Source organism: candidate division KSB1 bacterium, assembly GCA_034521575.1.
GTDB lineage: Bacteria > Zhuqueibacterota > Zhuqueibacteria > Residuimicrobiales > Krinioviventaceae > JAXHMJ01.
In genome coordinates, this window is sequence record JAXHMJ010000005.1 from 1499457 (window position 1) to 1614799 (window position 115343).

General features: G+C 47.0%; 97 protein-coding genes (2 of these 97 cut by a window edge). 40 read left to right on the top strand and 57 right to left on the bottom strand.

The window, feature by feature from the left end:
• From U5R06_19780 to U5R06_19790, 3 genes are all read left to right on the top strand, one after another.
• Nucleotides 1–722: the 3' portion of a CPBP family glutamic-type intramembrane protease gene (locus U5R06_19780; protein MDZ7724985.1), read on the top strand. The gene continues 13 nt to the left of window position 1, outside the view; 722 of the gene's 735 nt are visible here — the last part of the coding sequence; its start codon lies off the left edge, out of view; the stop codon is at nt 720–722.
• 153 nt (nt 723–875) lie between these two features.
• Nucleotides 876–3050, top strand: coding sequence for a GH92 family glycosyl hydrolase (locus U5R06_19785; GenBank protein ID MDZ7724986.1), 2175 nt, complete (start codon nt 876–878; stop codon nt 3048–3050).
• Between the two features lie 297 nt (nt 3051–3347).
• On the top strand, nt 3348–4634 hold the full coding sequence (locus U5R06_19790) for a hypothetical protein (protein MDZ7724987.1): 1287 nt from the start codon (nt 3348–3350) through the stop codon (nt 4632–4634).
• A 22-nt stretch (nt 4635–4656) separates the two neighbouring features.
• On the opposite strand, the gene U5R06_19795 is transcribed toward U5R06_19790, so the two are convergent.
• Together U5R06_19795 and U5R06_19800 are read right to left on the bottom strand one after the other, a co-directional pair.
• Complete coding sequence (locus tag U5R06_19795) at nt 4657–5343, bottom strand: GDSL-type esterase/lipase family protein (protein ID MDZ7724988.1); 687 nt, start codon at nt 5341–5343, stop codon at nt 4657–4659.
• Between the two features lie 84 nt (nt 5344–5427).
• A complete protein-coding gene (locus tag U5R06_19800) occupies nt 5428–5898 on the bottom strand; it encodes a YciI family protein (GenBank protein MDZ7724989.1) in 471 nt (156 codons plus the stop codon).
• 94 nt (nt 5899–5992) lie between these two features.
• On the opposite strand from U5R06_19800, the gene U5R06_19805 reads away from it, so the two are divergent.
• Nucleotides 5993–6370, top strand: coding sequence for a hypothetical protein (locus tag U5R06_19805; protein MDZ7724990.1), 378 nt, complete (start codon nt 5993–5995; stop codon nt 6368–6370).
• 131 nt (nt 6371–6501) lie between these two features.
• On the opposite strand, the gene U5R06_19810 is transcribed toward U5R06_19805, so the two are convergent.
• A complete protein-coding gene (locus tag U5R06_19810) occupies nt 6502–8412 on the bottom strand; it encodes an AMP-binding protein (protein MDZ7724991.1) in 1911 nt (636 codons plus the stop codon).
• Between the two features lie 334 nt (nt 8413–8746).
• Between U5R06_19810 and U5R06_19815 the strand changes: the two genes are divergently transcribed.
• The 4 genes from U5R06_19815 (at nt 8747) to U5R06_19830 (ending at nt 14714) form a co-directional block, all read left to right on the top strand.
• Nucleotides 8747–11182: a TonB-dependent receptor gene (locus U5R06_19815; protein ID MDZ7724992.1), complete on the top strand. Its 2436-nt coding sequence runs from the start codon at nt 8747–8749 to the stop codon at nt 11180–11182.
• Nucleotides 11183–11305: 123 nt separating this feature from the next.
• Nucleotides 11306–12103 (top strand): aldo/keto reductase, encoded by a 798-nt coding sequence (locus U5R06_19820; protein ID MDZ7724993.1) that lies wholly within the window; start codon nt 11306–11308, stop codon nt 12101–12103.
• 172 nt (nt 12104–12275) lie between these two features.
• On the top strand, nt 12276–13430 hold the full coding sequence (locus tag U5R06_19825; protein ID MDZ7724994.1) for a DUF3524 domain-containing protein: 1155 nt from the start codon (nt 12276–12278) through the stop codon (nt 13428–13430).
• A 24-nt stretch (nt 13431–13454) separates the two neighbouring features.
• Entirely contained in the window at nt 13455–14714 is a 1260-nt protein-coding gene (locus U5R06_19830; protein MDZ7724995.1) for an MgtC/SapB family protein, read from the top strand.
• Nucleotides 14715–14716: 2 nt separating this feature from the next.
• Here U5R06_19830 and U5R06_19835 read toward each other — a convergent pair whose 3' ends face one another.
• Both U5R06_19835 and U5R06_19840 read right to left on the bottom strand, forming a co-directional pair.
• Nucleotides 14717–14980, bottom strand: coding sequence for a hypothetical protein (locus U5R06_19835; protein ID MDZ7724996.1), 264 nt, complete (start codon nt 14978–14980; stop codon nt 14717–14719).
• A 216-nt stretch (nt 14981–15196) separates the two neighbouring features.
• Nucleotides 15197–15988 (bottom strand): DUF4097 family beta strand repeat-containing protein, encoded by a 792-nt coding sequence (locus U5R06_19840; GenBank protein MDZ7724997.1) that lies wholly within the window; start codon nt 15986–15988, stop codon nt 15197–15199.
• Nucleotides 15989–16205: 217 nt separating this feature from the next.
• On the opposite strand from U5R06_19840, the gene U5R06_19845 reads away from it, so the two are divergent.
• From U5R06_19845 to U5R06_19870, 6 genes are all read left to right on the top strand, one after another.
• Nucleotides 16206–16763, top strand: a complete 558-nt coding sequence (locus tag U5R06_19845; GenBank protein MDZ7724998.1) for a polyprenyl synthetase family protein — start codon at nt 16206–16208, stop codon at nt 16761–16763.
• Between the two features lie 25 nt (nt 16764–16788).
• Nucleotides 16789–17175 carry a polyprenyl synthetase family protein gene (locus tag U5R06_19850; GenBank protein ID MDZ7724999.1) on the top strand — a complete coding sequence of 129 codons (387 nt, stop codon included), beginning with the start codon at nt 16789–16791 and terminating at the stop codon, nt 17173–17175.
• Nucleotides 17176–17199: 24 nt separating this feature from the next.
• The gene (locus U5R06_19855) at nt 17200–18162 is read left to right on the top strand and encodes a UDP-glucuronic acid decarboxylase family protein (GenBank protein MDZ7725000.1); all 963 of its coding nucleotides are present in this window, start codon (nt 17200–17202) and stop codon (nt 18160–18162) included.
• Nucleotides 18163–18325: 163 nt separating this feature from the next.
• The gene (locus U5R06_19860; GenBank protein MDZ7725001.1) at nt 18326–18646 is read left to right on the top strand and encodes a hypothetical protein; all 321 of its coding nucleotides are present in this window, start codon (nt 18326–18328) and stop codon (nt 18644–18646) included.
• 52 nt (nt 18647–18698) lie between these two features.
• Nucleotides 18699–19541, top strand: a complete 843-nt coding sequence (locus U5R06_19865; protein ID MDZ7725002.1) for an SGNH/GDSL hydrolase family protein — start codon at nt 18699–18701, stop codon at nt 19539–19541.
• Nucleotides 19450–25611, top strand: a complete 6162-nt coding sequence (locus U5R06_19870; protein MDZ7725003.1) for an Ig-like domain-containing protein — start codon at nt 19450–19452, stop codon at nt 25609–25611. The genes U5R06_19865 and U5R06_19870 overlap by 92 nt, the downstream gene beginning before the upstream one ends.
• A 23-nt stretch (nt 25612–25634) precedes the next feature.
• On the opposite strand, the gene U5R06_19875 is transcribed toward U5R06_19870, so the two are convergent.
• The 6 genes from U5R06_19875 to U5R06_19900 all read right to left on the bottom strand — a co-directional run bounded on the left by U5R06_19875 (nt 25635) and on the right by U5R06_19900 (nt 32334).
• Nucleotides 25635–26747, bottom strand: a complete 1113-nt coding sequence (locus tag U5R06_19875) for a T9SS type A sorting domain-containing protein (GenBank protein MDZ7725004.1) — start codon at nt 26745–26747, stop codon at nt 25635–25637.
• Entirely contained in the window at nt 26744–27916 is a 1173-nt protein-coding gene (locus tag U5R06_19880; GenBank protein MDZ7725005.1) for a hypothetical protein, read from the bottom strand. The genes U5R06_19875 and U5R06_19880 overlap by 4 nt, the downstream gene beginning before the upstream one ends.
• A gap of 371 nt (nt 27917–28287) precedes the next feature.
• Nucleotides 28288–29835 (bottom strand): VWA domain-containing protein, encoded by a 1548-nt coding sequence (locus U5R06_19885; protein MDZ7725006.1) that lies wholly within the window; start codon nt 29833–29835, stop codon nt 28288–28290.
• 69 nt (nt 29836–29904) lie between these two features.
• The gene (locus U5R06_19890) at nt 29905–30321 is read right to left on the bottom strand and encodes a DUF1893 domain-containing protein (GenBank protein ID MDZ7725007.1); all 417 of its coding nucleotides are present in this window, start codon (nt 30319–30321) and stop codon (nt 29905–29907) included.
• A gap of 79 nt (nt 30322–30400) precedes the next feature.
• On the bottom strand, nt 30401–30937 hold the full coding sequence (locus U5R06_19895) for a methyltransferase domain-containing protein (GenBank protein MDZ7725008.1): 537 nt from the start codon (nt 30935–30937) through the stop codon (nt 30401–30403).
• A gap of 56 nt (nt 30938–30993) precedes the next feature.
• Nucleotides 30994–32334: an MFS transporter gene (locus U5R06_19900; GenBank protein MDZ7725009.1), complete on the bottom strand. Its 1341-nt coding sequence runs from the start codon at nt 32332–32334 to the stop codon at nt 30994–30996.
• Nucleotides 32335–32469: 135 nt separating this feature from the next.
• Here U5R06_19900 and U5R06_19905 point away from each other — a divergent pair, with 135 nt between their 5' ends.
• The 9 genes from U5R06_19905 (at nt 32470) to U5R06_19945 (ending at nt 41869) form a co-directional block, all read left to right on the top strand.
• The gene (locus tag U5R06_19905) at nt 32470–33534 is read left to right on the top strand and encodes a hypothetical protein (GenBank protein ID MDZ7725010.1); all 1065 of its coding nucleotides are present in this window, start codon (nt 32470–32472) and stop codon (nt 33532–33534) included.
• Between the two features lie 4 nt (nt 33535–33538).
• Nucleotides 33539–34060, top strand: coding sequence for a capsule assembly Wzi family protein (locus tag U5R06_19910; GenBank protein ID MDZ7725011.1), 522 nt, complete (start codon nt 33539–33541; stop codon nt 34058–34060).
• Nucleotides 34061–34155: 95 nt separating this feature from the next.
• Nucleotides 34156–35310 carry a glycosyltransferase gene (locus U5R06_19915; protein MDZ7725012.1) on the top strand — a complete coding sequence of 385 codons (1155 nt, stop codon included), beginning with the start codon at nt 34156–34158 and terminating at the stop codon, nt 35308–35310.
• Entirely contained in the window at nt 35307–36068 is a 762-nt protein-coding gene (locus U5R06_19920; GenBank protein MDZ7725013.1) for a hypothetical protein, read from the top strand. Before U5R06_19915 ends, U5R06_19920 begins: the two co-directional genes overlap by 4 nt.
• Complete coding sequence (locus U5R06_19925) at nt 36065–37177, top strand: glycosyltransferase (GenBank protein ID MDZ7725014.1); 1113 nt, start codon at nt 36065–36067, stop codon at nt 37175–37177. Before U5R06_19920 ends, U5R06_19925 begins: the two co-directional genes overlap by 4 nt.
• Nucleotides 37174–38157 (top strand): radical SAM protein, encoded by a 984-nt coding sequence (locus tag U5R06_19930; GenBank protein MDZ7725015.1) that lies wholly within the window; start codon nt 37174–37176, stop codon nt 38155–38157. The genes U5R06_19925 and U5R06_19930 overlap by 4 nt, the downstream gene beginning before the upstream one ends.
• Nucleotides 38158–38213: 56 nt before the next feature.
• The gene (locus tag U5R06_19935) at nt 38214–39071 is read left to right on the top strand and encodes a hypothetical protein (protein MDZ7725016.1); all 858 of its coding nucleotides are present in this window, start codon (nt 38214–38216) and stop codon (nt 39069–39071) included.
• A complete protein-coding gene (locus tag U5R06_19940) occupies nt 39064–41385 on the top strand; it encodes a DEAD/DEAH box helicase (GenBank protein ID MDZ7725017.1) in 2322 nt (773 codons plus the stop codon). The genes U5R06_19935 and U5R06_19940 overlap by 8 nt, the downstream gene beginning before the upstream one ends.
• Nucleotides 41378–41869 carry a hypothetical protein gene (locus tag U5R06_19945; protein MDZ7725018.1) on the top strand — a complete coding sequence of 164 codons (492 nt, stop codon included), beginning with the start codon at nt 41378–41380 and terminating at the stop codon, nt 41867–41869. The genes U5R06_19940 and U5R06_19945 overlap by 8 nt, the downstream gene beginning before the upstream one ends.
• Before the next feature lie 27 nt (nt 41870–41896).
• On the opposite strand, the gene U5R06_19950 is transcribed toward U5R06_19945, so the two are convergent.
• On the bottom strand, nt 41897–42691 hold the full coding sequence (locus U5R06_19950; protein MDZ7725019.1) for a phosphoribosylaminoimidazolesuccinocarboxamide synthase: 795 nt from the start codon (nt 42689–42691) through the stop codon (nt 41897–41899).
• A gap of 208 nt (nt 42692–42899) precedes the next feature.
• Between U5R06_19950 and U5R06_19955 the strand changes: the two genes are divergently transcribed.
• Nucleotides 42900–44288, top strand: coding sequence for a UDP-glucose 6-dehydrogenase (locus U5R06_19955; protein MDZ7725020.1), 1389 nt, complete (start codon nt 42900–42902; stop codon nt 44286–44288).
• Between the two features lie 118 nt (nt 44289–44406).
• Here U5R06_19955 and U5R06_19960 read toward each other — a convergent pair whose 3' ends face one another.
• The 7 genes from U5R06_19960 to U5R06_19990 all read right to left on the bottom strand — a co-directional run bounded on the left by U5R06_19960 (nt 44407) and on the right by U5R06_19990 (nt 52901).
• The gene (locus U5R06_19960; GenBank protein ID MDZ7725021.1) at nt 44407–47376 is read right to left on the bottom strand and encodes a glycoside hydrolase family 9 protein; all 2970 of its coding nucleotides are present in this window, start codon (nt 47374–47376) and stop codon (nt 44407–44409) included.
• Nucleotides 47377–47630: 254 nt separating this feature from the next.
• A complete protein-coding gene (locus tag U5R06_19965) occupies nt 47631–49022 on the bottom strand; it encodes an IS1380 family transposase (protein MDZ7725022.1) in 1392 nt (463 codons plus the stop codon).
• Nucleotides 49023–49249: 227 nt separating this feature from the next.
• Nucleotides 49250–50497: a tagaturonate epimerase family protein gene (locus tag U5R06_19970; protein ID MDZ7725023.1), complete on the bottom strand. Its 1248-nt coding sequence runs from the start codon at nt 50495–50497 to the stop codon at nt 49250–49252.
• 15 nt (nt 50498–50512) lie between these two features.
• A complete protein-coding gene (locus U5R06_19975; protein ID MDZ7725024.1) occupies nt 50513–51529 on the bottom strand; it encodes a LacI family DNA-binding transcriptional regulator in 1017 nt (338 codons plus the stop codon).
• Nucleotides 51530–51722: 193 nt separating this feature from the next.
• Complete coding sequence (locus tag U5R06_19980; GenBank protein ID MDZ7725025.1) at nt 51723–52064, bottom strand: hypothetical protein; 342 nt, start codon at nt 52062–52064, stop codon at nt 51723–51725.
• A 148-nt stretch (nt 52065–52212) separates the two neighbouring features.
• A complete protein-coding gene (locus tag U5R06_19985; GenBank protein MDZ7725026.1) occupies nt 52213–52632 on the bottom strand; it encodes a hypothetical protein in 420 nt (139 codons plus the stop codon).
• A 98-nt stretch (nt 52633–52730) separates the two neighbouring features.
• Entirely contained in the window at nt 52731–52901 is a 171-nt protein-coding gene (locus tag U5R06_19990; GenBank protein ID MDZ7725027.1) for a hypothetical protein, read from the bottom strand.
• A gap of 434 nt (nt 52902–53335) precedes the next feature.
• On the opposite strand from U5R06_19990, the gene U5R06_19995 reads away from it, so the two are divergent.
• Both U5R06_19995 and U5R06_20000 read left to right on the top strand, forming a co-directional pair.
• A complete protein-coding gene (locus U5R06_19995) occupies nt 53336–53902 on the top strand; it encodes a hypothetical protein (protein MDZ7725028.1) in 567 nt (188 codons plus the stop codon).
• On the top strand, nt 53892–55331 hold the full coding sequence (locus U5R06_20000) for a hypothetical protein (protein MDZ7725029.1): 1440 nt from the start codon (nt 53892–53894) through the stop codon (nt 55329–55331). Before U5R06_19995 ends, U5R06_20000 begins: the two co-directional genes overlap by 11 nt.
• Nucleotides 55332–55444: 113 nt before the next feature.
• On the opposite strand, the gene U5R06_20005 is transcribed toward U5R06_20000, so the two are convergent.
• From U5R06_20005 to U5R06_20020, 4 genes are all read right to left on the bottom strand, one after another.
• Complete coding sequence (locus tag U5R06_20005) at nt 55445–56686, bottom strand: alpha-L-rhamnosidase C-terminal domain-containing protein (protein ID MDZ7725030.1); 1242 nt, start codon at nt 56684–56686, stop codon at nt 55445–55447.
• On the bottom strand, nt 56617–57597 hold the full coding sequence (locus U5R06_20010) for a family 78 glycoside hydrolase catalytic domain (GenBank protein MDZ7725031.1): 981 nt from the start codon (nt 57595–57597) through the stop codon (nt 56617–56619). Before U5R06_20010 ends, U5R06_20005 begins: the two co-directional genes overlap by 70 nt.
• A complete protein-coding gene (locus tag U5R06_20015; protein MDZ7725032.1) occupies nt 57566–58192 on the bottom strand; it encodes a hypothetical protein in 627 nt (208 codons plus the stop codon). The genes U5R06_20010 and U5R06_20015 overlap by 32 nt, the downstream gene beginning before the upstream one ends.
• An 802-nt stretch (nt 58193–58994) precedes the next feature.
• A complete protein-coding gene (locus tag U5R06_20020) occupies nt 58995–59438 on the bottom strand; it encodes a hypothetical protein (protein MDZ7725033.1) in 444 nt (147 codons plus the stop codon).
• 709 nt (nt 59439–60147) lie between these two features.
• Here U5R06_20020 and U5R06_20025 point away from each other — a divergent pair.
• Nucleotides 60148–61794, top strand: a complete 1647-nt coding sequence (locus tag U5R06_20025) for a sulfatase (protein MDZ7725034.1) — start codon at nt 60148–60150, stop codon at nt 61792–61794.
• 2 nt (nt 61795–61796) lie between these two features.
• Here U5R06_20025 and U5R06_20030 read toward each other — a convergent pair whose 3' ends face one another.
• Nucleotides 61797–62201, bottom strand: a complete 405-nt coding sequence (locus tag U5R06_20030) for a hypothetical protein (protein MDZ7725035.1) — start codon at nt 62199–62201, stop codon at nt 61797–61799.
• Nucleotides 62202–62236: 35 nt separating this feature from the next.
• The gene (locus U5R06_20035) at nt 62237–64111 is read right to left on the bottom strand and encodes a cellulase family glycosylhydrolase (protein ID MDZ7725036.1); all 1875 of its coding nucleotides are present in this window, start codon (nt 64109–64111) and stop codon (nt 62237–62239) included.
• Between the two features lie 224 nt (nt 64112–64335).
• Here U5R06_20035 and U5R06_20040 point away from each other — a divergent pair, with 224 nt between their 5' ends.
• The 3 genes from U5R06_20040 to U5R06_20050 all read left to right on the top strand — a co-directional run bounded on the left by U5R06_20040 (nt 64336) and on the right by U5R06_20050 (nt 67192).
• Complete coding sequence (locus U5R06_20040) at nt 64336–65421, top strand: LacI family DNA-binding transcriptional regulator (protein ID MDZ7725037.1); 1086 nt, start codon at nt 64336–64338, stop codon at nt 65419–65421.
• Nucleotides 65418–66419: an SDR family oxidoreductase gene (locus U5R06_20045; protein MDZ7725038.1), complete on the top strand. Its 1002-nt coding sequence runs from the start codon at nt 65418–65420 to the stop codon at nt 66417–66419. The genes U5R06_20040 and U5R06_20045 overlap by 4 nt, the downstream gene beginning before the upstream one ends.
• Nucleotides 66420–66793: 374 nt before the next feature.
• Nucleotides 66794–67192, top strand: coding sequence for a TonB-dependent receptor (locus U5R06_20050; GenBank protein ID MDZ7725039.1), 399 nt, complete (start codon nt 66794–66796; stop codon nt 67190–67192).
• A gap of 235 nt (nt 67193–67427) precedes the next feature.
• Here the strand turns inward: U5R06_20050 and U5R06_20055 are convergent, their stop codons facing one another.
• From U5R06_20055 to U5R06_20075, 5 genes are all read right to left on the bottom strand, one after another.
• On the bottom strand, nt 67428–68390 hold the full coding sequence (locus tag U5R06_20055; GenBank protein MDZ7725040.1) for a glycosyltransferase: 963 nt from the start codon (nt 68388–68390) through the stop codon (nt 67428–67430).
• A gap of 199 nt (nt 68391–68589) precedes the next feature.
• Nucleotides 68590–73029, bottom strand: coding sequence for a DEAD/DEAH box helicase (locus tag U5R06_20060; protein MDZ7725041.1), 4440 nt, complete (start codon nt 73027–73029; stop codon nt 68590–68592).
• A gap of 18 nt (nt 73030–73047) precedes the next feature.
• Nucleotides 73048–73920: an alpha/beta hydrolase-fold protein gene (locus tag U5R06_20065; GenBank protein MDZ7725042.1), complete on the bottom strand. Its 873-nt coding sequence runs from the start codon at nt 73918–73920 to the stop codon at nt 73048–73050.
• 60 nt (nt 73921–73980) lie between these two features.
• Nucleotides 73981–74691 (bottom strand): tRNA (guanosine(46)-N7)-methyltransferase TrmB, encoded by a 711-nt coding sequence (trmB, locus tag U5R06_20070; protein MDZ7725043.1) that lies wholly within the window; start codon nt 74689–74691, stop codon nt 73981–73983.
• Between the two features lie 50 nt (nt 74692–74741).
• Nucleotides 74742–75503 carry a hypothetical protein gene (locus U5R06_20075; protein ID MDZ7725044.1) on the bottom strand — a complete coding sequence of 254 codons (762 nt, stop codon included), beginning with the start codon at nt 75501–75503 and terminating at the stop codon, nt 74742–74744.
• A 173-nt stretch (nt 75504–75676) separates the two neighbouring features.
• Here U5R06_20075 and cutA point away from each other — a divergent pair, with 173 nt between their 5' ends.
• From cutA to U5R06_20105, 6 genes are read left to right on the top strand one after another with little or no spacing between them, the layout of a single operon-like run.
• Nucleotides 75677–75997, top strand: a complete 321-nt coding sequence (cutA, locus tag U5R06_20080) for a divalent-cation tolerance protein CutA (protein ID MDZ7725045.1) — start codon at nt 75677–75679, stop codon at nt 75995–75997.
• A complete protein-coding gene (locus tag U5R06_20085) occupies nt 75978–76760 on the top strand; it encodes an MBL fold metallo-hydrolase (GenBank protein MDZ7725046.1) in 783 nt (260 codons plus the stop codon). Before cutA ends, U5R06_20085 begins: the two co-directional genes overlap by 20 nt.
• Nucleotides 76761–76797: 37 nt before the next feature.
• Nucleotides 76798–77361, top strand: coding sequence for a methyltransferase domain-containing protein (locus U5R06_20090; protein MDZ7725047.1), 564 nt, complete (start codon nt 76798–76800; stop codon nt 77359–77361).
• On the top strand, nt 77348–78244 hold the full coding sequence (locus tag U5R06_20095; GenBank protein ID MDZ7725048.1) for an energy transducer TonB: 897 nt from the start codon (nt 77348–77350) through the stop codon (nt 78242–78244). The genes U5R06_20090 and U5R06_20095 overlap by 14 nt, the downstream gene beginning before the upstream one ends.
• Nucleotides 78245–78266: 22 nt before the next feature.
• Nucleotides 78267–78902 (top strand): MotA/TolQ/ExbB proton channel family protein, encoded by a 636-nt coding sequence (locus tag U5R06_20100; GenBank protein ID MDZ7725049.1) that lies wholly within the window; start codon nt 78267–78269, stop codon nt 78900–78902.
• A gap of 2 nt (nt 78903–78904) precedes the next feature.
• Nucleotides 78905–79312, top strand: coding sequence for a biopolymer transporter ExbD (locus U5R06_20105; GenBank protein ID MDZ7725050.1), 408 nt, complete (start codon nt 78905–78907; stop codon nt 79310–79312).
• A gap of 113 nt (nt 79313–79425) precedes the next feature.
• Here U5R06_20105 and mazG read toward each other — a convergent pair whose 3' ends face one another.
• The 12 genes from mazG to U5R06_20165 form a co-directional block, all read right to left on the bottom strand.
• Nucleotides 79426–80217: a nucleoside triphosphate pyrophosphohydrolase gene (gene mazG, locus U5R06_20110; GenBank protein MDZ7725051.1), complete on the bottom strand. Its 792-nt coding sequence runs from the start codon at nt 80215–80217 to the stop codon at nt 79426–79428.
• 19 nt (nt 80218–80236) lie between these two features.
• Nucleotides 80237–80626, bottom strand: a complete 390-nt coding sequence (locus U5R06_20115; protein ID MDZ7725052.1) for a WbqC family protein — start codon at nt 80624–80626, stop codon at nt 80237–80239.
• Nucleotides 80623–80955, bottom strand: a complete 333-nt coding sequence (locus U5R06_20120; GenBank protein ID MDZ7725053.1) for a WbqC family protein — start codon at nt 80953–80955, stop codon at nt 80623–80625. Before U5R06_20120 ends, U5R06_20115 begins: the two co-directional genes overlap by 4 nt.
• Nucleotides 80948–83116 (bottom strand): Tex family protein, encoded by a 2169-nt coding sequence (locus tag U5R06_20125; protein ID MDZ7725054.1) that lies wholly within the window; start codon nt 83114–83116, stop codon nt 80948–80950. The genes U5R06_20120 and U5R06_20125 overlap by 8 nt, the downstream gene beginning before the upstream one ends.
• A gap of 139 nt (nt 83117–83255) precedes the next feature.
• Nucleotides 83256–86153, bottom strand: a complete 2898-nt coding sequence (locus U5R06_20130) for a PorV/PorQ family protein (protein MDZ7725055.1) — start codon at nt 86151–86153, stop codon at nt 83256–83258.
• A gap of 3 nt (nt 86154–86156) precedes the next feature.
• Complete coding sequence (locus U5R06_20135; GenBank protein ID MDZ7725056.1) at nt 86157–87329, bottom strand: hypothetical protein; 1173 nt, start codon at nt 87327–87329, stop codon at nt 86157–86159.
• On the bottom strand, nt 87326–89287 hold the full coding sequence (locus U5R06_20140) for a hypothetical protein (GenBank protein MDZ7725057.1): 1962 nt from the start codon (nt 89285–89287) through the stop codon (nt 87326–87328). Before U5R06_20140 ends, U5R06_20135 begins: the two co-directional genes overlap by 4 nt.
• Nucleotides 89284–89715, bottom strand: a complete 432-nt coding sequence (locus U5R06_20145; GenBank protein MDZ7725058.1) for a hypothetical protein — start codon at nt 89713–89715, stop codon at nt 89284–89286. Before U5R06_20145 ends, U5R06_20140 begins: the two co-directional genes overlap by 4 nt.
• Nucleotides 89716–89956: 241 nt before the next feature.
• On the bottom strand, nt 89957–90709 hold the full coding sequence (locus tag U5R06_20150) for a glycosyltransferase family 2 protein (GenBank protein MDZ7725059.1): 753 nt from the start codon (nt 90707–90709) through the stop codon (nt 89957–89959).
• Nucleotides 90706–91083 (bottom strand): glycosyltransferase, encoded by a 378-nt coding sequence (locus U5R06_20155; protein MDZ7725060.1) that lies wholly within the window; start codon nt 91081–91083, stop codon nt 90706–90708. Before U5R06_20155 ends, U5R06_20150 begins: the two co-directional genes overlap by 4 nt.
• Nucleotides 91062–92024, bottom strand: a complete 963-nt coding sequence (locus U5R06_20160; GenBank protein ID MDZ7725061.1) for a lysylphosphatidylglycerol synthase transmembrane domain-containing protein — start codon at nt 92022–92024, stop codon at nt 91062–91064. Before U5R06_20160 ends, U5R06_20155 begins: the two co-directional genes overlap by 22 nt.
• A gap of 134 nt (nt 92025–92158) precedes the next feature.
• Nucleotides 92159–92644: a hypothetical protein gene (locus U5R06_20165; protein ID MDZ7725062.1), complete on the bottom strand. Its 486-nt coding sequence runs from the start codon at nt 92642–92644 to the stop codon at nt 92159–92161.
• Nucleotides 92645–92858: 214 nt separating this feature from the next.
• Between U5R06_20165 and U5R06_20170 the strand changes: the two genes are divergently transcribed.
• Nucleotides 92859–93827 (top strand): hypothetical protein, encoded by a 969-nt coding sequence (locus U5R06_20170; GenBank protein ID MDZ7725063.1) that lies wholly within the window; start codon nt 92859–92861, stop codon nt 93825–93827.
• Nucleotides 93828–93850: 23 nt separating this feature from the next.
• Nucleotides 93851–94624 (top strand): thioesterase, encoded by a 774-nt coding sequence (locus tag U5R06_20175; GenBank protein ID MDZ7725064.1) that lies wholly within the window; start codon nt 93851–93853, stop codon nt 94622–94624.
• 50 nt (nt 94625–94674) lie between these two features.
• Here the strand turns inward: U5R06_20175 and ybgF are convergent, their stop codons facing one another.
• The 10 genes from ybgF to U5R06_20225 form a co-directional block, all read right to left on the bottom strand.
• On the bottom strand, nt 94675–95622 hold the full coding sequence (gene ybgF, locus U5R06_20180; GenBank protein ID MDZ7725065.1) for a tol-pal system protein YbgF: 948 nt from the start codon (nt 95620–95622) through the stop codon (nt 94675–94677).
• Nucleotides 95615–96022 carry an outer membrane beta-barrel protein gene (locus U5R06_20185; GenBank protein ID MDZ7725066.1) on the bottom strand — a complete coding sequence of 136 codons (408 nt, stop codon included), beginning with the start codon at nt 96020–96022 and terminating at the stop codon, nt 95615–95617. The genes ybgF and U5R06_20185 overlap by 8 nt, the downstream gene beginning before the upstream one ends.
• Nucleotides 96023–96059: 37 nt before the next feature.
• A complete protein-coding gene (locus U5R06_20190) occupies nt 96060–96593 on the bottom strand; it encodes a hypothetical protein (protein MDZ7725067.1) in 534 nt (177 codons plus the stop codon).
• Between the two features lie 267 nt (nt 96594–96860).
• Nucleotides 96861–98591 (bottom strand): MXAN_6640 family putative metalloprotease, encoded by a 1731-nt coding sequence (locus U5R06_20195; protein ID MDZ7725068.1) that lies wholly within the window; start codon nt 98589–98591, stop codon nt 96861–96863.
• 11 nt (nt 98592–98602) lie between these two features.
• Nucleotides 98603–99919: a ribosome biogenesis GTPase Der gene (gene der, locus U5R06_20200; GenBank protein MDZ7725069.1), complete on the bottom strand. Its 1317-nt coding sequence runs from the start codon at nt 99917–99919 to the stop codon at nt 98603–98605.
• Nucleotides 99916–101190: a DUF512 domain-containing protein gene (locus U5R06_20205; GenBank protein MDZ7725070.1), complete on the bottom strand. Its 1275-nt coding sequence runs from the start codon at nt 101188–101190 to the stop codon at nt 99916–99918. The genes der and U5R06_20205 overlap by 4 nt, the downstream gene beginning before the upstream one ends.
• Nucleotides 101191–101240: 50 nt before the next feature.
• Nucleotides 101241–102368 carry an S-layer homology domain-containing protein gene (locus U5R06_20210; protein ID MDZ7725071.1) on the bottom strand — a complete coding sequence of 376 codons (1128 nt, stop codon included), beginning with the start codon at nt 102366–102368 and terminating at the stop codon, nt 101241–101243.
• Between the two features lie 123 nt (nt 102369–102491).
• Nucleotides 102492–104753 carry a polysaccharide biosynthesis tyrosine autokinase gene (locus U5R06_20215; protein ID MDZ7725072.1) on the bottom strand — a complete coding sequence of 754 codons (2262 nt, stop codon included), beginning with the start codon at nt 104751–104753 and terminating at the stop codon, nt 102492–102494.
• A 724-nt stretch (nt 104754–105477) separates the two neighbouring features.
• A complete protein-coding gene (locus tag U5R06_20220) occupies nt 105478–106062 on the bottom strand; it encodes a bifunctional nuclease family protein (protein ID MDZ7725073.1) in 585 nt (194 codons plus the stop codon).
• A 72-nt stretch (nt 106063–106134) separates the two neighbouring features.
• Complete coding sequence (locus U5R06_20225) at nt 106135–106524, bottom strand: DUF393 domain-containing protein (protein ID MDZ7725074.1); 390 nt, start codon at nt 106522–106524, stop codon at nt 106135–106137.
• A gap of 108 nt (nt 106525–106632) precedes the next feature.
• Here U5R06_20225 and U5R06_20230 point away from each other — a divergent pair, with 108 nt between their 5' ends.
• Complete coding sequence (locus U5R06_20230) at nt 106633–107121, top strand: hypothetical protein (protein MDZ7725075.1); 489 nt, start codon at nt 106633–106635, stop codon at nt 107119–107121.
• 46 nt (nt 107122–107167) lie between these two features.
• Here U5R06_20230 and asd read toward each other — a convergent pair whose 3' ends face one another.
• The 3 genes from asd to U5R06_20245 all read right to left on the bottom strand — a co-directional run bounded on the left by asd (nt 107168) and on the right by U5R06_20245 (nt 111632).
• On the bottom strand, nt 107168–108217 hold the full coding sequence (asd, locus tag U5R06_20235; GenBank protein ID MDZ7725076.1) for an aspartate-semialdehyde dehydrogenase: 1050 nt from the start codon (nt 108215–108217) through the stop codon (nt 107168–107170).
• A 243-nt stretch (nt 108218–108460) separates the two neighbouring features.
• A complete protein-coding gene (locus tag U5R06_20240; protein MDZ7725077.1) occupies nt 108461–109099 on the bottom strand; it encodes a beta-galactosidase small subunit in 639 nt (212 codons plus the stop codon).
• The gene (locus tag U5R06_20245; protein MDZ7725078.1) at nt 109062–111632 is read right to left on the bottom strand and encodes a glycoside hydrolase family 2 TIM barrel-domain containing protein; all 2571 of its coding nucleotides are present in this window, start codon (nt 111630–111632) and stop codon (nt 109062–109064) included. The genes U5R06_20240 and U5R06_20245 overlap by 38 nt, the downstream gene beginning before the upstream one ends.
• A 993-nt stretch (nt 111633–112625) precedes the next feature.
• Between U5R06_20245 and rarD the strand changes: the two genes are divergently transcribed.
• Nucleotides 112626–113522 (top strand): EamA family transporter RarD, encoded by an 897-nt coding sequence (rarD, locus tag U5R06_20250; protein MDZ7725079.1) that lies wholly within the window; start codon nt 112626–112628, stop codon nt 113520–113522.
• On the opposite strand, the gene U5R06_20255 is transcribed toward rarD, so the two are convergent.
• The gene (locus tag U5R06_20255; protein MDZ7725080.1) at nt 113506–115113 is read right to left on the bottom strand and encodes a DUF4038 domain-containing protein; all 1608 of its coding nucleotides are present in this window, start codon (nt 115111–115113) and stop codon (nt 113506–113508) included. The genes rarD and U5R06_20255 overlap by 17 nt on opposite strands.
• Before the next feature lie 65 nt (nt 115114–115178).
• Nucleotides 115179–115343: the final stretch of a DUF5060 domain-containing protein gene (locus U5R06_20260; GenBank protein MDZ7725081.1), read on the bottom strand. Its footprint extends 336 nt past the window's final position; only the last 165 of its 501 coding nucleotides appear in the window; its start codon lies off the right edge, out of view; its stop codon occupies nt 115179–115181.

Sequence of the window (115343 nt, forward strand, 5' to 3'; positions counted from 1 at the left end):
TCGAATATCTAACGCGCATTCTACCGGGAATGCTGCTCATTGTTCTCACTTTTATCTTGCTAAAGCCCGGACCGTACCTGCGGATTGTATATTACGTGTTCATATTTGTTTTCCTGCGGATAGCCCTGACCCCGCTCGGACTCTGGCAATTGGGAGAGACCCATGGTCTCCTCTGGATCCGATTGAGTTCCAATCCGGTTTTTCTCATCCTGTTTGGCTTGAGCAGTCTCATTATTACGACCGGTCTCTGGCTGTTTGACCGCGAAAACCGCAACACTCTGATTTGGATGCGCGGTAAAGCGCTGCCGGGACTAATTTCCGGAACTGCCGGATGCGCTCTGGTTGTTTTGCCGTTTATTAGTCTGTACCCCGGCATTCCCCTTGCCGAACGCGGCGGAGCGGTTGGCTCTGAACTGCTGCTGCCCCTATTGGTTTTTGCCCTGCTGGGCAATCTGTTTGAAGAAACCCTGTTTCGGGGTTATGTGCTCGGATTTCTGAGCAAAACCCGCAATTTGACGGTAGCGGGCATAGTCTCGGGAGTTGTTTTTGCGCTCTGCCATAGTTTTCTCGCCACCACCGTCACCGATATCGGTATACCGCTGCTGCTGTTCACACTATGGGAGGGTGTGATTGCCGGACTTGTCGGAGCCCGACACGGTATTTTACCCGCTGCTCTGACGCACGGCGGGGCGATTTTCATGTTGAGTTCGGGATTGATTTAGATGTTTTAACTCACCTGATGGGGGTAATTTTTTGCAAACAGTCACTCAAATTTGCTGTTGAACCATGTTGCATATCCGAAATATTTTTCTTAATTTGCTGATGACCCGATGCATGGGTACAACCGCTTAAGGTTAACAGTGAAGGACAAGAGTATGAAATTCTCAACTGTAGTTTTTTCCGCCCTCTTTTTTTTTACTACTCTGTGTGCAGAAAATTTAACTCAATATGTTGATCCCTTTCTGGGTGTGGATGGCGGCGGCAACGTACTGCCGGGACCCTGCCTCCCCTTTGGGATGATCCGGGTAGGGCCGGATGTCAAACCGCCGCAACGCACAACCGGTTATCATTCCAATCAGCCCATTGACGGGTTCACCCAGAACCATGTCAGCGGCACCGGCGGCGGCGGACGTTACGGCAACTTTATGATGATTCCGCAAACCGGAGAGGTCCGGGTCAGCAATTACTCCTCGGATAAATCAGATGAAACGGCAGCGGCCGGCTATTACAGCGTTCATCTAAAGCGATGGGATGTGACCGCGGAACTCACCTGCAGTGAACGCACCGCATTTCACCGCTACTCTTTCCCCCAAAACGACCAGTCGCATATACTGCTTGATCTCTCTCGCGTCATTGATCGGCACCGCGGACGACTGGATGACGGCAAGTGCATTGATGCGTTTGCCGAGGTCGTGTCTGACACTGAAATCAGAGGATACGGAGTTTTTATCGGCGGCTGGGGACATGCAGCGCCTTACAAAGTATTCTTTCATGCACGCTTTGATCGTCCGTTCCGGGATTATGAGTTCTGGCAGGATGATGAGATTCTTCCGGATGCTGAGCATGTCCGCAATGACGTGTGCGGATTTATCGGCCATTTTTCCACACTCCGGGATTCGGACATAGAGGTTCAGATCAGTATTTCCTATAAACATCAAAAAAACGCCACACGCTTTCTGAATCAAACCCGAAACCGCAGCTTTGAGCAGCAAAAACAAAAGGCAGACAAGATATGGAATGACTGGCTGCAGCGCGTCAAGGTCAACGGCGGCACGCGTGACCAGCGTATTCTGTTTTACACCGGATTTTACCGCTGTCTGGTCATGCCCACGGATATCACCGGCGACAATCCTGAATGGCACAGCGATAAACCCGCGTACTGGGATTATTACTGCTTCTGGGATACGTTCCGCACCCTGCACCCGTTTCTCACCCTGGTGGCGCCCGACCGCCAGCGGGATATGGTCATCAGTCTGATTGATATTTACACACACAAAGGCTGGCTGCCGGATGCCTGGATTACCGGACAGTTCGCATTCAAGCAGGGCGGCACCAATGCCGATGTGGTCATTGCCGACGCGCTGGCCAAAGGGCTGACCGGGATCGATTATGAAACCGCCTATAAAGGCATGACTAAAAATCTCAAAGCGCATTCAGACCAGCCGCGAAAATATGGACGGCATCCCGAATACTTGAAATACGGTTATTGCCCATCGCATGTCATGAGCGGCTCGTCCTATACCCTGGAATACGCCTATAATGATTTCTGCGTCGCTCAGGTTGCCAAAGCACTCGGAAACATGCAGGATTATGAAAAATATATCGACATGTCAATGAACTGTTACAATCTGTTCAATAACGAGACCAAATATTTCTGGGCCAGGGACACCAACAATGTATGGGCGCCGGATTTTTCGCCGACACATCACGGCGATCCCTGGTGGGAAGGTCCCTATTTTTACGAAGGCACGCCGGCACATTACGCCACATACGTGCCGCACGATGTTCAGGGCCTGATTAACCGCCACGGCGGTAAAGCCCGGTTTGTGGATTTTCTCGACAACCTGTTTGAAAAAGGCTATTACACACACGTAAACGAACCGGATATCATGACCCCGTTTTTGTACATCTATGCCGGCGCACCGTACCGCACTGCAGAACGCACCCGTTTTATCCTGCAGACCGAATATGAGGTCTCCAGAACCGGCCTGCCCGGTAACGATGATTCCGGCTGTATGTCCTCCTGGTATCTATTTGCGGCCATGGGCTTTTACCCCAATGCCGGACAGGATATTTATTTTATCACCTCTCCCCTGTTCGAGCAAACGCAAATTGATCTGCAGAACGGCGAGCGCCTGACCATCACAGCAGAAAATCTGTCCGATGTCAATATCTATATCCAGTCTGCAACCCTGAACGGAAAACCCTGGAACAAGGCGTGGTTTCAGCACAAAGATATTATAGACGGCGCTGAACTGGTATTGCGGATGGGGCCCGAACCCTCAGATTGGGGGCAAAAATACACACCCCCCTCTATTTCAAAACCATAGGCTAATTTCGGTCTTTACGGTAATCAGCCATAAATTCATGTCAATTTTTTATCATTTATACAGTACAAAAGCCGGCACTTTTAACATGCCGGCTTTTCAGATTACCGGCTAATTAATGTATTTTTTACAGGCTTGGTCCAGGAAGTACTGTTACTCTTATTACTTGAACTTGGATTGTTAAAATTGATTCATATTATTGTTATTATCTGATACCGTTTTAGGAATGTCCTGTATTTCAGATAAAAAAATAAAGAGCAGACTATCTAAACATATCTTGTTATACGAAAGAAGGTTGTTATGATAAAAGTGCTAATTTTATCGAGCCTGATCTTTTTATTACACTGTTCAAAAGATACTCTCTCTCCAGATTATCCTGTCACTGGAGATTCTGCTTATAATCTAATCGGGAAAGGTGGCTATTCCGTCGGCAAAGAAATCATAGAAACCTCAGACGGCGGATTTCTGATTGTGGGAACGACCAATACCATGGGGGCGAGGGCTCAAGATATTTATCTGGTCAAACTGGATCAGACCGGACACATTCAATGGCAAAACACCTATGGAGACGGTGGAAATGACCACGGCCATTCTGTTTTTCAGTGCTCGGATAACAACTATATCGTATGCGGCAAAATAGTTCAAAACGGAACCGACCGGGCCGCAATTATCAAAGTAGCGCCGGGCGGAGACATTTTATGGCAAAAAATCATCGATATGGCGCAAAAAGTATATCGATCAGTAGAATTGACAAGTGTTTCCACAGCTTATTCAATCATTCAAGATCATAACAATGACTATGTCATAACAGGATACGCAATCGTTGCCGATACATCTTCCGAGTCGGACAACGAGACAAAACACACATTATTTATCAAAATGGATGATCAGGGCGAGTCAATCGAATATAGAACCTTTGGAGAACAAAACATTCAATACATGGATCCGGAATATTGTCGGGGATTCGACATTGAACAAACGCTCGACGGAGGATATGTCATCACTGGATTTTCAAGTCAGGGATTGCGAGGCCCCACTTCCATGCTGTGGAAATTGACACCAAACGGCACACTCGAATGGGAAAGAGAACTCGTGTATTGGCATACCGGAATCAAGGTTATTCCATTGCAAAACGGAAATTATGCTGTATGTGATTATGTAGATTGTGAAGGAGCACTCTATAATGTTTCTCTGATCATAACTAATTATCAGGGATACATACAAATCAGAAAATCTGTAATTCTCGACCAGGAAAAAACCCGCCCGCTGAGTTGCACATTCTGTAAGACCTCCGACAACCACTTTGTGTTTGCCGGTGAAATTGGATTCAAAGACAGCAATAAATCTTCAATGTATCTGCTGAAAACAGACCTGAACGGCAACGTAAAAACTAAAGTCTGGGGCAATAACTTTAGAAACGGCATGTTTTCCATTATTGAAACATCCGATCAGCGATTGGCCATGACCGGTTATGTTGTAAACGAGAAAAGAAGCTACAAGAATCCGATTTATTATCACGTAAAAAATCCAAAATGCAAACTGCAATTTCTCAAAACCACACTGGATAGTGAAATAGCAGCAAAATAAAAAAACATAAGCACTGTTTCATTTAATGCCGGATTTGTATCGTCTGCATCACCGAATCCACAACAGCCGTCCACATGCGATAGCCGTTGGCATTCAGATGCAGTCCGTCTGCAATAAACAGGCTGTCGGCCGGCGGGGTTCCGGTTTTCAGCATCGGCGCGGCGGTATCCGCATAATAAAGCAGGGGATCCGATTGACACATGGCGAGGATTTTTTCATTGACCTGTTGTTCTTCCTCCCAAATCCCCCAACGGCTGGGACAGGGTTTGATGGGAATATAGACCAGCGGCGTGCCGGGAAACTGATTTTGAACAATCATCCAGAATTGATTAAAATCCTCAATGACCTGTTCAGCCGGTTTGTTTCCGGCCACGTCGTTGCCGCCGCAGTAAAATACAATAACTTCGGGAGCCCCGTATTTCAGCAGGATGTCCTGTTTGTAATACAGCAAATCCGAAATATGCGCGCCGCCGAATCCGCGGTTCATCACCGGCAGCTGCGGAAACCACTCGGCCGTCATCCACATGCGGATACTGGAACTGCCCAAAAACAGGATATGATCATCCGGGATTGCATTTTTGCGGTCCCAACTGCGGAACTCTTTAATTTCGTTCAAATAGCGTTCAGGGTCCGGGTCATCGACACCGTACAGTATCCCGCAAAACGTAACAGCAACCATAAAAACCAGAATTAAATACCGAATATGCATCACAGCCTCCGTTCATTTGTCTTTTTATATTTAGCAGTTCGCAGGAAAAATAGTCAAAAAAAAGAAAATGATCAACACCGAAACTCAGAAAGATTTTTTCGCCAGCCGTTTATGCCAGTCATTGACTTTGAGTAAGGCGGCAGAACCATACCAAGTATACAGATCCATGATTAAACGTCCAGCCTGAATCGCCGGATCGGTTTGCGTCAGTTCGCGTGTCTCCGCGATGGTCGCGACATTAAACACATAAATTCCCCTGATCTCCGAGTCATCAAGAAAAGGTCCCGCTAATACCAGTTTGCCCTCTTCCGCCAGACGATGGATATTATCCAGATGGGCACGTTGCAACTTTGCCGCCTGAAGAGAGTCCTGACTTCGATTCGGACCGGCTTTGAGAAACGCCATAACATATTGTTTCATACCATAATCGTCCGCGCCCAGTTTTTCCGCAAGCTCAGCATTATAAACAGATGCAGAATCAGAAGATTCGGATGAATATGCCGCACCTGATAGAATTATGAGAAATACGACCATTAACAAGATTTGAAGTTTCATATTTTTTCCTTTCCCGGCAATATATTCTATGGAATTTACGCTTGCATCATTTGTCAAAATTGAGTAATTTTACAACTTTATAAAGGACAAGACAATGAATATTTTCCAAAACAGTGGAATTTTGTTTTTATTCCTGCTTTTTATTGTATTAACCGGCATCGGGTTGAACCGCTCCGGCTTTGCATACGGGTCTCTGGTCCTGACACTGCACAAACTCTTATCATTGGCTGTGCTCGTTATATATTTCAGACATTTATATCTGTTAAACCGGACAGAGTCTTTGAGTGGCGGACTGGTTGTTTTAGCTGCCATAACGGTTCTTTTCTTCATTGGCGCCATGATTACCGGCGGATTGGTCAGCACAGAAAAATACTCCACCCGTTTGCTGCTCATCCTGCATCGATTGCTTTCGATTTTAACCATTCTGGGAATCGGGCTCACCCGAGTGCTATTAAAATATCGTATTGATTAAGCTCAAATGCAGCGCAAATGATTCATATTAGAGCAATATAGCCCGGGAAGAGTTAAAAAAACAAAACCACTTGCATGCACACATTCCCCTGACTAAAAAGCCGGCATTTTTCAACACCGGCTTGGTTCCTGTCACTCTTTGAATCGGGATACAATCGTTTTATTCTGATGGTTGTAAACGTCCTTTCCTTCCGGATTATACATCGCGTCCAGTCTGGATTGGTAATACTCGGTGATGCGGCCGCGCACCATTTTCATGGTGCTGTTGAGAAACCGGTTCTGTTCCGTAAATCCTTCTCCAAGAATGGCAAATGAAGCGGGCAACCATTTGCTCGGGAACTCGTCCTTGACCTTTCCGTCACGCAACTCGTTGATGGATTTTTCAAACAATTTCAATGCAGCTGTTTGTCCGGATTCTGTATGGACATCCAGGCCCTGTTCTTCCAATGTATTCAGAACCGCGGTTTTGTTGGGTACGATCAGGGCTACTGTATACGGGCATTGGTCATTATAGAGCATCATCTGATCGATATAGGGGCTGTGGGATATCAGCGCCTCTTCGATCCCTTCCGGACTGTATTTTTCACCATCATTGCTGATCAGCAGACTCTTTTCCCGTCCCAGGACATATAGAAAACCGTCCTTGTCTTTGTAGCCCAGATCGCCGGTATACAGCCATCCGTCCCTGATGGTTTCCCGTGTGGCTTTGTCGTTTTTCCAGTATCCGGCCATGACGTTTTCACCCTTGACCACGATTTCACCTTTTTGTCCGACCGGCTGTTCATTCCCGGCATCGTCGCACATTTTCACCTGCAGATCTTTGACGATAGCGCCGGAAGACCCGAGCTTGTGCAGTTTGGGCACATTGGCGGAAATAATCGGAGCGGCTTCTGTCAAACCGTAGCCCTGAAACATGGGAATACCGATGGCATAAAAGAAACGCTGCAGCTCAATATCCAGCAACGCGCCGCCGCCGATGAAAAACTCGAGCTTGCCGCCGAAATTTTCTCTGATCTTGCTGAATAAAATTTTGTCATACAAAGCGTAAAACGGTTTGTTCACAAAGCGCAAGCCTCTGCCCCGATTCCAGCCGATGCCGTTATAGCGATAAGCGCATTTTAATGCCGTGCGAAACAGCCACTCGGTGACTTTGCCTTTTTTTCGAATCGCTTTTTCAATATTTTTGCGGAAATTCTGTGCCAGCGACGGCACACTCAGCAGAAAAGTCGGCCGCGTTTCCTTGATATTCAGGGGTATATTTTTCAGAGTCTCCATCGGCGTTTTACCGACCTGGATGGATGACATGCTGGCGCCGTTGTTCATCAGCGTGTAAATCCCGGCCGTATGGGCAAAGGAATGATCCCAGGGCAGTATGAGCAATGAATGGTAATGCACGGGAATAGGCAGCAGCGCGGACGCCTGTTCAACATTGGCCGTATAATTGCGGTGTGTTAAAATAATACCTTTAGGATCCGCGGTCGTCCCTGATGTATAACAAATATTGGCTGCATCATTTTCCGTAACCGACTCGTAACGCTGTTTGAATTCATCAGCCCGCTGCGTTAGATAGTCATCTCCCCACTCTAACACCTGCTGCAGAAACAGTATGTCATCCGTTTCACTCTCTACCTCATCGAGCAGAATAATTTTTTCAAGGTCCGGCAGGTCATTTTTAATAGAAAACACTTTTTCAGCCTGATTGGCGGAGACCACAACCAGCCGGCATCCGGAGTGACTCAGACGAAATTTCAAATCAGATAATTCGTTGATCTTGACCGACATGGGAACATTGATCGCCCCTGTATATAAAATGCCCAACTCTGCGATAACCCAGTCATTGCGTCCTTCCGAGATCAGCGCGATCCGGTCGCCTTTTTCAATGCCGTAACTCATCAAACCGGCCGCAAACCGCCTGACGTGCTGGTGAATATCCCAATACGTTGCATCCTGAAATTTATCGCCGCGTTTCTCCCGCATCATGACATTGGCAGCATGCGTACGAACGCTGTCTTCAAACATTTGCACTACCGTTCTCTCGGACACGTGATGCTCCTCTTGTTTGTTCCAAGCTTTTTTTGAATTTAATTCATATTGTGTAAAATTCAAACGTTTTTTTCATACGTTCCGGTCTCGTATTTTTAATAACGTTCCAGACAGTTCAAATATGCTGCATGGTATATCCCAGGTTTGCTTTGAACAAGGAATGACTCTTTTTCAAATATACAAAATTCCCATTCAACATCAAATTCTAAAAGATGTATTTTTCCTGATATAAATTTGTTACAATGTTTTACAATTTTCGAGCAGATATTTTGAAATTTCTGACGTTTAAAATTGTCTAACAGTAAAAATCATTTATCCTAAAACAGGAAACAATATGAAAATATCAAGTTTTTCTTTGCTCTGTCTCTTGTTTATGAGCAACCTCGCCATGGGACAAAGTTATGGCCCGAGAAGTGGAAACGTCAAAGGCTCTGTATTTGAGGTAACCAGCGGAGAGCCGGTCGAATATGCCAACGTCATTCTGTTCAGCAGCCGGACTGAAAAACAGGTCAAAGGCGGGACCACCGATGAAACCGGGCAATTTGAATTCAACAATGTCCCGCCCGGACGCTATTATCTCGAAATCCGGTTCATGGGATATGAGAATAAACGCATAGATGAGATTATTGTACAACCCGGCGCGCCGAACGCAGACCTGGGTGTGATCCCGCTGCAGTCCCAGGTGCTGGAAACAGAAGGCGTCAGTGTCGAAGGAGAACGGGCTGCGGTGACCTATGAAATTGATAAAAAAGTGGTCAATGTTGAAAAGATGCAAACGGCGGTATCAGGATCCGCCATTGAAATCCTGGAAAATATTCCATCCATTACGGTGGACATTGAGAACAATATCAGTTTGCGCGGCAGCAGCAGTTTCACCCTTTTGATTGACGGACGGCCGACGGTTTTAGATGCTTCCGATGCTTTAAATCAAATCCCCGCCGGCAGTATCAAGGAAATTGAAATCATTACCAATCCGTCATCCAAGTTTGATCCCGAGGGAACAGCAGGCATTATCAATATTATTCTGAAAAAGAATACCAACCTGGGCCGCAGCGCGCTCATCAATCTGAATGCGGGACGCAACAACAAATACGGCGCCGATGTTCTTTACCAAAGCAAACACAAAAAATACAGTTACCAGGTGGGCGTGGACTATAACCGGCGCACATACAAAGGCAGCGCGGTTGAAGAAATCCGTACCCAACATGACAATCTCACCTCGTATGTCAATTCAACAGGCGGACGCGATATGAATCGACTGTCCGCCGGCGTGCGCGGTTCTTTTACCTGGGATATAGCAGATTCGGATATTCTCACCCTGGACGGTCGATTCAATGACGGTTCGTTTAACCATGATTCAAACCGTGACTATACGGAATGGGATGAAGCATCTCCGGAGCGGTTATCCTATGACAGCTATGACGTTCATGAACGCGGTCGTACGCGTGTCGGAGTGAACATGGACTGGCTGCATAAATTCGCAAAAAAAGGTCACGAGCTGCAATCCCAGCTCAATTACGGTTACAGAGACGGCGACGAAACCTCTGTTACTGAACTGCTTAACAGCGACAACAGAATCAGTGAAGGCATGCAATCAACGGAAGCGGGACCCAGTACGGATGTGCGTATTAAAATTGATTATACGTTGCCCTTTAGTAAAGACCGAAAGCTAAAAGCGGGTCTGCAAAGCGAATGGGACGTTTCCACCGAAGAAACCACAGCAAAAGAATATGATACAAGTACAGGCAATTACATGCCTTTGCCGCATTATGAGCACACCACCGATTATCAACGCAACACGCATGCGCTGTATTTGATATTCTCTGACAAACTGGGCAATATCGGGATTCAGGGCGGCATCCGTTCCGAATATACGGATCGGCTGATCACGCTGAAAAACGAATCCAGGGACTATACCATCAATCGATGGGACATATTTTCGACCTTACATACCTCCTATCAAATGAACAACAACAAACAGGTCATGGCCAGTTACACCCGCCGAATCCGCAGACCCCGCAGCTATCAGCTTGAACCCTTTGAAACCTGGATGGATGCATATAATGTGCGTACGGGAAATCCGGCCCTCAAACCGCAATACATCGATTCTTACGAAGCAGGCTACTCGATGCCGCTGGGCGGTAAAAACATGCTGTCCACAGAAGTCTATTACAGAATCGGACACGACCGTATTGACCGGGTACGCTCGGTGTATGATAAAAGCATTACACTGCATACCATGGACAATACCGGAACGGATTATGCACTGGGAACCGAGGTGATGTTCGATTGGGATGTATTTAAAACATGGAACATGGGATTGACCGGAAATCTTTACGATTATCGGATCGAGGGTACTCTGAATAATCGATCATTCTCCCGCCGGAGTTTTAACTGGTCAGCGCGCATGAACAACACCCTCAATATCACGCCCACTCTGCGGTTCCAGCTTACAGGACGCTATCACAGCGCCAGCGTATCTTCTCAGGGTCGCAGGGAGCCGTTTTTCATGACAGATGTGGCGCTGCGAAAAGATTTCCTGGACAGAGCCGTGTCTGCCACCTTGCAGGTTCGCGATTTGTTTGATCAAGGCCGCTTTGAATTCACCTCAGAGGGGGAAGATTTCTACTCGTATACCAAATTCACCCGGGAATCCCGCATTGTCATGCTGAATATACGCATCAACCTGAACAATTATGAACAGGAACGCCGCAGACGCATGAACGGCAATGATATGCAGGACATGGAAGGTGAAGACCCGATGTATTAAAGCCCCTGATACACGCTAATCATTCCAAGGCAAACAAGGCGCAGTTTTTGTTTGCCTTTTTTTTATCAACGGGATGATATCATGTGCAGAGTTTGTAATAGTAAGAAAGAAAACGGAGTGGTGATGAACAGCATAAAAGATACGATTAAACTTGTTGACGGAAACAAAATTCCGCGACTGGGACTGGGTACGTTTCAAATGACACCCGCGGACATTATGAATGCAATCCTCAATGCCATTGAAACCGGCTATCGTCATATCGATACAGCAGAAATGTACAAAAACGAGAAATTTATCGGAGAGGCGTTACAAAAAAGTCCGGTGCCTCGCAATGAACTGTACATCACCAGCAAAGTTTGGCCCGCTCATTTTGATTATAACCAAACGCGCCAGGCCTGTGAGGACAGTCTAAAACGCTTGAACACAGATTATCTGGATCTTTACCTGCTGCACTGGCCCGGGGACAGGGATATTGAGGCCTGGAAGGCGTTGATCGATCTGCAAAAACAGGGCAAATGCCGATCGATCGGGCTCAGCAATTTCAGCCGGATGCAGATAGAAATCCTTGTTGAAGAAACAGGGGTGCTGCCCGCCGCCAATCAGGTCGAGTTTCATCCGTTTAATTTTAAAAAATCTTTACTGGAATACTGCCGCAGTCAGGACATCATTATGGAAGCGTATTCTCCGCTGACTCGCGGCAAACGGCTTGACGATCCTACAGTCCAGTCTATTGCCACTGCTCACCATACATCAGCAGCCCAGGTGCTCATCCGCTGGGTGCTGCAGCATGATGTGGTTGTGCTGCCCAAATCCTCAAATCCGCAACGAATAAAAGAAAACGCAGATGTTTTCGATTTTACATTGAGTAAAGAAGAAATGAAAAACCTAAATGAACGGGATGAGGGATACAGTGCATTGTGATCCCTGGGATTTCGGATGATTCGAATTTAGTGATATTGAACACCTCAAACAGTACGTACCGGGGTATGTACTGTTTGTTTCTGCCATCCGCTCTATACCTAGAACCAAAAATATTCATAAAACAATCTTGTAAAAACAATCAAAAACATGTATTTTATGAAAAGGAGCGATTGTGAATATTTTAGTATTGGAACCCTATTACACCGGCTCTCACAAGAACTGGGCGGACGGCATTCAAAAACACAGTCGTCATCAAATCACTCTGCTAACCCTGAAAGGTCAGTTCTGGAAATGGCGCATGCACGGCGGGGCAGTAACCCTGGCGCGTAAATTCATGGACATGCGCGTTATCCCGGATTTGATCCTCGCCACAGACATGCTGGATCTGTCCACATTCCTGGCTCTGGTTCGCGAGCGGATCGCTGGTGTTCCCACAGCAGTGTATTTTCATGAGAACCAACTGGCTTATCCATGGTCGCCTCGGGACCGGGACATACAACAGAAACGCGACAAACATTACGGATTTATCAATTTTACAACGGCGCTGTCTGCAGATGTGGCGCTGTTTAATTCAGCGTACAACCGGGACAGTTTTCTCGACGCGTTGCCTAAATTTCTGAATCACTTTCCGGACCATCGGGAGACAGGCCAAATTGAAAAGATATCTGAAAAAAGTGCGGTTGTGCCCCTGGGGTTGGATCTGAAAGCATTTGACGCCTACCAACAATCACAAAACAATCATTCGCCTGTTATTCTCTGGAATCACCGCTGGGAACATGATAAAAATCCCGAATCGTTTTTCAATGCCTTGTACGAGATGAAAAATCGAGGACTGGACTTTCAACTTGTATTGCTGGGCGAAAATTTCAGAAAAGAACCGGACGAGTTTATACAATCCCGAAAACGGCTCAAACCCCACCTGTTGCATGCCGGCTTTGTCAGGGATTTCGCAGAATACGCTGCGTGGCTGTGGAAAAGCGATATCATGCCCGTTACATCGATCCATGATTTTTTCGGCGCTTCGGTATGCGAAGCCGCTTATTGCGGCTGCATCCCGCTGCTCCCCAGGCGTCTCGCCTATCCGGACATCTTTGCGGCGCATCCGGATTTGTTTTACGAGAATGAAAGCGAACTTTGTTGCAAACTTGCCGCGCTGCTGACGCACCGACAAGAGTACTCTGCAGCCGACTCGGTGGCAGCCTTTGATTGGGAAAATATGTCCGAATATTATGACACGGTCTTTGATTCTCTTGCGGCAAAACGGCCGGCGCACTCAATCCGCTCTCTACTACAACCACTCGCCCGTACCCGGCCTCAACAGTCATAAGCATAGAATGCATGGAGATTGACCATGAATTATCACAACATTTTTCTAAAATTCGGGATTTCACTGCTGATCGGATTGCTGGTCGGTATTCAGCGTGAATATGCCATTGAAAAGGAAAATAAAGAGAGCACAACCGGCGTACGCACACTGGCGCTCATGGGAATGATCGGCTGTGCAGCAGCCATGCTCACAGAGCAGATGGGCTCACCCTGGCCTTACGTTGCGATTGTCCTGATCGGCGGTGCGCTGCTGATCACCGGCTTTATCACCGAATCTCAAAATAATGAAACCGGTCTGACCACTGAATTTGCTTCGCTTTTGACCATTCTCAACGGTTCACTGGTGTACATGGATCATATGCCCCTGGCCATCGCACTCACAGTTACCATTGTGACCATTTTATCGCTAAAAATTGAGATCCATGAATTTGTCAAACAAATCGACCGGCAGGATATACTGGCCACCCTGAAATTCGCCTTGATCTCGGCGATTATTTTACCGGTACTCCCGAATCAAAACTATGGACCGGAACCGTTTAACATTTTTAATCCCTACAAAATCTGGCTGTTGGTGGTGTTTATTTCCGGCATCAGTTTCATCGGTTACATTCTCATCAAACTGGCGGGCGCAAAACGCGGAATCACCCTGCTCGGGCTTTTGGGAGGACTTGCATCCAGCACCGCTGTCACTCTTACGCTCACACAGCGAAGCAAAGCCAATCCCGAGCTGTCAAAATCATTTGCTCAGGCCATTATTCTGGCCTGGACGGTCATGTACATCCGTCTACTGATCATCGTGGGAGCAATAAACATCAAACTGGTCCAGCTCCTCTGGCTGCCTGTTCTGGTAACGGTGAGTGTCGGCATACTATATGTCTTCATCTTATACAAAGTGCAGCGGGAACCCAGTCAACTCGAACACGTAACCTTTGCCAATCCGTTTGAACTGGGTCCTGCTATCAAATTCGGCATTATTTTTTCCGTGGTTCTGTTGTTATCCAAAGTCGCACAGATCTATTTCGGAGATACAGGAATCTATATTGCAAGCTTGGTCTCGGGTCTGGCAGATGTAGACGCGATTGCTCTTTCTGTTTCCCGCATGAGCAATCAACCTCAGGGAATTCATTATAACATCGCGGCGCGGGCTATATTGCTGGCAGGGGTTTCTAATACTTTACTAAAAGGAATCGTATCCATGGCAGGCGATAAAACATTGCCCAAAGCGTTGCTGCCGGGCACAGCTTTACTGATTATCACGGCAACAGCATTCGTCTTTTTTCTCTAAATCTAATCAACAACCTCAACACTTTCCACCTGGAAATTCGTAGAAGCCCCGTTTTGTTCAGCCACCGACCCGCCCTTTTTCTGCAAATAGATGATCGCCCAGATGATCAGAATCAGCACAGCAATTAAACGAAGCGGTGATTTCTTTTCGATTCGTTCCGAGCGCCTTAAACGTCTGAATTGTATACGTTTTTCCTCTTCCGGTGGATGATAATAATAGGTCTCTATCTTGAATTCACGCGGTTTCTGCAATTCAAACAAGCTCACATACCTCCTTTTTTTGTTTAAACCCGGCAACAGTGCATTTGTTTCCAAATAATAAAGCTTTTATCATATATATGCAATAAATTTCAGCACCGGGACAAGCAGAATGGTTTGGCGGCGGGATCATGCTGATAAAAAATGAAAGTATCATTCCCTTTGATAGGGCAAAAAATAAAATGAACGCCGGGGCGCCCATTTTTTAAAGGAATTTAATAAAGGTTATCGGGTGTTCAAGGTCACTGAACCATTCACTGAATTTAACGTTAATGAATATCCTCCGCCGTTTATCTCTTCATCGACATGTTTCGGGCCCCATTTGCCCTCAACCGTCAGCGGAAAATCCGAACGAATAGATCCGTTGACTGTAGAAATATCCACATCGGCTGCAATGGACTCGGGTACAGTCAAGTGCAGCGATCCATTTACCGTGCTGAGCCGCACATTCTCCCGCAATTCAGGTATGTCCATTTCCGCGCGTATACTTCCGTTCGTGCTTTCTGCATCCAGTTCGCCGTACATTCGATTGGCGTTAATTTTGCCATTGGTGGTTTTCAAACGCGCACGGCCTTTGAGTTCACTGATCTCAATGGATCCATTAATCGATTTCAATTCAACATTTGTGATTGTGGGTAATTTTATATCAATATTGATACTGGAACGAACTCTACGGTTTCCAAAGAACCAGTCGAATACATCAAATCCATCTGTTTTGGGTTTTTCCACAAAAATATCCAAACGGTCTCCATGCCTTTTAATTACAATCTCCATTTCCTGCAAAAATCTCTCGGCCTCTTTTTTACTGCTGCTGTGGATTGTAATGTCCGCATGTACGTCCACCCGGTTTTCATCCCACGTCCGCACATACAAATTGCCGTTTGGTAATCGCACGGAAACATCACCACCGCTGACAAAGTCAATCTCTCGATTGTATTCTCTTGATATTGTTCCTGCAGAGGCAACACCCATCAAAAACAATACTGTTGCTAATAAATAATTCTTGAACGTTTTCATTGCACGACCTCGGAGAATAATTTTTGGTTCCTTTTTGTTTACGCAAACAAAAGAATAAAGTTACAATATTTTCTTTTGCATAACCCAAGATAACCGATACTTGTTCTGAAAAACCATCGGTAGTTTGATATTGACAAATATTGTTTTAATCAGTACATTTAATATGGCATTTTTATTTATCTATATAATAATTATAAATTTACTATAAAGGAACGTCTTGGAAACCCATATAGCCGGACCTGTCAAGAAATCACTTGACCGCTTTGAAGAAAAATTCAAAGATTTACTCACCTCCAAAGTCTCATTCGCCGATTTTATCCTGCAGTACGTGAGCGAAAAACAAGGCAAACGAATACGCCCTATTGTTATATTTCTTTCATCAAAATTGCACGGCGCCATTGATCATGACGCAATTCAATCTGCTCTGGTGATCGAGATGTTTCATACAGCGACCTTGATTCATGATGATGTTGTGGATGAATCCAATCAAAGACGCGGTGAACGAACCGTCAATGATCGATGGAACAACAAGACAGCCGTTCTGATCGGTGACTTTTTATTTTCAAAAACACTTGCCGGAATGGTCGAGCTGGAAAACAAAGAGGCACTGAGACTATTGGCTACAGCATCTGAAGCTATTACTGAAGGTGAGTTGCTTCAGATCGCTTCCTCAGGAAAAAGTAATCTCTCTGAATCCGAGTATTATGAGATTATCCAAAACAAAACCGCTGTTCTTTTCAGAATAGCCAGTCAATTGGGGTGTACTGTGCAATAACGGAAATCAAACTCATTTTGAGCGCATGGGAACGTTCGGCGACCATTTCGGAATGGCCTTTCAAATTATGGACGATGTTCTCGATTTTATCGGCAGCAGCGATAAAATGGGAAAACCGTCCTGTAAAGATATTCGGGAAAAAAAACTAACCTTGCCCCTGATCCATGTGATGGAACAGGATGACAACAAGTTTTCGGCCCTGATCAGACGGGGTCTGGATAAAGGATTCAGTGAGGACGAAATTGACCACATACAAAATAAAGTTGTATCAGACGGGGGCATTGAATTTGCAGTAAATCGCGCCGGTTTTTATGCCCAAAGTGCGTTGGAGCTCTTGTCCGTTTACCCGGACAATGAAATTCGGCAGGCTATGGAAAAACTGGTATCCTCTTCTACAAAACGAGAAAAATAACCAACCATTACAGGAGCCCCATTCATGCGAGCGCGTTCACTTGTTACCGGTGGAGCAGGATTCCTGGGATCGCATTTGTGCGAATACCTGCTCAACAAAGGACATGATGTTATAGCAATGGATAATCTACTCACTGGCGCGATATCCAATATCGAGCATTTGCAGGGAGATCATTTCCAGTTTATCAAACACGATGTAACCGAATATATCTTCATCGCAGGCAAAATCGATTATATCTGGCATTTTGCATCACCGGCCAGTCCGCTGGATTATTTACAACTGCCCATCCAGACACTCAAAGTGGGCGCCATGGGGACGCACAAGGCTCTGGGATTGGCCATGGAAAAAAATGCGCGTTTTCTGCTTGCATCTACCTCGGAAGTTTACGGCGATCCGCTGCAGCATCCGCAACAGGAATCATACTGGGGAAATGTCAATCCGGTCGGACCGCGCGGGGTTTATGATGAAGCCAAACGTTTTGGTGAAGCGCTGACCATGGCCTATCACCGGTACAACAAGGTCAATACCAAGATCGTTCGAATTTTTAACACCTACGGACCACGCATGCGCCCCAATGACGGACGCGCCATTCCCACCTTTATACCCCAGGCCCTGAAAGACGAACCCATTTCAATATTCGGAGACGGATCACAAACACGCAGTTTTTGCTACGTCCAGGATCTGATCGAAGGCATTTACCGGTTAATGATGTCCGATTATCATGAACCGGTCAATATCGGCAATCCGCATGAGATGACCATCAAAGAAATGGCCGAGTTGATTATAGACCTGTCAAAAAGCAAAAGCAAACTCACCTTCAAACCGCTTCCCGTTAACGATCCCAAAGTCCGGCAGCCTGACACGACGCTCGCCTCTTCCTTACTCGAGTGGCAGGCCAAAGTCGATATCAGAGAAGGGTTAATGAATACCATCGAGTTTTACAAAAACCTGTTCAACGAAAAAAATCTATGCGAATCCGGCGATTGACAGTATATGTGTAAAAAACAAGAGTGTGTCCCAGAAGCAAAGGTAATCCATGCACCCGAAATCATCGAGCTATATATTTTTAATCAGTTGTTTTGTCCTTATCTTTTTTTCAAACGCAAACTCTGCAACAAAAGTCAAGACGGAAAGCCCGAAAGCATTATCTGTGAACGAACAGGTCTCCTGGGTTACACCCGCATCTTTTGCGGATAGGACCGCCGATCTCGTCCAACATCAAATGCGAATCCCCTTGTCGCCTGATTCGCAGCTCCCGGGCAGAATAGAATTCACGATCGATCAAAACACAGCCGCCCATCTGGATTCTGTAACGTATCGGGTTCAACTGATCACGGATTCGGACACGCTGCACGCCGGTTCGGGACGCGTTGATCCGCAGGGCGTTTTCACCGCCTATCTACCGCAAAAGCAAGCGAACACCTTGCTTGTAACCCTGGACAGTACAACAATAAAAAATAAATCCGATTAAAACGGCAACTGCATATAAAGCTGAAACCGTAAAGAACACAGCTGAACGCATTTTGCTGTTGGGGGATTCGATCACTGAAGGCAAATTTGCCCTGGATAACCGCGGATTCAGAAAATACCTTTATGATAAACTGAATGCAAATAACTTTGACATCGATTTTGTGGGCGATTCGGGTATCTCTCCCTATGAAGGATATTTTGAAGGCGGGATGAAAATTAATGATTTTTACCCGGCGCACTCCACCCCGACCGCCAAGGGGCGCATGGATGCAACCGGTCAGATGAACAAACATCAGCCTACCCTGGTCTCTATTCATTTGGGCACCAATGATCTGCACTCGGAAACCGGAACCCCTATCACACCCTATATCGAGAACAACGAGTTTGCTGTTACCCAAAGCGGAGAAATGGCTTATTTGGTGAACTATTTATTAAACTGGCATAACGGCAATTACGGTGAACATCTTGAAAAAATACTTGTCAGCATGATTATACCGATTCGGGACTGGGACACGGTTAGTGTGGCGTATAACAACGAAATCGCCAAAATGGTCATGGATTTTCAAAACGGTGTCATTACCGGAAAGCCGGAACCGGTTTATCTTTGCAATCAGTTCTCCTTTTTCCGCGAATTTAAACTCTACGGCAACAGACTCATGGAAGACGGCCTGCACCCCAATACACGCGGACACAATCGTATGGGAGAGGTCTATTATGAGCGTTTTGCCGAACTGCTTTCCGGAAAAAGCCGCTGGTTCACCGACAAGACCTTCCAGGCAGGAATCCAGGGAAAAGATCATCATTATGAACACCAGGGAGTGGCTGTCGCAGATATTACAAACGACAACCGGCCGGATATTTATATTACCCGAACCAATTTCGCATATCCCGGATGAAGGCGATTATTGTTTTATTTCCTCCGAAACGCTGCCCTATCAGGAACAATCCTTTCAACTTTCCCTGCGAGATATTAAACCCAGCCGCGGCGTCGCCTTTGTTGACATTGACAATGACGGAGATTTTGATCTGTTCATTGGCAACTCGGACGGCGGATGCCGACTCTATGAAAACCTGGGCAATTCAATGTTTAGTGACATCACGACGACAGCCGGCATTGACAATCTGAATCGCTTGACCACAGGTATCATCGCCTTTGACTGCGACATGGACAATGATATGGACCTTTACGTGATCAATTCACGGGTCCAGAATGAATTATACATCAACAACGGACAGGGACGATTCATCCGAGAGGACCGCGGCACCGATGATGTGAATGAACCTGATATTCCCAGTCTCACCGGATCGGTATGCGACTATGATATGGATGGCGACCCGGATATCTATATTACCAAACGCTTTGCTCCCAATGTGTTGTTCATCAATGACGGCAGCGGACATTTTTCCGAGGGCGCTCAACAGGCAGGGATTGCTGTTCATGACAAAAGCAACGGCGCGGTGTGGGGCGACCTGAATAATGATGGGTTTCCCGATCTGCTGGTGACGGTATCCGAAAACCAGGATGAGCCTTATCTGTATGTTTTTGAAAACAACCAAAACGGCACATTCACAGACCGCACGGCACAACTCGGTATTCCGATGGACGGCTATTCGGTACTGACTGGCGATTTTGACAATGATGGTGATGTGGACATCATTACATCACAGGAAGAGGAGAACGGTCATCTTTATCGTAATGAGGGGAATTGGAGTTTTACCCAAACCGCCAACACAGGCGCTGAAGTACTGGGAGGCGATCCGCGCGGCGGCACGGTTTTCGATTATGACAACGACGGTGATCTGGATTTTCTCCTCACCCGCTCTGATATGCTGAATGTATTCAGACAGAACAATCTCCAATCCGAAAATCATTATATCAGTTTTGATGTATACGGCCCGCACAACAATCGCGGCGGAATGGGGACTAAAATATGGTGTTTTCCCGCCGGTGAACTGGAAAATAGACAAGCATTGCTGGGATACCGCGAAGTAACCAGCTCTCAGGGTCATATTTCTCAACCCGCTCTTGTGCAGCATTTCGGACTGGGCGCTGTCCGTGAGGTTGACGTGCTCGCCCGTTTTACAGATGGCACATTTTTGATCCGACGCGGCCTGGCCGCTGATCAACACATCACCCTGAAACCCGCACTCTCCGCGGGGGTGTCCGGTTCTCCCAATCAACTGAGCATTTACAGCGGGGACGCACAAAGTGTACCTGCCGGAGAAACAGCGCCTCAGGCCCTGGCGGTTCAGGTTCTGGATGCAAAAAATCGGCCGGTTGAAGGGGTCTCTGTCAATTTCGAGGTTACCGAAGGTGATGCAGAATTATTTACCCCTCAAATTGATCAGGACAACCTGTCAATCGAACCCGAGCGGGGTCAGCTTGAAAATGAAATGCAGTGGTTTTATGATGAAACCGCCTCCGGTCATGGCATCGTCGGCGTTCCATTTTACTGGAACCAGAGCGGCAGCGCTGTACGTCAGTTTGAGCTGGCAAGCAGCAAACGGCTTTATGCCTGGATTCGGGTGGAACAGCAATATACGAACGCAAACCTGTCTGTCCAACTTGACGGCAATCCTCCCGTGGCTATCAATATCCCCAACCAGTCCGGTTGGCAATGGATACAAATGCCGGGCGGATTTCTGCCGGACATCCTGAACAGCGGTTCCCACAGCGTCAGATTCAACCTTTCCGGTCCCGGCGTGCGGGTAGACAAACTTTTTCTGACACCGGACCCGGCATATACGCCGACCGGACTTGAAGAAACCGGAAGCGCGTCTAACCTCACGGACCGGCAGGGGATTACCCGGCGGTTCATCCAAATGGGACAAAACATCGGCCCCGTACAGGTCGCAGCAAGCTTGTTTTACAATGGAACCCATGTCACGGGCAGTCCGGCGATCTTTAATCTGCAATCCACAGCCGGACCGGCGGTGCGCATGCAGAAAACCGCGGGAGACGACCAGGCCGGTGATCCCGGAATTCCGCTGGATGCCCCGTTCCAGGTTACCTGCTATGACGCACTGAACAATCCGGTTTCCGGGCATCCGATAACATTCACCCTGCTGAGCGGCGATGGAAGCCTGTCCACTTCTTCAACTGTACTCACCGATGTGAACGGACACGCGGAAACAACGTTGACACCCGGAAAAGGCAGCAGCACGCAGCGCGTTCGCGCTGAATCGCCGGGATTAAACGGCTCTCCCCTGACCTTCACAGCCTATATCCGGGGCGTGGCGGAAAATCTTTTCTTTTTGTCCGGCGATAAACAACTCGGCACTGTTAAAACCGTATTAGCGGAACCGATCCGGGTTAAAGTCACCACCGAAGACGGTTCGCCCGCCTTTAAATACGGCGTGCAGTTCCACTGTCCCGTCCAGGGCGCCCGAATCGCTTCCGATCCACAATTCAGTCAGACAGACAGCATCATGACCCTTTTCACCGATACACTTGGCATTGTAACAGCTTACTGGCAGCTTGGAGAAACCAGCGGTGCCCAGCCGCTGACAATCAAAGCGCCCGGATTGACAGGGTCGCCGCATGCCATATCCGCGAATGCCCGGGCGTCATTTCCCGCTTATATCCTTTCCATAGGCGGGAACCAGCAAAGCGCCGTCATTCAGGAAACACTCGGCTCACCGCTCAAGGTCAGGGTTCTGGACGATTATGGAAACGGTATCGTCAACCATCCGGTTACCTTTCAGGCGCTTTCCAATCGGGGCACGTTCAATGGATTTGCCGACAAAACCGTGAGCACCGATTCTTCCGGGACAGCCGCAGCCTTTTTCACCACCGGTACCATCGCCGGGGAAAATGTTCAGATCGCCACTGTCACCGCAGAATACAATGGAGCTGCAATCCCCGGCTCGCCGGTTCCTTTTGTCGCAAACATGTCCCCGGGGGAACCCGTATCAGCGGAAAAAATCTTTGGTGATCAACAGAGCGGCACTGTGACCATGCCGCTCGAGCGCCCCTTTACTGTTCAGGTACGCGACTCTTATAACAATCCGGTGCCCGGTTTTGACGTAACGTTTCGTGTCCAGGGACCAGGGCACATCAACGGCGGCAGTACACTCGACGTGACCACTGATCAAACCGGAAAAGCAACCGCCACTCTGACCTTGAGTCAGCAAACAGGCCTGCATACGGTACAGGCCGTGTGTTCCGGACTCTCACCGGATGTGCTGTTGTTTCAGGCCTTTGCAGAAGCAACCTCACCTGAATCTTTGCTTTATATTTCCGGAAATGATCAAACGGGTTCGACCCATGCCGATCTGCCGCAGGCGCTGACAGTCCAGGTTGTAGACACATTTGCCAATCCCGTCAGCGGATACCCTGTGGAATTTACCGTAACAAGCGCGCAGGGACTTTTAAACGGAGAACGCAGCGCCACGGTAACCACCGAGGCTTCCGGGAATGCCGCTGTACGCTTCACACTCGGCGATGAAATGGGCGACTCGCTTTATACGATACAGGCCCGGGCTTTCTACCAGAATACTCCTCTCATCAACAGCCCGGTCTCTTTTGTTGCTTCCGCCCGCATCGGCCGTCCCGAGTCCCTGATCACATTGACGCCGGCAGAATTAACAGGCGGCGCCAACCAGACGCTGCCGGAGCCCATACGCGTAAAGATCGTGGATTCCAACAATTACCCCATCTCTAATTTCCCGGTCATTTTCGAAATTATCGCCGGAAGCGGCATTCTGCAGCCCGACGCAATGACAATGGTGACAAAAAACACCAATTCACAGGGCATCGCTTCTGTGCAATGGAAACTGGGAAAGCTCGGCGAAGACCAGGAGCTGATGGTATCAGCACGCGACGGATCGCGCGAATTGTCCCATTCTCCCGTCACCTTTCAGGCCGCAACGCAGGAAACCCATGCTTCTTCCCTGGCGTACGAAAGCGGCAATTTGCAGCAAGGCCTGACCCATACTCAGCTAAATTCAGCTCTAATCGTAAAAGTAGTGAATGAATACGGCTCACCGGTAAGCGGTCACTCGGTTATTTATACCCGTATCCAGGGCGACGGGTATTTTTTGGAACCCTCTTCTGATCTGGCCATCGTCGAAAGCGATGAATCAGGATTGGCATCTGTTGAGTTTGTGACAGGTCAGACCGCAGGAGACAGCGCCTATGTGATAAAGGCTGAATCATTCAATCAACAGGGTCAAAAACTGGACGGTTCACCGATATATTTTTATATCAGCGCTGAACAAAGCGAAAACGTTCCGCACCACATCAAATATATGAGCGGCAGCAATCAGCAGGATACGGTCGGAACAGACCTTGAAAACCCACTCGTGGTTCAGGTTCTCAATCAAAATGAACAGCCCCTGACGGACATCCCGGTATACTATACAATCACACAAGGACATGCCTATTTCACAAACGATTCAACGCAATATACCAATCCGGACGGCATGACCGGCGCACGGCTGCACCTCGGCACGCAAAGTGGTACAATCAAAGTCCTTGCATCGGTTGCTCAGGTGAACACCGCTGTTCTGTTCACACTCACAGCGCTGCCGGCACAGCCCGAGACAGCCAAAATTGTCAACGGTGCATCCCAAACCGGAATCGCCGGTCACCGGCTCAATCAACCATTGGTGGTTCAATTAACAGACCGCTATGAAAACGGTGTCAACCTGAACCCGGTAATATTCACACCGTATCACAGCGGAGGTCGCATTTTTCCTGCGGACACGGTATTGACGGACACATCCGGGGCGGCATCAGTGGAATGGCAGCTGGCCGATACAACCGGAAACCAGGCTGTGACAGCCGCTATCCCATCACTGCCGGATACACAACTGACTTTTCAGGCCACGGCGCTGGCCAATCAACGGCCGCGTTTCCAGATCGCGGACAGTTTTACAATTAATGAGAACGAACTTTTAGCGTTTTTCATCACCGTTACAGATCCCGAAGATGACCAAATTGTGGTCTCGGCAAGTCCGTTGCCCGAGGGCGCGTCATTCAACCCGGATTCTCTGCAATTCACCTGGACTCCCTCATCTCAACAAAGTGGACGATATAGCATTCAGTTCACCGCGACCGATCAGGTCGGCGCAAAAAGCAAAACAACCGTCCGCATACAGGTCTTGAGCTCTAACAATCCGCCGGTGATTTCATTAGAATATTCTGTACCGCTTGTACATAATCTGGGAACCCTGACCCGTCCCGGATATATGGACTTTGCGGTCTATGCAACGGACCCGGACAACGATCAACTGCATTACGTCTGGCAGGTCAACGGCACAGTAATGGCGTCCACTTTAACGTTCCGACTCCAGTCAGCATTGGCGCCGGAAGGCCCGGTAGAGGTAAAGGCGCTTGTGTTTGATCAACAGGACACCGTAAGCGCCGTGTGGAATTTAAACATTGTTACCGCTGTAAAGCTTGTATCGTTCAAGGGCGCCTATGTGCCGTTCAAGGGGTATAAACTGGAATGGGAAACCGGGGCGGAATTTGACAACCGGGGATTTTACATACAGAGAGCGGAAACACAGAAAGGTCCGTTTGAAACGGTCAGCGAGCTGGTCGCCCCTAATCCGCACGGCATCTATACATTTACAGATCATACCGGAAAAGCGAGCCGTTTCTATTTTTACAGGCTGCAGGATATCAGTCGCAGTGGCAATGTTCATAACCATGATATCATCAAGGTCTCTCCCCCGCTTCCGGAACGTTATGTGCTTTATCAAAATCACCCGAATCCGTTCAATCCTGCAACCGAGATACGATTTGAAACACCGCAGGAAGGAAAACTGATCCTGGCAGTGTACAACACACTGGGTCAACGGGTAACGACTCTGGTGAATAAACGCATCAACCCCGGATATCATCAGGTGTCCTGGTCGGGTGAAAATGAAAACGGTGAGCAGGTGGCTTCGGGTATTTATTATATTGTACTCTCGTCCCCCGGTGTGCATAAAACACGCAAAGCGGTTCTTCTCCGATAGAACCGCTTGCGGATCACGATAATCTATTTGGCCAGCAGCATTTTAAAAATCTTTTCAAAGTTCCCCGCCTTTAACTTGTAAAAATACACGCCGCTGCTGACCGGGATCCCGGCGGTATCCCGTCCGCCCCATTGAACCACATGTACTCCAGCTGACATCTGATCATCGGCCAAAGTGCAAATCAACTCTCCGCGAATGTTATAGACATCCAAACGAACGAAACTTTGTTTCGGCAGCCCAAATTTTATCGATGTAGAAGGATTGAACGGATTGGGATAGTTGGTCTCTAAAAAATATTGTTCAGGCAGCCATGCATCAGTACGAACGTTTACTGTACCCACCTTGGATTCACCACCATCAACAGTAACCTGCGATAATTTGTAGGTATAAGCGGTATTCGCCTCTACATTAGTGTCAACAAATGAATACTCGGCCGGTGTTGTTGCATTGCCGGTTGCGGAAATCAAGGTTTCACTTACCCGTTGATAAATCTCTTTAGCCTCTTTCTTTTTATAAAGTTGATAGCCCAGCACCGAACGCTCGGACTCGGTCCGCCAATGCACACACACCTGGTTTCCCTCAATATCCGCCTGCAGAGATGCCAGTTGAATGTCAATGGTGATATCCCCACTGCCTTCCAAAGTCTGAGTCAGTGGATTCAACTCGCCGTCTGTCCCGGCTGTAGAAAGCGTATGCCAGTCCACTCCGGTTTGTCCGTCGGGACTGTCAATAAACGGCAGTGCGACTTTGATGATCGCAGTATACTGATCCGGATCGGAAGGGTAAAAATCTGTGCCCTCGGCACTGTCTACATAGTCGAGGCTAACCCAAAAAAAGGATTCATCAGCTGCATATCCGGTTGTGATATTATAAGATGCATTACCGTCCAGATTTGGATGCACCCACTCTATCATCGGATCGATTGATGAAAAGGCATCCGAATTGACATAAAAATAAAAGTCATAATGCCCCAGCGCCTGGACAGACCAGTCATCCGTACGCTTTATTTGAATATCCCAGGCAAATTCATCTTGAGAAAGTCGCAAATAATCAATTCGCGAATAGACCGTTTGTGAAAAAAGAGACACAGATGCCATTAAAAGACAGGCCCATAACGTATATCTCATCAATTTCATTGAACACCGGATGTTTTATTTTCATTTCGTTTCGATTGATTATAATCTGCGATCGTTGTATTGCCATCCAGATTCACATCTGTGCCTGAAAAACCTTCTGTATTTCTCGGAAGCAGAATGGCCGTGCTGTCTGCTGATGAGATACTGTTATCGCCATCGGCATCACCGGCCGGCGCTCCCCAGACAGATTCACCCAGTTCGGAAGCGCCGGACGCTCCGCCATAGTAGACGTCAGAAGAGCCGGTAAAATCATAAGCACTGGCAGGCGGATTTTCAGTTAACGCCTGTACAGTTGCGCTCATAACAGCAAGATGATTGCGGTGACGCACAACCACATAATAATCTCCCGGCTCATCCGGTAAAGTGATAGATGAGGTTGATCCGTCAAGATTGATGATTTGTCCGTCATTTCGTAAAAACGCGCTTTGATATGCGACATCTTCACCGTCGCTGTTTCGGCGCAATGTTACCAAAACCCAATCCACTGTATTATCAGGAATGGATGTCACACTGCGCGGGTCCTGTGAGTAGGGTGACAAAAGGGGAATCATCTCCCGGTCTTTGATCATCGTATGCATGACGCCGGACAGGGATTGGTACGGGCCTTGCAAAAACAACTTGATCCGCGTCACGCTCTGATGCTCTGTTTCACTCGTACTATTCACGTTCCAGTTGGAAACAATATCTTCCGGAGGATCCGGCGGGGGATCACTGACAAAAAAAGCAGCCGCATCCGTTAATGGTGACAATGTTAATTCGTGATCACAAAGTTGTGCCTGTGTCCAGCGGAGCGTTACAAGCGTTTGCCATTGGTCGGTGACGGACCAGGCGTTTCCCTCAAGTTCATCCCAATCGCTCACCACAAGAACCCGATAATGACCGCTTAAATTCGAAACCGTACGCAGATAACCGGCGTGTTCAGAAAACCAGTTTAACGCCACAGTATCACCACCGGCCCAGGCTTCAAGATCATTATTGTACTCTACATCCAATGTCAAAGAGTTAAGCGCCCGTGTTTGCCCATCCATGGTGCGGATCTGTATATCCTCGCGATATTCTCCGTTCAAAACATGTGTATTGTATGTGACAATGGATCGGAACAACACGTTCTGTCCCCAACCCAGGCCACAGCTGCAAAGCAAAATACTCATAATAATCAAAACACGCATAAGATACTCTCGGTTGTTTTAAGCGGTGTGTTTCTGTTCAAAATTCGACAGTTCCAGAGCCGGATGACGATTTGAACAACAGAAAAACAGATAGTTAACTAAAAAAGACAATTTATCACAACTAACATTGCAAATAGTCTGCCAAACATATTCAGATTAAATGAATGATCGCTTCGGAGCCGTCAGTAGAAGAACATCTGTAGATTGATCAAACTGCTGCATAAACCAGGCTGCTCGGCCGTGAATCATAATGCGAGGTGCTTTAAATTAGGAATTTTACAGAAAAAAACAAGAACTTCTTTTGCTGGTCCGGGGAGTGAAAAAAGCGGGAACACGGGATAACAGAGCGCCCCCCTGTTATCCCGATGCGGTCAGATTTCGTAAAATCGCGCCTTGCGATAGTTCAGCATATAATTTCCAGTCGACAGATCGCCTTTGTTGCATACAAATGTAACCCGCATGGGGTTACGAGTATCAAACTCTTTGATATTTCGAAAATGCGCAGGCACATTAATCATCAGCTGAATTTCATAGGGAAACGTGTTCCAAAACTCGACCGGCGCGCCCAATTTTAAATCTTCCGGATCAACACGTAACGAAAATATCAACTTTTTACCTTTGAACAACTTTGGGTTTTTCATAAATTTATACATTATATCCATATCCCGTTTGCGGGTTGGCAGCTTGCTGACAATGACAATCACAAGCAGCCCCGGAATAATCAGCCAGCGCATCCAGGCGTAATTCGGATTAAAATCAAATTTTATGATCTGATATCCCTGTGAACTCAGCGAAACGGTTTTTTTCTTTTTTTTGATTTCACCATGTATGGTTTGCCGACAGGTTATTGTGTATTTTCCTTTCTGAAGCAGCACCCATTTGGATTGCTGTTCTATTCGGAGGTCAGGCACATAGGTAATATCGTAACGGTCAAATGACAGCTGTGCATCTATGACCTGAGAGTCGGGCACATCCACGGTGACATGCAAAATCGAATACGGATCCAGTTCCACTGTGGTGACCGAGTCTTCATAGACGTAGATTGGACTGAGCTCGATCTGATCCGGACAATACGGATCAACATCAAACACCGACCACATATCAAAGTCTTTTAATCTGAACGTATCCGGCGGCACAGCCACCGGATAATGTGTATTCGCCTTGACATACATCGGATATTTGTTGTTTGTTTTGACACTGGCGGTGATAAAATCTTTGTGTTCTTCCAGCGCTTTGAAATGCAGTTGAATAAAGCCGGGACGAATACTGGCCTGAACCGCCTGATTCAGAGCATCTTCCAGTTCATCTTCATCGTCCGCAGAAAAGTACAATCCATCGGAATTTTCCGGTATACACATGAGTATCTCCCGGTCCGCTTCTCCGATGCGAAATCCTACGACGTGAATGACAACATTTAATCCGGATTGACGCAGATATTTTGCCACAGCGCAGGGATCGCCGTCACAGGTTTCCTTGCCGTCCGTTATACAAATAACAAAATTCTTGCCGCCTTGAGGAAAATCTTTTTCCATTTCCTCAAGTGAATAGGCCAATGGGGTATAACCCTTGGGTGTAATCCCCAGCAGAGTATTTCTGATCCGGGTTCGGGTATTGTAATCCGGGGCAACCTCCAGTTTGCTGTCCTGACAATCATGTGCAATGCGGTACGACTGATGTCCGTAAACCCGGAGTCCGATACGGACAAACGGCGGAATGCTCTGCAGGACACGATCCAGACATCGGCGCGCCAGTTGCATTTTGCTCTGTTCCCCGATCATTTCATTCATACTGCCCGACGCATCCAAAAGGATCATGATATTACTCGTGTCGGTGGCTGTGGTATAGGTTTGAGCTGTCGCAGTTGAAGCAGAAATCAGAAACAATAGACTCCAGAATACCGCCAGTTGGGAGTTTTTCATAAGGCCCTCTTTGTCTCTTTTTACGCGTGTGCTGCCGTTTCAAAGCTGCCGAACCATCAATTTATTGAATCACGTTGTGATAATTGTTGCCAATTTTGCATAGAATGCTTCAGGAGATTTGCTTTCGATCGCCAATTTTTCCATCGGACACATTCCGGTTTTATCCCGATTAATAATATACGGTATAACCTCGGATGCGTACAAAGTGATATTGTTTTCATGCAATACTTGTTTTGCCGTATCGCTTGCGAGTGGTGTAATCACTTTCTCCACCTGGCCCATGATGCATAAATAGGCTGCCGCCCGCCCCACGACCTTGTCAATCACTGTAGCCCCCTGCATGTCCTCTGCATGCTCGTTCAAACACTGATACAAAGGTTTGAGCATACCATCAAAAGATTGAAAAATAATCTTTTCATCTTTTTCAACCTGAATGGACAACCCCTGTTTTTTTAACTTTTTCAATGTTTGTTTTTCATCGTTCATATTCAAACCTATCCCTTTGCTCTAATATAATTGAATTCAATAACAATGACCAACCTTTTTTATTGAATTCTCTTAAAAATTAAAACTGTATTTCGGCCAAAAGCGCTGATCCGCCCTGCAAAAATCTTGAACGCACCACAGTACAATCTGTAGACTGCAGCAAACCCTGCAGTCCGCCGCGGCGCATGAACGCACGGCTCAACCGGTAATGATTGGGACCGGCCAACAGTTCAAAAATACGAGCAAACCGCCAACCCCATTTTGAAGATCTATTCCAGGGTTGAGTAAAATCAAGCAGAATGGCCTTTCCGTCCGGCATTAATATACGGCGCATTTCTCTGAATAGCTGTTCAACATGCGGCATTGATTTTTCATGCAGCGCCAGAGAAATACTGATTTGGGGCAAACTATTGGTTTTTAAAGGCAAAAAAGCCGCATCGGCTCTCACCCATTGCGCAAAATTTCGTTTTTGACGAGCATACTTGAGCGCACTCTGATCCAGATCAATACCCAGCATTTGATGGCCCTGCAAATGCGAATACCAGGCCTGCTTTCCCACACCACAGCATAAATCCAGAATAATGCCCTCACCCAGCGGGCTCTGCCGACCGGGCAATACGTTTTTTCCATGATTTTATAAAGGGTTCAACCCCATACTCGTATACATAGTTTTTAATCATCAGCAGTTCTCTTGAAACCGGGTTTATCCGCACGTAGAGTTAGAAGCAGCAGCAGAAACAAAACAGTTAGACACACAACGATTGAGACCCCATAGTTTCCCGTAACATCAAACGACCATCCGAAAACAGGCGGTCCGATTGCGCTGAAAAACACCAAAAACGAAAGATTGAAACCGGCAATTTCGCCCAAATGTTCCCGGCCGAAATACTGCGGCCAGACCACATTGGTCAAAGTGCCGAAAAATCCCTGAGCAATTCCATTTCCCAGAATGATCAAATATTTGCCGCCCGTTGCGAATAAAGTCAACACGCCCAGTCCGCTCAGAAACAAACCACTCAGCATAATAAAAAGCATATATTTCATCCGGTTGCGGAAAAACCGGTGATCCGCCATCCACCCGGACAGTAAATTCAGCGCCACAGAAACAAAAGCAGTGGGTAAAAATATGGAAATGGCGTCCTGACGATCCATTCCGGAAACGCTGAAAATGGAGACCACATGAAAAGTTATGGCAGTTAAAAAAAGCGAAAACATGGACAAGCCAATATTAAACACCCAAAAAGTAAAGGTGTGCGTCGTTTCATGCAAGGTCCAGTTTTTCTCAACACCTGTTTCGGTATCCGAATCCGTTTCCCTATGCACATGACCGTCCGGCAGCAGACCGCAATCTTCCGGTTTGTCCCGGTAAAACAGAAATACAAATACTGTAAATCCCAAAAGCAACGCGGCAAGGATCAGCCAGGCGCCGCGCCAATCATGTTTATTGATCAAATATTCAAAAAACAGCGGTGACGCTGAAAAGGTCAAACTAATGCACATTCCTACAATAGCATTCATACGTCCACGCAGCTTGTCAAACCAGCGCATCAACATGGTGCGGCTGGACAGAGCCAAAACCCCCTGGCCGGAAAAGCGCATCAGCCAAAATCCCAGAATCGCCAGAATCACGGTAACGAAAACATGAGCAGAAAGCCCCAAAAAACCAGCAATGGTAGTAGAAATATGATCCAGCCGGCTCATAAAAACCAGCACCAGGGCAAACAGCGCGGCCGCTCCAATGGTCACGGTCCTCACCCCCATGGTATCCAGCAATCGGCCGGCCTTGCGTATCACTAACGAGCTTCCGATGGTGCCCAGCATATAGGCGAGACTGAGTTGAAACCGACTGATCCCAAGCGCCTGAATCAAAGAATCCGTGAACACGGACACCCCAATGGTCTGGCCCGGCGCACTCATTATAAATCCAATAGCGCTGCAGGCGACGATAAAATAACCATAAAAAAACGGCCATTTTTTAGGAGAAAACGGAATATCTGAATTTATCTTGAACATACAATTTAAATCCATTTTTATCAAATTGATATGAATCTTTAATTTACAATATTTTAAAGTAAATCAAAATAATAAAACCTTTTGAAAAGACATATTTTGTGAATATATTTTGTAATGTTTTAATGATAGCCACCATTGACTAAATTTCATAATCTTATGAATTTGAAACAATTTATAACTCTTGTTTTCTTTATCACCGGTATCCTGCGTCTGTCTTTTTCACAGCATGTCAACGTCCCGTCTGATCATCAAGTTTATTCATTCTTGTCCCGTATGGAAGCAAAAGGGCTAATAGACAGTTATGAACTCCGAACCCTTCCATTGCCTCGATGGGTGATTGCGGAACTACTCAGCCGGACAGTCGAGTTAGCCACCTCTGAACCCAATGCATTGACACGCGTGGACAGACAGCGACTGCAGCGGTTCCTGGGCGATTTCCGACAAGAGTTATCCCCAGAGTTTACAAAACACGCTGATGCGGATGAGCCGCATTTTTTCACCCTGTCCGAGCCTGCGGGAAATCTTGTTACTGATCTCACCGGTTCGCAGAAAATCATCACCCATCGAAAACACTCACTGCCGGAACCGGAGTTATTGTCCCGTACATCGGTGGGAGCGCGAATACGCGGGCATCTCGGTTCTGTCATTAATTTTTACACGGAATCCCGGTTTGAAGTAAGCCGGGGAGAAAATATCGACAGCCGGTTTAAGGCATCCGAAGGAGATCCGGTTGTGACCACCGGGGAGAATGCCGTTCGCGACCGCGCCCTGGCATATGTCGCAGGCGGAACATCCTGGTTAAGATTCCAGGCAGGACGCGATGAACTCAATTGGGGGCCTTCGCTGCGCTATAATACGGCAATCAGTTATAATATGCCTCCCGCCGATCAGATCAAACTGACCAGCCGGTGGAACAGGTTTAAATTCACCAGCGTTCATGCCTGGCTGAGAAACGATTTAGGCGCAAAACATCTGACATCACATCGCCTTGATTTAAAAATAGCCAAAGGTATTTACGCAGGCGCCGGCGAATCCGTTGTCTACGGTGGACGAGGCCCGGAGCCCAGTTATCTAAATCCCATCATGCTCTATCATATTCGCAGAGCATCATCTGGGAGACAAAGACAACAACGCCCTGTTTCTGGATGCCACTATTACCCGCTTTCCCCAATTAACTCTGTACGGTCAGTGGTTTATTGATGATATGACCGTACTTGAACTTTGGCAAAACTATTTCGGGAATAAATTCGCGTTCAATTTCGGATTCTTATGGACTGATCCCCTGGGTATTGAAAACCTGAATCTCAAAGCAGAATACACCCGAATTGATCCATTCGTGTATGCGCACAAAGATTCGATCAATATCTATACCCACTACGACAAAATCATCGGGCACCCGCTGGGTCCTGACTCGGACTCTGCCTACCTTGGCATGCAATCATATCTGCATCGTGATTTTTCTGTCAGTACCTTTTATGAAAAAATCAGGCAAGCGGACGGTTATCCGGATACACACTCACGGCCTGAACAAGGAGAAGAGAAGAATTTCCTGGACGGTCGCTTTGAAACCCGGCACAAAATTGGTGTAAAAATACAAAATCAAATCCGGCGGGATATTTTTGTATCCGCTTCCTATACATATATCCATATCAATGACGCGAATCTGAAACCCGGTAAAACAGCGACAGATCAGACAGCCTGTTTTCAACTATCATTTAATTATTAAATCCGTTTCGCGCTCTGTCCGGCTGTAGATCACCAGAAATGTTACATCATAAAGCAACGAACCAAGTTGTTTGATTTGTAATCTCGGGACATTGTATGCTTTTTGCACATATTTTTATCCTGTTAACTGTTCTATACTGTTTAATGATTCTTTTATTTCTAACAGGATTGTACCGGAACAGACCGGCGCACAATCCGGAAAAATTACGGGTATCTGTGATCATTGCCGCCCGTAATGAAGAATCATATATCAGTCATGTGTTGAATGACTTGCTCAATCAGAATTACCCGCAAGAGCTTTACGATATAACAGTGGTGGATGATTGTTCAACAGACCGTACCTGCGAAATTGTAAAATCTTTTGAACAGGCCCATGACAACATCCGCTGTATCCGACTTGAGAACGTTCCGGAAGATTTCAGTCCCAAAAAATACGCACTGGAACAAGCTGTAAAGGAATCCAAAGGTGATATTATTTTAACGACAGACGCGGATTGTCGACTCGCACCGGACTGGATCCGGGGCATGGTTCGATACTTTGCACCGGAGACCGCCTTTGTCATAGGATTCTCGCAACTGACCCGTCCTGACAAAACATACAATCTGATAGAACACCTCCAATCGTTTGATTTTTTAGAAATGATGGGAGCCGCCGCAGGCACAGCCAACCTCGGATATCCACTCGCTGCCAGCGGACAAAATATGGGATACCGCAAATCTGTTTTCCATAAAATTGGAGGATATTCCCGGGTTAAGCATCGGATTTCCGGAGATGACGTTCTGCTGCTGAACCTGATCCGAAAGTATACAAACCATAAAATCGCATTCGCATCGCATCCGGATACCTTTGTGTTCTCGCACCCGCAGCCCACCCTCGCAGCCCTGCTCAACCAACGAATCCGCTGGGCCTCCAACGGATCGTATCAAATTCAATTGAATTTTTTATTTTTCATCTACCTGTTGCTTGTTTATATCTTTAACCTCATGCTGCTTATCGCGTTACCCCTGAGCCTGTTGTTGCCGTCAAGTATCCCGGTCACATTGGCCTGTCTGGCCTCGCGCTTTATCTTTGAAGGAGCGCTGGCCATGAAAAGTGTAAAATTTTTCAACCGGAGAGACCTGCTGCCGTATTTCAGTCTCTGGTTTTTTGCCCAGATACCCTATATCATTTACGTTGGACTTTTGGGGACGTTCGGGCGTTTCAAATGGAAAGAACGCGTGCACTCGGCGGATTCAGGATATTGCCCATGAAACCAGCTGTATTATTTACTCTGACTATCATTCTATTGACGGGTACCCGGTTGCAGTCGCAGATGACCCCGGACACTATCATTGATGAATGCCTGACCTATCATATGATCTACAAAGGTCTGCATGTTGCTGATTCGCAGCTTTTATTCAGCCAACAAAATCCGGACACGTTTTTGATAAGCTGGTATGCGAACACCCGCTCCATATTTTACCTGTTATTTCCCCTTGAAAACCTATATCGAGTTTACTGGTCTCCGTCCCTTGAACTTTACAAAATGGAAAAACGGATCAGACAAAAAAATATCGATCAGGACTGGATTATTCACTATAACAGACAACAGCATTATGCTGTCACAAATAATGGTAAACGCTGGGAGATCGATCCCGCTTGTCGGTCCCTTCTCGGCATGGTTTATTATGTGCGACTCTACGATCCCGATTTGGGAGATTCGTTTTCATTTGTCGCGGATATTGAAAGCGAATGCTGGCAGGTCAGCGGAACAACAACCGCCGCCGTTCAAGAGTACGATTCTATCATCAAGCCGGAACGGGATATCCTGTTAACGTTCAAACCACTCAATGACACCAAAAACCGCTCCTGGAACTCTGACCTTTTCACCAATAATGTTTCCAGAGAAAACGCCTGTCTGCACATCAAACTGGGTCCATCGCCTCAGAGCGTACCCACCATGATCGCGTTTGAAAACACCGATAAACCGGTGCGCATGCAGCTCGTAAAAGTTGAGGACAATTTATGATTGCCCTCGTATTGGCATTGCTGTATATGTGTTTCGGACTGTTTATGTTCGGGTCTATCAGAAAAATCCGCTATCCTCTATCCGTTCTTCCTTCAGTATCGGTCATTGTTGCATGTAAAAATGAAGCAAAAACCCTGCAAACCAGCTTGAATTCATTGACCAAACTGGATTACCCATCAGACAAACTTGAAATTATCATGGTCGATGATGGATCTCAGGATAACTCGTTTGACATCATTCAGGCATTTGTGTGCAAAAACAATAAAATATCCTGTTTACGACTGGATCCTCTTGAAAAAACAAAATCCGGCAAGGCGGGCGCCATCATGAAAGGAATCGAAAAAAGCAGCGGAGAGTTTATATTTATAACGGACGCCGACTGTTCCGTCCCCCCAACCTGGATCAAAGGTTTGCTCTCAGCTTTTGACGCTCAAACCGGTATCGCGGGAGGATTTACTCTGGCGCCGCCCCGTCTCGCTGTTTTTCAAAAGATGCAAAATATAGATCTTTTATATCTGCTCAGCGTCGCATCCTCAACTTCAGCCCTTGACAAACCCACCAGCTGGGTGGGTAACAATATCGCTGTCCGAAGAGAGGCGTACGACAGCATAGGCGGTTATGCAGCCCTGGATGACAGTCTGGTGGAGGATTTTGCATTAATTGCAGCGCTGGACAAACAAACCCGATGGAAAAGCTGCTTTTGTCCCTCTCCCCAAACTGCAGTTCAAAGCAGGCCCCCTCAAACCCTGCGGGACTGGTACAATCAACGCAAACGCTGGGCCTGCGGAATTCCGCAAATGCGCCCCCTCGGTCTGATGATCATGATTTTGAGCTTTCTGGCACACCTGGGAGTGCTTGTCTCCGTGTTTAAAAGTCCGTTCTCCCTTTTTCTGCTTTGTATTTTCATTATGATCTGCATTGATTATGCCCTGATTTATAAAACATCACGGTATTTGCAGTATTCATTCAACTTGATACACTTTGTATTTTTTCAATTTTACTACTTTGCTTACTCGAGCTTACTGCCGTTCTTTCTATTCTTTGACCGCACTGTTGTCTGGAAAGGCCTTACCTATCGCACCCGGAATAAGCGTCAGGTTCGCGTATGATCCCACCGTTGCTCTTACATTATTATATCACACTTCGCTGCAATTGTCAGTGTACGTTTTGTGATATCCAAAAACCGGTTGATGCCGATTATTCTGATATTGTCCAAAATCTGCGCCATGGACGCGATATGCATATACCGTTTGTTGATTTCACCGGCGGTGAACCACTGCTGCACCCTCAATTGCCTGACATGCTGGAACAAGCGCAACATCTGGGATATAGAACCAGCGTAACCACCAATGCACTGCTCTATCCGGAACGGGCAGAGGAACTAAAGGGGTTAATCAATTTTTTTCATATTTCTCTGGACTCGCTCGATCCGGCACAGCACAACAGCATCCGGGGACGTCCTGTGTACGACCGGGTTATGCAAAGCCTGGACACAGCGGTTCGTTTGGGAGAACAGCCGGATATTTTATATACAGTTACACCACAAACTATCGGACAACTTGATGCCATGGTCCGGTTTGCGCAGCAACTGCGGCTCGTTCTGATCCTCAACCCGGTTTTTACACGCTCTAAACTAGAGCCCGAACACCTTGCAAAGCTCGAACGCTATGCCGCCTCCCCGTTTATTTATGTCAACAAAGCCTTTCACCACCTGCGCCGCAATGGTGGAAATCAAATTCAGTCACCCCGCTGCCGCGTCATGGACGCCGCAGTTGTGATATCTCCGGACAATAAACTGCTCCTGCCCTGTTTTCATTATGCCCAAACCGCTCTTCCCATCACCGGACCGCTGGCGGCACTGAGACAGCAGCCGGAATGGAAATACTATCAAAAGAATCAAGGCAGATTATCCGTCTGTCAGGGATGTGATTTGAACTGCTATTTCGATCCGTCATTTCATTATCAATTCGACATATTTTTTCTGGAAAGTATTGTTGCCAAAATGCGTTACACCTATCATAAACGAAAACCCCCTGTAAAAACAGCGTCCGCACTTTTAATTGCTGAACACTGTCGAAAAAAAGCTTGACTTTTAACAATACATAAGCTATTATAAATGTTAATATTAAATTTACGAAAAACAACATGGACCTTACAAGAGACAGAATTCTAAAAGAAGCCGGTTCCGAGATATTCGCACGCGGTGAGAAGCTTTTCAGCCAGGATCGTGTCAAGCTCAAGGATATCACCCTGGATAAATTCGACGCACAGGTTGATACCCGTGCGTCTTATCATGTCTCTGTTCAGCAAATTGGCGAAACACTTTATTCGAGCTGTACCTGTCCCTACTGGACCACCTGTAAACACGTTGTGGCCTGCATGCTCAAAGCTCACGAATGGTACCTGGAGCATGGTGAACAGCTTAAACACAAACAAGCACATCCCGGCTGGAAGCCGTTTTTTGCCAAAGCGCTGGAAACTCCTGCACCGCCCGTGGAAGCCTCGAGCCGGACTTTTCAACGATTCAAAGTAATCTATATTTTGACCTTAACGGCCGAATCATGGTCAATAACCCCTAAAAAGGCTTATATTAAAAAAGACGGCACATTGGGACGTCTTTCCAATATCGGTGAATTTAATCTAACCAGCAAAGATCTCATCTATTCGGAAAATGATCCCATTATCGTATCTTTTCTGCAGCACAGCGATGTACAACACAAATCGTTTTATCACCAGCGATATTTCGGACACGCGCATTTTTCCTCCGGACACCTGTATCATTACAAGTACGGAAGCCGCCTGGGCCCACTATTTGACTTGCTGAGAGACAGCGCCCTCTTTATAGATAATGAAAACGACGAACTCATCCCAATCACGATTGAAGAAGAAACCGCCAGACTCGAACTACAGGTCCGGGAAGGCGAGAAAGAATATCGTATCGAACCCTGGGTTCACCTTGAAAAAAAAGAACGTTTGTCACCCGAGTTCCGGATAACTGACTGAAGAACCGCTCTGGCTTTTCAGGAACAACTCGCTCTACAAAGTCAGGAATCAGCAAAATGCATCGTTGTTTCTGCCGTTCACCAAAAAGAAATTCGAGCTCAGCATTCCCCGCCGGGAATTTTTAAGCTTTTTGGAAAAAATGTACGGGACGATCAGCAAAACAACTTATTTGCAGCTTCCGGATTCGTTGGTCATGCGGGTCATCCAATCCTTCAACCGCAAACGCATTTTATTAAAAGAAAGTGCGTATTCATTAGAATGTTCATTGGAACTAAAGTATGATCATCATACGATTAATTACTCCAACCCTGAAACCGTGCTGTACCGACAGGACACCGATGGTATGGTAAAAATTATTAGAAATCCTGAACAGGAAAATCAGGCGGTGCAGCAACTTACCGACACAGGTATTCGGCATAGAAAAAACGGATCGTTCCGCATTGGTGATTCCAGAGCGCTTGATTGGTTGTTCAATGCGGTGCCGGCTTTGTCAAAACAGGACTTTGAAATAACCGGTCGTGAACGCCTGAAACGTTACAAATTCCGGTTCGGCAGTCCAAGTGTCCGCATTGCCGTTAATTCACAAATCGACTGGTTTGATCTCAATCTTGACATCAAAATCGACGGTGTTACATTACCGATCCCGGAACTGGCCAAAGCCATTCGGCAAAATACCCGGTATGTCAAACTTGCGGATAAATCTCTGGCCCAACTACCGGACGACTGGTTCCAGCGTTTTCGGCATCTCTTTCATTTTTCACAGCTGGATCAGGAAAAAATCAGGGTTAAGGAATTTCATGTCACCTTGATTGATGCGTTGTTCGAGAAAGAAGCCCGAATGCAGACAGATGCGCATTACCGTCAAAGTCTGAATAAACTGCACAACTTTCAGGGCGTTGAACACAAAGAATTACCGAAAAGCCTGCGTGCTGTGATGCGGCCCTATCAAAAAGCCGGATATGACTGGCTGTATTTTCTCAAATCCTATTCATTCGGCGGCTGTCTGGCCGATGATATGGGACTGGGGAAAACTTTGCAAACCCTGGCTTTGCTTTTAAATGAAAAACAGCATGGCAGCCATATCCCGAGTTTGATCGTATGCCCCACGTCCGTCGTCTTTAACTGGGAAGCCGAATGCCAGAAATTCACACCGGCTTTGAGTATTTTAACTCACACCGGTCTTAAACGCGGACGCTCCACAGAGATTTTTAATGATTATGATATCGTTCTGACAACCTATGGTATTATGCGCCGTGATATTGCCTTTCTCCGCGAATTCCGGTTTCACTATATCATTCTTGACGAGTCGCAAAAAATCAAAAACCCAATGTCCCAGACCGCCAAGGCCAGCCGACTGTTGAACGGTCAAAACAGGCTGGTCCTGACCGGCACACCTGTTGAAAACAATACCATAGAGCTGTGGTCGCAATTTTCATTTCTAAACCCCGGATTACTGGGAGACCTTTCCTTTTATAAACGCGAATTTACCGTTCCCATTGAAAAAGACAAAAAAGAATCGCCCACCGTTCTGCTGCGGGATATCATTTATCCATTCATTTTACGGCGAACCAAGGAAAGTGTGGCTCGGGAATTACCGCCGAAATCGGAACAGACCTATTATTGCGCCATGAATCCGGAGCAGGAGAAACTCTATGCCCGCTGGAAAAATCATTACAGGGCCTTGATCCTCAACAAAATAGAAGCAGACGGACTGGAAAAGGCACACATGAATGTTTTGGAAGGTCTGGTGAAACTCCGACAAATCGCCTGTCACCCGCAGCTTGTGGAACCGTCAGTGGAAGAAGATTCGGGCAAACTGGAATATTTGATGGAAATTATTGAAGAGATTCTTTCAGAAAATCACAAAATACTGTTGTTCTCTCAATTTGTCAAAATGCTGCGTCTTTTACGCAAACGTCTGGATCATTTGAATATTCCTTATGCATATCTGGATGGACATACCAGCAATCGCAAACAGGTGGTGGATCGTTTTCAGACTGATAAAAATGTAAAAATTTTCCTCATCAGCTTAAAAGCCGGGGGAGTCGGCTTGAATCTGACAGCAGCGGATTATGTCATTCATTACGATCCCTGGTGGAATCCCGCGGTCGAGGTCCAGGCCACAGACAGAGCGCACCGGATCGGACAAAAAAACCGGGTGTTTGTTTACAGACTGATCACCAAAAACTCGGTTGAAGAAAAAATGCTGAATCTACAGGCGCGTAAAAAGAAACTGGTTTCCGACCTGATCACCACAGACACGACCTTTTTTAAATCCCTGACTGCCCAAGATATTAAAGTTCTGTTTGAATAAACAACGGGTTGCTATGGAGCTTGGTTCCTTTCATATTTCATTATCCGAAACTGAACTCAATGAAACCGTTCGGCGCATTCAGCCGCAATTTCCGGCATTACAGAAATTAAATCTGGAATTGACCGAAAATCGATTCATTTTGAGCGGTCAGATTAAGAAACTGGTTTCCATCCCCTTTCGCGTGTCTTTTTACCCCTTTTTTCGAAACTCTGTTTTGATATTCCAGATCGGAGAAAAAGCAAATCCCGGGAAAATCACAAAAGCGGTTATGCATTTGCTTTTGGATAAATTGCTCAGAAAACTGAATTCACGCCTTATTAAACATTCCGAGACGCAAATCACAGTCGATGTGAATGATATGCTCGCCGAATTGCACATGAATTCAAATTGCACCATACAGCGGTTTGAATTGCAGAACAAAACACTTTATCTGGAGCTGGACGGAGAGGTTTATGTTAATTTTCAGACGCTGCTGACACCCTAAATGACGAACAGCGTCTGAAATAACAGCCTAAAATTCAACAAATTTTTGCGTTAATTGAGCAATAGCCTGAAATTTATCCTGAACATCCTGTAAATCCCCTCCCATTCGGTAATTATCCTTGTCCAGCCGGCCGGCGGGGTTCAATTCAGACAGAACATTCGTTTTTTGCAAATCGGGAGTCTCGCTTGCAAACGGCCACAATCGAAACGATCCGCCGGTTATTTCATCGATCAAAGTGACAGCGCCGTCAATGATCCCGTATTCCAGTTTAAAATCGACAAGCTGGACCCCGACACGTGCAAACGCATCTTCAAGCACCTTGAACACCTGGTCATTAATGTCCTGCATCTGAAGAAATTCTGTTCCGTTTTTCGCTTTGATGATGTAATCCACAAAAACCGCATCCAGCATGGGATCGTGCAGAGAGTCATCTTTGTAGTGAAATTGCGTGATCAGCGGATCAAAGCGGTCGCCTTCTTTAACTTTATTGTTCCATTTGAGAATAGACCCGGCAGCCACACGGCGGGTAACGACTTCCAGATCGATCTTGCGATCCAGTTTTTTCACCAGACTCACTCTATTTTGAGGGCTGTCAATATAGTGAGTACGGATTCCCTTTCGATTAAGATACTCGAAAATATCCTTGTTCGTCTGCCAATCCACCTGAGCCTTGCCTTCAATGACATCGTGCTTGACACCATCGCCCGCCGTAATGTCATCCTTGAACACCATATACACGCTGGATGCATCATCCGGATTTTCATAGATAACTTTGGTTTTTCCTTCATTTATTTTCTTCAATGCGTCAAAATTCAATCCCATACCCACCTCCTCTTGACTGTGAAAAACGATTAATAATAATATAAAATACATTATATTGAAGAAAAGGTCAAACAGTATTTTCCAAGAGATTCAAGAATCTGTTGGAATTTAGTATCAAGTTTACGATATTAGGGTCTTGTTTTTTGAATCAGAGATAAGAAGAATATTTAAACACTCCGAATACAAAATATGACAGGAGGAAGATATTATGTCCGCCGCAACATTCGAAAAAAAGATACTCTGTATAGGCGCGGGTTATGTGGGCGGCCCCACCATGGCAATGATCGCGGCAAAATGCCCGCAGTACAAAGTCACAGTTGTAGATATCAATCCGGATAAAATTAAAGCCTGGCAGTCGGAGGACTTGCCGATCTATGAACCCGGTTTGCTGGATGTCGTTAAACAGGCGCGCGACCGCAATCTGTTTTTTTCCACTGACATTACGAATAATATCAAAGAAGCTGATATTATTTTTGTATCGGTCAACACACCCACAAAAACTTTTGGAGAAGGAGCGGGAAAAAGTGCGGACCTGCAATACTGGGAAAAAACAGCCCGCGATATTATGCACGCATCCGAATCAGACAAAGTCATCGTCGAAAAGAGCACGCTGCCCGTGCGTACAGCAGCGGCGATGGAACGGATTCTGCGCGCCAATGACAAGGGCATTCATTTCGAAATCGTATCCAATCCTGAATTTCTGGCCGAAGGCACTGCGATCCAGGACCTAAGAAACCCGGACCGCGTCCTCATCGGAGGCCGGGAAACCGAAACAGGCAGAAAAGCCAGACAGGACATTGTTGATATATACGCAAACTGGGTACCCGGAGACCGAATCCTGACAACCAATTTATGGAGTTCCGAGCTTTCCAAGCTCGTGGCCAACGCATTTCTGGCCCAGCGAATTTCTTCGATCAATTCCATATCCGCCCTGTGTGAACAAACCGAAGCAGACGTGACCGAGGTATCGCGGGCCATCGGCAAAGACAGCCGCATCGGCAGCAAATTTTTGAACGCCAGCGTGGGATTCGGAGGCAGCTGTTTCAAAAAAGATATTTTAAATCTGGTCTACATTGCAGAATCCTATGGTCTCTATGACGTGGCCGCCTACTGGGAACAGGTGGTCAAGATGAACGAGTATCAGGAACACCGGTTTGTGCGCACCATGATCCGGGCATTGTTCAACACCGTGGCCAACAAACGCATCGCTCTGTTTGGGTTCGCATTCAAAGCCAATACCGGAGATACCCGTGAATCCCCGGCCATAACCATCACACGCCGACTGATTGAAGAACATACCAATGTGACCATTACCGATCCCAAAGCCATTCCGAACGCCAAACTTGACCTGCAGGACATTCAGACTGAAATTGAATTTGAAGCAGATCCCTATCGGGCTGCCGAAAATGCGCATGCTATTGCAATCCTGACAGAGTGGGATGAATATAAACACCTGAATTATCAAAAAATCTTTGACAGTATGCAAAAGCCCGCATTTCTGTTTGACGGCCGCAATATCCTGGACCGGGAAGAGATGTTTAAAATCGGATTTAATATGTACAGTATCGGCCATCCGGCCCTGTCGCATCTCGATTAATATAAAAAAGATGCACGCCCTCCAGGCACAGCGCCTTTTACGTTTCACAAACAAAGTTTGAGAACCGGATTTGGTTATTTGAGCCGCCGAAAATTTGCCCGGACGATTCCGGGCTTTTTCATTTAACGAATAAACATTTTTTGATATCAGAAAATTCGTCGGTTTTCAACTGATAAAAATAAACACCGGATGCCAGTTCCTGCGTATCCCAAATGGCGCGGTAGCGTCCGGGCGATTTATAGCTATCGACAAGCGATTGTATTTTTCGGCCGGACACATCATACACACACAGCTCTACATCCGAGGCCACGGGAAGTTCATAAGCAATTGTGGTTCTCGGATTGAACGGGTTGGGATAATTCTGTCCCATATGAAAAGATTTCGGTAATCCGGCTTTATCATCCACGGAACTGCTACTTTCAACAAGTTGGATACGTGAACTGACACCTTCTTCCGGTTTGCATATTTTGCCCTTGTCATCAAAAGCCTTGACCGTGATCAGCCAACTGCCCGGACTCACGTTATAGTCGCTCAGATTCCATTCAAATTTAAACTGCTCCTCTTTGTTGCTGCTTTCACCCATATAATGCCAGCTGAAATAATATTCAACCCGCTCTACATCATCTGACGTCTGAACGGTCAGATTCAACGTGCTGTCGACCGGCACTGTGATCCCGGCCTGCAAATTTAATGTAACCGTCGGACGCTGATTTGGAATAGTTCCGCCGCTTTGTTCGCCGCATAAATAACCATAAGCAAAAATAGCCTGACACAAGGTTTGGTGTACGGTCCATTCGCTTCCGGCAATGCTGTTGCGGTTGTAAAAGCGAGCTTCCGCATCCGGAAAATTTGATATATGCGGATAAGCCGTGCTGCGTGAAAAGTCTTCATCTCCAACCCAGCTCCAGCCGTTGCCGATGTTGCCCTGATTGCCCTGCTGCCAGTCACCACTCCTGTGCATCTCATAGGGTACAAAACCGGGCAAAATAGGATTGGTATACACCATACTGTTATAATCAATCAGTGCCCAGGAATCAATATGAAACGGCTGCGGCTCCGAATAATCCCCGACGCCGGATATTTTCACCAAATCCATCTGGTTGCCGCCCAGCGTGTAATCACAGGTGCTGTAACAGACATTTAGATATTTCTGTTCGCCGGTGAATTCATAAGCAGCAGCCGGCAGGAATATTCTGGGCGTGCTGAACGTGCCCAGCATAAACAATATATTTTCATCAACCCCGTAGCGAAAGGCGCGATTTGCCGCCGTATTCACCATTTCCACATCCGCACGTCGAATCAGGGCATCAATACAGTCCTGCTTGAGGGACAGGTCCAGATTCGGGTGATCATCAGGGATCATGGCAAACACGGTGGCGGCAAAATGCCAGGGCTGGATATTGAACCACAAGGAAGAATTTCCAAACCGATCGTTGCGGTCCACACTTTGTCTGAAATCAGCTTGATACGCACTGTCCGCTGTCAACCGATACAAGGCGGCAGCTGCTTGCATTTTTGCTTGATTCACATCATCCTCAGCATCCAGGCCTTGATTTTGAGCCCAGTCATAAGCATATATTGCTTCAGCCCGCCAATCCGTGCTGTCTCTGTAAACTGAATCCGGATCAGCAGGTTCAAGACAGCAGGCCAGCCAGCCGGCGGCGGCCGCGTAACGATAGGTCATTAGCACCATTTCCCCGCCTTTGAGCGCTAGCGGACGTTTGTCCGCCCATGACGGCTTTTCACCGTCACCGGCATCCACACCGACATAGCCGGGAACGCCGCCATCCGAATAGCCGTAAGCGATTAAACTGTCTTTGGCGCGTTTATAAAACTTGATCAACCACATCGCTTCATCCAGCACATCCGGGAGACCGTTCTCACCCTCACGAATCCAGTCTCCGGCGGCGGATTCCTTATAGGTCTGAGAAATATCTCCATCAGCAAAGTTTTCCGGCTTTAAATCATACAAGGCCAACAAAGTCATAGGGACGCGATAATGCGAAGGATATCCATCCCAGTCACCGGCGTCATGATACCAGCCCCATACCCCCTTGATCTGTCCCATAGCAGTAGACGTATCCGGATCACCATGGTCGGACAACTCGGGATAAAAATACATTCGAATACCGTCCTCGGTGCGATGATCTCTCGGATAATTGAATCCCGGTTCTATTTCCTGAATAATCCCCTGACGCTGATAAAACATGGCGCGCGTTGTGGCGTAAAATGGCTCACGATAAATATCCCTGTCAATTTCAAACGGATACGAACAGCCCATATCCGGAATCGCAACCCGGTAGCGACCCGGCGTATCAAAGTCAGTGAAATCGCATTGCCAGACATCCGTCAAACTCGAGTTGGCATGTTCAAAGCCTTTTTCCGCATTAAATTCGATTGTTTCTTTAGATTTCCGAAACTGGATAATGCCGGTGAAAACAATTTCATGATCCTCAGTTCGAATAATGTGAAACGATTTCCCTTCAAATTCGGACAAGTCGAGAGCGCCATTTACATGCGGCGAGTGAGAAAAATCACCCATAAAATTTGACAAATAAGCATATTTTGTTGCATCCGGGACATAACCGATTTGATTGACATGTATGGCCGGAGAACGCAATGTCTTATAATCATACGTCAATGTGTAGCGGTTGACATTGGCAGCAAATCCATCCAGGCTGACCGTATATGTGCTTTCTGCATGCATGGGCTGCGGCAACTCTAAATAGACCCAGTGATGCTTGAGATGAGTAGGCTCATTTTGATCGTAAAGATTATTAAAGTGCACGCCTTTGGCCTTGCGGCCGATCGTGACAGGCTGCATTGTACCAGCCTCTGAATGACCGAATACTTGATAGCCCGATGTATCCATAGCCGCCGCGACATCAAGTGCACTATAGTATATTTTATTACCGTTATACCGATCTTCATAGGAAGTGAAATAATCGATATGACCTTCATCAAATGTGAGCTGTAAAATCTTGTTTGTAACCGGCAAGACACGTACAAGATCTGCGGAAAAAACGGAACTGATAGCAAACATTAAAATCAACACAGCCAGGCTGAACAGATTGCACACTCTCATCATAGCTCTTTTTTTCCCTACTTGACTATTTTTTAAATCTAACCTAAATTGATCGATTTATAAGGGCACCAAATAAAACCGGCGCAAAATGTTGCCGGTGCCGTCTTTTTCTATTTGTTTTCATCTGAAATAACTTCTTATTACGCAATCAACCTTGCTTTTTGAACTGATTTTTCATTAAAGTCAGAGAATTATCAGTGTAACGGCATACTTCTCCCATTGTTTAGCTCTTTAATACGATTAATTTTTATTATGTTTTACGTCACAAATGCGGGTTCATACTCCTCAATGAATGACCATAATTTTAAAATCTTCAGGGAATCATAGACTGTCTGTGTTACCCTTAGTATAATTTTTCCGCCTGTTGTCACAATTTTGGCTGCAAAATCAATCATGATCCGACGAAAGGTATTGGGGTAAGCGGTAACTGGTACTGCTTCACAGGGGATGTCCCTTTTATATGCTTCAAAAAGAAAATGGCTGATGATCATCAAATAGTAAAAAACTCTATTCATACCGAAACGCTTAAATGGTAACTGTTCTCTTCCAGCAAATTCTTTCTGTGATCGGTGTACTAATTCAGCTCTACCTCGACTGTGGTTTAACTCGATAATCTTTTCGGCCTTGAGATAATTGCCACTACCAGCATTGATTAGTTTTTCATCCAGCTCACTGTTTCGGCCTATATTGGTATAGATTACTGAATCCGGTTGTGCAAAATCAAATAAGAGTTGACCATTTTCCTCAGCTTTCTGAGAGGTAAAAATACAACGGCGAAATGTCTTCCATGATTTGAGGCGATTAGCAAATTCGACAAAAGTCCATGTCTGTCTATAAGAACGAAAAGCATCATAACTAAGATTGTTAACATATTGTTTAATATCGTTATATATTTTCCCGGCACAAACATAATGAATACCAAGGCGTTGTTCAAAGAACCGAAAGTTCTGGTCATCCATAAAACCACTGTCTGTTAGCAGAATGATTGGAACATCTTTATAGCGACGTCGAATAGCTTTGACCAGACGCCCCACTGACTTTATAAAGTCGCTGCCATGATTACAATGAACATCTCCGGCTCGGAACAGCGCATCAACAACATAAGGCCCCCAACTAATTTGCATAGGCTGGAATCCTTTTTTATTTTTATAGGTCACATTTGAGCCTTCACGCTTTTTAGCGCCGTCATTGTCGAAAACTACGCTGTCACCAAAAAGAATAACTTCTTTGGGTTGTTCAATAATAAGTCGCCAAATAAACATCTCCAACAAAAGAGACCGAAATATCATTTGCCCAACAAAACTGAACTTGCGAAACATCCTTTTGATTTGATGGGATGTTGCCATTTGTTCCGGGCGATTTTCGAGCACGGCAGCATAGGCTTCATCGTTTTTTCGACGATCAAAAGAACAGATTGACATATCCGTACCATCAATAAACCAAGCAAAAAGCTGTTTGACAAACTGACGGTATCCCAGTCCTTTAGAAGAGCCTTTTAAAAAGCTAAAAACGTTTTCAAATAGAGAATAGAATCGAATTTGGTCAATATATCTAAGAAAAAACAACAGACCACCACGACCGCTAATTTTATCTTTTGTGATCTCAATTTTTGATATTTTAGGTTGCGTTGTATCGGTTTTTTTCTGCATATTATGGCTACCTTTTGGGTTTTGTTGTTATTCTTTTTATTGGTTACACAACTAAAATAATAACAAACTATTATAAACCCAAAAGGTTTTTTATTTTTTTAAAAACCGCTCAATTTAGGTCTAAGTTATTTTACGAAAAACATTTCGAAAATCAAAAGCATTCCAAATGTCCATTGATGTTGTGTCAAACAGATGTTATTTCCTGCAGTTTTGATGACAGCAAGGTTCTATTCAGCCGGAAAAACGGCCCGAATATGACGTTTTAGCAGATTCTCGGTTACATGCCGGGAAATCACAGTTTTATAGGTCTGCAGCGCATCCAGATATTGATCTCCCATTTCCGCCGCAATTTTATAAGCGACATGCAAAAGCTGCCTCACATCCGGCTGATAATTGGCATGCTGCTGATTGTGCCGAAGTGCTGTTGCAAATGTTTCAGAGTCCCATTCTGATACCTGACCGGGACTGGGCAACTTGTCGAAATGAATATCAATGACTTTTGCATAGGGTTTGGCCAGTTCATCGTAGCGTTGATAGGCTTGAGTGTAAACCTCGATAGCCAGTTTCAACCCATCACCTCCGGCTTCCGCGAGCCCAATCAACTCTTCCAGCCAGGTCGTGCCGGCGGTTTTTAGATGCAATCCGGCATTAAACCGCTGCAGGGCCTCACGAATCGGAGTGTAAATGGCAAATTTATCGCTGCCTGAATGAACACTCAGCTTTAAATTATCCGGTAAATCAAATGCCACAACAGCAAGACGGATTACCGCCAGGTCCTGTTCAAACTCGGTTTTGAACTGCTGTACGTCTCCCACATAATCCACACCTTTATTAAAACGGCCGGAAAACCGCGGAGCCAGTGTTTGAACCGGAATCCCCTCATCCGCTATTGCAGCCAGTATAAGAAAAAGTTCCGCCGGTGTCTGCGCAGAGGCGGTCTCGTCCATAGAGACTTCAATGACAAATGAATCTCTGGACTTTTCCTGAATATGACGGTAAATTCGTCCTGCTTGTTTTACAGCGTACAGGAACGTTTGCGCAGCCCGTTCAAGAGCGTCCTTGGTGATTTTCAGCCGGGTTCCGAGGACCGGCAAAGTCAGTTCCCCTATCAGGTTCGAGTGTTGATCCACAAACGCACGTATTTCGTCCTCGCCAGCAGATTCACCGATTTGATCGGCCACGTCCAGCGTAAAGAAATCACTTGCCTTGATAAATTCATCCACGGTATCCAGCCCGATATGATCGGCATCCACATAATAGCTATCGTTCCAGTTCATATCATTTACAGCGGTATCCGCTTCCTGGCGAACCTGATCCGGATGGGTACCCACAATCTGGTGTTCGCGGTGTGACTTGTTCCAAACCGGCACCACCGAAATCCCCATTTCCCGCGCACGTAACATCGCAGTAAGCTGCGCCGATCCTTCCCGGCCAAACCGGTCTCCAATTCCCATCGAATATTTTTCAATTTTCAAGACATCTCCTTTCATTTATTGTATAGATTTCACTGAAGCCCGTTCTACGAGTTTCGCCTCAACCACATACCGCTGTTGTATCTCAGACGAAGCATCGAAAGAATCGAACAATACTTGCGCTGCTGTTGTGCCAATCTTGAATGCAGGGACTTCAACCGAGGTCAGGGGCACCCGCATAGAATTGCAGAACTTTATATTATCAAATCCTACAATTGATAGGTCATCGGGAATTTTTATATTGTGTTCCACAAGGGCATTTGACAATCCCACCGCCACCATATCATTGAAACACAAGGCGGCTGTATAGGGTACAGGCTGATTGAAAATTCGTTTCCCGACTTTATACCCCTCCTCAATTGTGGATCCGGTGGGAATAACATCCTCCGACTGCCATTCGGTTCTCGCTTCCTCAAGCGCCTGTTTATACCCCTTTATACGTTCAGCCGCGTTGATTGAATGATCAGGGCCGGAAAGAAATACAATACGTGAATGTCCTTTGCCCAGCAAATAGTTTACAGCCTGATAGGCGGCTTTGCGGTTATCAATCCCCACGGATGGAACACCGCTCAAGCCAATATCATTCAGGAGAACCACAGGATAACCATCGTTATGAATATCCAGAATCAATTCGTTATTGACATCATCCCCAAATAACGGAGATATGATGATCCCTTCCACCTGTTGGCGCACCAAAGCATCAATGCTTTCACTCTGATGCACGGAGGACAGTTCTGAACTGCCCAACAGTACCGTATAATTCCTTTCAGAGCATATCTGATACACGCCGCGCATCAGCTTGGCAAAAAACGGATTGTCAATTTCTTTAATCACCAAACCAATGGTTTGGGTTTTATGAGTGAACAAAGAACGGGCAAGCTGACTGGGTTTGTAATTGTATTTTTTCACCAAATCCATGATGCGCTTGCGGGTCGGCTCTGATATCCCCGGTCGGTTGTTCAACACCGCGGATACCGTGGCTTTGGAACAGTTGCCCATACGGGCAATATCATTGATGGTAATCGGCACTTTCACACTCCTCCGGCTTGTGTGAAACAGAATGATTGACAAGAACAGTGATTTGCACAACAAATCAACAGAAAATCGGCTCGGATTACAACAGGAATCTGGTCGTTACAATAATTGAACCGGTTTAATTATAACAGATTTTTCTGACAATGTCAAGGATAAAGCAGGTTTTCTTTTGGAGTACAATAAAAAATCTGGTCTATATGGAAATGCATACACAACTAAATCCGCGAATCGTTTTGAGGCTATTTTCCATTTGCACCAAAAGCGGAAAGGTCAATCTGAAATACAAGGAACAACTGACCTGTTTTTCTGCAAGTTCTAAAAATTCATTTTTACACGTTGACTGCGCTGGACCACAGTTCCAGTCAGCATCAATAGAACCAGAACCAGACCGAAAAAGGCATTTGTCACAGGCAGCAGGCGTACTATAAGCACGAAATAAACTGTACATATTGCGTTCGCGGCAATACAGAGCGATAGAATCAAATTGCCTGCTGATCTGGATGCCAAATTGAATAATCCGAGAAAGATCAAACATAAACCGGTTCCTGCGAACCAGAGCGCATCCAAATTTATCGCATCATAAAGGACAAGGGTCATAGCAGTATGAACAATGCCCAATACAATAAAAACTAAAGTCGCTATCACATGCATACGCACCATAGATATTATCCTGTTAACTGGTTTTATTGTTCCTTTAGTAATTTTTTATATTCCCGGAGCGTCTTTTTGTCAATCGGCTTGGGCTGAGAAAATATCCCCTCTTTTTTCTCAATCATGTCGCCTTTTTCGATCAGATTCCATACCATAACTTTAGCCCGAATGAATCGAGTGATTCGAGCGCCTTCTGGTGTTTGAATCACTACTCGCCTCATCATGCTCCCTTCCGCACCAAACCAGGCAGACAGCCAGTCTGCCTGAATTGTCTGCACGGTTCCTTTGTAGGGTTTTATACTCACAAAACCTCTATAGCAGGATAAACCAAGCACATACAGTAGCAGAGAAAAAAACAACAGGCCTGTAAAAAGTACCCATTTTGTCCCACTTGTCTCCAATTTCAATTTTCCGGATTGTTTATCCCGAATTAATTTAATATTCGCCTGCATAACCACCTTTGTACAGCTTTTAAAAAAATCAATTCCATAATCATTAAAACAGATTCGGCTTGAAAAGGCATGTACTGTTAACCGCAGGAAACCTGTTTTTAGCTGCTCTGGTGTAGATATTTTTTGATATTGTACTGTTCAGCCAAAGCCTGTTGCTCTGTTTCCGGCAGAAATGTTATATATTCTTTCCATCCCGGACACCAGTTAATATGCCAGCGCCACAATCGTCCCATCAGAGATTTGGGGTTTGCATCATATTTCTTTCGCATTGAGCATCTTTCACACCCCTTTTCAATTTTTTCTGACATGATCCCATATCCTCCCTTGGTAAGACAGCTAAAAACTAAGACTCTAAGCATTTAATATAAACAATTGCAGTCTACAAACAAACAGAAAAGTTGCAGCAATCCGTCCACTGTATCGGAGATATGATAACCTGTTGTTTGTTCTGTTTCCATAAATCCCGATCACTGACCGCAAGTCCCCGATGTCTCTATAATAGTTATTTTACCGTTAAAATTCAAGCCGAATTCTTTACTTTTTATTAACAACGATCCGGGAGAATCCCAGCCTGCAGTGCAGGTCTCACAGTGCGTGATGCTATGACAATATTTTACTTGCCACTCTCGGCAAATAACTGTATCATAAATTTCGATTAATAATCTGCACATACAGCCGTACAGTTAAACAAACAGGAGTTGAGATGATTTTCAAACCCAACAACACCAGCCATACAAGCATTTTTTTTATATTATCGGTCATATTACTTGCATATACAACTCTCAGCGCCCAGCCGGAATGCCGGCCCTGGGGCAATTTACAGGGAATCCGTGTACAGGGTCATGTGATCGATTTTAAAACCAGCCTTTGCATCATCGGTGAAGATTTGATGCACGTCACCCACACGGCCAAGGAAAAACAGCGTCCCCAGTATCATCGTGAGGGCGATGCACAGGTCATTTCCACCCGGCTGGATGATATAGAATTCAAAGAAATCGTAAAATCCGCCGGAACCGGAGCCGCCGAACTGCATATTCAGGCTTTAGCGAAAACGGACTCTATGGTTTCCGGTGTGTTTTTGTGTCTGACGCTTCCCGCAACTCATTATGAAAACGCAGAAATTGATCTGCAAGATTCATCAGCCACAAAGTTGGCACGAATCCCGTTGTTCAGGCGCTGGAACAGTTCGCTGCTTTGGCCGCCCGACCCAGGCCCTGGTATCCGGAATCAATGTAAAGTCGGGAGACCGTCATATATCAGTGACCGCTGACACACCGGTGGATATCATTGTACAACAGGGGTTCGCCTGGTTCGGCGACCGTGATCTGCGAATTTATTTCAATATTCTGCCCGGTACGGCAAAATCAGGTGACACAGCTGAAAACACCTTTACCATCAAAGCCGACGCACCCATTGATACGACGCCCGCACGTATTACACTCGACGCTTCGCGGCCGGGACGTCAATACGACGGTCTCGGCGGCAATTTCCGGCTTCAGGATCCTGTTACGGATCCGCCGGTTATCGAATACTGTCTGGACAATCTGAATGTCACCTGGGGACGCGTGGAAATGCCGTGGAGCGCCTGGCATCCGGATGAACACGTGGATCCGCTGAAAGCCGCGCAATCCGGTAACCTGGACAGACGTGTTGAAAGCGCCATGCAGATGGCGCAACAATTGTCCCGTAAAGGCATGCCCGTCATTGTCAGCGCCTGGTATCCCCCGGCCTGGGCGGCAAAAGGAGAGTTGTTCTCGCGCAATGACGATGGTCTTCGCGGGAATGCCCTGAACCCTGTAAAAATGCAGAGTATCATTCGCTCCCTCACTGCTTACTTGCTGCATCTCAAACAAGCCTACGGGGTGGAAGCCGTCATGTTTTCATTTAATGAATCGGATCTTGGCATCAACGTTCGGCAAACCGGGGAGGAGCATGCTGACTTGATTAAAAACCTGGGCGCATTTATGGCGTCAAAAGGCCTGGCCACCCAAATGCTGCTCGGCGACAATTCCGATGCCAACACGTATCATTTCATCCAGCCCGCCATTCAGGACCCGGCCGCTCATAAATATATCGGAGCCCTGTCGTTTCATTCCTGGCGCGGTTGCGATCCCTGGACTCTGCAAATTTGGGCGGATGCGGCAGATGAAATGAATGTGCCGCTTTTGGTCGGCGAGGGTAGTATTAACGCAGCCGCTCATCGCTATCCCGATGTGTTTTTGGAACCGTATTATGCACTTGATGAAATTGAACGCTATATCCGTATTCTTTCCATCTGTCAGGCAAAATCAATACTTCAATGGCAGTTGACCTCGGATTACTCGGTACTCACCGGCGGCGGTGTCTACGGCACGGAGGGCTCGTTGCGTCCCACCCAGCGCTTCTGGAACCTGAAACAGCTCGGACTCACGCCAAAGGGATCATTTTACCTGCCCGCGACTTGTGATCACCCAGAGATCACCTGCGCTGCATTCGGCGATATTGACGATGGCATTTATAGTCTACACATTGTAAATGACGGCGCCGAACGACAGATTACAGTGACCGGACTGCCGCAATCACTCAAATCCATGGATATCTATACCACCAATCCGGATAAGGACATGAAAAAGGGCAAACGCATCAAGGTAAAAGAGGGAATGGCGGAATTCACCCTGGAGGCAGCAGGATATACTGCATTGATCGGTTCGTCGATATAGATAAATCTGAAAAACAGTACGTACCGTAGTACGTACTGTTTTACAACATTTCCCATGCATGCCTATAATAAAATCCATCCGGTTTATCGAACAGAACGCCGGCCAAACAGACATCAGTATGCATATTTGAACACATACTCACCGGAACCCACCTGTACCCTGCCTCTTTTTCCTGTTTGCCCGGTTTTGATCACACCGTCTGCATCAGCAACGCGTTGGCCGCTTTCCGTGACCTGATCAATAGCGGTTTTCGGCAACAGCAGCGTCGCTGTGGTATTGGCCGGAATCTTGACCCGAAGGGTAAAAGTTTCCTTTTCAATAGACCACTCGGATGCAACCGCTCCATAGAGTGAATGATGTTCGGCTTTGACGTGCTCCAATCCGCCGCCGGGATGCGGCTGAATGATGATATGCTTGTAACCGGGCTGCTGCTCATCAATCTCAATACCGGCAACCACCCGGTATAGCCAATCGCCAATGGCGCCATAGGCGTAATGGTTGAACGAGTTCATACCCGGATTCTGAAAAGACCCGTCCGGCTTGATACCGTCCCAGCGCTCCCAGATGGTGGTGGCGTTTTTTGTAATGGGATACAGCCAAGAGGGATATTCAGTCCGATTCAGCAGCATGAACGCTTCATCATGATAGCCGTATTCGCCGAGCACGTGACAGATCTGCGGCGTGCCGAGAAATCCGGTGGTGATATGCTTGAAGGCGCGAACATCCTCAGCCAGACGCCGGGCCGCGCTGTTTTTGAGGGAATCCGGCACCAGATCAAAGGCCAGAGCCAGAGCATAGGCGGTTTGGGTATTGGAGGCCACGCGCCCGTTCGGGGTGATAAATTCGTTGACAAATACATCCTTGATCTTTTCGAGGAGGGCGGAATAGGTTTCAACATCTCCATCCCGACCCAAAACCTTTGCCGTCCGTATTAAAAGATCGGTCGAATGCGCAAAATAAGCCTGTGTAATCAAGTCCTTGGATGTGGTCGCGCCCGGATAATCGGAGCGGTCGGTGGCATAGGCCAGCCAGTCGCCGAATGTATAATCCGTATTCCAAAAGTACGTATCACCGGCGCGCAGGGCCATGTAATCGACCCAGCCCTTCATACTCTCATACTGCTGTTCGAGGATGCGGGTATCACCATAGGAGAGATAAACCGTCCAGGGCACAATCAACGCGGCATCGGCCCAGCCGGCAGCGGCAGAGCCGCCTTCTTCCTGTCCCAAAGACAGCACATTCGGCACCACATGCGGAACCTGGCCTTTGGGCTGCTGATCGGCGCTCAAATCCGCAAGCCACTTGTCGTAAAATCCGGCGACATCGGCATTAAAGCAGGCTGTGCGCGCAAACACTTGCGCGTCACCGGTCCATCCCAGTCGTCGTCACGCTGGGGGCAGTCGGTGGGCACATCAAGAAAATTGCCCTTGAGCCCCCATTGAATATTGTGCTGCAGCTGATTCAGCATATCGTTGGAACATTCGAATGAACCCGTCGGCGCAATATCCGAATGCACCACCACCCCGGTGATGGCCTCCAAAGTCAGGTCACCGGGATAATCATCTACAGCCACATAGCGGAATCCCTGAAAGGTAAACCGGGGTTCGTATATTTCGACGCCCTCTCCGTTTAATGTATAGCAGTTGGTCTGGTCTGCAGAGCGCAGATTTTCGGTGTAAAAATTGCCGGCTTTGTCCAGGACTTCGGCATGTCTCAGAGTCACCGTTTGACCGGCTTGACCCTGCACGCGCAGCCGCACCCAGCCAACCATATTCTGGCCCATATCCACGACCGTATCACCTGCCGGTGTTACCAGGATATCGATCGGTTTAATCTCTTCAATTTTACGTATCGGAGGCCCGACCGGGGCTATTAGATTATCTTTCGGAAACGCTTGAACCGTTACGCTTTTCCAGTCGCTGTCATCAAATCCGGATTCAGCCCAGTCGTCCCGTTTTAGGCGTGCATCATAGGTTTCGCCGTTATAGATATCAGACATGAGAAGCGGGCCCGTACTGCATCGCCAGGAGTCGTCTGTGCCGATGATCTCAGAATCGCCGTTTTCATACTGCACGCGAATTTCCGCGAGCAGCGCCAGTTTTCGGCCATAGACATTGCGGTTGCCGCCCCAACCCAGATTCCCGCGGTACCAGCCGTCGCCCAGATAGGCACCGACCGCATTATCGCCCGACTGCAGCAAATCAGTGACATCGTAGGTCTGGTATTGAATATGCTCATGATACGAGGTCCAGCCGGGCGTGAGCACCTGATCCCCGAGGCGTTCGCCGTTGATATGCAGCTCGTACAGACCGTGCTGCGGTCACATATGCGCGCGCCCATTTGACCTCGTCCTTTAATTTAAATTCTTTGCGCAGCATGGGACAGGGATTGGATATTGAATCATCCTCAACCAAATCAGGCTCAATCCAGTCTGATTGCCAGGCCTTGGCCTCCAAAAGCCCCATTTCCCAGAATGACGGTTGACTCCAGCCGCTTTCCCCCTTGTTGGTCCACACGCGTACGCGCCAGTAAACCCGCTGACTGCAATGCAATTCCGATCCGGTATAGGGAATATGCACGGATTGACCGGATTTGACTTTACCGGTATCCCAAACCAAATTTTCACTATTCAGCAAATCTGATTTTGAAAACGATGCCTGCACGGCATAAGCGGATTGTCGGACATCCCGCGCCTCTGCCGCAATTTTCCACCCCAGACGCGGCTGCCGAACATCAATGCCCAGGGGATTGGTTTTATACTCACAGGTCAAATCGCCGACCGATATATCCGCGGCCGCCTGAACCTGGCCACACAACAGCATCAAACACAACAAAACTGAAACTGTCAACCAGTGTCTCATAATGCACCTCATATTTTTTAGTATCCAGAATTAGAATACGAAAATCCGGGATGGAAATCAAGGAAAAGTCGAAAAATTATAAAGTAAAACAATCAAGGCAGAGCGTAAATATTATGTCTACTCTGATACAGACATAGGGGGACTTTTGAATTTATGTTTTTCTGCTACCGCCCGTCCGCACACCGCCCCGGCGTCAACACCGGAGCTCGGAAACGAAAGCGTTCTTCAATAATTAAACCTCTCCGAGGTGCCACTATTGATTCTCACGGACACCTCTGCCCCTCGCATTTATCGCACAGCAGCATCGCGGATGATACTCTCCAAACCAAACCTCGTCGTACAATTCCAAATTGTGCGACGAGTGACAGCGGCACATTCCTGATAAAGGCTCCTGCCCCTCCCATTTGTCGCACAGCAGGCAAGCTGTACGACAAAGAACAGAGCGGGCTGCAGCGCCGACGTGATCCGGCCCGATCCTGAATCGGGGATTTTCACTCGAAACATTTCTTGTGCTCCTGTTCGGGGTGTTGACCCGTCGCTATTTTTTCATAGTCCCGAGCTTTAGCTCGGGGGAAACAAGATCACCTGAAATAAGGCTTTCAATAATACGATTTCAGCAACACGGCGGCAGATGTTGTTGATCCGATAACGACAGTTTGTAGCTTTGCATTTTTTATCCCCTGTCAGGGTATTTTTCCTTATTTTTATCTTTGCAAGCTTAGGTGCCGCAAGACAACGAAGGTGTTACCTTATTACCTTATTTTATAACATGTTACACGTTGTTGGCCATTTTCAAACGAGTTTATTTGAAAAACGCAAACAAAATCCCCAATAATGCCCCCACCTGACCGATCCAGAAAATAAACATCCATTTGATAAGGTCGGCGCGGGTGTCAGATATTTGATTTTTAACACCGGCAATCTCTTCCGTCATGCGTTCATTAACTTTGCCAATCTCTTCCGTCATTCGCTCATTGACTTTGGATATTTCTATAGTGATCCGATTATCCAGACGCTGTTCCGTTTGTGATATCGCAAGCTTAAGCACTCCTGTTTCCTTGGTAATCCGTTCATTGACGTTACCGATTTCTTTGGTCAAGCGATGCTCAAATTTGTCTTCAACAATCGTCAGCATCTCTTGTTTTTGCTCTTCTTTACTCACATTCATCAAGTTAACAAGACTTTGAGAGCCTTCTTCTCCCAGCTTTTCTCGCAACGGTTTTTCAATTACAGCAACTTTTGCCATTGTACCCTCCTTTTCATGATAAACATAACATAATTTAATGATATTTCAGGTAAATACAAGAGAAAAATCAAAGATTAATGGGGCTGAAAGTCAGAAATGTATAAAACCAAAACTATACATCAACAGTGCGCATCAATTCGACTCCCTATCAATAGATCCGCCAGGACTATGACCAGAATCAATTTCTGCACAAATTATCTCCGGCGTACAACAATGTAAAACAATTCAAGAAAAGGCGTGAGAAGGAAAAAACAAAATGTGTTCCCTTGCTCAAGGCAGAAATCGCATATACCGGTCCTCGTCGTACAATTCTCAATTGTGCGACGAGTGAGAGCGGCACACTCCTGAAAAAGGCTCGTTCCTGCCCCTCCCATTTGTCGCACAGCAGCCAAGCTGTACGACAAAGACCATAGCGGGCTGGGCGCCATATATCAACCTCGTCGTACAATTCCAAATTGTGCGACGAGTGGCAGCGGCACACCCCGGATACCCAAAAAGTACGGCTCCTTTTTTGAAAACGATTGAATTTATCAAATAAAATCGCCATATTATTTGCGCAAACAGTTATGCACTGTTATGGTCTAAATAAACATCTTTTATCTAATTAATTTACAACAAATTGCTCCACTCTCAGACAGTACGTACTCTGGTACGTACTGTCTGTCGGAGCTCTGGCTGTTGTCATAAATTATACTACAGGGAGCCTCTCATGTCTGAATCATCAAGACGTACGTTTCTGAAAACCGCATTGAGCGCAGCGGCAGCCGCCGGGCTGTACTGCTCCGGCGAAATATCACAATCAAGACCCAATATCCTGTTTGTGCTTGCCGACGACTGGTCGTGGGTGCACAGCGGCATCACCGGCTGCAAAGCCGTGGAAACCCCGAACTTTGACCGGGTGGCGCAAAAAGGTGTATTGTTCAACAACGCCTACTGCTCCGCCCCTTCCTGCGCGCCGTCGCGTGCGTCCATCCTGGCCGGACGCAACGGCTGGGAACTGGAAGAGGGCGCCGTGCTCTGGGGACAGTTTCCCGCCCGCTATCCGGTGTATCCGGATATTCTTGAAAAACACGGCTATCACGTGGGATTCACCGGCAAGGGCTGGGCGCCGGGAAGCATTGAGGACAGCGGACGCACCCGCAATCCCGCCGGCAAAGGCTACAACGACATCAAACAGCGGCCCTGGACCGAGTTCGGTGTCACCAACGAGATGTATGATATCGATTACGCCGCCAATTTCAAAGTTTTCCTGAACGACCGGACCGCGGATCAGCCGTTCTGTTTCTGGCTCGGCACCCTCGAACCGCACCGCGCCTATGCCCGCGGACTGGGCGTACGCCGCGGCAAAGACCCGGACAGTGTTGAGGTGCCGGGATTCCTGCCGGATACCCCGGAGGTACGCAGCGATATCCTCGATTACTTGTCCGAAGTCGAATGGGTGGACCTGCAATTGGGACGCGCGCTAAAGACGCTTGAGAAAAACGGCGACCTGGACAACACGCTGATCGTGGTCACCTCGGACAACGGCATGCCGTTCCCGCGCGCCAAAGCCAATCTGTACGAGTACGGCACGCATATGCCCCTGGCCATCTGTTGGGGTGACCGCATCAAAGGCGGCCGTACGGTCGATGATCTGGTGAATCTTGTTGATTTTGCCCCCACGTTTCTTGAGGCTGCCGGTGTTCCGATCCCGACAGAAATGACCGGCAACAGTCTGATGCCCTTGCTGCTGTCGGAAAAATCCGGTCAAATCGATCCAAACCGCAATATCACTTTTACCTACAAGGAACGCCACGCCTGGTCGAACGCGGGCGGACTGGCCACGCCCATGCGCGCGCTGCGGCGGGATAATTACCTTCTGATCTGGAATATGCGTCCGGAACGCTGGCCCGCCGGGCATGAAGTGCCGGAATTCAACTGGGACATGTGGCCGTTCGGCGATGTGGATCACGGTCCGGCCAAAGAAGAAGTGCTGGCCTGCAAGTATGATCCGAAAAATCGCCAGTATTACGACTGGTCATTCAGCAAACGGCCGGAGTTTGAGCTGTATGACATTAAACAGGATCCGTTCCAGCTCAACAATCTGGCTGAAAATCCCGATTACCGGACGCAGCGGCAATCGCTGTTCAAAACTTTGAAACAGTATCTGGAACAAACCAATGATCTGCGGCTGCAGGGCCGCGGCGAGGTGTATGAGCGCACGCCGTATTACTGTACCCAGGGCATGGAAACCGGCGGACTCTGGCTGGAGGATTTTGAACAGCTGAACCGCAAAGGGCGCCAGCAGGCTTATGAAAATGCGCGTCGGATTTTAGACGAAAACCTGAAAAAACTGCATCAGCTCACCGGCGAATAAACTCAAGGGTACGCATCCGCCAGGGTGCGTACTTTGAGCAACTCCGGATCGGGAGGCGGTTCGCGCACCAGTTCCAGCGTGCGCAGACCGGTTTTGCACACGTTTTCACAGAGCATGTCTTTCCCACTGTACATCTGCAGCGTAAATGTGTACAAACAGGGCTCGCGCGGATACCACAATTGGGGATTGTGGATCTCAAAATCCAGTATAACTTGCTGCCGTCCCGGTTGCAAACTGACCGCCTCAGCAGTGACAGATTCACCCTGTAAATTTAACTGCAGCGACAGACTCTGCGCACCCGTTGTTTCAATCTCAAGCCGCGCCTGACACAAAGCTCTTTCCTTATTCAGATCGATCTGCCGGATACTCGGCAGAATCGTCAGAACGCGAAAACATCCAGTTCTAATTGATCTCGATTTGAATCAAAGGTCAGTCTTTCCGGTTATGATTTTGCCGGTGTAATGATGACATGATGATTTTGTTTATCAGCCGTATGCGAGTAAAAAATACAGTCATTCTGTTTGTCATGCATAAAATATCCGTCCGATACCTGTATATCAAATCCTTCGGGATAGACAACCGGCGGGATGACAATCTCGGACGGTGCGGCAATCCGGTCATCATGCTCAAATGACAATTCAAATCGCCGGGAGTGAATATCGAACGAGTATTCCAGCAGTTTGCCCGCCAGCCGGTATGGATAGACGCGCGCAAACGCCTGCACTGCGCGTCCGCCGGAATTCGGGTCGGTTACCTCGGTGCGGTCATCCTGACTGAAAATAGAGAGATCTTCCTGATTCCACTGATCTCCGTGCGCGTGATCATTATCCGGTGTATAGTTCCAGAGCACACAACTGACCCCGGCCTTTTCCATCACCCGATAACTGCGGTCCAGAGCCTCGGTTTGCTGCGAATAATCACCGCTGCGGAACGCACTCCCCTGTTCCATATCAAAAGGAATGCCGAATTCACCGATAATCGTGGGAATTCCGTTCAAAAACTGATCAGCCTGGGCTTTTTGTTCGATCAGCTGACCGGCAAAATAGTCTTCGATAACGGATTGGCCGGTGATGGTTTGTTGCGTACGGTGATCATATATCTGATCCGATGAATATGCTTTTGTCAAAAGCGTATGTTCGTCGTACCAATGATCAGCGTTGACCATCCCGTCGGGATCGTCTCGAGTCCAATCCGGTAAATGCCGATTTTCCACAATGGTTTCGAGAAAAATCAAATAATCATCCGACACCTCACGCATGCTGCGGGTAAATTTCAGGGCAAACGGCTTGAAATAATCGCGCAGAAAATTCACCGGTTTTCCGTTTCTGGTCGCAAAATAGTCGGGCTTGAAAAGAACCGGCTGATGCCTGCGCATGTCCCACACGCCGTGACGTTTCCAGATGCACTCAAATCCGTCCCGCCAAACCTTTTTTTCTTTTTGATTCAGCACAATCGTGTCCTGCATGCCGTCGAATGTATAATTCCCGACCTCTTGTTTGATACCGGAACCCAGCAGCATAGCCTGAAACGGCGTGGGACAGGGACCCAGCTGAATAAAATTCGAGCGTTGGCTCAAATCCGGGTGCCCAATCCACCCCCGCGACGGTTCGTTCAGGGTATCCAGTCCAATCACATTCGGGCAGGATTTCAACGCCCGGGCCAGATGTTTGACCGCATGGATATAATGAGATTGCAGAAACTCCTGAACCGGCGTCCCGTCAATATAAAGATCCGGCGCAAAATCATTCCCGGCAAAAAACAAAGTAAACATAGTTGCCGGCGCCAGCCGCGAGTAATTGGACGGCCAGACCATGGGCGGCAGCGATGCAGAGGCCTGATGATGCCGGATCGCCGCTCCGGTGTCATGAATGGCATCAATATCAAACCCGACCGCCTCGAGGGTCCATCGGGGAGCGCCGTCACCGCCAGTAAACCGGCTCCAGACGTCCTGATGCGGATCGATAAAAATTTCAAGACCGTAGGCAGCCGCTTTTTCAACAACAGCCTGCATGTATTCAATATAATCTTTATCGTACCTTCCCGGGCCCCGGTGTTCGATGGCTTCCCAGGTGGTGAGCAGCCGGATAAACCGGAATCCCCAGCGTTTCAAACGATCAAAATGTTCATCCGCCTCATTTAGCGGAAACGGACGTCCGACAAAAGAAATCGTTTCATGATCGAGACAGTCACTGCAGTGCGTGCTGAGCAGAGGGGCAAAGGGAATTTTACTGCTGCCGGCCAGATTAACGCCCCTCAAAATCAGGCTCCGGCCGGTTCTGTCAATGAATTGATTGCCGCGGGTTGAGATATCGCGCATTCGCTGTAAATCCGTGTTCAGTAAGTATATTATTGATTAATAGTTTATCTTTTATTAACCCAATATACAAATAATAAATGTAAATATATATACAAAAATATCAATAAAATGCTCGAAAAACACAAAAAATTCAATTTTTTTCTTGACTGATTAATTATTTATCTTATATTAACCACTAGTTATACAATATATTATCAAAATAAATTTATTAGAAAGGTTGTTTTGTGAATCATAAATTAACTCTCAAAGATATCGCAAAACAGGTTAATGTTTCTCCGGCTCTGGTCTCACAAATCCTGAACGGCAAAGGTCGCGCATCGGAACAAATTCGCACTCGGATCACAGACTTGCTGGAAGAAAACGGATACCGGCCCAAGTATGCCCGCAGCCCGTTTTATTATCTCATCGACCTTGCACGTGTCGAATATGAACGCAAAACTCAGAATATTCTGGAACAGCTGAGCGGCATCCAACAGGTTTTCGATGATCTCGATCTAATTTTTCACGTGGAATTTATCCGCTCCACGCCGGCCGAGAAACAGCTGAATTCGATCGTTGAACGCAAGCCGAGCGGTGTGATCATTAATACGGATGCGTCCTTTCTGGACACAGCCTGTGACATATTTTCCCAAGCCGGTATTCCGCTGGTTCAGACCGGCTATGACACGGAAAACACCAAATACAACGCCGTGGTCACGGACAGTTTTTCCGGCGCTTATACCGCCACCGAACACCTTATTCAGCAGGGGCACCAACGCATCGGCATTCTGCGCTGGTCAGCCGGTTCCGCCGCGATCAATTCGAATAAAAAATACGCCGGATATATGACAGCCCTGTCCGATCATGGACTTGAAGTGGACCCGGCGCTTGTCCGGTCAAGCAGTGCAACCCAGGGTGACCCAGGCTGGCAGCCGGCGAGAAACATGCTGTTATCCCTTTTGGAACAGGACAATCCTCCCACGGCTTTGTTCATAGAAAACAGTTTTATCAGCCTTTCTTTATTATACCCGTTACTCAATGGAAACGACGGGATCCCGGAATGTATCCAAAAGCTGGATATGGTGCACGTCGAAGACTGGTCGTTGCAGCCGGTTCATGATATTTTGACCGGAAAGTTATTTGCCCCGGACATTAATACAAAGATTATCAGTATCGACTGGGAAAGTATCGGGCGGCAAGCCGCCCGCTTTCTCATAGAACGTGCCGGACAGCGTACACCGACACCGAAGCTCATCCGTATCGGACCGATGCTGTATCAGCTAAAAGGAGAAGAACGTATACCTATTCTAAAAAAAGGAGTGTCAGCATGAAAGTACTATTGATCGGCGGAACCGGCAATATCAGCACATCGGTCAGTCGACTGGCCGTTGAACGCGGAATCGATCTCTATTTACTGAACCGCGGTAACCGCAAACCGGATATCCCAAACGCCAAAAGCATCAAAGCCGACATTTCCAAGCCGGACGAGGCGCGCAAAGCGCTTGGCGACCAGCACTGGGATGTGGTGGTCAACTGGATTGCGTTTACTGAACAGGATGTGGCACGCGATGTGGAACTGTTCAAAGGAAGAACCGACCAGTACATATTCATCAGTTCAGCATCCGCTTATCAAAAACCGCCCTCCCATCCGGTCATCACCGAGTCCACACCCCTGGCAAACCCGTTCTGGGACTATTCGCGGGACAAAATCGCGTGTGAGGAACATTTGATGCGCGCTTATCGTCAATTTGGCTTCCCTGTGACCATCGTGCGGCCGTCACTCACGTATGACACTGTCATCCCCGTAGCTTTGGGTAGTTTTGAGGATTATACCATTATTGACCGCATGAAAAAAGGCCAAAAAGTCATTGTACCCGGAGACGGTACATCGTTGTGGACCATCACCCACTCGAGAGATTTTGCCAAAGGATTTGTCGGACTGCTGGGGCATCAGCAGACAATAGGGCATGCCTTCCACATCACCTCGGATGAAATCCTGACCTGGAATCAGATTTACGAAGCGGTTGCAGAAGCGGCCGGTGTAAAAGCCAATATCGTGCATATTCCCTCGGATTTTATCTGTGATGTTGCGGATACCCTTGGACAGGAATGGATGCGCGGCAACCTGCTGGGCGACAAGGCCGTCAGCGTCATTTTTGACAATAGCAAAATCAAAACCTTTGTTCCTGATTTTGTCGCCACAATCCCGTTTCGACAGGGCATCAAGGAAACCATCAAATGGTTTGAAGCGGATTCTTCTCGGATGGTCATCGAAAAAGAGGCTAATGAACTTTTGGATACTGTAATTAAACGGTATGAGGCCAAATAATGAATATAGAACCAATGAATGCCGCGATTCTCGGGTGCGGTGATTATGTTCAGAGACTGGGAATCCAGCCCCATCTGCGAAAGCAAACAATTTAAAAGAAAGAACTCAACTGGTATCCCAAAGATTTGCCGGTCACGCCTTACGATGCATTTGTCGATTCTGTGCAGAACCAATCGCCTCTGCGTTCCGACATGGTCACACTTGACAATGCGGTGTCAGATATTGTGTTGCTTGAAAACAAATCAGTTTAGCATACAAGTAAAAACGACTGTTAATTTCAACAAGGAGAATAAATATAGACATAAAATCAAAAATTACGACGCCGAGGGTCTTAAAATACCCGCAACAATTCAGAAGCAAAATACTTGAGAACAGTGGTTCAAACGGAAATTGATCCCGTCACGTATCGCGCAACTCTGGTGAGCGATGATACGACCTATACCAACCCCATGCTTTTACAGCCGGATAATCTGCTCAATCTGACGTTGGGGTATGACTATAAGGGATTTTCAATCCGTGCAGCCATGCGATACAAATCAAGAATATTCACCGCAAACAGTTGGTATGAAAAGCTGAGAGGGTATTCAACAGACTTTTACCGCTATGATTTATCGGTCAGACAGCAGTTGCCGGTGAAGGGATTGGAATTTTTCCTGAACATCAACAACCTGACCAATGAAGTGGAAAAAAGCGTGATCAATCACATGAACTTTACCAGTTATTATGAAGAGTACGGCCGGAGCGCCAATATCGGGCTCAGGTACAGACTTTAACATTTGTTCTCATTTCTATTCTCCTCATCTCCAAAAGGCTTCCTCCGGGAAGCCTTTTGGCTTTGTAGAAAACATTTATAATGATCAACAAATTCACAAAAGAATTTGCAATTGATTTTTGCAGTGATGACGGACAAATTGATTGGCAAAGCTTACTGGAGTTCAACTCCGGCGGCAAAAATTGATAAAATTTCTGCTAAAAAAAGCATAAATTTGCCAAAAAAATAATTATCCCTTAATCCGTTAGATAAAAAAAAGATCGCGGCTCTTTTTCCAGAATCCGCGGCGGTTTTTCATTCAGTGTTTCCCCGTCCAGCAGGCGTTGATACAGCTGAAGGTATTCTGCTGTCATTTTCGCCGCTGAAAAGTTCTCGCGCACATACTCGTGGCAGGCCTTGCGGTCATAGTCGGCGGCATGCTGCACCGCTTTGGCGAGCTCCGACTTGCTTTTGGATAAAAAACCGTATTCGGGTTTGACGATTTCCGGCAGCGAACCGTAGGGCGTTCCGAATACCGGACACCCGAAATACAAACTCTCGATAATCGCCAATCCCTGCGGTTCATGCCAGATCACCGGAAACAACAGCGCTTCCGCATGCTGAATAATGCGGTTCTTTTTTTTACCGCCCACCAGTCCGTGATAGCGAATTCTCGGGTCCAGATCGAAACGACGGCCGCCCATGATGTGCAGACGTTTGTCCGCCATCTTGGCGATTTCCACAGCCCCCTTGCAGTTTTTCAGTTTCCAGGACACTTTGCCGAGAAACAGCAGATAGCGCCGTTCCGCATTCAAATCCACCGGCCCCAGTTCATCAAAATCCAGACCATTGTACACATAACTCTCTGATCCATGGCGTTGAGCGTGATTTTTAGACACAAAAACCGAATTAACATCAAAGGTCTCACCTAATTTTCCGGTCCCGTGAATGGTAAACAGTGTTTTTTGCTTCAAGGGTTGTCCGATTCGGTGATGACAATGCACCACATCAGTGTGAACCGGAATCTGCTGGCGGAGTGGTTTAACCGGATCATGCTCAATGACCTGCGCAAACGGACAGCTTGAGCCCTTTTTGACCACATAACTCACGTTATGACCGAGTTTCACCAGCTCTTTTCCCAGCGCCCAGATATCCCGCTGTGTACCGCCATAGTTCTTTACAGGAATTTTGCTTTTGACTGCCGCAATTGTCACATGCATATATTCACCTGGTTCATTTTATCTTTTCATAAATATAATAGAATAAAGTGAATTAAAAAAATAGTTTCCCCGATGAAATTCAGCATAAAGATCATTATGTATTTAAAGCACAAAAAAATCAAACCACGAAAAACACGAAACACACAAAAAAACAATCATTTTTTATTTTTCGTATTCTTTTGTGTGTTTTGCGGGTTTTTCACACCTGTGACGGCCAAAGCGTCAAAGAGGCGCCATCCGATTCATAGCCTGCCTCACGGAATGCAGACTGCAATTCATGCCGGGCTGCATCAATCCCGTCAATCATTCGAATACATATCTGTTTTCTCGGCCGCCAGAGCGCCGGCAGCTGCAGAAATATATGAAACGCGGCAGCGAGTCTATTACGGTGTTCTGATCTGAAATCATGCAGCAGCGCAAGGCGTTCCCCGTACTGTTCAGCATAGAACACCGGTTTGGCATCGACAAACAGCAAATGGTTGGCTACAGAACGCGTGACTGATACCGGCTGCGAATCCAGAGTCAATAGGTCCCACTCGTACAGCCCCCCGAACGGCAGAGCAGGATCCATTGTGCTGAGCAAATGTACGGACTCTGCATGCTCTCCCTGCATTTGCAACGCTTTTAGACGTTCCAACGCCTCAGGCAGGGCAAACTGTACTCCGGAGAGTCCCTGGATAAAATATCCGCGACGTATTTCACCGCGCCATTCCATGCGTTTGAGGGTTTGGAATATGCGCGACCAGGGCTCAAGTCCGGTCTCTTTACGATAAAACTCTTTGACCAGCACCCCGTAGCGCTGCAGCAGCAGACGGGTTTGCTGTTCAATACGTTCCTCTTCAGTCAATTCCTTTCCCATCACCGCGAACGACCCAGTCAGGAACCAGCGGCCGCTGCGCGTGACAAGCCGTTGTTTGACCGCCTGACGCCGGAAGGACCGCTGTCCTCTGTGATGCCGCTCCGCCGAGCGCCAGGCCGGGCGGATTTGCCGGTGCCAGTCGGATTCAAGCTCTTTTGACTTTCCCCTTTGCTGCAGTGTATTCATAAATGACCGATAATCATCGCAGCTCACTAGACCGGTGCGGGACAGTTCCCCCAGTCCGTCATCCACCTGCACCGGTGTCAATTCAGTAGCAGCGGCAATGTCATGATGCGGACTGGCGCCGTTGTCGCGTAAAAACTTTGCAATCTGCTGTGCGACCGCACTGCTGTCCGCCAGTTTATCGTCCAGCTTCCCGCGTTCCAGCAGTACAGACCCGCAGGACCGCGGCAGAAACATGATCTGAATCCGTCTGCTTGTGGATGAGCACAGTGGAATCACTTCGCCATCGGCGATACGATTTATCAGGTCTGTTTCAAACTCACCGGCGCTCAGTCGGGGTATTAGAATGCAGCGTTCGTATTCGAACAACGGCAGGTTGTACCCGCTGTACTGCCGGACCAATTCGGTCAGCCCGGTGTGCTGCTCCAGATGATGCCAGTCCAGTAAAAACCGATAAAAATCAGTGCGTTGCAGCGGTTCATGTGCCCGCCTTTGGACTGCAATGGCCCGGCGATACAATTGTGCAAAATTCTCGCGGTCGCACCATTGCTCGCCGGGGGCGCCGACGACCAGCTGACCGCGGACTAGACGATTTTCATTGAGCAGAGTTTCCAGCTGCTCATAAATCTGCTCGCGTGACTGCGGCAAATGCTTTTCCAATTCCTCAATCTCAGCAGGGCCCCGTGTTTTCAGGATGCGCTGCAGCCGGTAATATCCATCCTCATCCTGCCAAAACCGCTCTCGGTCCTCAGCAGTTATCCATTCGCCGTTCCACATCTGAATCCGTCCGCTGTCCTGCAGGTCCTGTAGCCAATGGCGCCATTCATCGCCGGCGCGTTCGGACAATTCCCGCTCAGAAATCGGCCCCAGAACAGAGAGAATCTCAAATAAATCTTCCCGGTCTTTGGCCCGGCGCTCCGGGAGTGTGTACTGCCAGACCTGTTCAGCTTTGCGCACCACACTCGACGAAACCAGGGTAGGAATGGTATTTCGCCCCAGAATCTCATCCAGCAGTTCGCGGTGAAATTCCGCCGCCTGTCCAGGGATGCGCGACTGGTCATAGTCGTACATATAATTAAAGACCAGGCGAAACATCACACCGGACGCCATGGGAGAAGGGGAGCGGGTTTCCACTTTATGAATGCGCATAGACCCGGCCTGGATCTTTTGCAATACCGTTTTCAATCCCTCACTGTCAAAAACATTCTGCAGACAGTCTCGCAGGGTCTCCAGGAGAATAGGGAAATCAGAAAATTCAGTTACCGCCTGCAAAAGGTCTGCCGCGCGCAGACGCTGCAGCCAGAGAGGAATGCGCTGATCCACACGCGACCGCTGCAGCAGCAGAGCGCGCGACGCGTTGTGGCGAAACCGCACCGCGAACAGCGGCGTATTCGGCAGCGCCTCGGTCAACAGCCGTTCGGCATCATCGGGACGCATTTGCAAAAGCTCATCAAGCACAGAAAAATCAGTCACATCCGGCAAACGGATCAGAACAGCATCGTCATCAAAGGTGAACTGGATCTGAGAACCGTAGCGCTGTTCCAGCAGGTGTCCCAGCGCTGTGGCCCAGGCGCCCAGCACCCGGCCGCCGAACGGCGCATGCAGCACCAAATGCGGTTCATTGACGCTATCGGTAAACAGTTCCGCCACAATGCGCTGATCCGTGGGGAGTTCGCCGGTGTGCGCCTTTTGCCGGCGCAGCAGGTCAAGTGTGTTGGCGCGCGCCTGTTCATCCGCGGGACAGTCATCCGGCCAGTTTCCGGTATCCAGCCCGGCCTCCAGACCGCGCCGCAGGGCTCCGATCAACAAACTGGTATGGAAATCACGAAACAGCGGTTCTGCCTTCCAGAACGGTGCACGCGGTTTACTGGATGCGCGCGCTGTAACAAATATGCGGTCGCGTTCGATATCCGCGATGCACCATTCAGTGTTGCCGAGAAAAAAGATATCTCCCACACGTGATTCAAAGACAAATTCCTCCTCCACCTCACCCAGCCGCGTGCGTGTGCCCTGCAGATATACGCCATAGTACCCGCGATCTGCAATGGTGCCGCCGTTCATCACGGCAGTCAGCCGGGCGCCGCGCCGGGCAATCAGCTGATCATTCACCCGATCCCAGGTCAGGCGCGGTTTCAAGGCGCGCAGTTGCGTTGATTCATAACGTCCCGTGAGCATGCGCACCACCTGATTGAACGCGTTTTCGCTGAGATTGCGATAGCAGTAGCTGGCACGAATTAACTGATACAATTTAATCCGGGTCATGGACCGCATGGACAGTTCCGCCACCATCTGCTGCGCCAGCACATCCAGGGCATTTTCCGGAATCTGCGCCTCTTCGATATCAGCATTTAAAGCCGCGCGGGTCAGGGCAACGGCGTCGTCCAGATCGGCTTTGTACAGCGGCAGCACCAGTCCCCGACTGACCGCCTGCAGCTGATGACCGCTGCGGCCGATGCGCTGCAGCATCGAGGTCACGCTGGCCGGAGAATTCAGATGCACCACCAGATCAATACTGCCGATATCGATCCCCATCTCCAGTGAGGCCGTTGCAATCACAGCGGGAATCAGCCCACGTTTCAATTCATCCTCAATACGGTAGCGCATCTCCCGGGAAATACTGCCGTGATGCGCCAAAGCCAACACCGCCTCAGGATCGCCGGTTTCCCCCCGATAGCGTTCGTTCAGCTGTCGGGCAATCTTTTCGGTCTGAGCGCGCATATTGATAAAAACCAGGGTCGTGCGCTGTGTACGGATCAGGTCGTATAATCGATTGATCACCGCCGGCCAGACTGTGGCATCCGGCAGCTGACCAAAATCCGCCACCGGCGATTCCACCCGGATATCCAGGAAACGGCTGCGGCCGCAGTCCACAATTTGCACCGGACGCGGCTCCTGCGGCATACCAGGCGTCTGTCCGCCCAGATAATCGGCAATACGCTGCAGCGGACGCTGGGTGGCGGACAAGCCGATGCGCACCGGTTCGGTCTCGCACAAGGCTGTCAACCGCTCCAGGGACAGACTGAGATGAACACCGCGTTTGTTGGAGCAAATGGAATGAATTTCGTCCAGGATAACATATTTTAGATTCTGAAACAGCGGACGTACGCGTTCCGAAGTCAACAGCAGATACAGGGATTCCGGGGTGGTGTTGAGTATATGCGGCGGCCGCCGCAGCATGGATTGCCGTTCACTTGAAGGAGTGTCACCGGTGCGCACGGCAGCGCGGATATGCGGCGGTTTAACATCCGTTTCCCGCAATACGCCGGAAATACCGCGCAGCGGCTGTTTTAAATTGCGGTAGATATCATTATTCAGGGCTTTTAGCGGTGAAATATACAACGTATGAAACCCACCGGCATTGCGGTCAAAAACCTTTGCATCACAGTCCAGACCGGTACGCAGCAAATCATCAATCGCCCACAGAAACGCGGCCAGGGTTTTCCCCGAGCCGGTGGGCGATAATATGAGAGTGTGCCGCCCCGCAGCGATTTGCGGCCACCCGCGTACCTGAGGCGGACTGGGTTCGTCGAAAACCTGCCGAAACCAGGTTTCTACAGCGGTATGAAACCCGACACTTTTGAATACAGAGTCTGGCATGAAAGGCTCATATAATTATCAACGGTGAAACGACTGACCGATAAATTTCAGCCCGTCAAGAATCCCGGTCCGCCAGTACGTCCAGTTGTGGGCGCCGTCCCGGACCCGGAATTCATGCGGCACCCCGGCATTTTTCAAAATGCGATGCAGTTGCATATTGCCGTTGATTAAAAAATCATCATCGCCGCAGTCAATATAATAACGCACCTGGGACAATGAATCCGCTGAAAGCCGTTTGGCCAGATGCAGGGGATGACGGGATTTAAAATGCTCAGGCAACTCTCCGTTTTTCAGGGGCCCGAATAAATCGACAAAAAACTTGTCATACTGCCGGGTTGAGTCCGGAGCCGTAAGCGCCTCCGGATCCCAGACCGCTGAGCTGAACGCGGCGCAGGCGGCAAACAACTGCGGATACCGCATGGAAAACATCAGAGAGCCGTATCCCCCCATACTCAATCCGGAAATACCGCGGAACTCTTTTTTCGGACGGGTACGGAATTCCGTATCGATATAAGGAATAAATTCCTGGACAAACATATCTTCCCAGCGGTTTTGGCCGCGATAGTCATTCACATAAAACGTCAGCTTGCCGTCAGGCATCACAATAATCATCGGCGGCAGAGTTCCGTCCGCAATTCCCTGGTCCGCTGCATTCTGAACCTCACCAAACTGGACCCAGCCCCACTCGCTGTCAGAGTATCCGTGCAGCAGATACACCACCGGATAGCGGCGCTGAGACACATCGTAATCCGGCGGAAGATAAATACAATAGTTGACATTGTAATCCAGTATTTCACTCTGCATGGTCTGTTCACCCAGGACAGTTCCATGACTCTGCGCGGCCCCTATCTGAATCAGAATCAGGGCAGCAACAACACACCATTTTTTCATAACGGTCTCCAAGGTTATATAAAGGATAAAAATGAATTTTAATTTGCCACTTTGCCGCTATTATTCATTCACCCACGTATCACGCCTCATATCCCGACGGAACCAATCATGGGCGGGTAGTGAAAATCGGATATATTTTATAGGTTTGCCCAGGGCGCGATGCCGGGATTCGTAGGTGGTGGCCAGCTTTACCCGCTCGTCCTCAATATGGCTCCGATACAGATCATCAGCGGCGTGATGAATCCAGCCTTCGGCACGCGGAATAGACGCAGTGGCATAGTGATAGAGCCGCGGATCATCGGTTTTAAAATGCAGGAAAGAATCCGGTGTCAATATATCCCGGTATGCATGCAGATATCGGGGTGACATCAGGCGTTTGCGCGGCTTTTTATAAAACGGATCCGGAAACGGAATCCAGATTTCTTCGATTTCACCTTTAGCGAACATGCGGGGCAGATCAAGGGCATTGCCGACAATAAAGAAAGCATTATCCAGTCCGGTATCCTGAGCGGTTTTGGCGCCCACCCAGATACGGGCGGCTTTGAGATCAAGTCCGATAAAATTCCGATCCGGAAAGGTTTGAGCAAAGGCGGTGGTATATTCCCCTTTGCCGCACCCCAGTTCCAATGTAATCGGAGACTCGTTTTTAAAAACATGAGAGCGCCAGCGGCCTCTGTACGGGGCCGGATCATGCGTGACATTCTCAAAACGCTGAACAGCTCGGATACGCTTTTGTTTCTTTTTCGGCATAGACCACCATTTCTGGTAAATTACCCCTCAAAGATAATCAATTCAGAGATGAGCTTCAAGCTCTTTAGCGTTCATTTACGCAATTGAAACAGAATCGCTTGCAGTTCCCGGACACGCGCCTGTTCAACAGAGTCCGATGCCGTCACAATACGCCTGGATAGAAACCGCTGCATATCTTTTTCAGACAAGTTTGATTTGTACTGATAAACCCGGTTGCGTCGATTTTCAGGGTCCACTTCCACCCCCACTCCAATGCCCATCGCGCCCAGAAACACTTTGTTCTGCGGTGAAACCAGTTTTCGATCCAGCAAGTTCCTGTTTGTCATCCGATCCAATACATGGTTCAGTTCCTCCGCCGTAACACTGGAGGCAGCCGGCAGCCGGCTGTAAATGTCAACGCTTGTGGCGCTGTCACTCCGCCAAATCGTAGTAAAGACGCGCATCTGAGTGACGGACGGCAGTGTATCCAGTTCCGGTTCTTTCGAACCGAACACTTTTTTCACACTGGAAAACAATTTGCTCAACGGTGTGAATGTTCCGCGTCTGTTTTTTAGGTTGAAATCCGCTTCAATCTTTCCGGAAATCCCGTTGTTATCAAATGAAAATCCGGCGCCGTTATAATGTTTTTGATAGGCCTGAAAAAGAGGTGAATAGATAAAGAGCGAATCCCGCCAGGACAAAACCGAAAAGTCCGATACTTTGGCCGTATCCGCGGAAACCGGTGCGGCGGACGCGTATTGGCATAATTTTCCCCGGCCGATAAAAAAGCAGCAAGTCAAACAGACAAAACACAGAATCTTGACACTGAAAAAAGAAATTTTCGGATCAGTCATGGGAAATTCATTAGATTGACAGAGTGATTTAGATAATAAACGTCAAAGAAAAGTTAGAGTTCCAAAAGCGCTTGCATTTCCGCTGTTTAACAGCTATTTTAATATTTAACACATTTTCATTACAGATTTTGGAATATAATCGGTTTATAATTTTCAAATCATAAAGGAAAAACATGGATTATTGTATAACCCTGGTGACGTTTCCCAACTGTGAGGAAGCGGATAAAATTTCAGCAGCGCTGGTGGATCAAAAACTGGCGGCTTGCGCCAACCGCATTGACACTGTCACTTCTTTTTTCAGATGGCAAAACAAAGTGGAACACGAACAGGAGATTCTGGTTGTGTACAAAACCCGCGCAACAAGGCTAAATGCGCTAATCGAAACCGTCAAGGAACTGCATTCTTATGAGGTCCCCGAGGTCATTGCATTGCCGATTCTCGCGGGTTCAGATGACTATTTACAGTGGATCAAAGATGAAACACAAATCACCTGAAACTGCTTTGGATATAACAGTACTGGGATCCGGAACCTGCGCGATCACACCGGAACGCTCCTGCGCCGGATATGCCCTGCACTGCAGAGATCAACTGATCATCATGGACATGGGATTTGGCGCCTTGCGCAGGATGATGCAGGCCAATATCGATTATCGTGAAATCGATGTGATTCTGATCACACATGAACATTTAGATCACAGCTCAGATCTGGCGCCGTTGCTGATGGCGCTGCATCACACGCCCGGTTTCATCCGGCGTGCGCCGCTGACCCTTGTCGGACCAAAAGGATTCAAACGATTTTTAACCGGTTGCCGGGATTTGTACGGAGACTGGTTACTTGAAAATGAAACGTTTGATCTGGTGATACACGAATTGGACAATGAAACACTCGAAATCGCCCCGTGCGCCATCAAAGCCTGTCCCATGCATCACTCGCGTCCTTCTGTTGGATACCGAATCGAATATCAGGAGCGCAGCCTGGCTTATTCGGGTGATACCGGGATGTGTGATCAGGTGATCGACCTGAACCGTGATGCGGATCTGGCTATACTGGAATGTTCCTTTCCGGATGACCAGCCGTTCGAATATCATTTGACACCAGAACAGGTGGGAACTATCGCCGCTGCAGCCGGGTGCAGGCGCTTGTTACTGACGCACTTTTATCCCATGATGGAAAATGTTGATATCATCGGTATGGTCAAAAAACAGTACAACGGTGTAATTTCACTGGCGTATGACCTGGAACGAATCCAGGTATAAAAACGTATAACCCTATAAAAAATAAAACAGGAAGACTATGCAGCACACATGCCCGGTATGGATAGGTTATTTATTAGCCCACCCCATCCGAAAATTATTTCACTGCCCCAGGCGTATTCTGTCGCCCTTTGTAAAGTCCAACATGACAGTGATTGATCTGGGAAGCGCCATGGGCTTTTTCAGCATTCCCATGGCAAAACTGGTGGCCCCGCAGGGACGTGTCATCTGTCTGGATGTCCAGCAGGAAATGCTGGAACAATTGCAGCGCCGGGCCTGCAAAGCCGGTGTGCAGGAACAGATTGAAACCCGCTTGTGCCCACACCACACGCTCGGTCTGTCCGATGTCGCCGGGCATGTCGATTTTGTGCTCGCGTCTGCGGTAATCCATGAACTCGCCAATCCGGCCGAAATTTTCAAAGAGCTGTACGGGATTGTTCATAAAGACGGTATTTTATATATTGTTGAACCCAGGGCGCATGTCAGCCGCAGAGCATTTGAAAAAAGCCTAAGCCAGGCGCGTAAAGCAGGATTTAAAATCAAAGAGCAGAAACGCAATAAAGCCACACTGATCAAACCGGATAATCCGTTTGTTAAAAGATAAATTTTACAGAATAGCCTTTATCATTTCGATATTGCTGCACCTGCTGCTGTTTTTATTTTACAAACCGCTATCAGGTTTTATCGCGATGCTGGACAACGATTCACAGGCAGCGGAAACCCAGCCGCTGACATTCGAGCTGGTAGACTCGGAGCAACCGCGTGAACTGGTCGAGTCTCCGGAAGACGCACGCGTACAGGACCCGCCGCGGGACGCCAAGTTTTTATCGGACAAAAATGCACAAAGTCAGGATCAACAGCAGATGACCCAGCTGCCGGAAGATCAGGCCTATAGCGAGGGGTTGAGTGAGTTCAACACCTATCAAGGCGGACCCTCGCGTCCGGCACAGCAGGCGCCATCCGATCAACAAGACAGTGAATCGCGAGAGCAGAATGCAGCCCGGGACGGCACACCGGTTTATGAAAAATCGCCGATGCAAATGGGCAAACAGCCGTTCAGTAAAGAATTATTGCAGCAAACCTCACCGCAGCGCGCTCAACCGGGGCCCGAAGGTTATACAGATGACATGAACCGCGACAATCGCGAGTCTGATGCGCGCGCGCTCGGAGGTGTGTCCTTGAGCACCTATGACTGGGAGTATGCCCCCTATCTGCTGTACATGAAAAGACGTCTCAAAGACAGGCTGTACCTGCCGCAGACCTTTGTGCGCGACGGTGCGATTACAGGAGATGTTACCATTCAATTCAGACTGATGCGCGACGGAAAGGTCAAACATCTGAAACTGCTCGGGAATCTGGGACACAGCGCGTTCATCGCGCCGACCTTGAATACCGTGCAGGCGTCGGACCCGTTCAAACCGCTGCCAACCTCATTCCCGGACCCGTATCTGGATCTGACATGGACGTTTGTATATAGAATTTATTAATATAAAACCGAACAGGAGCATTATGGACAACATATTTGAAACTCTTTCCCGCGGCGGCATCATCATGATTCCCTTGCTGTTGAGTTCAATCATTGGACTTGCCATCGTCATCGAACGGGCTTTTCGGCTGCGACGTAAAAAAGTATTGATTCCTGAAATTATTAATATTGTCGAGTCACTCAACAGCATCAGAGATATTGAACTGGCAACCTCCATCTGCCGCAAAAACAAAGGTCCATTTGCGAATATTATTCTAACCGGACTGGAGAATCAGGATCTTTCGCAAAAAGAAATCAAAGAACTGTTGAACGATCAGGGACGACAGGAAGTTCGGACTCTGGAACGGGGGCTGCCGTCTCTGGATACCATTGCCGGCATTGCGCCGTTAATGGGGCTGCTGGGTACGGTTCTGGGAATGATCAAAGTATTTACCGTGATTTCACAACAGGGAACCGGACAGGCCAGCCTGCTCGCCGGCGGCATTTCCGAAGCGCTGATCACCACAGCCACCGGACTGGTGATCGGCATACTGGCTTTAATCATGTATAATTATTTTTCAAATGTCGCGGAACAGTATATATTAGACATTGAAAAATACACCACCCAATTGCTGCGCAAAAGCCGTCTGCTCAAACAGGGTAAAGCGGGAGCGGAATAATCATGCAATTCAAAAATTCTGAAAAAAAACGTTCACGTATCAATGTAACTCCCCTGATTGATGTTCTGTTTATTCTGCTCATCTTTTTCATGGTCTCATCCAGTTTTATCGAACAACCGGGCATGAAGCTGGAGCTCCCGGCGATTAAAAACAAGGAATCCGTGCGGGTGGAAAATCTGGTCATGACCATCTCCAAAGACGGCAGTTTAATGCTCGGTGAAAAGCCTGTTGATATGGGCAAGTTGAGCGCTGCTATCCAGAACATGATTCCGAATATCGAAGAAAAAACCTTGGTCCTGAAAGCGGACAAAGATGCCGCGCACGGACTCGTTGTTCAAATCATGGACATTGCCAAGCGCAGCGGATTAAATAAAATCGTCATCGGAACCCGGGTTGAAGGAGATGAATGAACCGCCATGCCTATATCTTGATTCTCTGGTGCAATCACTGCTGTCACAAACAGAAGAACACCTCCGCAAAAAGACTCTCCTGAAGCAAGCCTATTAACATAAAACAAGACTGACTAGTCTTTCTCCCGGCGTTCCGCCTCTTTCACCTGTTCCCACACGGCGTCCAGCTCTTCAAGCGGGGCATCGCTCATAGCGCGGCCGCGCTGTGCAAACTCTTTTTCCACAGCTTTGAACCGGCGCTCAAACTTGTCGCAGGCGCGTCGCAGCGCTTCTTCCGGTTCGATACGGATAAAACGGGATAAATTTACAATGGAAAACAGCACATCCCCCAATTCATCCTGCATTTTGTCCGCATCATTTTCTTCGCATACCTGTTTCAACTCGTCGAGCTCTTCATGCGCCTTGTCCCAGACCGGATGGATGGTCGGCCAGTCGAATCCCACAGCCTGCGCTTTGCCCTGCATGCGGTGAGCGCGCAGCAGAGCCGGCAGCTGCCGGGGTACGCCATCAATCGCGGATTTTTTGCCTTCGCGTTTCATCTTGGACTGTTCCCAGGCACGGGTTTGTTCTTCCGATGTCTCAATGGTTTCATCGCCGAATACATGCGGATGCCGGCGGATGAGTTTATCATTGATGGCGTCCAAAACATCTTCCATATCAAAACTGCCGATTTCCCGGCCGATTTGCGCATGAAACACCACCTGCAGTAAAAGATCACCCAATTCACCCGGCAGCGCTTTGACATCCTGGCTCTCGATTGCCTCGATCACCTCGTAAACTTCTTCCAGAGAGTGACGGCTCAATGAAGCATGCGTCTGCTCCCGGTCCCAGGGACAGCCGCCCGGACTGCGAAGTGTGTTCATGATATCCAGCAGTTTCTCGAATTTTTTCAAAACCGTATTCATAATTCTCCTGTTCTTCTGTTCAGGGACCAACCGGAACAGCTTGAAACGACTTTTTCAGCAGAGAAGGGCTTTGTTCTCCCGTATTAAACAGCATATCCAGACCCGACAGATTTGGATAAAAATGATCAAACACCTGAGGATAGACCGGCGGCGATCCGCAAAATTCAGACACCGTAAACCCATGACGAACGATAAAGTCTGAATCAATAAGACGCAGATCATCAGCGTCAATTAGATACGTCCCGCAGTCCAGAACCTCCAGCCAGGCGCAAACGCGCCGGGAGCGTTCAGAAACCGGCGGGCAATCAGAACTTTTGACAAGCTTGGACAAAATACGCATTTTTTTACAAAGAAACAGAAAACTCGAAAAAGTCAGGGAAGCCAAGTGACGCCGCTGTTTTTCAATCAACGCGTCCAGTTCAGGTTTGAGAAAGAATAATAGGGTGAATTCATATAATTCACCAGTAAAGTTTTGCAGTGATTGTGTCGCCAATGATGTTCGGGGTCAATTTCAATATCCTTGAAACGGGCTTTACCCTGATGCAGAACCGGAACGGTCAACCACTCCGGTCCCGTCACTGTTTTGATCCGGGTCCGGTTCATCGCGCATTGCTTGCTGAATGAAAACGTATCCGCCCAGACCACCACATCAGCCGCCAGAACACGTGCCAATGTGGAAATCCGGGGGAAATACTCCGGAGCAATGACCGTCAGAACCTTGTCGTTCTCATTACTCATCCAGTATCATACTCAGTCCGATTCGGCCGCGGTCAGCGTCAATACTCACCACTTTGACCTCTATCACATCTCCCACCGAAACGATATCCAGCGGATTTTTGACATAACGTTTGGCCATACGGCTCAGATGCACCAGACCGTCCTGTTTGACACCAATATCGACAAACGCGCCAAAATCGACAACATTTCGGACGGTCCCTTTTAAAACCATGCCTTCGGAAAGGTCTTTGATGCTGAGGACATCACTGCGCAGTACCACAGCCGGCATTTCATCGCGGGGATCCCGATTGGGTTTTTCCAGACTGTCGACAATATCCATCAAGGTTTCCTGACCGCAGTGACACAATTGTGCCAGTTGTTGGATATTCAGCTTTTTGTCTTTAATTTTCAGACGGACCAGACTGCCGTTGCTGCGTACATCTGGGACATCAAGATCAAGCTGACTTAACAAAGACTGTGCGGAATCATAGGACTCGGGATGCACGGCCGTGGAATCGAAAAACACATCCGCATGCGGAATTCGTAAAAATCCGGCGCACTGGACAAAGGCATTGTCGCCGACGCCCTTGACCTGCTTTAACTGATTTCGGCTCTTAAATTCGCCGTTTTCTTCCCGATATTCAACAATTTTCTGCGCAACCCGGGTGTTGATGCCGGCCACATATTTCAGCAAAGAGGCTGAAGCCGTATTGATATCCACACCGACCTGGTTGACAGCAGATTCCACCACATGATCCAGGGCCTCGGACAACTGAGACTGATTGACATCATGCTGATACAATCCCACACCGATGGATTGGGGATCAATTTTGACCAGTTCAGACAGTGGGTCCAGCAGACGCCGGGCAATGGAAATATTACCGCGCATGGAGGCTTCCAGGTCAGGAAACTCTTTTTTGGCCACAGGCGAAGCGGAATAGACCGAAGCGCCGGCTTCATTGACAATAGTGTAAAACACATCCCGGTCCAGTTCCCGAATCAATTCAGCGGTCATCTGTTCGGTTTCCCGGCTGGCTGTGCCGTTGCCGATGGCAACAACTTTAACATCATATTCTTCAATCAGTTGTTTTACCGCATCCTTGGCCTGCTGCCATTTTTTCTGCGGCGGATGCGGATAAATGGTGGTTCCCGCAATATATTTCCCGGTCCGGTCAATCACAGCAACTTTGCATCCCGTACGGTATCCCGGATCGATGCCGCAGATGGCTTTGCCATGCATCGGCGGAGTCATAAGCAGGGCTTTTAAATTACGCGCAAACACATCAATGGCATGCTCATCCGCGCTCTCGGTCAGCAACTTGCGCATCTCACGCTCCACAGCCGGGGCAATCAGACGGCGATAGGCATCTTCGATGGCCAGGTTCAAGTGTTCGTTAAAAATACAACGGGGTTCGGTGACAGTCCGTTTTGTGATTTCTGAAACCATTTGCTTTTCATCAACATCAATCTCAACTCGAAGCACATTTTCCCGTTCACCCCGGTTGATCGCCAATATACGATAAGCCGGTATGGTTTTGATCAATTCGGAAAATTCCTTGTAAATATCATAAACGCCCGTATTTTCGGGGTCTCGCGCTTCGGTGGCGATCAGTCCGGTGGACCGGGTCAAAGCGCGGATTTCCTGGCGGATATCGGGATCATCCGATATGGTTTCCGCCACAATATCCCGCGCACCGGCCAGGGCGTCGTCCACAGAAATAACCTCTTTCTCCGCATCAATATAAGCGGCAGCATAATCATCCGGATCGCCTTCAATGATCTCCTGCTTTAAAATCAGCTCTGCCAGTGGTTCCAGTCCTTTTTCTTTGGCAATGGTCGCGCGGGTTCGGCGCTTGGGCTTGTAAGGCCGGTACAAATCCTCCACTTGCTGTAATTTTGTAGCGGCATTAATTTTTTCAGTCAGTTCAGGCGTGAGTTTTCCCTGTTCTTCAATACTTTTCAGTACGGTTTGCTTGCGTTCATTCAGGTGCCGCAGATAATTGATGCGTTCTTCGACACTCCGGATTTGATCCTCATCCAGGGATCCGGTTGCTTCTTTCCGATACCGGGCAATAAACGGAACCGTATTGTCATCATCCAAAAGCTCGACGGTTTTTCTGACTTGAGCGGAATTTAACGATAGTTCTTCCGCAATGATCACATAAAATGCTTGTTCTTGCACAATTCCTCCAAACGGTTAAAGTCGCTAATATAACCGAGTCTGGAGAAAAATGCAAGTGTTTTGAAAAAAAAAGATAGAGGCTGAAAAGGATAAAATATCCGGGCGATAGATATGGCAAGACCACCGCCCGGATGAGGTGTTAAGGCTGTTGGACGCTTTTGCGATCCAGATAAAAAACAATCTCAATCCGCCGATTCAATTTTCTACCAATCGGCATATCATTATCCCCGAGCATAATAAACTCACCCCGCAGACGTTTGATACCCAGCGGTTGGTTTTCCGCATATCCCCTGGGGGGTTCCAGACGTTTCTGGAACGCCTCAAGTGCGGCGGGATGATGTTCTTTCATGTAATTGATAAATCCCTGATGGAACGTTTCCGCACGTCTTTGTGAAAGCCGAGGATTAACACCGAACGGATCGATGGCACAGGCATGTCCTTCAAATTTAAGACGCATTCCCGGCTCTTTGAACATCTGGCGCGCCTGATCAAATATCCGTTCCCAATAAAAACTATAAGTAGGATCCGTACCGGAAAACTTGAGCGGTACAGCGGTACGATTCTCCCGTAAAATAGCACGATCAATCAGGGCAATCTGCTGAACAGGCGTTCTGAAAAAACGACCCAGAGAATCCGTGATCTGAATCACCGCGTTAGCTGTTTTTCCATTCCATTGCGGCAAATTTACTTTTTTGGGTTTCCACTTTAATGTATCACCCAGATAAAACGGATTTGCGGGCGAATTCTGGGTGCCATGTACCAGTGAACCTGCTTTGAATCTGTATCGGACCGAATCCATCGGCACATAAGCATGGATATCCGGCAGGCAGTTCACATTCAGCTGCAGCCGCTCAATATCCGTGTGCAGAACAGGTTTAAACAAAACCGCCTGGGCAGAATCAACAGCCGTGATTTTTACATACCGTCTTTCTTCGTGAATCCACCTGCGGATTGTGCGGTTATAGGGTGTTCTGCGCTCCGGCAGGATCACACCTTCCATTAATTGTATCTGATCGGACGCAACACCCAGCCGAATCAGAGAGTCCCTGACAGCCTGACTGCGTTTGACGGCCATCATACTGTCTGCGTTTTCTGTATTGGGATCAACATATCCCTGCAGCTGTACACTCAGATTCGGATGTTTTACAAGCCGGTTCGCCAGGATTTTTAAATGCGGATCCATATTGGTTTGGTTCAGATATTCAAACGGCACCTCTGTGCTTTCGATATCAAAATTAACTTCTGTAATAATCGGTAGCTTGATACTCACCTCCGATGTCAGGTGAATAACCGCTGTATCCGGCGCTTCAAAACCACCCTTGGGAATGGTGAACAAATTATATTTGTACACGTTATTTTCAGAATTCCATTCCTTGATATTTTCCCGGGTCTCGATCGTTATGACAGCCTGATGCTGTCCCAGTTTTGGAGTGCGCCAGTCAAATTTATACTTTTTTTCTTTTCCTGCCTTTAATAAATCGATCTTGATTTGAGGCCATTCCGCGGATGCTTGTATATCCATGACAGAATCCAGCAGCACCACCTGATCAACCAGTTTTACGCGGATATCACGCGCAGTTCTATCGCCGCTGTTCGCTATTGAAAAGGAAACTGTACCGTGAAAATCATCCCGGGTCACCACATCATGATACTGGACATTAAAATTCTTCACGTGTAGATCGGCAAGCGGTACGTAAAAATGTCCCACCGGTCTGGAGTTTTGTTCGGCAATCCGGTAATGTCCATCCTTGTCATAAGCAATGATGGCCCAGTAATAATGACCGCCCGGGAGGTTATCCAGGCGGACGAACTCTGAAGACCGGTTAGACGCCGAATAAAACAGTGCGGAATCGAGCAGGTCCGGCTTGAATAATTGTCCGGTGTCCCTAAACATATCAAGTGCACCTTTAACAGCGTTAGAGTCCTGATCCACAATCACCCAATACTCGTGATCATCAAACAAATCCCGGTCACGGCTTGCTTCCCACTCTAAAACAACCGACTGTTCGGCCAGCGTATCATCCGGAAGCGGCTGTTCTTTCATAAAGTACTCCGGACGCACCGGGAACAGCGCGGCCGTTCCCCGATATGTGCGGGCAAAAACATTATCCTCATCCAAAGAAGACAAATCCAGACGAAACGCTTTGTTTGCGCCCGGAAAAACCGAATCCAGATGAAGGCGTACATCTTCCAGGCGTACGGAAGCACCAAACGAAAAACGCTCAAACAGATCCGCACCCAAATTATAGCCTCCATAAAGCGAGATATACCGGTCAATCATGATCTCGCTTCCCAGGGTCACATAAGCCTCTTTATCCAGGACATCCACATAGTCGGCCAACAATGTAAATTGAAAACCATGATGAGATCCAATATAACAGCTGATTCCGCCGCGTACGGTGCGTGGTAACGGTGTCCCTGTGTTCAGAAAAATCAGGTCACGTCCTGTTTGATTGACAGAGCCTCCGACTGAGAACAGCATATCATAGGATTGAGCGAGTTGAAAACGCGGCGTACGCACCATGACGCCGGTATCAAAAATAAGCGCATCCGCGTTGTAACTGGCCAGCCGGCTGCGGTAATATTTCAAGTTCGCACCGACCGACACATAATCGGAAAGAAACGTCAAAGGTTGACCGATACCCAGCGAAACCAGAACATCCTCGGATGAAACGGCTTGTGATACCGTAAAAGAGTTGTTAAAATCCGGAATCCCTTTGTACAATACGCCTGCAGCGATGCGCGTTTGCCGGCTCCAGGGCATAGGCACCCGCCAACCGGTTAGCAGAGATGCGTTTGAAATATCAGCCAGCCATTTTGTATACCCGGCCGAGTAATGCCATTCCCGTAAAAAACCCGTGGCAGCAGGATTCGCATACAAGGCATAGGGATCATCCAGCATGGACGTATACGCTCCTGCCATGGATTGATGCCGTGAACCCGGTGCAATTTTCAAAAAGGCAGCTCCGGATCGAGTTTGTGCGAAAAGAGGGGTCGTTAGCAGCAACAGCAAAAGAGTGATTCTCTTAAAATTCATAGCCTATCTCACGATAATAAGCTTTTTATAGTTATTTTCACCAGCGGTCCGGATGGTAAGCAGATAGACACCGCTTCCGATTCGTTTACCGGTTTCCGTTGTTCCATTCCAGGACAGATCATGCCAGCCTGCAGATAAAATTTGATCAAGAACGCGCGTCACATGATCTCCACTGATATCCCAAAGATCCAGTCTCACACGGCCGCTGAGTTTAATCTTGAAGCGGATAATAATCGGTTCTTCAAGATCAGGCTGATACACATTTCGATCAATTGAAAGTTTATCGCCGCTCCGAACCAGCACCTGATCGCCGGCCGTACCCTGAGCGCCGGTTACACTTGTAGCAGTCAATTTGAAAACCAGTTCATCCTGACTCTTGTTGTGAAGCTCAGAGTGCCGGTACACCTCATCAACGGTATACCACTGATCCGGCAGGATACTTTGAGTTTCAATATACCAATCGGCAAAATCCGTCACAATTTCTCCGTCGGGCAGATAAATCCACAAATCCCAGGTTGATATTTCAACCGGAAAGCGGACCTGCACAACCAGACTGTCACTGACGTCCGCAATCCGCGGGGTGACCTGGATTTCCGGGGTAAACGGCTCTATTTCCCGTATAATCTGGATCAGTTTCACTGATGTGACGTTATCATCGAGGGAAGCCGAATCTTCGTTGCTGGCAGATACCCGGCCTTTATTCATGCCCATCAATGGTTCAGGTTCATGCGCTTCCGGCGCTTTGAGGATCAATTCAATTGACTCCTGAGTCAAAACCTCAGAAAACATCCAGAACAGCGAATCGAGCGATACTTGATCAGGTTCAGGATCAGCGGACACGAACACAAAATGCTCGGGTATCACATTGACAAGTGTCACATTTTCCGCCGGAACTTGTTCTTTGTTGATCACATTAACATCAAATCGAACCTGCTGTTCGGGTTCATAGTAGAAGGTAGGAATATCAGCCGAAACCGCAGATGAATCCAGATGAACAATCTGATTGACGGTAATATCCGTATTCAATAGCGGTCCGGGACGCTGCAGAACAAAAAACATCTGTTCAACCGTATTATTCGCAAGCAGCGAATCCGAATCTGAATTCACAAGCGCAGTCAGTTCCCCCTGAAAGGGAAATTCCGGTAGCATGGTGAGTCGAATGACCATAGAAATCATGACAGAATCGCCGGGAGGCAATTCGGCAAATGTTCGATTATAGACAGAATCCGAAACAAACCCGGTCTGTTCAACTGCTTCAAATACACCCGGAATCGATGGGTCAAATCGAATAGACCGGCTGTATCCGGTCCATGATTGACAATGTGCAAGTGATAATCAACAGAATCAGGATAGAAAAACGCGGGATAATCTGTACCGTCTTTACGATAGACAGTATCCGGATTCATCAGGATATCCAAGTTCAGGTCTGATAGCATATCGTCCGGCTTTTGCGGTTCCAGAATCGCAAAGGATCGGGCGAGTTGATTGTTTTGCAGCAGAGTATCCCGATCCGCTTTTGCCAAAATACTCATCTCCAATTGAAGCGGGTAGTCATCGATATCTCCGGGCTTTATGATCATTGCAATGGCATGAGAATCGCCGGGAGCTATACCGGGAACCTCCCAGCTTAAAGTTCCGGCATTTGATATCTCCGGTTCAGCATCTGCATAGACAAACTGCATCTCGGGCGGCAAGCTATGTATAATCATGCAATCGACCGCGGTATCCGGTCCGGCATTATAGACCATTAGTCGATAATTCAGACTATCCGGATAGACAACCGCGGGAATAGTCTGATCGTCCACAACAAAGCTGGTATCTGTATCAAACTCCATATGCGTAGAAAGGTCTGCTGTTTTCATCTCCGCAGGACGGGATTCTAAAACAGCAAAATCCTGAATCATGACATTGTTATCCGGAAGGGTATCCCGATCCGCCTGGGCCAGAGCACTCATCTCCAGAACAACAGGAAACACGCTCATTTCATCGGGCTGTATCGTGATAAGGATGGACAGAGAATCATTGGGCGGAATTTCGCCAATAGTCCAGTTAAAGTCTGTTTCATCCAAAGTTTCCGGCCCCCTCTCCGAGCTCAAAAACTGCATCTCCGGCGGCAGCGTATGGCTCAACACGATATTCAACGCAGTGTCCGGACCGGCGTTGTGAACCATCAAACGGTACATCAGACTATCCGGATAAACAACCGCGGGAATAATCTCATCGTCCACAATCAAACTCGTATCCACGTCAAGGTCAATATGCATGGAAAGATCAGCGGTTTTCGGCGGCGGTGTGATAAACACTCGCGCACTGTCTGTATTGTTGCTGGTATCCACATCAGCTGAATACCCGACTTTTGCCATTGCGTTCAAGCTCTCGACTGTAACCGTATCATCAACCTGTACCCGAATCAAAGACTCGAGCGTGCTGGTCGGAACCAGACCGGGATATCGCCAAACACCTTTAGACAAACGGATCACCGAATCGGGAACATCAAAAGACAGAATATGGATAGAAGGCGGTAGATTTAACGCAACATCAAAGGTATCCGCATCTGATGGGCCTAGATTTGAGACATTGATTTGATACTCAAACGAATCGCCCGGTGCAATCCGTGTCACCGGTGCGGCCGGCGCCATGATGCGGTCATCCGTCAGGGCATTCAGTTCGATTTTTAAATCCGTGGGAGGATCGAATTGTGGAGAAATCGCGTATATATTCTGATCGCGTTCAGCTCGATTATTTGTAATATCCACATCATGGGCGGCTTCAATCCGGCCGAGGAAATGAACCGGAACAATTGCCGCTCTCATTGTATCCGGGACCTGCGCACTGAACTGAATCCAGAGAGAAGCTCCGGACGCCATCTCGGGTAAATCCCAGGACCGTCGGGCAGTATCAAGAGAATCACTATCCTGGTATTCAAAATCCGTATCCGTGCTCAACTTGAGAAACACAGGATAATCAAATACAAGGGTACTGCTGTAAATCGTATTTTGTCCCGCATTCTCAACCATCAAAATGCCGCTAAACGCATCACCGGGCATGGCATACTCGGCGGGAGAATCCTGATAGATAAATTGATGTGGAGCCGTAACTTTCGAGTTCAATCGCGGCATCGATAGGAGGTTCATACTGAAGCCGGATCACGTCTGAAGAGTCGCACACTCTCAGTGGGACCCAGAGAGTCCTGGAGAAACTGAGGATATTCAGTTACAATTCGGGCATAATGATTCATATAGATGAAATGTTCACCCTCGGGTAAATAAAACCGTCCGGCATCCCGCCAGAGTACAGTGACGGAAGAATCCACCGGACCCTCCCACGGGTCCTGAGGCAAGCCGGGGATATCGGCTACGACTTTATACGGCCCTGCATTCGCATCCTGGGGCGTGAGCATGTCTCCGGATTGCGATCTGACCGTAAGATAAAAGCTTTCATTTTTCTGTTCATCACCGCTGTCATACCAAATTCGGGAAAAAGACGGTAGTATCCCGCCTGCTGGACCTGAATCCGGACTGCCGGCTTGGATTGCTCTCCTTCCTGTGACATGACCCGACAAACCTTTTCAAGTTGAATCAGCTGCCGATATGGTACATCCTGAGTCTGAACTCCGTTCAATTCCTGATGACAGCAGAACCAGCAATACGAGAAAACGTCCTGTTACTTTCATCGTTGCGTACCGGAATTTGTGAAATATTTTACCGAGTTAAAGCAGTATGGAAAATCAAATCAAAAAAGAGATGCTACCAATATTACGTTTTTTCAAGTTTGTTTATTCCAAATAAACCGGGTCAATTGATCTACCGCCTTTTTCCCTTGTGATAGCGCCGGCCTTTCCATTCATATTGACCCAACGTCCCCCATAAGCCAACAACAGGAATATACAGGTTCTGAACAATTTGGGCAACTAAAAAATAACAAATATTGACCTTTTTATAAATAATTCGGTAACCGTAATCAACAAACCAGTAATCTGCTGCAAATTTAACCGACAACAAGGCAAGACAGGACAGCCAGGATAACAGGCCCCCCATCCATAAAAATGGACCCGCCACCAGCATACAGATCAATCCGTATACCACAATTTCCATGATTTGCAGTGGCAAGCGATACACTCTTGTTTTGGACGCCCATCTGAGCCGTTGCCGGAAAAAATCCCGTTTACGGGTATTGGCGGGTGTATAGACGGCAGCACGAGAGTCCTTTACAAACACACATTTTGCGGCCCGTTTTGTAAACTTTTGCAATAAAAGATCATCATCACCTGATCCATAAGCATCATGTCCGGCAAAACCTTCATTTTTTAAAAATTCAGATCGGCGATAAGCGAAATTCGCTCCATTTGCCAGCACTGGCCGATTCAGTCCGATAGCTGCGGCGCCGACAAGCACGAATGAAAACGAATCCAAAGCTTCTACTTTTTGAAAGCAGGTTTCAGCCTTGTCAATCAGCAACCAGGATGCAACAGCGTTTACATCATGATCAAAATACGACGCCATGGTGCTCAGCCATTCCGGAGAAACCACACAATCTGCATCGGTTGTAAAAATCATATCCTCTTGCTGCGCTTGACGGCAGCGGTAATGGCGGCTTTTTTCGGAGAAAGCAAATCAGTCTGTCCCAGCTTTATTACGCTTATATTGTCATAGTCTTGCATGAAAGAATGAATAATATCCAAAGTCCGGTCTTTAGATTGATCATCCACGACGATAATTTCATATTTCCCGGCGGGATAATTTTGCAGCGTCAAAGAATCCAGGCACGGCCCGATATGCTCTTCTTCATTACGCGCCGGAACAACTATCGTAATGCTGGGTTGCAAGCGATTAACCGGCTTGATCGACTGGAGCTTTATCAAGCCCCGCCATAAGACGAGTATACCGATCAAATACAAGCAGGCAGCAGTTAGATAAAAAACATCAAGCATTGGCTTTCTCTTGGTATAGATTCCGGGAAAGCAGAAACACAAACATACCCATCAAACCGGGAATTAAAATATTGATCAAAAACAATAAAAGCGATGCATTGAACGCCGCGGCAGCTGCTGACATCAAAACGGCCAAAGAAATAAATCGCCGCACCTTCACGGGTTCCCAGATCACCAAAAGAAAGAGGAAACACAGTTTTGATAAACATAACCGCAAACGCTGCACTCATAGCGTGAAAAAATGTGATGGAATCAAATGCCAATATCAATAAATAAAATTGCGTGCAGTAGGTTAAAACCTGTATAAAGCTCAGCGCAGCGAGTTTCTGTATTAATGTGCGGGACATTTTGCCGACTCCCGCTAACAGGCGCCCTAAAAAATCAGACTTTCCATGGTCTGGATTGACATGAAATCCGCGCCGATACGCGACAACAGCAATGACCAGAAACAGCGCTCCCAGACCCATGACAAGCATCAAAATACGGGTACGAGTCAAAACAGGGATAAATTGTAACAGTCCCAGCGCACCCAATAAATAAATGACAAACCAGGTGATAACCTTATCCACCACAAACAGCCCAAGCAATTGGGGTTTATCGACATCCCTGACAAACAAGGTTCGTGCATAATCACCGAGACGGGCGGGAGTTGCCAGACCCATTGAAATCCCGATAAACAGTGAAGACCAGATCATCCGGCTCTTGACATCAGGCTGCAGCCGCCGGACCACCAGTTTCCATCTGCCGAACTGCAGCAGCAGGTTCAACGGCAGTAACAAAAAAGCAGCGCCAACAAACAAGGGTTCTGCGGATGTCATGGTACGTAAAAGACCGGAGAGGCTGATCTTTTGCACAAGAACAAATAAAATAACCCCGGAGATCAATATCTTGAAAAAACACAGAACAGAACGTGAGTTGAGTTTAAAGAATCTGCCGGTCATCGTCACCCTGGCCGTTGCCACCCGTTTCTTGTCAATATAAAGCAATCCGGCATAAAATCAAAATCCTTTTGCATCATGATATCAGGATAGCAGTGAAAATGAAAATAAAACCCGACAGAAAAGTGCGAAACCTTTTAGTTATCCAGGCAATCCAAAAATGTTTTCAAATCAAAGAGGATAAGCCCTTTGTTTTTGGACCGTATTTGTGTTTTTTGATCATCTGTAGAAAATACAACTTTGCGAATTAAATCCAGGACATAGGTCTGATGGTATTCTGAAAAGACACTTTCGACTGCATTCTGGAAATCATGATCAAGCTTTCCTTCCAGATAAGAAATGAGCTTCATGTTTTTTTCACTGGCCTTGCTGATATCACTGGCGTTTATCTTGGGGATATCTTTCTCGCCCTGCTGCATGCAGTCCCAGACGGCAACGGCCAGATACAAAAGCAGCTGTTTTTCTTCAAAATTGTACAACTCTGAATTGACTGTCATCAGATAATTAGCCAAAGCCGGCTGTTTTTTATTCAATTCAGCAATTTTCTTTTCAATATCGAAAAAGTCTTTCCGAGTATGATTCAGCCATACTTTATCGACAACCTCTTCCAAAATCAATTCCATAATCACCTCTGTTTTTTTGCACCCTAAAATCGTGATTTCTTTTACCATATTCAACAATTGATTTAAAATAATCTTCCTTTTTCTTGGCAGAGACTTGCTATTCTTGCATTTTTTTTCAATATTATAGACCATTTAAATATAGCTCCGGGTTAACCCGAACATGCAAAAGTCCCGCATCAGAAAATGGACGAATCTATGAAAAAAGGTTTTAATCATGAAACGAATCATAACGCATGCCGATTTTGACGGAGTCGTTTGCGCTGCGCTGTGTTCAAAAGCCACAGGCATCAATTATATCATGTTCACCCAACCCCGGCTGGTGGCTGAAGCCAGGATTTCCATCACCAAAGATGACATTGTTTGCGACTTGCCCTACCCCCTGGAATGCGGTTTATGGTTCGATCATCACGAGGGCAATCTGGAGGAACTCAAATACCGCAATATCGATCCATCCGAGATCAAAGGAGAATTTGCTCTCGAGGAGTCTTGTGCGCGGGTTGTTTTCAACTATTATCAGGATATGGACTTTCCGGATTTTTATGCCGGAATAGTGGATGAAGCGGATATGATCGATGCATTCAATTATCACAGCATCGAAGATTGGCGGCGTACAACGCCGGGGAAAATACTGGACAGCACAATCAAATTAAAAGAAGAGAGCGCTGATATAAAGTGGGAATTTTTGCGAAACCTGGTCCGCCAGCTCCGCGATCGCCCGATTGATAAGGTTGCCAACATGCCCAGTGTTCAAAAACGCTATCGTATCTACAAGAATGAAGAAGAGCGGATGCTTAAAGAGATCAAACAAGATGCCGTTTTCCTTGAAAAAGATATTGAACGCAACCTGATTATTCTGGACACCACTCAACATAACCATCGTCCCAATATACTTAAACATCTCGCTTATCTGGTTTATCCTGATGCGCTGGCGGTATTGCAGATATCAAATTTATATGAACATATGACAAAAACCAATCATTTATCCTTCTCAATGTCCCTGAGTCTGAATATGACAGATAACAATCACAATAAAAATGTCGGCGATATTATGCGTACTTTAAATTTGGGCGGCGGGCATCCGGGAGCAGGAGCCGGAACCATACACTGCTCCAGCAAAGACGAAATGCTCAAAACCAAAGACAGAATTGCCCATGAAATATACGATCTATTCTGTGAACAATAAACAGGTATGAAACTGGAGCAAAGATGAAGTTTGATGTAGACCATTTCAATCCCTATTTCACCCTGAATCACACCATATCCTCGTACGATGTGGATGTAGATAAAAAACTCGCGATTCCCCAAATCTTTTCGTTGTTCCAGGAGATCGCGTATCGCCATGTCGTGCAAACCCCCTGGTCCTGGAAGGCGCTTCAGAATCAAGGCATCGCCTGGGTACTGAGCAAAATACGCATACACATTAAACAGCTGCCCGTATGGAACGATCGTATAACCATCAAAACCTGGCCCATCGGCGCAGACGGATTGAACGCCTACCGACGTTTTTCACTCACGGATTCTGAGGGCCGTGAACTCTTGAATGCTGATTCAAGCTGGCTGATCATCGATGTTCAAAACAGACGGCTGCAGCGCATTAATAAAGAAGAATTCATGGCAATCGTCCCGGAAGAGGCGGTTGCAATAAAACGCATCGCCAAAATACCGGCTCCATCTGCTTTAAAAATATACGACACGCGGTATGTACGCCTGAATGATATGGATATGAACAGTCACGTCAATAATGCATCGTACGTGGAATGGGCATTGGACACGATACCAATGGATTTTTACAAGCTGCACACCATCACCTCAGTGGATGTTGATTTTTTAAGAGAAGTAGAGTACGGCGAAAAAGTGGATATTATCGGTGACGATGAAATAAAGTGCGTTAGATGCAGCGGGCAGGACAAAGATATGTGCCGGGTTCGCTTTCAATGGGCGCCGCTAAAAAGTACGGATACAACCCAAAAAGCGGGTTAGCCGGAATTCCGGCTAACCCGCCAATATAATAAAAGGAAATTGAAAAAGGCTTACAGACGATTTAACCAATTGCGTGCTTTGCCGGCGTATTCACTGTCCGGGTATTCGTTTAGCAATCTCTGCAGAACATTTCTGGCATTGTCATTATTGCCCATTTTCATATAAGAGCGTCCCAGCATAATCAGAGCATCATCAAACTTGTAAGAGGAACTGTAATTCAATACAGCCTGGAAAGACTGAACCGCCTGGGAATAATTTCCCTGAGCAAACTGACATTCTCCAATCCAGTATTGACAATTACTGGCCAGCTTGTGATCCGGATACTGATTTAGGAGAGACCGGAATGATGACATGGCGGATGAATAATTGCGGTTATAGAACTGTTGAACAGCGTCTTCATAAACCATTTTGTAATTGCCGCCACCGGTCACAGGGGCTGTTCCCATTTGTCCCTCAACTTCATTCAATTCGCGTTCCAGACTGCGGATACGCTCTTCCTGGGAAGCAATTTGCGCTTCAAGTTCGTTGATATTCTTTTCCTTGCTTTGTAATTCCTGATTCAAATTTTGAACCCGGGACTGTAATTCACTATAATCCGTTCCTTGCGCTTCTGGTCTCGGCGCGCCGCTCTCTTCCCAGACGATCTCGCCTTGCTGTCCGCTTTCGGGCTCCAGTTGGAACTCTTCCAGACCGGAAAAGGATTCTTCCTGTGCAGGAGCTTCGGCAGCGCCCATGTAATAGGTCAGGCCGAGACGTCCGTTCAGGTATCCGTCGCTATTGCTGCCATAGATGGACATGTACCCGCCGTCCAGATCATCCGTGTCTGTGAACCGATAATCAACATACGCGTTCATCCCCCATTTGGGAGACAGCAGAAAATCAAATCCGCCACCCACGATATACGAAGGCGCCGAATAGGTTTCACCGTCATTGCTTGCAACATCTTGTTGGTATTGTGTATTTGCGGTATTGGGATTGGAAAACTCTTCATTATACACAGACTCGGTAAAACGTATCATCCGCAATATTAAACGTAAAATTGGTTATTCCCACACCTGCACTCACAAATGGCCGGAAACGTGACGTGAGCAGGTTAAACTGACCTTTCAGATCAGCATTGAGGACAGTGGTGTAGAAATGACGTTCGAAAAATCCGTCATTCAATTCACCATAACCGGCGCTGAGTGCGAAATTCAACCGTTGACTCATAAAATACCGAAGCGACGCTTCAGAAGCCAACCCCAATCCTGCCGGCTGTAAATCGCTGTAAACATGCTGCACTCCAACATTTACACCAATACCAAACTTGGATTGGCTCCAGCCCGCCTGAGCCCATAGTCCTGTGTTCAACAGGAACACCGCAGACAGAAAAAACAATGTCATCTTTTTCAAATTCATTTCAATCTCCCTTCTATAGGTCCCCACATTTTTGCGCCTATTGATTGTTCAACAGCTCTTCGAAACGGTCTTTAAATTCTTCGGGCAGGATGGATTTCAATGTAATATCCTGTCCCGTATTCTGATTATACGCATCCAAAAGTGTATATATTTGCAGTATCAGAGCATCTGTTTCCTGCTCAGACTGATCGGAAAAATTATGACGCAAATCAAGCAACTTGTCGCCTAATTTATCAAAATAGTATTGAGATAATGACTCGGAAATCAGATGTTTTACTTTTTTATCAAGATCCATTTTCTGATGAACAACATTTTTGATCGTATTTTTTAGCTGCACCTGCTTGTGATACTTTTGCAGTGCAGGATTTACTCCCATGTAAAGCAATAATGAAGGAGTTCGATCATAATAATCAGTATCCTGGGCAAGATTCTCTAAAATATACTGTTCAATCGTTTTGCGCTCAGCCACGGGCAGCGGACGATCGGTCGTATATCGAATAGAATTGGCTTCTTTCGCATAGGTTATCTTGCACAGCACCTTTAAAGATGAAAAATAATACAGGTCGTTCATCTTGTTTTTTCTGTTCTGGTTCAGAGTCATTTTTCATATTCACATTTGCTTAAATGCAACTACTATGCCATAACGAATAGTAATCACTGGTTTTATCACACTTTTTTATCAAGCCGTTTTGCGCAAAAGGAGATTGTTTGTTTTCCGGAAAACATAAAAAATTCAAATCTCAACGTATTAATTATATAGTAGTTGTCAAAACTCATCGAATTGTTATCAAGCTCCCCCCACTAATTGCCTTTGAATTGTTTTTATTAAACTTAATAACTATCGCACAATAGCAATTTTCTGAGGTTTAATACTATTAACATTCAAACCAAGGATATAAATTCCACTTGAAACCGATTTTCCCGCGTCATCCTGGCCGTCCCAAACATAGACAAAATCACCTGCTGGACGATATCCCAATTCTTGGCGGCGGACCAATCTTCCGCTGCTGGAATAGATGGAAACGATACAATTGTCCGATTCCTGGGTCAAACGGATACAACATTGTATACCTTGGATGTGATCATCGATTTTATAGGGATTGGGAAACAGGGATACAATAGATGATTCAAGTTTTTGTTGATTACTCATATCCATTTCCAGAGAATACGGCCGTTTTAGATATGTTTGATCCGTGGTCGGTTGTTCTATATTTACGGCAGCGATCCAGAAATCGGTTAAAACAGAAGCCGTGATCATATGCGGGTCTTGTCCCGGTGAGACATAATAGTCAAACGAATGATTAAACTGCGGCAGGAACGAAATATACATCCAGTTTTCAGCGGCTTCAAATGCGGGAGAAATGGTGACACGACCCAGCGTAGCAAGACCGACCTTGAAATAAGCAGCCGCATAAAGCGCAAGCTGCTCGTCGATCAACATATTTTCATCAAGTATGAGATCATTCACAGACTCCAGTTCGGGATAATGGGCGCCCTCGGAATAAAAACGCACAGAATCCGCCCGTTCACCTGTGTAAAAATTCCAAATCGCATGATCAACAACTTCCTGCGTCAAACTGCTGCCGTAATTCTGCAGTACATGATCAACGGCCTCGATCGCTTCACGTGTCTCGAACGCTTCCCAGATATCCCTGATGATAGAGCGGCCATATTTTTTTGTGAGCATAAAATGAAACAAACCAAGCCCGTATTCGCGCAGGCCGTTCGAGATGTGTAGAGAATTGTGGAGATGTAAAAAGTAATAACTCAAATACTGAAAATAATCATTGACCGAGTCATAGGCCATATCCTCCATCCAGACAGAACAGGATTCGAACAACCAGACCGGATCGAGCTGTGTAGTTTGATAACTTCGGTATCCCATCTGAATCAAATGAAACAATTCATGCGCCACGGTAACGCGCATGGCTTCATCTCCCGTTGTAAAGGTGTGGGAGAAATCATTATCCATTTCAATAAATCCGGTATAATCATAGGGCTTATCTGTTGACAGAACCTCATATTCCGCAGTCGTCCAGCCGTAATCGTAGATATTGTGTACATAGACATCCCATTCATTTCCGTCAACACCCTGATCAGGCGGCGGCGGATTAAAACCGAGGGTATCCACCTCAAAATGGTACATCTGATCAAAAGTGGCTGCAATTTTCCGGATAAAATCGGGATCGGAAGAGTCCGGTCCGGAAAGGGTATAATGAATTCGAAACCGTCCGGACGGACTTTGTATGGATTGATCGAGGTTTGCGGGACGCGATAGCGCTTTTTGCAGAACTTGTTGTTCATGCCCGTGTGCGTGATCAAGCAGACGTTTCGCTTCCGCCGCCAACAGCGTTCCTTTTCTTGAGACTTGCGCTGGATACCCGCGCCATTCTTCAGGCAATCGTTCTGGGCCTCGCAAAGCCTGCAGCTGATAAGCCACATATTCAGCCCGGGTTAATTCACCGGTATCGTAAGCATTCTGCAGCGCCTGCTGTACGGTTAGCGTCTCCCCGTGGGCCTGAAAAACAAGGAAAAGAATAAAGAAAAGAATATGGACTCGTATGATCATAAAAACAATCCTTAACTTTTCTGTCGAAACGTCATTCGAATGGGAACACCATAAAAGCCGAAACGCTGTCGAATTTGATTTTCCAGATACTTTTTATAATTTGCTCTGATACCTTTAGGCTCATTGGTGAAAAACACAAAGCGTGGCGGCGCACTTTTGACCTGGGTCACATAATTAATTTTCACCCATTTTGTGCCAAAAGCCGGGGGATGATGTTCTTCCACGGCATCCCGAAGCATCTGGTTCAAATCAGCGGTTTTAACCTTGCGCTGACGCTCTTTAAAAACGGCAAGCGCACTGTCCAACAGTCTGAAAATGCGTTGACGGGTCAGGGCGGAAATAAAGAGAATGGGAAGATAATTGAGATCATGCAAATCCCGCTGCATATCCAGTTCAAATTCTCTTGCCGTCATTGTATTTTTTTCTATCAAATCCCATTTATTCACACCGATGACCACACCCTTGCCTTCGTCTATGGCCATTTTGATAATCTTTTTATCCTGATCCGTCATACCGCTTGCGGCATCCACAAGCACAATAGCCACATCACAGCGTCGCAACGCATTGATGGTTCGAACCACGCTGAAATACTCGATACTTTCGTGTACCCTTGCTTTTTTTCTCAATCCAGCCGTATCCACCAGCACAATATCCCGTTCGTTATATCGTACTGATGTATCGATCGCATCGCGCGTGGTTCCGGGTATCTCTGTAACCAATTGCTTTTCCGCACCGAGAATTCCGTTAATATAGGATGATTTGCCCACATTCGGGCGGCCCAAAACCGCCAGCATCAGTTCACCGGATTTTTCGTCCGGCTCTGTTTCTTCTTGAGAAAGATGGGAAATAACAATATCCAGAAAATCTCCAATATTTCGACCGTTCAGAGCAGCCAGCGGCACCGGTTCTCCCAGTCCCAGACTGTGAAACTCGGCAGCATCCATCTCGCGCTCCTGGTTATCGACTTTATTCACGGCAACCACAACCCGGCTGCCGGAACGGCGCAGTTTGTTGGCGATCTCCTGATCCAGAGAAGTAATGCCAACCGTCACGTCGACTAGAAAAAGGATCAGATCTGCATCTTTTATGGCAAGATCAATTTGATCCCGGATAGCGGCATCAAACACATCATCAGAACCGGGTATATAGCCGCCGGTGTCAAACAAATCAAATTCCACGCCGGCCCAATCCGCTTCGGCATAATTGCAATCCCGGGTAACCCCGGGTTCGTCATGCACAATAGCCAGACGGCGCTGCAAAATCCTGTTAAACAAGGTTGATTTGCCCACATTGGGACGGCCCAGTATCGCGATAATCGGTTTTTTCAATTTTGTACTCTTTTTAATAATTCAGCAAATGAATATTTGAATTGCACAAGCGGACGATTCAATTCAGCACTCAAATCATTCATCGTCCAGTCATCCAAAAACACATCATTGTAATTTAAGCAATTTGGAGGTAAAACCACAACCTCATTTTCGGATTTTCCGAAAGAATGTGCAATATCTCTTCCGGTCAGCAATCCCGAAACAGTGACGCCGCCGCCGAAAAATTGGTTTTTTACCGGATGAGACCGAACAGAAAGACCAGAGATTGCGTTCAGTTCCGGTAAAATCCGCTGTTCGAGAGTCTCGACTGCCAGTTCTCCGGTCACAAAGACCAGCTCCCGGTCCGGCAGCGCTTTGGGCAAATCCTGAATCTCTTGCTCAAAATCATCCAGAAATTTCCGGGTCATTCCCACACCGTTTTCAATTTGATGAAAATCCTCATAGCGCTCAGCCCGGGGCAGCGGTCGGGCCGCGAGTATATAAAATTCATCCGCGAGATATACAAAATTTGATTGCAGGGTCTGCCGGAATCCAAGAGCCTGCGCTTCAATCCAATCTATGATTTTTCCGGCCAAACGCGGCGTAACCGGTGAAATCGGTGTTAGATGGTCACGATGTCCGGTTAATCCAACGGGAACAACAGCGACTGTCTTGATCCAGGGATAGTACATTGACAGTCGATGGATGGTATCCTCAAGCACCTCGCCGTCGTTAAAACCCGGACATAGTACAATTTGTGCATGCATTTCGATCTGATGCGCTGCCAGAAAATTTAACTTCTCAATCAGGCAATCATCCCGCTTTAAACCCAGCATTTTTTGGCGCACTTTGGGATCTAAAGCGTGAACCGAAATATACAAAGGCGACAAATGCTGTTCAGCGATCCGCTGTATATCTTTTTTCGAAAAATTGGTCAGCGTAACATAATTACCGTACAAAAAAGACATACGATAATCCTCATCCTTGAACAACAGAGGTGATCGGACATGGGGCGGATTTTGATCCACAAAGCAGAAAACACAGTGATTGCCGCAACCTTTGCATGTCATTTCCTTGAAATCGAGTCCCAGATCAAATTCGTCATCACCCTCGATTTCATAGAGAGTGAGTTCGCCGTTGCGTTCGATCAGCATATCCATATTGTCATCACGATAAAAATGATAATCCAGAATATCACGAATCGGATGGTCGTTAATCGATAAAAGCAGATCCCCAACTTGAATCCCCAATTCTTTAGCAGGACTGTTATGTTTTACTTTTAATATTTTCAAAAAGCTCCCGTTTTTTCACCATTTAACCCATCAATCGGGCAACTGTTCCTTTAAATCATAGACTCTAACACCTGTTCCAGGTTGTGCACCGCTTTCAACGCATCGAGTCCGGAAAGCGGCTGATTGGGATAAAACCGGCCGGAGTTTTCCCGGGCCTGCATAATACCGAGTTCTGTTACCAGATTAATTGCATTGTAGGCATAATTCACACGTTTTACATCGGGGAAAACCGAAGGCTGGTTGATATAGCGAGTGGTAATATCCTGGCCCAAATAATGAACCATGACATTCTGACAGACAAGCGCGGCATCGCGGCGTTTTAAAATCTGATCCGACCGGAATGTCTGATCGGGATACACGTCCATGACATTGGCGCGCACCAGTTTTCGAATGCTGTTTTCAGCCTGATGGTCTTTGATATCTCGTATCGTTCTGTCCTGCTGCAGAATCCCCTCCGATGGAACCGGTCCCTGAAATCCATCTCCATAGCCGATAGGCTGGTTCTGCTGCAATTTTTTATACAATTGTATTTCAGCATCAAGCAACGCAGCAAAATCGCCCCGGGTCACAGAATCTTTCAGGGCAATTGCTGTAGCGGTCTGAGTGACTGGATTCTGCCGGCTAACCCGGTTGATTTCACTCAACAGGCTGTCCGCTTTGGCGGACTCGATCGTTTGCAGCATTTGCCGCAACAGCCCCGCAGCAGATTCCAGTTTGGCCGCCTGCTTGAGAGCGAGGGCCTTGTAAAACAGGGCATCTGTATGACCGGGTTTTTTGTCCAAAGCCCGGTCAAAACACTGAACAGCATCGTTTAACCCGTTATCATCTTTCCGCGCCCGCATCAGCAAACGGCCCTTGAACACATAGACGTCCGCTGTTGGTTTGTGACGCATCGCCTTTTTCATATAGTCAAAGGCCAAATCAGTTTTGCCATAGGTACCGATAACAAAGGCGAGGCCGGCCCATCCCGGCGCGAACGTAGAATCCTGCTTCACGGCTTTATGAAAAAATTGAGCGGCGGTCTTTAGACTATCCTGCTCAAGCAAAATCAGACCCTGATCATAATAGGCTGTCGGTGATTCAGACTCCGGCCTCGGTACCAGGGTTGGGGCGCAAGCGGTCATAAAAACGATCGATGCAACCGGCAAAACCAGCAATAATGTACCAAAACGATGCATAATTGAACTCGTCTTAAAGTTGATAACTCTTTGACTGGAATTTAACAACCCCTCACTTTTTTTCAAAATGATTTACACAGGAATGAAAAAAAAAGAAATCCAGCCGTTTAATCTGTTCAGGGCTTAGAGGAGAGACCGTTTTTTGCCGCGTTTCTTTTTACGCTCACCGTAATATGAATACTGGTAGGAATAATAATTGTACTTGTAATACCCATATCCTTTACCGCCTTTGACGCCGTTCAGGATCGCTCCGGTGACATCCACATTTACATTCTGAAGCCGGGATATTGCGTCCCGGGAAACATGCCAGTCTGTTTGACCGAACTTGATGACCAGCAAGATATTTTTCACCTTTGGCGCCAAAAGGACGGGGTCCGTAACCGGTATAATCGGGGGTGCATCTAAAATAATCAAATCATACTTGCTCTCAAGTGAATCAAGGGTGTGTGAGAACTTTTTGCTGGCAACCAGTTCCGCGGGATTCGGAGAATTTGAACCTGCGGGGATAAGGTACAAGTTGGGAGTGCGTGTCAGATAGGTTACTTTTTCCACAGCTATATTCTTGGCCAGATAATCGGTCAGGCCGGGCGTTCGTTTGATAGTAAACGCAATATGCTGCTGAGGTTTTCTCAAATCCGCGTCAATAATCAAAACCCGCATGCCCAACTCAGCAAAAGAAACGCCCAGATTTGAGGTGGTCAAGGTTTTGCCCTCGGATGCGATTGAGCTGGTAATCATCACCCGCTTGATGGGATCATCTACGTTGGTAAACTGAATATTCGTACGAATTTGCCGATAGGCGTCAACAATCGGTGATTTGGCATCAATCGTCTGGATAATTCGATCCCGGTACCCGTTCATGCGATCCTCAAAATTCATACGGCCGTTTTTCCTGCGGAATGTTTGCCGGGTCACTGCATGACTTTTCTTTTCAATCTCTTCAGGCGATATAAACGGAATGGTGCCGAACACCGGGATATTGCCCAGCCTTCTCAGATCTTCGATCGTGTAGATTGAATTGTCAAAATAATCAAAGGTAAACGCCACTCCAAACCCCAAACCAAAAGACAAGATAAAGGCAACCATCATATTCCGCATGGTATTGCTGGAAATGGGCTTTTCGGGCAGATTGGGGGCATCCACCACACTGATACCGCCTGTACCCGTAGCAGCTTTGATTTTGGCTTCTTCGGACTTTTGAATCAAATAGTTGTATAAATTTTCATTGACCGTCTTGGAGCGTTGCAACTGGGCAAACTTTATGGTGTGTTCCAGCAAATTGGGATGCTCATTTTTATACTTGTTGAGAAGATCAGATAGAAACCGTTCTTTATTCCTCAGCATAAACAAATTTAATTCGGCATTAATAATTTTTTCATTGAGCAGTTCAATCTGGGACCGGTTCTCACCATTTATATCAAAAGCCTCTGGATTCTGCCGGGCCATCAACATGGCGTTTCTCAGCTCGTTTTTTTTGCGTTCCAGGCGTGCATCAATCGCAGATATTTCAGGGGAGGTGAATTGTCCATCCTCTGCATAGTTCCTTTTCTGTTCTTCCAGCCGGTCAATTTCCTGGCGCACATTCCGGATTTGTTCAGATTCAATATTAAATGCGCTGGGAGCGTTCTGATTTTTGGATTGACGCAGCCGCTGCTTGTATGAATCATAATTGGCCTGCGCCAGCCTGCGTTCGGTTTGTACCTCCTGAAGCTGATTTTCAATGTCGGTCAAACGCTTGAGAATTCCACCCTCAACCTGCCCCATATCATTCAGATTATTTCTTTCCTTGAACTTTTGCAATTCCCGTTCGGATGCTTCAAGGTTTTTTTCCGCTTCCTGAAGTTGCGAATTAACGAAAGAAACAATATTGCGGGATTCTTCAAGTTCTATTTCCTGACACCGGAGTTTGAATTCCTGCACAACAATGTCAGCAAAACGATAGGCGACCACAGGATCAAAGGCCACAACACTGAGTGAGAATAAATCCTTGTATTCCGTTTCGCGTAAAATCAGGTTATCCATCAAATCTGCAAACGAAATCGGATACAGCTGCATTCTCTCCAGGAGTAATGTATCCCGATTGGTAATGTTCCGGACACGATTCTCAAATATTTTGCTGTTTGTCAGGGTTTTATAAAATCCAAAAGACCGGGAGGCATCTTCCTTGATAAGATTTGAAGCTGCCAATCCCGCAGCACTCTCGCTTTCAATGGTAAATGTAGAAGACGCTTTGTATTCAGGAGGACGAGTAAAATGATAGACCGTTGAACCGCAAAAGGTTATTAGAAATACCAACAGAATAATCCACTTTCTCCGGATAATCAAAGACAGATAATCCTTGACTCCCCATTCCTGAGCATTTTGTGTGGCGTTTTGTGATTGCATAAACCCTTTTACTCGTAAGACTGTTTAATCACAGTACGGGTGTCCGATTTGTTACAACTTAGACACAGAGCTTGAAGATATTTCAAACACTTGTCACATTTATTAAACAAATTACAAAAAATATGCCATAAACACAATTTTTTCTTAAAAGTAACCAAATAAAAAAAAGGCCATTTGCTTGGATCGCAAATGGCCAACGGCGTAAAAAGAGAGTAGAGGTATAGAGGTACTTTAGCATACAACAAACACTATGCCAGTTTACTCAACCACCTAACTTTTATCACAGTTTTTTGTTATTGTTTTTATTGTACTTGCAATTACCGGTCGATCACTCGCCCAAAGCCGAATTTATTTTGTTCAATTTCCGACAATGCCGTTTGATCATCAATGTTTATATATTTGTTTTTCATAACTTTACACAACCGTACCAATACAGCTGAAATTCGACATTTTTCAAGATATTGAACATTTTTATAAACTTCGAAAACGGCAGATTGCATTGTTTTTAATCTTCCACGCTAAAAATTTCAATAATCTTAAACATGCATTCATTCCTGGAAAAATAAGAGGCGCTTTAAAATCACTGAACTATTTTTAATTGTTGTTGTGAAATTTTCGGCTTGCGTCGTTTACGGGACAAAACATCAGGTTTATGTCGCTTCATTTGAACAAAGCCCCGAAACAAGCTATAACAATCGCTCTGCAGCCCCCTATGCTGTTTGCATCATTCCTGGCGTAAATCACGCCGCAACCGGCTGATTTCATCTCTGATATTCGCCGCATCTTCGTAGCGCTCATCCTGAACAGCATTGTGCAAATCTATTTTCAACTGTTCCAGCTGATCCTCCGGAGCAAGATTTTCCTCAGCCGCTATGCCGGCATTCTCTCCGGCTGCATCATCAACAGCTTCATCTGTAATAGACGCCTGCTGCATGACTTTGCCTTCTACAAATATTGGCGCTTTGGTGCGCAGCGCCAGGGCAATGGCGTCGCTGGGACGCGCATCAACATCCCGGAACTCACTTCCATGCCGCAGTCCCAACAATGCATAATAGGTATTCTCTTGTAAATCGTTTACCACAATACGCTCTATCTTTACATCCATTGTTTCCAGTAAATTACGCATCAGATCATGGGTCAGTGGTCGCGGCGGAGAAATATTTTCAAGCTGTAGTGCAATGGCCTGAGCTTCAGAAGAACCCACCACAATAGGCAGCCATCGGCTGCGTTTATCTTCTTTCAAGATGACTACAAAGCGGCTCGTCGCTGTATCGAGAGTGACCCGCTCAACATTGACGCGAATCAGCATGGTCTCCTCCATCTGTAAATACTCCTTTCAATTTATAATACGGATTTATCAACCAAGTGTCAAGATATATTTTCAGGCTCGTTTTTGTTTGCCGCGAGGTAATACACAGGAGATAAATCCTCTGTGCCTGGCCACCCCTTGGTATATGAACGGACCCATTTTTTTAATCAGTGGCCATCTCAGAATTTTTTCCAGCCAGCGCCAGCCCTCAAGCCGATTCAGGATTTCAGGAATCGCTTCTGCACCCGAATAGATAGTCCCGCCTTCCAGAACCAATTGAAGGGCTGCCATACATTGCTCTGTGCTTATTGAGGGAAATCTGCGTTTTCGTTCGTCGGATTGGCAGGAGATGAATTCAAATCTTCCGGGCAGCGCTCGTTTCTCAATCCAATCCTTACTGCCCTGACAAAAATCGCATTTTCCGTCATATATAACGATGGCTTTATCGGAATTACGTTCCATACTATATTTAACAACCTGATTCAATAATATCTTGCATCACATTTAATATTTTTGTATGTTATTTCATGCTGAGCAAAAATTTAAACGATTTTTAGCAAGGAATGTTTCATGCTGACCTTTGAGAACTGTATTATAAAAAAATTTTGGCCAAAAGATGAAAAAGGTGATGAAGATGAGATCATCAGACAGCTGCATCTTCAGGCAGAAGTCATTCTGGATAACAGCGTTCAGGTTGGTGAATTGTTTAACAATATGGTGCGAGGACTGGTACGCATCACATTCCTGGACACATTGTCCGGAGAGGAATACATTCTTCCCGCCGCCACGATCAAACCATTTAACGTCAAGCAAAAAAAGGTAAAGGTGGGAAAAGGGGATGATGCGGACGTTGTTAAAACAGAATATGCTGCATTAACCATTGTCACCAAAATCGATAATGAAAAAGGCGGGGCTCTGCTGGCCGATATTTACCAGTTTTTTAATATCGAAATACAAATAAATATTGAACAACTGCAACCTTTTGAACAAGTGCCCGGTCCCACACCGGAACAATCCGGCTCTGAAACGGATGATGACACGGATAGCAGTGTCTTTTAAAAATCCCTGCTGAAACAATAGCCGCTCCAACAGGGATTGGCATCGCTTAGACAAGGCCTTTTTTTGCCGCCAATTCTGCATTGAGTACAGACCCGCCTGCAGCGCCTCTTACCAGATTATTGGACAGGGTAATATAGCGGATGGTATTTTTTTCAACTTCAAGGCGGCCGATTTTAGCAGCCATACCTTTTGCCCGTTCCGGCCAACCCAGTTCTATATCATACCGGGGCTGCGGACGATCATACTCTTCAGTAAACACAACCGGGGGGTGAGGAGCTGTGGGAAGGTCTTTCAGAATATTTGGCGACTCGACGGATTGCATGGCAGCGGCAACTGCATCATGATCGACATCCTGCTCAACCTCTGCATGTACAGAAATCAGGTGCCCGATTATCGTTTGAACACGAACACAATGCGCATACACCTCCCAGTCAACCGGTTTGATGCTGCCTTGAAAATCTCCGCAAATCTTGGTGCATTCAGCCCGCAGTTTGGGTTCTTCATTTTTAATATAGGGTATGACATTGGAAATAATATCCACAGCAGACAAGCCCGGATAGCCGGCGCCGGAAATAGCCTGATAACTCGCAACGATCAGACGTTTGATCCCGAACTGACGAATGGGCAAAAGAGACAGGGTCAGACCGGTTGTCGTACAGTTTGCGTTGGTGACAATAAATCCCTCTGTATTTTGATTTTTTACCAGATCCAAATGTTTATAATTGAGTTCCGGAATGAGGATCGGCACATTCTCGTCCATCCGGTGTGCGCCGGCATTGGAAAATACCTTGAGACCTTTTTCGGCCGCCTCGGTTTCAATGTCGCCGGCCACATCTGAGGGCAATGCGGAAAAAACCACTTGAACGCCTTTGGATAACAATAAATCAATGTCAATCGGATCAAACAGCATATCTTCAAAAGATTCCGGTATCCCGCCTTTTATCTGTTCTTTAACAGTAGCCAGCATCAAACCTTTTCTAGCTTCACTCGCACAAATAGCGGTCAGTTCAAAATAAGGATGATCCACCAGCAAGCGTAAAAAATTCTGGCCGACTACACCGGTTGCACCCAAAACTGCACATTTAATTTTTTTCATGCGATCCTCTTTATTTTTTTTATGTCAAAAAAAAAGCCTGCTTTTTAAAGCAGGCTTGGTGAAAACGAATTATAGAAATGACTAGTCCAAGCCTGGATATTTGCTTTTTTTAGTTTTCTTGTCTGTGCGCTTTGACATAGTCATCATATCCTTGGTTCAGTTGAATTAATGTACACATTAATTCAATCAAAGTCAAGCCATAGCATTGGTTATTTTCAGACGGCTCTTGCCGTGTTTCCGCTTTTACCGCAAAATATACTCGTGATTGCTGAGCGATGCGGGGTCATCATCCATTTCCAACGGTCGCAATCTAAACTGAAAATTGTACTCTTGCGGTTCAACCAAATACTCTGTATGCGGACGCGCCCCCCAGGAGTCATCACCGCCGACACCCATTTGTATATGGTCAATGTTCACACAAATTCCGCCTTCTTTTTGCACTTGATGCACATGCAAATCTCCGCGCTGTTTGCGGGTCAGTTCCTGCAACGAGTACTCGGACACGGTGGCTTCCATCATGGGCAACCCGACAATTAAAAGACCGAGGCCATCCTGATTTGTCAATGTCAGCCACCTGACATCGGTGCGGTTTCCATTCTCCTGCGGACTGGGATATAAAAAATAAAAATCATCAACCGGCATCGAATAAACGCCGACCATGCTCCCGGAATTTCGATCCCTGTAATTTTCATGCGGACCCGTTCCGTAATATTCAACATTTCTATATTCCGCAGGCAACTGAAAACGGACACCAACCCTGGGCATCAACGGCAAATCAGCCGAGCCCGGAGTGAAAGCATTGCTCACAATAATATCACCGGTTCCGAGCACATGATAAATCAGTTTAAAGGTTCCGGCAGCATTGGGCAGCCCGATAATCACAGATAAAGTCTGCCTGTCCCGGACAAATCCACTGTATTTTGCTGTCTGTAAGCCTGTAATCAAAACTGGCCTGTTTCCATATATCGCATTTTTCAGGCATGTTCCAGCCAAAATCATTGTCAATCGGAGCACGCCAGAATGTGGGTTCCAGAGAGGATTGGATTAATTCATTCCCATGCAGATTATAGGAATACAACGATCCTTTACTTTTCAGGAACCTCACTTCAAAGCCATTTCCCCTCACATTGACCGTATCACCGCGACTGCTCACTTTGAGTTCGGGAAGCGACAGGGCATGCGTGGATTCCATGGCCTGTTCAAACGGCAATTTGATCTGATCCACAGCAACAATATGACCCGCCGGGAGCAATTCAGTTGATTTCGAAATAGCTGTGCTGAAGGTCAGAAAATACTCCATTCCAGGCTCCGGATTGACGGCCGGGAGGTCTAATTTGAATTCTTTGGTTTCGTGCGGGTCAACATCCGGCTTTAGCACAAATCCCGTTGCGATTGAGGCGCCATCCGCGCGCAGATCCCACTTTATCTGATAGTCGTCAAGATTTCGGAAATCATGCTCATTTTTAATACTGATCAGACCTTCTTCCAGATCCACAAGATCAATGTGCACCGGTTGATAACAGTGCTTGACCTCCCACAATGCCGGATGAACTTCTCGGTCCGGACTGACCAGACCGTTCATACAAAAATTTGCATCACCGGGCGTCGAACCATCACCAAAATCACCGCCCCAGGCCCAGTACTTTGTGCCGTTTGAATCCCGTTGTGCAATACCCTGGTCCACCCAGTCCCAGATAAATCCGCCCTGCAAAGCATCAAACGTACGTATTGTATCCCAGTATTTTTTCAGATTGCCATTGCTGTTTCCCATGGCATGTGAATATTCACATAGTATCAGCGGACGGTCTGCAGCGTTTTCACTTTTAGCATACTGTACAATATCATTAATTGTGGCATACATTGGACACACAATATCTGTGTGTTCCTTTTCTTCCGCTCGCTCGTACTGAACCGGACGTGTCCGATCGCGCTGATGGGCCCATTGATACAGCACTTCAAAGGTGCGTCCATCTCCGGCTTCGTTTCCCATCGACCATATAATAACGGAGGGATGGTTTTTATCTCGTTCCACCATCCGCCGAAAGCGGTCCCAGTGCGCCGCCCTCCATTCCGGTTTATTGGCCAATGTCTTGTCCGGATCATATCCCATTCCATGGGATTCTATGTTGGCCTCATCAATGACATACAACCCATACTTGTCACACAGTTCATACCACAAGGGATCATTAGGATAGTGAGAGGTGCGGACGGCATTTACATTGAACTGTTTCATGAGTTTTATATCCCGGATCATCGAAGATTTGGATATCACATGTCCCGTACGCTCATCGTGTTCATGCCGGTTCACTCCTTTTAACAAGACCGGAACACCATTTACGGTCAATCGGCCTTCTTTTATCTCTACTTCACGAAAACCGACTTTGCAGCCTACCACCTGCAGCGGCCGATTATCAGCGCCCACAATGCCCAATGCCAGTGAATACAAATTTGGCGTCTCTGCGCTCCATTTTTCAGGATTTTTTATCGTTGTTTCAACGTTGAGCTGGGCGTGTGTGGTTGTCATATTCAGAGGCAACTGATCCTCATATACAATCTGATCCCGATCATCATAAAGCTTTACAGCCAGAAAATGAGAGTCTGTGTTAAACTCGGCGTCGGTTTTTGCCAGATCAACCCCTACATTCAAATCAGCATGCTTATAAGAATCATCAAGGTCTGTAACTACTTTAAAATCCCTAATATAAACATTCGGCGTCGAGTAGAGAAACACATCCCGTTCAATCCCGCTTACACGCCAGAAATCCTGGCACTCCAGATAAGAGCCGTCAGACCATCGGAATACCTGCACGGCGATTGTATTATCACCTTCCCTGACATAAGGTGTAATATCCCATTCTGCAGGTGTTTTTGAACCCTGACTGTACCCTACATTTTCTCCATTGATCCACAGACGCATGGCGGACTTTACAGCGCCAAAATGGATCAATATACGCTGATCAGACCAATAGGTGGGAACGCGGAATGTTTTTCGATAGCATCCGACAGGATTATAATCATGCGGTATGGAAGGTGGATTCGGATCCTCTGTCCATTCATAGCGCGTGTTCACATAAATCGGAACGCCATACCCCTCAAACTCCCAGTTCGAAGGTACATTAATTACGTCCCAACTGCTGACATCGAATGTGTCCTGAAAAAAGTTGTTCGGATGTTCACCGGGGTTTCTAAACCACTTGAACTTCCATTCTCCACTCAGGGATTGATAATACGAAGACTCTGTCCGGTCCCGCTCCAGAACCGATTCAAAGTATGGAAATGATATCATGGTCGCGTGTGGCTCAAGCTTGTTTCGATGGATAACCTGTGGATTTTCCCAGTCCACAGGCTGCGCTTTTACCATCCCGATAAAAACGATGCACAACAAAATTGCTGCAAATACAATAGCTGACTTCATGGCTGTACCCCATTGTTTTATTACGGGTTCAGGTAATAAGTTGTTACAAAATGTATACCAATACACCTTTATATTTGCCACCTCATGCATATATTACCCTGATAATAGACTCGACGCTTCTGTAACTGGCGCTGTTTTATAACAGATTTGGACGCGATTCCGCCGCCTGAGCGCATAGAAGACAGATACATCAATTGAACAACCTGTCTTGCATGCCACAGCGTTCACCGTAATCTGAAAAAATTTGGTTTTTTGATAACTCGAAAAAGGCTGGAGACTATCCGGAATGATCATTCTAATTATATTGCATACTGTTCGAAAGGCAACAAAAGGAACAATGCGTTTACGTTTCCAATACTCAGTTTTCAAGAATAGCCAAACAGTCGGTACCATGCGCTTCTCAGGGTTGCGTAATTCTGGATCTGGTTGTATACAAACACAAACTATTTTATTGTTTCCGATCTATCTCAATATCATGCAATTTTCGACGCAGGATTTTACCCGTACTGTCTTTAGGCAATGAATCCATAAATTCTACACGGCGCGGTATTTTTAACCGACCGGGGATAAACGTTAATTCCTGTCACAATAATCAAATCTTTCGCCCGGTCTACAATATATAAGCATTTGTCATTGTCTTTTTTGGCGAGATCACCGGTTCTGAACCAGCCACTCTGAAAAAAGTTTCGAGTCTTGTCGGGACGACATCGGTACCCTTTCATTACGGTCTCCCCGTTAACACAAAGTTTTTTCCGGCAAACAGTACTGCGGTTTTATCTGGGGTGTTTTGACTGGTTCGAATGAGAAGATCTGCAACCGAAGAATACATTGAGGACTCCTTCAAATGACGAAATACACACATTTGAATATAGTTAACGCAAGTCATTATCGCAAGTATAAATAACAGGATCACATTCGAAAATAAAAAAAATTATATTTGGATATCTTAAAATGAATGCGTTCATTTATACATCACACGATCAAGAGAGGATCATGAAAGGCACCGTTTACGGGATTGCAGCATATACACTCTGGGGCCTGTTTCCGATGTACTGGAAGCTTTTGGACCAGGTGTCTCCCATTGAAATTCTGGGACACCGTATCGTTTGGTCGTTTGTATTATTGCTGATCCTTTTACGGCTCCTCAAATATACCATCATACCTCCACAATTCAAACAAAATCCCAAAACTCTCAGGGTATCCTTCCTTGCCTCTGTTTTACTGGCTGGCAATTGGCTGACCTTTATTTTTGCCGTCACTTCAGGATATATTGTAGAGGCCAGTCTCGGATATTTTATTAATCCCCTGTTCAGCATCATTTTGGGGATGCTGTTTTTACATGAACGCCCCAGAAGCGGACAATGGTTTGCTATTGCTTTGGCCATCGCGGGTGTCCTCTATCTGACATTCATGTACGGCTCGTTTCCCTGGATTGCCCTGACTCTGACTTTTACATTTGGTGTGTATGGACTGCTGCGGAAAACCATGGCTCTAAATTCCCTGCAGGGTTTGTTCGTTGAAACCGGACTCTTGAGTCTGCCGGCTGTCCTGCTACTGCTGTTTCTGGAGTCTAAAAGTATTCTTCAGTTCGGGCAAGCTTCGCTGTCGACGCATCTTTTACTGATCACAGCAGGTGTCGTGACAGCCACGCCCCTGTTGTTGTTTGCCGGATCCGCACGGCGTGTCCCCTTGACCCACCTGGGCTTTCTACAGTATCTGGCTCCCACTTTGCAGTTCCTGTTGGGTATTTTTCTTTATCACGAACCGTTTTCACAGGAACGTTTGACAGGTTTCAGTCTGATCTGGCTGGCCATACTCGTGTATATGTTAGAAGGAGCCCGGAGCCGACAGCGCCGCAAACAATCAGCAGATGCTAATTGTTATGAATAATAATATAATCCATGGTATTAACCACTCCATCCATATTTATATCCGGAGCCAGGTAACCGGCCTCGGCGTTTTGCGCACTCGAATACCATAAAATAAAATCACTGTCATCAATCAAATCATCCCGGTTAATATCCCCGCCTCTGACAGCTAAATGGCCGCTCGACAGCTGCTTTACAAACTCTTGTTCATAATACTGAGAAAGACCTAAAGTAAAATCATATTCCGTCACCGTACTTGAAGAGAACGTCACCGCCTGCGCGCTGATGGCCGGCATATGATTACGGTGCTGTATTTTCACATGATAATCGCCGTCCGCCACACCCGATAAACTGACATAACTGCTGTCATTCGTCTCTGAAATCAAATATCCGCCCGTTGACAATAGAAAACTTTTGGAAAACAGCGCCGTTCCTTCCGGCGCGTCCATAAGCTCAAGCAAAACCCAGTCTACAGCCGAATCCGGAACGGTGTTCACCTGCCGGGGCGCTTGCAAATAGGGAGAGGTATTTAAAACAAATCCCTGTTGAATCAATAAAGTATGCATTTGACCTGCGGCTTTATCAAAAGGTCCTTCCAGATAGAGACGAAAACGGGCAACCGGCGGCGAAATAACCTCGAGCAGCAACACAGCATCATATGGAAATGGAGTGTCAAGTTGGTACACGGTGTTGCTATTGAACAAACCGGCAAAAACAGAGGTGTCGGCTTTGGGATCGTACCAGCGGGCCTTGTACAAGGAATAATTGCTGTTCATATTGATCTCGAGGCTCGTAGAATCCGGACAATAAACCATATAAAAAGAATCCGGTTTCGACATGCCGTATCCGGCGGCGTTCACAATAAACTCGTTATCCGGTTGCATTTCAAAACAGGGAATACTGTCAGTAAAAAATTCTTTCATCGATTTGAGATAAAGTGCGCCTCTTGTATTCAAGCTGTCCAGATTGATGCTGCGTTCTTTGGCTGTACATGTATTGATATGCCCATAGGTAAGCTGACCGCCGGCTATGATAATCGTCCAGGAATCACGCCGGATATTATCTGCATTCTGGTTGCTGGAATGATAATATTCCTGCCCTTCAACGGTTGGTCCTTCATATCCGTACTCATCATTGGCCACCGGTATTCCGTAACTCCGGTCCGCTTCGATGATATTGTACAAAACTTCCGGCGCACCGTCGTGTTGCTGCATGGCAAAACTGAGCCAGGATTCAAATTGATCGTAATGTTGTGTATTGCTTTGATCACCGCCGGGATGAATGGAAATAGGATGATCATAAGGATCACCGGAATCATGATCACTGCCGTTTTTAATGCATTCCGCATGATAACTGTATTCCGGCGGCCAGTAATCCTGCCAGGTTTCGCGTTCAGTATATTCTCCGGAAATCACCCAGACCACATCATACGCCGCGTAACGGCCCACCACATATCGGCGGAACCGGGTAAATTGATCTCGGGTAAATTCATTAAAGGTTTGCGCCCAGACAAACAGCATGCCGACTGTTATGCCCTTGCTATTCAGATATTCAACGCGCTTGTCCACCCAATCAAAATAACCGGGATTCAGTCGAATCCAGATTTGCTGCAAACCACAGGTCCCCACCCTCATTGATAGAAGTGTCACCTACGGTATGAACAACCCCTGTAATATAATTAAATCCCTCGACTCGCCCGTGCATCCACATAAGGAACGAACAGACTATCATAGGCCGCATTTTTTGAGCGGAACATACGCCAATTCGTATCTCCCATACGAAATACCGATTCACCGTTGGTATATTCAAACCGCTGTCCATTGGTTGTCAAAAAACCACGATG

What these genes read in the sequence shown, in the direction of transcription:
- U5R06_19785 (MDZ7724986.1), top strand. Translation starts at nt 876, where the DNA reads ATGAAATTCTCAACTGTAGTTTTTTCCGCCCTCTTTTTTTTTACTACT.
- U5R06_19790 (MDZ7724987.1), top strand. Translation starts at nt 3,348, where the DNA reads ATGATAAAAGTGCTAATTTTATCGAGCCTGATCTTTTTATTACACTGT.
- U5R06_19795 (MDZ7724988.1), bottom strand. Translation starts at nt 5,343, where the DNA reads ATGCATATTCGGTATTTAATTCTGGTTTTTATGGTTGCTGTTACGTTT.
- U5R06_19800 (MDZ7724989.1), bottom strand. Translation starts at nt 5,898, where the DNA reads ATGAAACTTCAAATCTTGTTAATGGTCGTATTTCTCATAATTCTATCA.
- U5R06_19805 (MDZ7724990.1), top strand. Translation starts at nt 5,993, where the DNA reads ATGAATATTTTCCAAAACAGTGGAATTTTGTTTTTATTCCTGCTTTTT.
- U5R06_19815 (MDZ7724992.1), top strand. Translation starts at nt 8,747, where the DNA reads ATGAAAATATCAAGTTTTTCTTTGCTCTGTCTCTTGTTTATGAGCAAC.
- U5R06_19820 (MDZ7724993.1), top strand. Translation starts at nt 11,306, where the DNA reads ATGAACAGCATAAAAGATACGATTAAACTTGTTGACGGAAACAAAATT.
- U5R06_19830 (MDZ7724995.1), top strand. Translation starts at nt 13,455, where the DNA reads ATGAATTATCACAACATTTTTCTAAAATTCGGGATTTCACTGCTGATC.
- U5R06_19840 (MDZ7724997.1), bottom strand. Translation starts at nt 15,988, where the DNA reads ATGAAAACGTTCAAGAATTATTTATTAGCAACAGTATTGTTTTTGATG.
- U5R06_19850 (MDZ7724999.1), top strand. Translation starts at nt 16,789, where the DNA reads ATGGGAACGTTCGGCGACCATTTCGGAATGGCCTTTCAAATTATGGAC.
- U5R06_19855 (MDZ7725000.1), top strand. Translation starts at nt 17,200, where the DNA reads ATGCGAGCGCGTTCACTTGTTACCGGTGGAGCAGGATTCCTGGGATCG.
- U5R06_19870 (MDZ7725003.1), top strand. Translation starts at nt 19,450, where the DNA reads ATGAACACCAGGGAGTGGCTGTCGCAGATATTACAAACGACAACCGGC.
- U5R06_19875 (MDZ7725004.1), bottom strand. Translation starts at nt 26,747, where the DNA reads ATGAAATTGATGAGATATACGTTATGGGCCTGTCTTTTAATGGCATCT.
- U5R06_19880 (MDZ7725005.1), bottom strand. Translation starts at nt 27,916, where the DNA reads ATGCGTGTTTTGATTATTATGAGTATTTTGCTTTGCAGCTGTGGCCTG.
- U5R06_19885 (MDZ7725006.1), bottom strand. Translation starts at nt 29,835, where the DNA reads ATGAAAAACTCCCAACTGGCGGTATTCTGGAGTCTATTGTTTCTGATT.
- U5R06_19890 (MDZ7725007.1), bottom strand. Translation starts at nt 30,321, where the DNA reads ATGAACGATGAAAAACAAACATTGAAAAAGTTAAAAAAACAGGGGTTG.
- U5R06_19900 (MDZ7725009.1), bottom strand. Translation starts at nt 32,334, where the DNA reads ATGTTCAAGATAAATTCAGATATTCCGTTTTCTCCTAAAAAATGGCCG.
- U5R06_19910 (MDZ7725011.1), top strand. Translation starts at nt 33,539, where the DNA reads ATGACCGTACTTGAACTTTGGCAAAACTATTTCGGGAATAAATTCGCG.
- U5R06_19915 (MDZ7725012.1), top strand. Translation starts at nt 34,156, where the DNA reads ATGCTTTTTGCACATATTTTTATCCTGTTAACTGTTCTATACTGTTTA.
- U5R06_19920 (MDZ7725013.1), top strand. Translation starts at nt 35,307, where the DNA reads ATGAAACCAGCTGTATTATTTACTCTGACTATCATTCTATTGACGGGT.
- U5R06_19925 (MDZ7725014.1), top strand. Translation starts at nt 36,065, where the DNA reads ATGATTGCCCTCGTATTGGCATTGCTGTATATGTGTTTCGGACTGTTT.
- U5R06_19930 (MDZ7725015.1), top strand. Translation starts at nt 37,174, where the DNA reads ATGATCCCACCGTTGCTCTTACATTATTATATCACACTTCGCTGCAAT.
- U5R06_19935 (MDZ7725016.1), top strand. Translation starts at nt 38,214, where the DNA reads ATGGACCTTACAAGAGACAGAATTCTAAAAGAAGCCGGTTCCGAGATA.
- U5R06_19950 (MDZ7725019.1), bottom strand. Translation starts at nt 42,691, where the DNA reads ATGGGATTGAATTTTGACGCATTGAAGAAAATAAATGAAGGAAAAACC.
- U5R06_19955 (MDZ7725020.1), top strand. Translation starts at nt 42,900, where the DNA reads ATGTCCGCCGCAACATTCGAAAAAAAGATACTCTGTATAGGCGCGGGT.
- U5R06_19960 (MDZ7725021.1), bottom strand. Translation starts at nt 47,376, where the DNA reads ATGATGAGAGTGTGCAATCTGTTCAGCCTGGCTGTGTTGATTTTAATG.
- U5R06_19965 (MDZ7725022.1), bottom strand. Translation starts at nt 49,022, where the DNA reads ATGCAGAAAAAAACCGATACAACGCAACCTAAAATATCAAAAATTGAG.
- U5R06_19980 (MDZ7725025.1), bottom strand. Translation starts at nt 52,064, where the DNA reads ATGTTTGATCTTTCTCGGATTATTCAATTTGGCATCCAGATCAGCAGG.
- U5R06_19985 (MDZ7725026.1), bottom strand. Translation starts at nt 52,632, where the DNA reads ATGCAGGCGAATATTAAATTAATTCGGGATAAACAATCCGGAAAATTG.
- U5R06_19990 (MDZ7725027.1), bottom strand. Translation starts at nt 52,901, where the DNA reads ATGCGAAAGAAATATGATGCAAACCCCAAATCTCTGATGGGACGATTG.
- U5R06_19995 (MDZ7725028.1), top strand. Translation starts at nt 53,336, where the DNA reads ATGATTTTCAAACCCAACAACACCAGCCATACAAGCATTTTTTTTATA.
- U5R06_20015 (MDZ7725032.1), bottom strand. Translation starts at nt 58,192, where the DNA reads ATGAGACACTGGTTGACAGTTTCAGTTTTGTTGTGTTTGATGCTGTTG.
- U5R06_20020 (MDZ7725033.1), bottom strand. Translation starts at nt 59,438, where the DNA reads ATGGCAAAAGTTGCTGTAATTGAAAAACCGTTGCGAGAAAAGCTGGGA.
- U5R06_20025 (MDZ7725034.1), top strand. Translation starts at nt 60,148, where the DNA reads ATGTCTGAATCATCAAGACGTACGTTTCTGAAAACCGCATTGAGCGCA.
- U5R06_20035 (MDZ7725036.1), bottom strand. Translation starts at nt 64,111, where the DNA reads ATGCGCGATATCTCAACCCGCGGCAATCAATTCATTGACAGAACCGGC.
- U5R06_20045 (MDZ7725038.1), top strand. Translation starts at nt 65,418, where the DNA reads ATGAAAGTACTATTGATCGGCGGAACCGGCAATATCAGCACATCGGTC.
- U5R06_20055 (MDZ7725040.1), bottom strand. Translation starts at nt 68,390, where the DNA reads ATGCATGTGACAATTGCGGCAGTCAAAAGCAAAATTCCTGTAAAGAAC.
- U5R06_20060 (MDZ7725041.1), bottom strand. Translation starts at nt 73,029, where the DNA reads ATGCCAGACTCTGTATTCAAAAGTGTCGGGTTTCATACCGCTGTAGAA.
- U5R06_20065 (MDZ7725042.1), bottom strand. Translation starts at nt 73,920, where the DNA reads ATGAAAAAATGGTGTGTTGTTGCTGCCCTGATTCTGATTCAGATAGGG.
- U5R06_20075 (MDZ7725044.1), bottom strand. Translation starts at nt 75,503, where the DNA reads ATGACTGATCCGAAAATTTCTTTTTTCAGTGTCAAGATTCTGTGTTTT.
- cutA (MDZ7725045.1), top strand. Translation starts at nt 75,677, where the DNA reads ATGGATTATTGTATAACCCTGGTGACGTTTCCCAACTGTGAGGAAGCG.
- U5R06_20085 (MDZ7725046.1), top strand. Translation starts at nt 75,978, where the DNA reads ATGAAACACAAATCACCTGAAACTGCTTTGGATATAACAGTACTGGGA.
- U5R06_20090 (MDZ7725047.1), top strand. Translation starts at nt 76,798, where the DNA reads ATGCAGCACACATGCCCGGTATGGATAGGTTATTTATTAGCCCACCCC.
- U5R06_20100 (MDZ7725049.1), top strand. Translation starts at nt 78,267, where the DNA reads ATGGACAACATATTTGAAACTCTTTCCCGCGGCGGCATCATCATGATT.
- U5R06_20105 (MDZ7725050.1), top strand. Translation starts at nt 78,905, where the DNA reads ATGCAATTCAAAAATTCTGAAAAAAAACGTTCACGTATCAATGTAACT.
- mazG (MDZ7725051.1), bottom strand. Translation starts at nt 80,217, where the DNA reads ATGAATACGGTTTTGAAAAAATTCGAGAAACTGCTGGATATCATGAAC.
- U5R06_20120 (MDZ7725053.1), bottom strand. Translation starts at nt 80,955, where the DNA reads ATGAGTAATGAGAACGACAAGGTTCTGACGGTCATTGCTCCGGAGTAT.
- U5R06_20130 (MDZ7725055.1), bottom strand. Translation starts at nt 86,153, where the DNA reads ATGAATTTTAAGAGAATCACTCTTTTGCTGTTGCTGCTAACGACCCCT.
- U5R06_20135 (MDZ7725056.1), bottom strand. Translation starts at nt 87,329, where the DNA reads ATGATTTCTATGGTCATTCGACTCACCATGCTACCGGAATTTCCCTTT.
- U5R06_20140 (MDZ7725057.1), bottom strand. Translation starts at nt 89,287, where the DNA reads ATGAACCTCCTATCGATGCCGCGATTGAACTCGAAAGTTACGGCTCCA.
- U5R06_20150 (MDZ7725059.1), bottom strand. Translation starts at nt 90,709, where the DNA reads ATGATTTTTACAACCGATGCAGATTGTGTGGTTTCTCCGGAATGGCTG.
- U5R06_20155 (MDZ7725060.1), bottom strand. Translation starts at nt 91,083, where the DNA reads ATGCTTGATGTTTTTTATCTAACTGCTGCCTGCTTGTATTTGATCGGT.
- U5R06_20160 (MDZ7725061.1), bottom strand. Translation starts at nt 92,024, where the DNA reads ATGACCGGCAGATTCTTTAAACTCAACTCACGTTCTGTTCTGTGTTTT.
- U5R06_20165 (MDZ7725062.1), bottom strand. Translation starts at nt 92,644, where the DNA reads ATGGAATTGATTTTGGAAGAGGTTGTCGATAAAGTATGGCTGAATCAT.
- U5R06_20170 (MDZ7725063.1), top strand. Translation starts at nt 92,859, where the DNA reads ATGAAACGAATCATAACGCATGCCGATTTTGACGGAGTCGTTTGCGCT.
- U5R06_20175 (MDZ7725064.1), top strand. Translation starts at nt 93,851, where the DNA reads ATGAAGTTTGATGTAGACCATTTCAATCCCTATTTCACCCTGAATCAC.
- U5R06_20185 (MDZ7725066.1), bottom strand. Translation starts at nt 96,022, where the DNA reads ATGAATTTGAAAAAGATGACATTGTTTTTTCTGTCTGCGGTGTTCCTG.
- U5R06_20190 (MDZ7725067.1), bottom strand. Translation starts at nt 96,593, where the DNA reads ATGAACGACCTGTATTATTTTTCATCTTTAAAGGTGCTGTGCAAGATA.
- U5R06_20195 (MDZ7725068.1), bottom strand. Translation starts at nt 98,591, where the DNA reads ATGATCATACGAGTCCATATTCTTTTCTTTATTCTTTTCCTTGTTTTT.
- U5R06_20210 (MDZ7725071.1), bottom strand. Translation starts at nt 102,368, where the DNA reads ATGCATCGTTTTGGTACATTATTGCTGGTTTTGCCGGTTGCATCGATC.
- U5R06_20215 (MDZ7725072.1), bottom strand. Translation starts at nt 104,753, where the DNA reads ATGCAATCACAAAACGCCACACAAAATGCTCAGGAATGGGGAGTCAAG.
- U5R06_20220 (MDZ7725073.1), bottom strand. Translation starts at nt 106,062, where the DNA reads ATGCTGATTCGCGTCAATGTTGAGCGGGTCACTCTCGATACAGCGACG.
- U5R06_20225 (MDZ7725074.1), bottom strand. Translation starts at nt 106,524, where the DNA reads ATGGAACGTAATTCCGATAAAGCCATCGTTATATATGACGGAAAATGC.
- U5R06_20230 (MDZ7725075.1), top strand. Translation starts at nt 106,633, where the DNA reads ATGCTGACCTTTGAGAACTGTATTATAAAAAAATTTTGGCCAAAAGAT.
- asd (MDZ7725076.1), bottom strand. Translation starts at nt 108,217, where the DNA reads ATGAAAAAAATTAAATGTGCAGTTTTGGGTGCAACCGGTGTAGTCGGC.
- U5R06_20245 (MDZ7725078.1), bottom strand. Translation starts at nt 111,632, where the DNA reads ATGAAGTCAGCTATTGTATTTGCAGCAATTTTGTTGTGCATCGTTTTT.
- rarD (MDZ7725079.1), top strand. Translation starts at nt 112,626, where the DNA reads ATGAAAGGCACCGTTTACGGGATTGCAGCATATACACTCTGGGGCCTG.